Source organism: Nonomuraea sp. NPDC050536, assembly GCF_044457685.1.
GTDB lineage: Bacteria > Actinomycetota > Actinomycetes > Streptosporangiales > Streptosporangiaceae > Nonomuraea.
Window position 1 is genome coordinate 278849 of sequence record NZ_JBITHD010000007.1, and the last position, 113038, is coordinate 391886.

The 113038-nt window shown below is 69.8% G+C and carries 106 protein-coding genes and 2 tRNA genes (2 of these 108 cut by a window edge); 42 read left to right on the forward strand and 66 right to left on the reverse strand.

What is annotated here, in order from left to right; translation table 11 throughout:
- The 3 genes in view from ACIBHX_RS22150 to ACIBHX_RS22160 are tightly spaced (at most 37 nt apart) and all read left to right on the forward strand, a layout consistent with a single transcriptional unit that may run on beyond the window.
- On the forward strand, window positions 1-165 hold the 3' portion of the coding sequence (locus ACIBHX_RS22150) for an ABC transporter ATP-binding protein (protein WP_397069052.1). 504 nt of this gene lie to the left of the window's left edge; only the last 165 of its 669 coding nucleotides appear in the window; the start codon falls outside the window, past its left edge; its stop codon occupies window positions 163-165.
- Window positions 152-1330: an ABC transporter permease gene (locus ACIBHX_RS22155; protein WP_397069053.1), complete on the forward strand. Its 1179-nt coding sequence runs from the start codon at window positions 152-154 to the stop codon at window positions 1328-1330. Before ACIBHX_RS22150 ends, ACIBHX_RS22155 begins: the two co-directional genes overlap by 14 nt.
- A gap of 37 nt (window positions 1331-1367) precedes the next feature.
- Window positions 1368-1697: a PadR family transcriptional regulator gene (locus ACIBHX_RS22160; protein ID WP_397069054.1), complete on the forward strand. Its 330-nt coding sequence runs from the start codon at window positions 1368-1370 to the stop codon at window positions 1695-1697.
- Window positions 1698-1746: 49 nt separating this feature from the next.
- Here the strand turns inward: ACIBHX_RS22160 and ACIBHX_RS22165 are convergent, their stop codons facing one another.
- Complete coding sequence (locus tag ACIBHX_RS22165; RefSeq protein ID WP_397069243.1) at window positions 1747-2922, reverse strand: FIST N-terminal domain-containing protein; 1176 nt, start codon at window positions 2920-2922, stop codon at window positions 1747-1749.
- 121 nt (window positions 2923-3043) lie between these two features.
- Between ACIBHX_RS22165 and ACIBHX_RS22170 the strand changes: the two genes are divergently transcribed.
- The 3 genes from ACIBHX_RS22170 (at window position 3044) to ACIBHX_RS22180 (ending at window position 7244) form a co-directional block, all read left to right on the forward strand.
- A complete protein-coding gene (locus ACIBHX_RS22170; RefSeq protein WP_397069055.1) occupies window positions 3044-4483 on the forward strand; it encodes a sigma 54-interacting transcriptional regulator in 1440 nt (479 codons plus the stop codon).
- A gap of 61 nt (window positions 4484-4544) precedes the next feature.
- Complete coding sequence (locus ACIBHX_RS22175; RefSeq protein ID WP_397069056.1) at window positions 4545-5261, forward strand: hypothetical protein; 717 nt, start codon at window positions 4545-4547, stop codon at window positions 5259-5261.
- Window positions 5262-5288: 27 nt separating this feature from the next.
- Window positions 5289-7244: a VWA domain-containing protein gene (locus ACIBHX_RS22180; protein WP_397069057.1), complete on the forward strand. Its 1956-nt coding sequence runs from the start codon at window positions 5289-5291 to the stop codon at window positions 7242-7244.
- Here the strand turns inward: ACIBHX_RS22180 and ACIBHX_RS22185 are convergent.
- Complete coding sequence (locus tag ACIBHX_RS22185) at window positions 7222-7653, reverse strand: DUF6292 family protein (RefSeq protein ID WP_397069058.1); 432 nt, start codon at window positions 7651-7653, stop codon at window positions 7222-7224. The two genes, ACIBHX_RS22180 and ACIBHX_RS22185, sit on opposite strands and share 23 nt — an antisense overlap.
- Before the next feature lie 130 nt (window positions 7654-7783).
- Between ACIBHX_RS22185 and ACIBHX_RS22190 the strand changes: the two genes are divergently transcribed.
- On the forward strand, window positions 7784-7909 hold the full coding sequence (locus tag ACIBHX_RS22190) for a hypothetical protein (RefSeq protein ID WP_397069059.1): 126 nt from the start codon (window positions 7784-7786) through the stop codon (window positions 7907-7909).
- Window positions 7910-7919: 10 nt separating this feature from the next.
- Window positions 7920-8357, forward strand: coding sequence for a DUF2269 family protein (locus ACIBHX_RS22195; RefSeq protein ID WP_397069060.1), 438 nt, complete (start codon window positions 7920-7922; stop codon window positions 8355-8357).
- Here ACIBHX_RS22195 and ACIBHX_RS22200 read toward each other — a convergent pair.
- Complete coding sequence (locus ACIBHX_RS22200) at window positions 8354-9493, reverse strand: cystathionine gamma-synthase (RefSeq protein ID WP_397069061.1); 1140 nt, start codon at window positions 9491-9493, stop codon at window positions 8354-8356. The two genes, ACIBHX_RS22195 and ACIBHX_RS22200, sit on opposite strands and share 4 nt — an antisense overlap.
- 146 nt (window positions 9494-9639) lie before the next feature.
- On the reverse strand, window positions 9640-9840 hold the full coding sequence (locus ACIBHX_RS22205; protein WP_397069062.1) for a hypothetical protein: 201 nt from the start codon (window positions 9838-9840) through the stop codon (window positions 9640-9642).
- A gap of 137 nt (window positions 9841-9977) precedes the next feature.
- Here ACIBHX_RS22205 and ACIBHX_RS22210 point away from each other — a divergent pair, with 137 nt between their 5' ends.
- Complete coding sequence (locus ACIBHX_RS22210) at window positions 9978-11120, forward strand: histidine kinase (RefSeq protein WP_397069063.1); 1143 nt, start codon at window positions 9978-9980, stop codon at window positions 11118-11120.
- Here the strand turns inward: ACIBHX_RS22210 and ACIBHX_RS22215 are convergent.
- A complete protein-coding gene (locus ACIBHX_RS22215) occupies window positions 11058-14102 on the reverse strand; it encodes a BTAD domain-containing putative transcriptional regulator (RefSeq protein WP_397069064.1) in 3045 nt (1014 codons plus the stop codon). The two genes, ACIBHX_RS22210 and ACIBHX_RS22215, sit on opposite strands and share 63 nt — an antisense overlap.
- Before the next feature lie 125 nt (window positions 14103-14227).
- Window positions 14228-14830, reverse strand: a complete 603-nt coding sequence (locus ACIBHX_RS22220; protein WP_397069065.1) for a class I SAM-dependent methyltransferase — start codon at window positions 14828-14830, stop codon at window positions 14228-14230.
- Window positions 14831-15307: 477 nt separating this feature from the next.
- On the opposite strand from ACIBHX_RS22220, the gene ACIBHX_RS22225 reads away from it, so the two are divergent.
- The 3 genes from ACIBHX_RS22225 (at window position 15308) to ACIBHX_RS22235 (ending at window position 17569) form a co-directional block, all read left to right on the forward strand.
- Window positions 15308-15937, forward strand: a complete 630-nt coding sequence (locus tag ACIBHX_RS22225; RefSeq protein WP_397069066.1) for a PIG-L deacetylase family protein — start codon at window positions 15308-15310, stop codon at window positions 15935-15937.
- Window positions 15934-16602, forward strand: coding sequence for a WbqC family protein (locus ACIBHX_RS22230; protein ID WP_397069067.1), 669 nt, complete (start codon window positions 15934-15936; stop codon window positions 16600-16602). Before ACIBHX_RS22225 ends, ACIBHX_RS22230 begins: the two co-directional genes overlap by 4 nt.
- Before the next feature lie 112 nt (window positions 16603-16714).
- Window positions 16715-17569 carry an NAD(P)-dependent oxidoreductase gene (locus ACIBHX_RS22235; protein WP_397069068.1) on the forward strand — a complete coding sequence of 285 codons (855 nt, stop codon included), beginning with the start codon at window positions 16715-16717 and terminating at the stop codon, window positions 17567-17569.
- Window positions 17570-17628: 59 nt separating this feature from the next.
- On the opposite strand, the gene ACIBHX_RS22240 is transcribed toward ACIBHX_RS22235, so the two are convergent.
- Window positions 17629-18954, reverse strand: coding sequence for an O-antigen ligase family protein (locus ACIBHX_RS22240; protein WP_397069069.1), 1326 nt, complete (start codon window positions 18952-18954; stop codon window positions 17629-17631).
- A gap of 415 nt (window positions 18955-19369) precedes the next feature.
- Here ACIBHX_RS22240 and ACIBHX_RS22245 point away from each other — a divergent pair, with 415 nt between their 5' ends.
- The 3 genes from ACIBHX_RS22245 (at window position 19370) to ACIBHX_RS22255 (ending at window position 22802) form a co-directional block, all read left to right on the forward strand.
- Window positions 19370-20359: an NAD-dependent epimerase/dehydratase family protein gene (locus tag ACIBHX_RS22245; protein ID WP_397069070.1), complete on the forward strand. Its 990-nt coding sequence runs from the start codon at window positions 19370-19372 to the stop codon at window positions 20357-20359.
- A 131-nt stretch (window positions 20360-20490) separates the two neighbouring features.
- A complete protein-coding gene (locus ACIBHX_RS22250) occupies window positions 20491-21387 on the forward strand; it encodes an MraY family glycosyltransferase (RefSeq protein ID WP_397069071.1) in 897 nt (298 codons plus the stop codon).
- A gap of 14 nt (window positions 21388-21401) precedes the next feature.
- Window positions 21402-22802, forward strand: a complete 1401-nt coding sequence (locus ACIBHX_RS22255) for a polysaccharide biosynthesis tyrosine autokinase (RefSeq protein ID WP_397069072.1) — start codon at window positions 21402-21404, stop codon at window positions 22800-22802.
- Here the strand turns inward: ACIBHX_RS22255 and ACIBHX_RS22260 are convergent.
- From ACIBHX_RS22260 to ACIBHX_RS22280, 5 genes are all read right to left on the reverse strand, one after another.
- Complete coding sequence (locus ACIBHX_RS22260) at window positions 22771-23388, reverse strand: hypothetical protein (RefSeq protein WP_397069073.1); 618 nt, start codon at window positions 23386-23388, stop codon at window positions 22771-22773. The genes ACIBHX_RS22255 and ACIBHX_RS22260 overlap by 32 nt on opposite strands.
- Before the next feature lie 58 nt (window positions 23389-23446).
- Window positions 23447-25210, reverse strand: a complete 1764-nt coding sequence (locus ACIBHX_RS22265; protein WP_397069074.1) for a DUF4012 domain-containing protein — start codon at window positions 25208-25210, stop codon at window positions 23447-23449.
- Window positions 25200-25769: an LPXTG cell wall anchor domain-containing protein gene (locus ACIBHX_RS22270; RefSeq protein WP_397069075.1), complete on the reverse strand. Its 570-nt coding sequence runs from the start codon at window positions 25767-25769 to the stop codon at window positions 25200-25202. Before ACIBHX_RS22270 ends, ACIBHX_RS22265 begins: the two co-directional genes overlap by 11 nt.
- 103 nt (window positions 25770-25872) lie before the next feature.
- Entirely contained in the window at window positions 25873-27132 is a 1260-nt protein-coding gene (locus ACIBHX_RS22275) for a nucleotide sugar dehydrogenase (protein ID WP_397069076.1), read from the reverse strand.
- A 128-nt stretch (window positions 27133-27260) separates the two neighbouring features.
- A complete protein-coding gene (locus tag ACIBHX_RS22280) occupies window positions 27261-28217 on the reverse strand; it encodes an NAD-dependent epimerase/dehydratase family protein (RefSeq protein WP_397069077.1) in 957 nt (318 codons plus the stop codon).
- A gap of 176 nt (window positions 28218-28393) precedes the next feature.
- Here ACIBHX_RS22280 and ACIBHX_RS22285 point away from each other — a divergent pair, with 176 nt between their 5' ends.
- Together ACIBHX_RS22285 and ACIBHX_RS22290 are read left to right on the forward strand one after the other, a co-directional pair.
- A complete protein-coding gene (locus ACIBHX_RS22285; RefSeq protein WP_397069078.1) occupies window positions 28394-29512 on the forward strand; it encodes a GNAT family N-acetyltransferase in 1119 nt (372 codons plus the stop codon).
- Entirely contained in the window at window positions 29509-30111 is a 603-nt protein-coding gene (locus ACIBHX_RS22290) for a class I SAM-dependent methyltransferase (protein WP_397069079.1), read from the forward strand. Before ACIBHX_RS22285 ends, ACIBHX_RS22290 begins: the two co-directional genes overlap by 4 nt.
- On the opposite strand, the gene ACIBHX_RS22295 is transcribed toward ACIBHX_RS22290, so the two are convergent.
- From ACIBHX_RS22295 to ACIBHX_RS22320, 6 genes are all read right to left on the reverse strand, one after another.
- Entirely contained in the window at window positions 30098-31090 is a 993-nt protein-coding gene (locus ACIBHX_RS22295; protein ID WP_397069080.1) for a deacetylase, read from the reverse strand. The two genes, ACIBHX_RS22290 and ACIBHX_RS22295, sit on opposite strands and share 14 nt — an antisense overlap.
- On the reverse strand, window positions 31087-32001 hold the full coding sequence (locus ACIBHX_RS22300) for a glycosyltransferase (RefSeq protein ID WP_397069081.1): 915 nt from the start codon (window positions 31999-32001) through the stop codon (window positions 31087-31089). The genes ACIBHX_RS22295 and ACIBHX_RS22300 overlap by 4 nt, the downstream gene beginning before the upstream one ends.
- Before the next feature lie 142 nt (window positions 32002-32143).
- Window positions 32144-33457 (reverse strand): lipopolysaccharide biosynthesis protein, encoded by a 1314-nt coding sequence (locus tag ACIBHX_RS22305; protein ID WP_397069082.1) that lies wholly within the window; start codon window positions 33455-33457, stop codon window positions 32144-32146.
- A 97-nt stretch (window positions 33458-33554) separates the two neighbouring features.
- Window positions 33555-34754, reverse strand: a complete 1200-nt coding sequence (locus ACIBHX_RS22310; protein ID WP_397069083.1) for a glycosyltransferase — start codon at window positions 34752-34754, stop codon at window positions 33555-33557.
- Window positions 34738-35871, reverse strand: a complete 1134-nt coding sequence (locus tag ACIBHX_RS22315) for a glycosyltransferase (protein ID WP_397069084.1) — start codon at window positions 35869-35871, stop codon at window positions 34738-34740. Before ACIBHX_RS22315 ends, ACIBHX_RS22310 begins: the two co-directional genes overlap by 17 nt.
- Window positions 35872-36079: 208 nt before the next feature.
- Entirely contained in the window at window positions 36080-37450 is a 1371-nt protein-coding gene (locus tag ACIBHX_RS22320; RefSeq protein WP_397069085.1) for a cystathionine beta-synthase, read from the reverse strand.
- A gap of 107 nt (window positions 37451-37557) precedes the next feature.
- On the opposite strand from ACIBHX_RS22320, the gene ACIBHX_RS22325 reads away from it, so the two are divergent.
- Both ACIBHX_RS22325 and ACIBHX_RS22330 read left to right on the forward strand, forming a co-directional pair.
- On the forward strand, window positions 37558-38541 hold the full coding sequence (locus tag ACIBHX_RS22325; protein WP_397069086.1) for an SGNH/GDSL hydrolase family protein: 984 nt from the start codon (window positions 37558-37560) through the stop codon (window positions 38539-38541).
- 53 nt (window positions 38542-38594) lie between these two features.
- Complete coding sequence (locus tag ACIBHX_RS22330; RefSeq protein ID WP_397069087.1) at window positions 38595-39944, forward strand: PQQ-binding-like beta-propeller repeat protein; 1350 nt, start codon at window positions 38595-38597, stop codon at window positions 39942-39944.
- Window positions 39945-39947: 3 nt separating this feature from the next.
- Here the strand turns inward: ACIBHX_RS22330 and ACIBHX_RS22335 are convergent, their stop codons facing one another.
- Together ACIBHX_RS22335 and ACIBHX_RS22340 are read right to left on the reverse strand one after the other, a co-directional pair.
- Window positions 39948-40397 carry a GbsR/MarR family transcriptional regulator gene (locus ACIBHX_RS22335; RefSeq protein WP_397069088.1) on the reverse strand — a complete coding sequence of 150 codons (450 nt, stop codon included), beginning with the start codon at window positions 40395-40397 and terminating at the stop codon, window positions 39948-39950.
- Between the two features lie 23 nt (window positions 40398-40420).
- The gene (locus ACIBHX_RS22340; protein WP_397069089.1) at window positions 40421-41329 is read right to left on the reverse strand and encodes an alpha/beta hydrolase; all 909 of its coding nucleotides are present in this window, start codon (window positions 41327-41329) and stop codon (window positions 40421-40423) included.
- A 135-nt stretch (window positions 41330-41464) separates the two neighbouring features.
- On the opposite strand from ACIBHX_RS22340, the gene ACIBHX_RS22345 reads away from it, so the two are divergent.
- Window positions 41465-42682 (forward strand): acetyl-CoA C-acetyltransferase, encoded by a 1218-nt coding sequence (locus ACIBHX_RS22345; protein WP_397069090.1) that lies wholly within the window; start codon window positions 41465-41467, stop codon window positions 42680-42682.
- 363 nt (window positions 42683-43045) lie between these two features.
- Here ACIBHX_RS22345 and ACIBHX_RS22350 read toward each other — a convergent pair whose 3' ends face one another.
- The 17 genes from ACIBHX_RS22350 to ACIBHX_RS22430 all read right to left on the reverse strand — a co-directional run bounded on the left by ACIBHX_RS22350 (window position 43046) and on the right by ACIBHX_RS22430 (window position 56800).
- Window positions 43046-43432, reverse strand: coding sequence for a hypothetical protein (locus tag ACIBHX_RS22350; RefSeq protein ID WP_397069091.1), 387 nt, complete (start codon window positions 43430-43432; stop codon window positions 43046-43048).
- Window positions 43433-43618: 186 nt separating this feature from the next.
- The gene (locus ACIBHX_RS22355; RefSeq protein WP_397069092.1) at window positions 43619-44029 is read right to left on the reverse strand and encodes a PPOX class F420-dependent oxidoreductase; all 411 of its coding nucleotides are present in this window, start codon (window positions 44027-44029) and stop codon (window positions 43619-43621) included.
- Window positions 44030-44085: 56 nt separating this feature from the next.
- A complete protein-coding gene (locus ACIBHX_RS22360) occupies window positions 44086-44319 on the reverse strand; it encodes a DUF4287 domain-containing protein (protein ID WP_397069093.1) in 234 nt (77 codons plus the stop codon).
- Window positions 44320-44465: 146 nt separating this feature from the next.
- Window positions 44466-45257 (reverse strand): Bax inhibitor-1/YccA family protein, encoded by a 792-nt coding sequence (locus ACIBHX_RS22365; RefSeq protein WP_397069095.1) that lies wholly within the window; start codon window positions 45255-45257, stop codon window positions 44466-44468.
- Between the two features lie 207 nt (window positions 45258-45464).
- Window positions 45465-45537, reverse strand: a tRNA-Leu gene (locus tag ACIBHX_RS22370).
- Between the two features lie 49 nt (window positions 45538-45586).
- Entirely contained in the window at window positions 45587-46105 is a 519-nt protein-coding gene (locus ACIBHX_RS22375) for a peptide deformylase (RefSeq protein ID WP_397069096.1), read from the reverse strand.
- Window positions 46102-46614 (reverse strand): glycine cleavage system protein R, encoded by a 513-nt coding sequence (locus tag ACIBHX_RS22380; RefSeq protein WP_397069097.1) that lies wholly within the window; start codon window positions 46612-46614, stop codon window positions 46102-46104. Before ACIBHX_RS22380 ends, ACIBHX_RS22375 begins: the two co-directional genes overlap by 4 nt.
- Window positions 46615-46699: 85 nt before the next feature.
- Window positions 46700-48016, reverse strand: coding sequence for an NAD(P)/FAD-dependent oxidoreductase (locus ACIBHX_RS22385; RefSeq protein ID WP_397069098.1), 1317 nt, complete (start codon window positions 48014-48016; stop codon window positions 46700-46702).
- Window positions 48017-48109: 93 nt separating this feature from the next.
- Window positions 48110-48895, reverse strand: coding sequence for a uracil-DNA glycosylase (locus ACIBHX_RS22390; RefSeq protein WP_397069099.1), 786 nt, complete (start codon window positions 48893-48895; stop codon window positions 48110-48112).
- Between the two features lie 2 nt (window positions 48896-48897).
- Entirely contained in the window at window positions 48898-49725 is an 828-nt protein-coding gene (locus ACIBHX_RS22395; RefSeq protein WP_397069100.1) for a hypothetical protein, read from the reverse strand.
- Entirely contained in the window at window positions 49722-50048 is a 327-nt protein-coding gene (locus tag ACIBHX_RS22400) for a PadR family transcriptional regulator (protein ID WP_397069101.1), read from the reverse strand. Before ACIBHX_RS22400 ends, ACIBHX_RS22395 begins: the two co-directional genes overlap by 4 nt.
- Window positions 50049-50136: 88 nt before the next feature.
- Window positions 50137-51561: a hypothetical protein gene (locus ACIBHX_RS22405; protein ID WP_397069102.1), complete on the reverse strand. Its 1425-nt coding sequence runs from the start codon at window positions 51559-51561 to the stop codon at window positions 50137-50139.
- A gap of 173 nt (window positions 51562-51734) precedes the next feature.
- On the reverse strand, window positions 51735-52646 hold the full coding sequence (locus tag ACIBHX_RS22410; RefSeq protein WP_397069103.1) for an exopolyphosphatase: 912 nt from the start codon (window positions 52644-52646) through the stop codon (window positions 51735-51737).
- Window positions 52637-53125, reverse strand: coding sequence for a DUF501 domain-containing protein (locus ACIBHX_RS22415; protein ID WP_397069104.1), 489 nt, complete (start codon window positions 53123-53125; stop codon window positions 52637-52639). Before ACIBHX_RS22415 ends, ACIBHX_RS22410 begins: the two co-directional genes overlap by 10 nt.
- Window positions 53115-53525, reverse strand: coding sequence for a septum formation initiator family protein (locus ACIBHX_RS22420; RefSeq protein WP_397069105.1), 411 nt, complete (start codon window positions 53523-53525; stop codon window positions 53115-53117). The genes ACIBHX_RS22415 and ACIBHX_RS22420 overlap by 11 nt, the downstream gene beginning before the upstream one ends.
- A 107-nt stretch (window positions 53526-53632) precedes the next feature.
- Window positions 53633-54910, reverse strand: a complete 1278-nt coding sequence (gene eno, locus ACIBHX_RS22425; protein ID WP_397069106.1) for a phosphopyruvate hydratase — start codon at window positions 54908-54910, stop codon at window positions 53633-53635.
- Window positions 54911-54964: 54 nt separating this feature from the next.
- Entirely contained in the window at window positions 54965-56800 is a 1836-nt protein-coding gene (locus ACIBHX_RS22430; protein ID WP_397069107.1) for a WD40 repeat domain-containing serine/threonine protein kinase, read from the reverse strand.
- A gap of 74 nt (window positions 56801-56874) precedes the next feature.
- Between ACIBHX_RS22430 and ACIBHX_RS22435 the strand changes: the two genes are divergently transcribed.
- On the forward strand, window positions 56875-57618 hold the full coding sequence (locus ACIBHX_RS22435; protein ID WP_397069108.1) for a methyltransferase domain-containing protein: 744 nt from the start codon (window positions 56875-56877) through the stop codon (window positions 57616-57618).
- Here the strand turns inward: ACIBHX_RS22435 and ACIBHX_RS22440 are convergent.
- The 5 genes from ACIBHX_RS22440 to ACIBHX_RS22460 form a co-directional block, all read right to left on the reverse strand.
- Window positions 57605-59323, reverse strand: a complete 1719-nt coding sequence (locus ACIBHX_RS22440; protein ID WP_397069109.1) for a protein kinase — start codon at window positions 59321-59323, stop codon at window positions 57605-57607. The genes ACIBHX_RS22435 and ACIBHX_RS22440 overlap by 14 nt on opposite strands.
- A 19-nt stretch (window positions 59324-59342) precedes the next feature.
- Window positions 59343-60284 (reverse strand): MazG family protein, encoded by a 942-nt coding sequence (locus ACIBHX_RS22445; RefSeq protein ID WP_397069110.1) that lies wholly within the window; start codon window positions 60282-60284, stop codon window positions 59343-59345.
- 3 nt (window positions 60285-60287) lie between these two features.
- A complete protein-coding gene (locus tag ACIBHX_RS22450; protein ID WP_397069111.1) occupies window positions 60288-60890 on the reverse strand; it encodes a SurA N-terminal domain-containing protein in 603 nt (200 codons plus the stop codon).
- Window positions 60891-60926: 36 nt separating this feature from the next.
- Window positions 60927-64415, reverse strand: a complete 3489-nt coding sequence (gene mfd / locus ACIBHX_RS22455) for a transcription-repair coupling factor (protein ID WP_397069112.1) — start codon at window positions 64413-64415, stop codon at window positions 60927-60929.
- An 86-nt stretch (window positions 64416-64501) separates the two neighbouring features.
- A complete protein-coding gene (locus tag ACIBHX_RS22460) occupies window positions 64502-64867 on the reverse strand; it encodes a signal peptidase I (protein WP_397069113.1) in 366 nt (121 codons plus the stop codon).
- 130 nt (window positions 64868-64997) lie between these two features.
- On the opposite strand from ACIBHX_RS22460, the gene ACIBHX_RS22465 reads away from it, so the two are divergent.
- From ACIBHX_RS22465 to ACIBHX_RS22475, 3 genes are read left to right on the forward strand one after another with little or no spacing between them, the layout of a single operon-like run.
- A complete protein-coding gene (locus ACIBHX_RS22465; protein ID WP_397069114.1) occupies window positions 64998-65714 on the forward strand; it encodes a class I SAM-dependent methyltransferase in 717 nt (238 codons plus the stop codon).
- Between the two features lie 48 nt (window positions 65715-65762).
- On the forward strand, window positions 65763-66971 hold the full coding sequence (gene cysC, locus ACIBHX_RS22470) for an adenylyl-sulfate kinase (RefSeq protein WP_397069115.1): 1209 nt from the start codon (window positions 65763-65765) through the stop codon (window positions 66969-66971).
- Window positions 66959-67843 carry a sulfite exporter TauE/SafE family protein gene (locus tag ACIBHX_RS22475; RefSeq protein ID WP_397069116.1) on the forward strand — a complete coding sequence of 295 codons (885 nt, stop codon included), beginning with the start codon at window positions 66959-66961 and terminating at the stop codon, window positions 67841-67843. Before cysC ends, ACIBHX_RS22475 begins: the two co-directional genes overlap by 13 nt.
- Here the strand turns inward: ACIBHX_RS22475 and ACIBHX_RS22480 are convergent.
- Window positions 67788-68810 (reverse strand): glycoside hydrolase family 26 protein, encoded by a 1023-nt coding sequence (locus ACIBHX_RS22480; protein WP_397069117.1) that lies wholly within the window; start codon window positions 68808-68810, stop codon window positions 67788-67790. The two genes, ACIBHX_RS22475 and ACIBHX_RS22480, sit on opposite strands and share 56 nt — an antisense overlap.
- A gap of 278 nt (window positions 68811-69088) precedes the next feature.
- Between ACIBHX_RS22480 and ACIBHX_RS22485 the strand changes: the two genes are divergently transcribed.
- The 8 genes from ACIBHX_RS22485 (at window position 69089) to ACIBHX_RS22520 (ending at window position 77627) form a co-directional block, all read left to right on the forward strand.
- Window positions 69089-70378 carry a Wzz/FepE/Etk N-terminal domain-containing protein gene (locus ACIBHX_RS22485; protein ID WP_397069118.1) on the forward strand — a complete coding sequence of 430 codons (1290 nt, stop codon included), beginning with the start codon at window positions 69089-69091 and terminating at the stop codon, window positions 70376-70378.
- Window positions 70375-71643, forward strand: coding sequence for a hypothetical protein (locus tag ACIBHX_RS22490; RefSeq protein WP_397069119.1), 1269 nt, complete (start codon window positions 70375-70377; stop codon window positions 71641-71643). The genes ACIBHX_RS22485 and ACIBHX_RS22490 overlap by 4 nt, the downstream gene beginning before the upstream one ends.
- Window positions 71640-72539, forward strand: coding sequence for a hypothetical protein (locus ACIBHX_RS22495; RefSeq protein WP_397069120.1), 900 nt, complete (start codon window positions 71640-71642; stop codon window positions 72537-72539). The genes ACIBHX_RS22490 and ACIBHX_RS22495 overlap by 4 nt, the downstream gene beginning before the upstream one ends.
- A gap of 5 nt (window positions 72540-72544) precedes the next feature.
- The gene (locus ACIBHX_RS22500) at window positions 72545-73390 is read left to right on the forward strand and encodes a sulfotransferase domain-containing protein (protein ID WP_397069244.1); all 846 of its coding nucleotides are present in this window, start codon (window positions 72545-72547) and stop codon (window positions 73388-73390) included.
- Window positions 73378-74631: a lipopolysaccharide biosynthesis protein gene (locus ACIBHX_RS22505; RefSeq protein ID WP_397069121.1), complete on the forward strand. Its 1254-nt coding sequence runs from the start codon at window positions 73378-73380 to the stop codon at window positions 74629-74631. The genes ACIBHX_RS22500 and ACIBHX_RS22505 overlap by 13 nt, the downstream gene beginning before the upstream one ends.
- Window positions 74628-75578: a sulfotransferase gene (locus ACIBHX_RS22510; protein WP_397069123.1), complete on the forward strand. Its 951-nt coding sequence runs from the start codon at window positions 74628-74630 to the stop codon at window positions 75576-75578. The genes ACIBHX_RS22505 and ACIBHX_RS22510 overlap by 4 nt, the downstream gene beginning before the upstream one ends.
- A gap of 451 nt (window positions 75579-76029) precedes the next feature.
- Entirely contained in the window at window positions 76030-76848 is an 819-nt protein-coding gene (locus ACIBHX_RS22515; RefSeq protein ID WP_397069124.1) for a helix-turn-helix transcriptional regulator, read from the forward strand.
- 53 nt (window positions 76849-76901) lie between these two features.
- Window positions 76902-77627: an SDR family NAD(P)-dependent oxidoreductase gene (locus tag ACIBHX_RS22520; protein WP_397069125.1), complete on the forward strand. Its 726-nt coding sequence runs from the start codon at window positions 76902-76904 to the stop codon at window positions 77625-77627.
- 328 nt (window positions 77628-77955) lie between these two features.
- On the opposite strand, the gene ACIBHX_RS22525 is transcribed toward ACIBHX_RS22520, so the two are convergent.
- From ACIBHX_RS22525 to ACIBHX_RS22580, 12 genes are all read right to left on the reverse strand, one after another.
- Entirely contained in the window at window positions 77956-78564 is a 609-nt protein-coding gene (locus tag ACIBHX_RS22525; RefSeq protein ID WP_397069126.1) for a WecB/TagA/CpsF family glycosyltransferase, read from the reverse strand.
- Window positions 78565-79013: 449 nt separating this feature from the next.
- Window positions 79014-80021: a glycosyltransferase family 2 protein gene (locus ACIBHX_RS22530; RefSeq protein WP_397069127.1), complete on the reverse strand. Its 1008-nt coding sequence runs from the start codon at window positions 80019-80021 to the stop codon at window positions 79014-79016.
- Window positions 80018-80890: a sulfotransferase family protein gene (locus ACIBHX_RS22535; protein ID WP_397069128.1), complete on the reverse strand. Its 873-nt coding sequence runs from the start codon at window positions 80888-80890 to the stop codon at window positions 80018-80020. Before ACIBHX_RS22535 ends, ACIBHX_RS22530 begins: the two co-directional genes overlap by 4 nt.
- A gap of 641 nt (window positions 80891-81531) precedes the next feature.
- Window positions 81532-82794 (reverse strand): sulfate adenylyltransferase subunit CysN, encoded by a 1263-nt coding sequence (gene cysN, locus ACIBHX_RS22540; protein WP_397069129.1) that lies wholly within the window; start codon window positions 82792-82794, stop codon window positions 81532-81534.
- A 73-nt stretch (window positions 82795-82867) separates the two neighbouring features.
- Window positions 82868-83782 carry a sulfate adenylyltransferase subunit CysD gene (gene cysD / locus ACIBHX_RS22545; protein WP_397069130.1) on the reverse strand — a complete coding sequence of 305 codons (915 nt, stop codon included), beginning with the start codon at window positions 83780-83782 and terminating at the stop codon, window positions 82868-82870.
- A 19-nt stretch (window positions 83783-83801) separates the two neighbouring features.
- Window positions 83802-84560 (reverse strand): 3'(2'),5'-bisphosphate nucleotidase CysQ, encoded by a 759-nt coding sequence (locus tag ACIBHX_RS22550; protein ID WP_397069131.1) that lies wholly within the window; start codon window positions 84558-84560, stop codon window positions 83802-83804.
- A complete protein-coding gene (locus ACIBHX_RS22555) occupies window positions 84560-85909 on the reverse strand; it encodes a sugar transferase (RefSeq protein ID WP_397069245.1) in 1350 nt (449 codons plus the stop codon). Before ACIBHX_RS22555 ends, ACIBHX_RS22550 begins: the two co-directional genes overlap by 1 nt.
- 194 nt (window positions 85910-86103) lie before the next feature.
- Window positions 86104-86688, reverse strand: a complete 585-nt coding sequence (pth, locus tag ACIBHX_RS22560) for an aminoacyl-tRNA hydrolase (RefSeq protein WP_397069133.1) — start codon at window positions 86686-86688, stop codon at window positions 86104-86106.
- Window positions 86689-86749: 61 nt separating this feature from the next.
- Entirely contained in the window at window positions 86750-87373 is a 624-nt protein-coding gene (locus tag ACIBHX_RS22565; protein WP_397069134.1) for a 50S ribosomal protein L25/general stress protein Ctc, read from the reverse strand.
- Window positions 87374-87468: 95 nt separating this feature from the next.
- A complete protein-coding gene (locus ACIBHX_RS22570) occupies window positions 87469-88446 on the reverse strand; it encodes a ribose-phosphate diphosphokinase (RefSeq protein ID WP_214325925.1) in 978 nt (325 codons plus the stop codon).
- Entirely contained in the window at window positions 88443-89882 is a 1440-nt protein-coding gene (gene glmU, locus ACIBHX_RS22575; RefSeq protein WP_397069135.1) for a bifunctional UDP-N-acetylglucosamine diphosphorylase/glucosamine-1-phosphate N-acetyltransferase GlmU, read from the reverse strand. Before glmU ends, ACIBHX_RS22570 begins: the two co-directional genes overlap by 4 nt.
- A gap of 130 nt (window positions 89883-90012) precedes the next feature.
- Window positions 90013-90084, reverse strand: a tRNA-Gln gene (locus ACIBHX_RS22580).
- 233 nt (window positions 90085-90317) lie between these two features.
- On the opposite strand from ACIBHX_RS22580, the gene ACIBHX_RS22585 reads away from it, so the two are divergent.
- From ACIBHX_RS22585 to ACIBHX_RS22600, 4 genes are read left to right on the forward strand one after another with little or no spacing between them, the layout of a single operon-like run.
- Window positions 90318-91256 carry an acyl-CoA desaturase gene (locus ACIBHX_RS22585; protein WP_397069137.1) on the forward strand — a complete coding sequence of 313 codons (939 nt, stop codon included), beginning with the start codon at window positions 90318-90320 and terminating at the stop codon, window positions 91254-91256.
- 43 nt (window positions 91257-91299) lie between these two features.
- Window positions 91300-92181 carry a TetR family transcriptional regulator gene (locus ACIBHX_RS22590; protein ID WP_397069138.1) on the forward strand — a complete coding sequence of 294 codons (882 nt, stop codon included), beginning with the start codon at window positions 91300-91302 and terminating at the stop codon, window positions 92179-92181.
- A gap of 54 nt (window positions 92182-92235) precedes the next feature.
- Window positions 92236-94296 carry an RNA degradosome polyphosphate kinase gene (locus ACIBHX_RS22595; RefSeq protein ID WP_397069140.1) on the forward strand — a complete coding sequence of 687 codons (2061 nt, stop codon included), beginning with the start codon at window positions 92236-92238 and terminating at the stop codon, window positions 94294-94296.
- Window positions 94289-95116 carry an NUDIX domain-containing protein gene (locus ACIBHX_RS22600; protein ID WP_397069141.1) on the forward strand — a complete coding sequence of 276 codons (828 nt, stop codon included), beginning with the start codon at window positions 94289-94291 and terminating at the stop codon, window positions 95114-95116. Before ACIBHX_RS22595 ends, ACIBHX_RS22600 begins: the two co-directional genes overlap by 8 nt.
- On the opposite strand, the gene ACIBHX_RS22605 is transcribed toward ACIBHX_RS22600, so the two are convergent.
- The 4 genes from ACIBHX_RS22605 to ACIBHX_RS22620 are packed head-to-tail and all read right to left on the reverse strand — an operon-like array spanning window position 95091 to window position 98891.
- The gene (locus ACIBHX_RS22605) at window positions 95091-96278 is read right to left on the reverse strand and encodes a cytochrome P450 (protein ID WP_397069143.1); all 1188 of its coding nucleotides are present in this window, start codon (window positions 96276-96278) and stop codon (window positions 95091-95093) included. The genes ACIBHX_RS22600 and ACIBHX_RS22605 overlap by 26 nt on opposite strands.
- Window positions 96275-97750 carry a CHAD domain-containing protein gene (locus ACIBHX_RS22610; protein WP_397069144.1) on the reverse strand — a complete coding sequence of 492 codons (1476 nt, stop codon included), beginning with the start codon at window positions 97748-97750 and terminating at the stop codon, window positions 96275-96277. Before ACIBHX_RS22610 ends, ACIBHX_RS22605 begins: the two co-directional genes overlap by 4 nt.
- Window positions 97751-97791: 41 nt before the next feature.
- The gene (locus ACIBHX_RS22615) at window positions 97792-98124 is read right to left on the reverse strand and encodes a glyoxalase (protein WP_397069145.1); all 333 of its coding nucleotides are present in this window, start codon (window positions 98122-98124) and stop codon (window positions 97792-97794) included.
- Window positions 98121-98891 (reverse strand): trans-aconitate 2-methyltransferase, encoded by a 771-nt coding sequence (locus ACIBHX_RS22620; protein ID WP_397069146.1) that lies wholly within the window; start codon window positions 98889-98891, stop codon window positions 98121-98123. Before ACIBHX_RS22620 ends, ACIBHX_RS22615 begins: the two co-directional genes overlap by 4 nt.
- Window positions 98892-98947: 56 nt before the next feature.
- Between ACIBHX_RS22620 and ACIBHX_RS22625 the strand changes: the two genes are divergently transcribed.
- Window positions 98948-99451: a MarR family winged helix-turn-helix transcriptional regulator gene (locus ACIBHX_RS22625; protein ID WP_397069147.1), complete on the forward strand. Its 504-nt coding sequence runs from the start codon at window positions 98948-98950 to the stop codon at window positions 99449-99451.
- 9 nt (window positions 99452-99460) lie between these two features.
- On the opposite strand, the gene ACIBHX_RS22630 is transcribed toward ACIBHX_RS22625, so the two are convergent.
- Window positions 99461-101257, reverse strand: a complete 1797-nt coding sequence (locus ACIBHX_RS22630; RefSeq protein WP_397069148.1) for an ABC-F family ATP-binding cassette domain-containing protein — start codon at window positions 101255-101257, stop codon at window positions 99461-99463.
- 532 nt (window positions 101258-101789) lie between these two features.
- Here ACIBHX_RS22630 and ACIBHX_RS22635 point away from each other — a divergent pair.
- Window positions 101790-102113: a hypothetical protein gene (locus ACIBHX_RS22635; protein WP_397069149.1), complete on the forward strand. Its 324-nt coding sequence runs from the start codon at window positions 101790-101792 to the stop codon at window positions 102111-102113.
- 932 nt (window positions 102114-103045) lie between these two features.
- Here ACIBHX_RS22635 and ACIBHX_RS22640 read toward each other — a convergent pair.
- Window positions 103046-103933: a 4-(cytidine 5'-diphospho)-2-C-methyl-D-erythritol kinase gene (locus ACIBHX_RS22640; protein WP_397069246.1), complete on the reverse strand. Its 888-nt coding sequence runs from the start codon at window positions 103931-103933 to the stop codon at window positions 103046-103048.
- 285 nt (window positions 103934-104218) lie between these two features.
- Between ACIBHX_RS22640 and ACIBHX_RS22645 the strand changes: the two genes are divergently transcribed.
- Entirely contained in the window at window positions 104219-104998 is a 780-nt protein-coding gene (locus ACIBHX_RS22645) for an arginase family protein (protein ID WP_397069150.1), read from the forward strand.
- 24 nt (window positions 104999-105022) lie between these two features.
- On the opposite strand, the gene ACIBHX_RS22650 is transcribed toward ACIBHX_RS22645, so the two are convergent.
- Entirely contained in the window at window positions 105023-106009 is a 987-nt protein-coding gene (locus tag ACIBHX_RS22650; RefSeq protein ID WP_397069151.1) for a helix-turn-helix transcriptional regulator, read from the reverse strand.
- A 61-nt stretch (window positions 106010-106070) separates the two neighbouring features.
- Here ACIBHX_RS22650 and ACIBHX_RS22655 point away from each other — a divergent pair, with 61 nt between their 5' ends.
- Both ACIBHX_RS22655 and ACIBHX_RS22660 read left to right on the forward strand, forming a co-directional pair.
- On the forward strand, window positions 106071-106646 hold the full coding sequence (locus ACIBHX_RS22655) for a DinB family protein (RefSeq protein ID WP_397069152.1): 576 nt from the start codon (window positions 106071-106073) through the stop codon (window positions 106644-106646).
- Window positions 106643-107035: a RidA family protein gene (locus ACIBHX_RS22660; RefSeq protein WP_397069154.1), complete on the forward strand. Its 393-nt coding sequence runs from the start codon at window positions 106643-106645 to the stop codon at window positions 107033-107035. The genes ACIBHX_RS22655 and ACIBHX_RS22660 overlap by 4 nt, the downstream gene beginning before the upstream one ends.
- Before the next feature lie 280 nt (window positions 107036-107315).
- On the opposite strand, the gene ACIBHX_RS22665 is transcribed toward ACIBHX_RS22660, so the two are convergent.
- On the reverse strand, window positions 107316-107687 hold the full coding sequence (locus ACIBHX_RS22665) for a winged helix-turn-helix transcriptional regulator (protein WP_397069155.1): 372 nt from the start codon (window positions 107685-107687) through the stop codon (window positions 107316-107318).
- Between the two features lie 697 nt (window positions 107688-108384).
- Between ACIBHX_RS22665 and ACIBHX_RS22670 the strand changes: the two genes are divergently transcribed.
- Window positions 108385-109020 (forward strand): NAD(P)-dependent oxidoreductase, encoded by a 636-nt coding sequence (locus ACIBHX_RS22670; RefSeq protein ID WP_397069157.1) that lies wholly within the window; start codon window positions 108385-108387, stop codon window positions 109018-109020.
- A gap of 883 nt (window positions 109021-109903) precedes the next feature.
- Here the strand turns inward: ACIBHX_RS22670 and ACIBHX_RS22675 are convergent.
- The 3 genes from ACIBHX_RS22675 to rsmA all read right to left on the reverse strand — a co-directional run.
- Window positions 109904-110626, reverse strand: coding sequence for a C40 family peptidase (locus ACIBHX_RS22675; RefSeq protein ID WP_397069158.1), 723 nt, complete (start codon window positions 110624-110626; stop codon window positions 109904-109906).
- Window positions 110627-111490: 864 nt separating this feature from the next.
- Window positions 111491-112315 carry an SMP-30/gluconolactonase/LRE family protein gene (locus tag ACIBHX_RS22680; protein WP_397069159.1) on the reverse strand — a complete coding sequence of 275 codons (825 nt, stop codon included), beginning with the start codon at window positions 112313-112315 and terminating at the stop codon, window positions 111491-111493.
- 335 nt (window positions 112316-112650) lie between these two features.
- Window positions 112651-113038, reverse strand: partial view of a 16S rRNA (adenine(1518)-N(6)/adenine(1519)-N(6))-dimethyltransferase RsmA gene (gene rsmA, locus ACIBHX_RS22685; RefSeq protein ID WP_397069247.1) — the end only. Its footprint extends 458 nt past the window's final position; the window shows 388 of its 846 coding nt (coding positions 459-846); the start codon falls outside the window, past its right edge — the gene reads right to left on this strand; it ends in the stop codon at window positions 112651-112653.

Consider the following 113038-nt stretch of genomic DNA (forward strand, 5'->3'; position numbering starts at 1 on the left):
ACGGGCAACCTCGACAGCCGCAACACCGGCGCGGTCCTCGACCTGTTCGACGAGCTGCGCGCGCAGGGCATGACGATCGTGGTGATCACCCACGAGCAGGAGGTCAGCGAGCGGGCAGGACGCCGGGCCGGCATCACCGACGGGGTGCTCAGTGAACATCCGTGACCTGGGCGCCGAGGCCATGGCGGGAATGCTGGCCCGGCCCGTGCGCTCCGCGCTCACCACGCTCGGGACCGTGCTCGGCATCACCACACTGGTCGTCACCCTGGGCGTGGCCGCCACCGCGGGCAACCAGATCGTCGGCCGATTCGACGAGCTGGTCGCCACGGCCATCACGGTGGAGGTCCCGGAGTCCGGGACCGCGCCGCTCGTGACCTGGGACGCGCTCGACCGCGTCACCAGGCTGCGCGGCGTGGTCTCGGCCGCCGCCGTCGCCGAGTCCAAGGACAGCTCCAACCTCGCGGTGCGGGCCAACGCCATCGTCGACCCGACCAGGGTCACCCAGCAGACGCTGACCGTGATGTCCGCCACGCTCGGGCTGCCGGAAGCGGCCCGCGGCCGGATGGTGCAGGGCAGGTTCTTCGACCTCGGGCACGTCAGGCGCCAGGACCGGGTCGCGGTCCTCGGCGACCAGGCGGCCAGGATGCTCGGCATCACCCGCCTCGACCAGGCTCCCGCGATCTTCATCGGCAAGCACGCCTACACCGTCATCGGCATCCTGGGCGACCTGCGCCGCGAGCGGAACCTGAGCACCGCGGTGCTGGTGCCGCCCACCATCGGCAGGCAGTTCGGGCTGCGGAACGTGACCCGCGTCCTGATCAACACCAGCCTCGGCGCCGCCGGCCTGATCGCCAGGCAGGCCCCGACCGCCCTGTCCCCCGGCAACGCCGACCTGCTGCAGGTGGTCGCGCCACCCAGCCCGACCAAGGCACGCGACAAGGCGCAGGACGACGTCAACGCCCTGTTCCTGATCCTCGGCCTGGTCTCGCTGGTGGTCGGCGCGGTCGGCATCGCCAACGTCACCCTGGTCACCGTCATGGAACGGGTGCCGGAGATCGGCCTGCGCCGCGCGCTGGGCGCCGCCCGCCGTCACATCGCCGCCCAGTTCCTGCTGGAGTCGACGCTGATCGGGCTGACCGGAGGCGTGATCGGAGCCAGCCTGGGCGTGGTCGCCATCGTCGCCATCTCCGCCGCCAAGCAGTGGACACCCCTCCTGGACGTACGGCTGGCGGTCGCGGCCCCTGTCGCGGGTGCCGTCGTCGGCCTGCTGGCCGGGCTCTACCCCGCGTTGCGGGCCGCCCGGATGGAGCCCGTGGAGGCGCTGAGATGAGTTGCCGCACTTCGTGCGGCGAAGTATTTTGGCGGGCATGCCGAAGGGTGCGCCGGGGTTGAGCGAGCAGGCCTACTTCGTGCTGGCCGCGCTGCTCGACGGGCCGCTGCACGGGCACGCGATACTCAAGCGCGTCGTCGACCTGACCGACGGCCGCATCACGCTGCCCGTCGGCACCCTGTACGGCGCGCTTGACCGGCTGGCCGCCAACGGCGTCATCGAGGTCGAGCAGGAAGAGGTCGTCAACGGCCGCAAGCGGCGCTACTTCCGGCTCACCGACGAGGGCAGGATCATGGTCCACGCGGAGGCCAGGCGCATGCAGCAGGCCGCCTCGGTGGTCACCCGGCGCGCGCTCGGCGCCACCTGACCAAGCCGGTCGGCGGCCATCTCGGTGCCGCCGACGTCGACGGCCAGGATCACCGGCCGCCCGCCGTACCGGAGAAGACCAGGACGGAGGCGGTGAAGCCGTGCACGTGGTTCTGCCCGCCGACCGGGCCCACCTCGCCGGCGGCGAAGAAGCCCGCCACGCCGATGGGGCCGAGCGTGTCGCGCAGCGCGATGGGGTCGTGGTCGGCCGAGCCGAACATGGCTGAGCCGCGCCTGTTGCAGGAGAACAGCAACGCCCCGTCCACCCGGCCGATCCGCTCGAGGTGGGCGTCGAGCAGGTCGTAGAGGTCCTCGTCGGCGGTGGCGGCGTCGCGCACCTGGAAGCGGACGGTCCTGCCGACGTCGACCACGTCGCCGATGGCCACCGCCTCGCGCTCGGGGTCGATGCCGATCACACCCCTGATCAGGAAGTCGCCGCGCTCGTGGCGCTCGGCGTACTCGTCCATGGCCAGGCCGATCTGCAGCCCGGAGGCGACCAGCTCGCGGTCGTCCTCGTCCAGGTCGGTGACGATGTCCTCCAGGCGGGCCAGCGCGGGCTGACCGGCCAACTCCAGCAGCAGATTGTCCTCGGCACGGGTGACGACCATGGTCGGCCCGATGGGCCGGCAGCCCTGGCTGACCACGGTGGAGACGTGCACGGGCCCGCTCAGCAAAACGCCGATCGCGCCCTCGTGGTAGACCTCGCCGTCGGCGAACAGCCTGACCGAGCCGCGCCCCTGCAGCCCGTTGGCCAGGCCGCCGATCAGCGGCAGTTCGCCGAGCACGTCCACGGAGCGCTCGACGAAGGCGTCGGTCGGGAAGGAGTACGGGTCGGCCAGCAGGATCGCCACGTGATCGTCCGGCTTCCGCTCCGGCAACCCCACCACCACGAACCTGTCCTCGGCCGTCAGCGTGTCCAGGGCGAACGTGGTGATCCTGGCGCCCTCCAGGGTGGCCGCCCACGCGCTGACGGCGGGGGTCAGCTCGACGCCCTGCCCGTCGCCGATCACACCCGTGGCGCTGCAGCCGATCACGTTGGCGCCCGGCGCCAGCGCCATCGCGCGCTGACCCGCCCTGGCGACGTCATCGGGATCGTCACCGCAGATGAAAAAACAGACCAGGTCGGCACTGCCGCTCAACCTCGACAGCGCCTGGCCGACGGCGCTCTCCGCCGCCGCGACCAGGTCGGAATCCACGGCGAGGCCATCGGCGAAGCGGCTCGTCATCAGTGCCACGCGTCTCGCCTCCCTTGATATGACAAATTCCCTTGGCCCGATTCTCCCCACTGGAGCAACAAGCACTCGTACGAACCGTCACGCAATAGTCAAGATCCGAAATCTCTGCCAGATGCGAAACCTCTGCCACATTTCCCGCGAGGGACGTAGTCTCGTTCCCGTGTCTCAACCTCGAAATCTCCGCGAGTTGCGAGAGAGCGGCTACGTTCATCGCACCGTGAAACAAGAGGTCCGCGAGAACCTGCTGGCCAAGCTGCGGGCGGGAGAACCCCGGTTTCCAGGCATCGTGGGCTTCGACGACTCCGTCCTGCCCCATCTGGAACGTGCCCTGCTGGCCGGGCACGACCTGGTCCTGCTGGGTGAACGCGGCCAGGGCAAGACCAGGCTGATCCGCACGATCACCGGGCTGCTCGACGAATGGACCCCGGTGGTCGAGGGCTGCGAGATCAACGACGACCCGCTCACCCCGGTCTGTACGGCATGCCGCAGGAAGGCCAGTGAGCTGGGCGACGAGCTGCCCGTGGCGTGGCGCCACCGCGACGAGCGTTACGGCGAGAAGCTGGCCACGCCCGACACCTCGGTCGGCGACCTCATCGGCGACGTGGACCCCATCAAGATCGCCGGGGGCCGCACGCTCGGCGACCCGGAGACCATCCACTACGGCCTGGTCCCGCGCACCAACCGCGGCGTGTTCTCCGTCAACGAGCTGCCCGACCTGGCCGAGCGGATCCAGGTCTCGCTGCTGAACGTGCTGGAGGAGCGCGACATCCAGGTCCGCGGCTACAACCTGCGGCTTCCCCTGGACATCCTGCTCATCGCCAGCGCGAACCCGGAGGACTACACCAACCGCGGCCGGATCATCACCCCGCTGAAGGACCGCTTCGGCGCCGAGATCCGCACCCACTACCCGCTGACGGTCGAGGACGAGCTGACGCTCATCCGGCAGGAGTCCATGCCGGACATCGGGGCCGACATCCCCGAGCACCTCATCGAGATCATCGCCCGCTTCACCCGGCTGGTGCGCGAGTCCACCGCGGTCGACGCCCGCTCCGGCGTGTCGGCCAGGTTCTCGATCGCGGCCGCCGAGACGGCGTCCGCCTCGGCGGTGCGCAGGATGGCCATCAGCGGCGAGGAGCGCGCGGTCTCCCGCGTCTGCGACCTGGCCAGCGTCGTGCACAGCCTGCGCGGCAAGGTCGAGTTCGAGGTCAGCGAGGAGGGCAGGGAGACCGAGATCCTGGCCCACCTGCTGCGCCGGGCCACCGCGGAGACGTTCCGCAGCCGGCTGGGCGGCACCGACCTGTCGCCGATCACCGACAAGTTCGCCGAGGGCAACCAGGTGGAGTCGGGCGAGCTGGTGCCCGCGACCGAGCTGCTGCAGCGGATCGGCCCGGTCAGCGGCCTTTCCAAGGTCATGTCCAGGCTGGGCATGGGCGCGGGTGAGGAGTCGCCGGGTCACGCCGCCGCGGCCCTGGAGTTCGCCTTGGAAGGCCTTTACCTGATGCGGCGCCTGTCCAAGGACGATCTTGACGGGATGTCGGTCTACCGCACGTGAACATCCGGGCGGTCTCACGCGTCTGACTGGTGGAGATCACCACTTTCGGGGGAGACCGCCCATGCGTTCGCTGCTGGCCTGCGCCACCGCTCTGACTATCTGCGCCCTCGCCGCGCCCGCCACCGCCGCCACAGGCACGGTCGTGTACGGCTACGCCTGGGCGGACGGCACGTCCACCCTGCGCGTCACCCCCGTGACCGCCACGGCGCACGGCAAGCGCTACCGCCTCGAGCGGCTGCCCGGCGCCAAGGAGCTCAAGCTCGACTACTCCGCGGCCGATTTCCGCAGGGTCACCGCGGCCTGCGACCTGAAGGAGACCGAGGGCAAGGTGGCGCTCGACGCCAAGGGCCTCGGCAAGACCCGCTGCACGCCCAAGGACCTGGCCTTCGTGCTGTCGCTCGGCCCAGCGCCCGTGCGGATCGCCTACGAGGGCGGCAAGGCGGTCATGGTCAACGAGTTCCTGCCCGACGGCTCCTCGACCCGGTCCGCGACCGGCACCGTCAAGCGCGTCGACGACCACACGGTCCAGTTCGGCGGGCTCCGCCTCGGCTACACCTGGATGCTCGGCTTCAACCGCGTCACGGCCAGGTGCGCCGACCCGTGGCTGCACGGCAAGCCCGTCCACGCAGACAAGCACGGGCTGGGCACCAAGGCCTGCACCGACAAGGACTTCACCAGAGCGCTCAAGCCGCTGGCGAACCCCGTGCGCGTCCGCGTGGACTACGACCCGCTCAGCAACCAACTGCTCAACGTCTGGGAGGTCTTCGGCGACGCATAGCCGGGCATCTCGGGTTAGCGTGGGACGGTGAGCGCCTACCGCTATGGCGAGTACAACGACGGCCCCGACCCCCTGGCCCCGCCGTACGACGTGCGGGCGGCCCTGGACGAGATGGGCGACGCGATCCTGTCCGGCTCGACGCCCGTGCACGCCCTGCGCGACCTGCTCAAGCGCGGCCTGCCCGGCGCGCAGGACCGGCGCGGCCTGGACGACATGCTGCGCGAGGTACGGCGGCGCCGCCGCGAGCTGCGTGATCGTGGCCGTCTGGACGGCACGCTGGAGAAGGCAAGAGCGCTGCTGGACAAGGCGATCGGCCAGGAGCGCGCAGAACTGTTCCCCGATCCGTCGGACGACGCGCGGCTGCGCGAGTCGGAGCTGGACGGGCTCCCGGAGGACACCGCGAGCGCGATCCAGCAGCTGAACTCCTACGAGTGGCGTTCCCAGGCGGCCAGGCAGACCTTCGAGGAGCTGCGCGACCTGCTGCGGCGCGAGGTGCTCGACAGCCAGTTCAGGGGGCTGCGCGACGCGCTGGCCAACCCCGACCCCGAGGCGATGGAGCGCGTCCGGCAGATGATGTCGGACCTGAACGAGATGCTGGAGAAGGACGCCAGGGGCGAGCACACCCAGGCCGACTTCGATGACTTCATGGGCAAGTACGGAGATCTCTTCCCCGAGAACCCGCGAAACCTCGAGGAACTGGTCGACATCCTGGCCCGCCGTGCCGCCGCCACCCAGCGGATGCTGGCCTCGATGACCCCGCGCCAGCGCGAGGAGCTCAGCAACCTGATCAACCAGACGCTGGAGCAGGCGGGCCTGGCCGACCAGATGCGCCGCCTGGGCGAGGCGCTCTACGCCCGCAGGCCCGACCTGGCCTGGGGCGGGCAGGAGCGGATGACGGGCGAGGAGCCGCTCGGCATGGGCGACGCCGTCACCGCGCTCGAGGAGCTGGCCGACCTGACCCAGCTGGAGTCGGCGCTGCGCCAGGACTACCCGGGCGCCCGGCTGGACGACATCGACGAGGCCGCGGTCAGGCGCGCGCTCGGCCGCTCGGCGGTCGACGACCTGGAGGCGCTGCGGCGGATCGAGCGGGAGCTGGAGGAGCAGGGCTACCTGCTGCGCCGCCGCGGCAAGCTGGAGCTGACCCCCAAGGCGGTGCGCAGGCTCGGCGAGACGGCGCTGCGGCGGGTGTTCTCCTCGCTGGACGCGGGCCGCCGCGGCGACCACGACCAGCACGACGCCGGCGCGGCCGGGGAGCTGACCGGGTCGTCCAGACCGTGGCGCTTCGGCGACGAGCAGCCCATCGACGTGGTCCGCACGCTGGTCAACGGCGTACGCAACGGCGGCCTGCGCACCGGCACGGCCGTGAAGCTGTCGGTGGACGACTTCGAGGTGGCCGAGACCGAGCGGCGCAGCGCGGCGGCGGTGTGCCTGCTGGTGGACCTGTCGTACTCGATGGCGCTGCGGGGCACGTGGGCGGCGGCCAAGCAGACGGCGCTGGCGCTGCAGGCGCTGGTGGCCTCGAAGTTCCCGCAGGACGCGGTGCAGATCATCGGGTTCTCGAACTACGCCAGGGTGCTGCAGCCCGACGAATTGGCCGGGCTCGACTGGGACATGGTCCAGGGCACGAACCTGCACCACGCGCTGCTGATCGCCGGGCGGCATCTGGATCGGCATCCGGACTTCGAGCCGGTGGTGCTGGTGGTCACCGACGGCGAGCCGACGGCGCACCTGATGCGCAACGGGCGCTCGGCCTTCGAGTGGCCGCCCTCGCGGGAGACGCTGGAGCTCACGCTGGCCGAGGTGGACAAGATGACCAGGCGGCGCGCCACGATCAACGTGTTCATGCTGGCCGGGGACGAGCGCCTCAAGGAGTTCGTGGACGAGGTGGCCCGCCGTAACGGTGGCCGGGTCTTCTCACCCAGCGCCGACCGCCTGGGCGAGTACGTGGTGAGCGACTTCCTCAGACTCCGGCGATCGCGCTAGGGCCGCCGTAGAAGTCCAGCGCGACGTCGAAGCCGTCGCGGCAGTTGCGGTGCGAGCGGTAGCAGGGACGCCAGGCGCTGCTGGCGCCCACGCCGGTGCGGGCGTCGGACAGGGCCTCGGGGACGCGCTCCGGTTTGGGCAGCAGCCCGTGGCCCAGGTAGCGCACGTCGGTCAGCTCGGCGTGCGCGCCGCGCTCGCCGGAGACGAAGCGGCCCAGCCGCCAGCCGCTCTCCTCGTCCCAGACCAGCGCGTTGCCGTCGCCGAGCCTGACGGTGGCGTCACGTGGGTCGCAGGGACCCTCCCACCACTCGGTCACCTCGGCTCCGAGCAGGTCGACAACGCGCCGCACGTAGCTGACCGGCTGGCGCAGCCATTCGTCGGTGTAGGGCTCGACATGCCTGATGGCCACGACCAGAAACCTCTCGTGGTGCAGAAAACGGAGACATGCCACCTTACCTGCGCCGAACTAATTGTGTTGCCGAGGCGTCTAGTCATTACGGACGATATTTACGTCCGGGACGGGGAAGGAGGGGAGCCCATTGCTTGCCGCAATCGTCCTTGTCGTCCTCATGGCGGTGGCCGTGGCCGCCAGCGAGCTGATCATGCGCTGCTCTCACGCGCGCAAAGAGAGTGTCGACTCCCCCAGCGAGATCACCGGGGACTAGTCTCTCGGGCATGTCGCCCCTGCTGACTTGGCTCCACGTCGGATTCGCCATCTTCACGATCGGTCCGCTCACCGCCGTGACCATGGCCGCGCCGCGCGCCATCAGAAACAAGAACGTCGCCGTGCTGCAGAACCTGCAGCGCACGGCCAGGATCTACAGCCTGGGCTCGCTCGGGGTGCTGATCTTCGGTCTCGCGCTCGGGCTGAACATGGGCAACGGCGTGCTCGGCCAGTGGTACATGACGGCCTCGATGACACTGTTCATCGTGGCCGCGGTGCTGCTGGTCATCATCGACCGCGACCTGCGCACCGCCGTCCGGGCGCTCTCCAGCGAGAGCCCGGACGACGACGCGAAGGTGCAGAACGGCAGGATCGCCGCGCTCAGCGGCATCGTGGCGCTGATCTGGCTGGTGATCCTCTTCCTGATGATCGTGCCGACCGCGCGCTAGCCCAGCGCCTGAGTGAGGTCGGCGAGCAGGTCGTCGACCGTCTCGATGCCGACCGACAGGCGCACCAGATCGGCGGGCACCTCAAGAGGCGAGCCCGCCGCCGAGGCGTGCGTCATGCGGCCGGGGTGCTCGATCAGGGACTCGACCCCGCCCAGCGACTCGCCCAGCGTGAACAGCTTGGCGGCGTTGCAGACCTTGACGGCCTCCTCCTCGCCGCCGGCGACGCGGAACGACACCATGCCGCCGAAGCGCTTCATCTGCTTGGCGGCCACCTCGTGACCCGAGTGCTCGGCCAGGCCCGGGTAGAGCACCTGGGTGACGCGCGGGTGCGCGAGCAGCAGGTCGACGATCCGCTCGGCGTTGTCGCAGTGGCGGTCCATCCGCACGCCGAGCGTCTTGAGCCCGCGCAGCGTCAGCCAGGCGTCGAACGGCCCGGCCACCGCGCCGATCGCGTTCTGGTGGTAGGCCAGCTCGTCGCCCAGCCCCTTGTCCGCGGCGATCAGCGCGCCGCCGACCACGTCGGAGTGTCCGCCGATGTACTTGGTCGTGGAGTGCACGACGACGTCGGCCCCCAGCTCGAGCGGCCGCTGCAGGTACGGCGAGGCGAAGGTGTTGTCCACGACGAGCAGAGCGCCGCAGTCGTGGGCCAGCTGCGCGAGCCCGGCGATGTCGGCGATGCCGAGCAGCGGGTTCGTCGGCGACTCCACCCAGATGATCTTCGTCTTCTGGGTCATGGCGGTGGCCACGGCGTCCAGGCTGCCCAGCGGAACCGGGTCGAAGCGCAGGTCCCAGCGGCTGTTCACCTTGGCGAAGAGCCGGTAGGTGCCCCCGTAGGCGTCGTTGGGGATGATCACGTGGTCGTGCGGCTTGCACACGGTCCGCAGCAGGGTGTCCTCGGCGGCGAGCCCCGAGGCGAACGCCAGCCCGCGCGCGCCGCCCTCCACCGCGGCCAGCGCCTCTTCCAGCGCGGTGCGGGTGGGATTGGCCGAGCGGCTGTACTCGTAGCCGGAACGCAGGCCGCCGACGCCGTCCTGCTTGTAGGTCGAGGTGGCGTAGATGGGCGGTACCACGGCACCGGTCAGCGGGTCAGGCTCTTGACCTGCGTGGATCGCCAGGGTTTCGAAACCGTTGCTCATACGGCCCACGGTAACGGAAGCGGCCCGCGATCCGTCCCCCAACCGATCGCGGGCCGTCTCCGGGGCGCCGTCCCCCGACGTGCGCCCCGCCGGGCTCGCGGGCCATGCCGCGCGCGAGCCCGGAGTCTCTTGTGCGCCTTCCCGGTTCAGGCGGCCTTCGACTCGTGGCCGCCGCGGCGCGGTAGCCGTACCACCTCTGCGTCCTTGCGCGGCACCTGGATGAAGCGGCCGCTGGAGCCCTCGGCGGGCTCACCGTTGATCCGGGAGAGCATGACGGGGTCAGCCAGTGCCAGCAGCACTCCGACCACCAGCCCCACTCCCAGCAGAACAAACCCGATGACGATCATGTCCTTCCCCCTTCCGACGCCATCCAGCATGCGTCCAGGACCAGGTCGGGCGCCTCCGCTGAAGGGCTGGGCTTGGGGTCGCCGACTCGGCCGAACGGTTGATACTGGCTGTCCGACTTGCGGCTTAGGCTCAAGCCGTGGGGGACACCAAGCGCATCGTGTACTGGATCCGGCGGCTGAGCGAGATAGCGGTCCTCGGCTGGCTGTGCATGATGCTGCTGATCGACCTGGTCATGGCCGCCGGCATGGGCGGGCTGCAGTGGCTGGTCCCCATGTGCGGCGTGGCCGGGATCGTCGCGGTCGTGCTGCGCCGCCGCTTCCGCCTCGAGGGGTTCGCCCTGCTGCTCGGCCTGTCCTTCGCGGTCTCCCTGATCATGGGCGGGATCAACTTCGCTGGCGCCCCTGGCACGGCCGAGACGGGCGCGATACTCGTCCTGACGATCGGCGTGCTGCGCAACGTCGAGCCGGTCAGGCGGGCGGCGATCCTGGCGATCGTCTCGCTGGTGGTGCTGATGGCCGAGGGCGGCGGCCGCGACTACCGCAGCGGCGGGCTGGCCTTCTCGTTCCTGCTGTTCGCCGCCTGGTCGATGGCCGCAGGCATCGGCGGCTACCTGCGCTTCCAGCAGGAGCGCCGCACGGAGGCCGTGCACTCGGTACGGCGAGCCGAGCGCCTGGAGCTGGCCAGGGAGCTGCACGACCTGGTGGCCCACCACATCACCGGCATCGTCGTGCAGGCACAGGCCGCCCGTACGGTGGCCGAGCTGAAGCCGGACGCCGTGATGCCGGCGCTGGACGCGATCGCCAACGCCGGCACCGAGGCGCTGACGTCGATGCGCCGCCTGGTGTCGGTGCTGCGCGAGCAGGAGGAGGGCGCGCGCACGCCCGGCATGACGCTGGCCGACCTGCGCATCCTGGCCGAGCGGTTCTCGCAGGGCGGGCCGCGGGTGGCCTTCGAGATCGGGCAGGGCGTGGACGAGCGGACGCTGCCGCGCGAGGTGCTGACCACGCTGCACCGGGTGCTGCAGGAGGCGCTCACCAACGTGCGCAAGCACGCGCCAGGCACCGGCTGGGTGGAGGCCGAGCTGCGCCGCAACGGCGGCGACCTGCTGTTGCGGGTGCGCAACTACGGCTCGCAGGCCGATCCGCGGGTCTCGCGGCTGGGCGGCGGGTTCGGGCTGGTCGGGATGGCCGAGCGGGTGGAGGCGCTGGGCGGGCGGCTATACGCCGGCCCGACCCCGCAGGGCGCCTGGGAGGTGGTCGCCGAGTTCCCGCTGCCCTGAGCGGCGGACCTCGGCGAACGCTTCTGCGCCGAGCAGCTCGGTCAGCCGGGCGCTGATCCGGTTGACGTCCAGCCGCTCGGCGCCGGGCAGAGGCGCGCCCACCAGGTTCCTGATCCCCTCCGCGGCGCCCAGCGACCGCGCGGCCTCCTGCGCCCGGCCGGACAGCGACAGTGCCCCGGCCAGGCCCTCCAGCGACAGGGCGATGGCCCTGGGGTCGCCGGTCCGGCGCGCGGCCTGGTAGCTCTCGCATTGCCTGGCCAGCGCGAGCTCGGCGTCGCCGCGCTGCTCGGCGGCGAAGCCCAGCTCGGCCATGAGGAAGGCGATCCCGGGCAGCCCGTCGACCTCGCGCAGCCACGCCAGCCACGGCCGGACGTACGCCTCGGCCTCGGCGTAGCGTCCCTGCCGCCTGGCGCTGACGGCCAGGCCGAGCGCGGCGTGTTCTTCGGCGCCCTTGTAGGACTGCTCCACGGCCAGCCGCCTGGCCCGCTCGTGGTAGTCGTCGGCCCGCTCGTAGTCGCCCGCCAGCAGCGCGCTGCGGCCGATCGCGGACAGCTTGTTGGCGGTCTCGAAGCCCAGCTCCTCTGCCAGACCCAGCCCCCGCACGCGCAGCCGGGTGGCCTCGTCGTACTCGCCGCGGATCTCGGCCAGCCGGTCGAGGGTGTCCATCGCCTCGATCTGGCCCCAGCCGTCGCCCAGCTCGCGGAAGACGGCCAGGCTCCGCCGGCCGTCGCGCTCCATGGCGGCCAGGTCTCCCCTGCCTCCGGCGTACTTGGCGCGCAGCGACAGTGCCGCGGCCATCCCCCACCGGTCGCCCTGCGCGGTGAAGGTGTCCAGCGCGCCGGTGACGCGCCGCTCGTGCTCGTGGAAGTCGCCGTAGGCCCAGCGGACGTGGGTGAGGAACCAGTCGGCCAGCGCCCGGCCCGCGGCGTCCAGGTGGTCGTGGCGCACCGCGGGGGCGGCCTCGCCCACGGACATGGCGATACCCGCGTGCCACACCGTCGCGAGCGCCACCTCCTCGGCCTGGCCGCCGCGTTCCAGCACCGCGGCCAGGGTACGGCGGGCCTCGCCCAGCCTGCCGCGCAGGAACCAGTACCAGGCCAGCGCGTTGACCAGGCGCAGCGCGTACGGCCCGCGGGTGGCCAGGCGCAGGTTCGCGCTCTCGGCGTCCAGGCGCTGCAGCCACTGCCGCTGGCCGTGGCCGCGCAGGTCGGCCCGTTCCGCCAACTCGGTGTAGTAGCGGGCGTGCCGTTCCGCGACCGGCTCCCGCTCCCCCGCCTCTGCCAGGCGTTCAGCCGCGTAGGCGGCCACGGACTCCAGCAGCAGGAAGCGCGAGCCGCGCGAGACGACCAGCGAGCGGTCCACCAGCCGGACCAGCGCGTCGACCACGTCCACCCCCGGCTCGGCGCAGACCGTCTCCGCCGCCTCCAGGGTGCAGCCGTCGGCGTGCGCGGCCAGGCGGCGCAGCACGATCCGCTCGGAGGGCGGCAGCAGTTCCCAGCTCCAGTCGAGCACGGCCCGCAGCGTGCGCTGGCGGGCGGGCGCGTCCCGCATGCCGGAGCTGAGCAGCCGGAACCGCTCATCGGCCCGCCGCCCGTCCGCTTCCCCGCCGGGCGACCCGAGCCTCCCGGCGAGCTCCTCGGCGCCCAGGGCGCGGACGCGGGGGGCCGCCAGTTCCAGTGCCAGCGGGATCCCGTCCAGCCGACGCGAGATGACGCGCAGCGTATCGTCCTCGGCGACTCCCGCCCTGGTGGCCAGCAGCCGGGTGGCGTCGCGCTCGGACAGCGGCGGCACCACGCTGACGCGCTCGCCGGTGATGCCGACGGGTTCCTGGCTGGTGGCCAGCACGCGCAGCCCGGGTGCGGCGCGCAGCAGGCCCGAGGTCAGCGCGGCCACCTGCTCGATGACGTGCTCGCAGTTGTCGAGCACCAGCAGCATCCGCCTGGCGGCCAGGCCGCTCGCGAGCCTTTCCGCCAGCGGCGCGGCGCTGTCGTCGCGCATGCCGAGCGCCGCGGCGACGGCCTCGGCCACGTCGGCGGCGCCCGCAAGCTCGACCAGCCACACCCCGTCGGGAAAGGCAACACTCCCACGCGCGCCGGCAGCCGGGCTTCCGGTCACGTGCCAGGCGATCTCCAGAGCAAGCCGGGTCTTGCCGACACCGCCCGAGCCGGTCAGCGTCACCAGCCGGAACGTCTCCAGCAGGGCCGACACGTCGCGGACCTGCGGCTGCCTGCCGATCATGTCGGTGAGCGGCGCAGGCAGGCTCGAGGCGGCGCCGGGCGGCGCGAGCGCGGGATCCTGGCGCAGGATCGCCTCGTGCACGGCGACGATCTCGGGTGACGGGTCGAGCCCCAGCTCGTCGGCCAGCAGCGTGCGCAGCTGCCGGTAGCTGGCCAGCGCCTCGCTCTGGCGGCCTGCCCGGTACAGGGCCTTCATGTGCACGGCGCGCAGCCGTTCCCGCAGGGGGTGGGCGGCCACCAGGTCGGCAACCTCAACGGGTTCGCCCAGTGCCTGCCGTACCTCGGCGAGCTCCTCGAAGGCGGACAGCCGGGCCTCTTCCAGCCGCGCGATCTCGGGACGGGCGAAGTCGAAGTCGGCGAAGTCGGCGTAAGCGGGGCCGCGCCACAGCGCGAGCGCCTCCTCCAGCCGGGCGGCGCGCTCGCGGGGCGTTCCGGTGCGGGCGGCGGCCAGCGCCAGGAAACGGCCGGCGTCCACGTCGGCGGCGGTCAGCCGATACCCCGCGGGGCCCAGGACGATCGCGCCCGGGTCGCCCAGGGCGCGGCGGAGCTGGGAGATCCTCGCCTGGAGCGTGCTCGCCGGCGTCGCCCGCCCCCAGACATCCTCGATCAGCCGGTCGGCCGGGACCGGTCGACCCTCGTGGACGAGCAGGTCGGCCAGCAGCGCACGCACCTTGGTCTCGGGAACGTGTACCGGCTCGCCGTCCTCACCCCATACGGCCAGCGGCCCCAGCACCCCGAATCTCACCACGTCACGTTAACCCGTCGCGGGCTCATCGGATTTCCGTAGCAGTCACGCGGGACAAGGCGGCGACGACCATGGCGCCGTCATCGAGTCGGGGCTCGGCGAGCGCACTCGCCCGAGTCCGAGGCCTACGTCCCGGTGCCTGACATCCAGTGGTAGAAGTGCAGGCGCTGCTCGATCATCTGGCGCTCGAAGCCGTATTCGGCCACGGCGGAGCTCCACGCCGGAGGATTGTTGTACACGATGGTCAGCTTGCGAGGAACACGCCGCAGGCTCTCGACGATCCTCTCCATGACCTCTCTCAAGGTCGGCTCGCGGAAGGGGTTGTAGAAGTAAACAACGGTGACATCGTCCGGCAGTTTGTACTTTCGTGCGTCGGCCTGCTCGATGCTGACGTCCTTGCAGCGAAGCTTCGGCCGCGCCGCGTCGATGTTCCGCTGGGCGCGCTGGTACAGCTCGGCCTGATGTTCGACCCCGATGATCCGGCGCACTCGCACGTCTCTTGCGAGGACGAGCATCATGCGCCCCAGCCCGGCGCCGTAATCGATCACCACGTCGTCCGGCCCCGGCCGCAGCTCGCGTAGAGCACGCCGGATCTTGCGCAGGTCGCTCGGCTGGTGTTCGAGCTCCTGGTGATCGATGCCGCGGTCGGCCGGTGTGCCGGAGGTATCCGTTCCCATGCGGACGTCGAACCACCGGCCCGTGAGCCAACGACGTGAGCGATCGACCATCAAATGGACGGAAGTCACAGATCTGCCTCCAGAGTCGAAACCGCGCGCAGCGCTCCGTTGTCGCGCAACCCAGTACCCGACGACATTCCGGGAAACAGCGCTCTGTCGTTCTTGCAACACTCTCTGTAGTCGTCAGACGCCCTCAGCGTAGCAGTTCGATCACTTATCGTGGTCTCATCGACGCCCTCCCGGTCGCCTCGACCGTATGACGTCCCGCTCCGGACGTCATCGACGTGCTCCCTTGAAGGGGCAAGCCGATGTCGTAAGTACGCACCAGGAGGTCCGCTCTCCCCCGCAGAGCAGGGACCGATGCGCGGGCTTGGCACCGGCTCGAGGATCTCTTCACGAAACCCGTACCCGAAACGCCGAGCACGAAGAGTGACCAATGGATTACAAATGAGGTAGAGATCTCTGCGGCGGCCCGGACAGCAGGAATGCCCCGTCGCGAAGGCAGTCCTTGCCCCCAAGGAGGATGGCATGTCCGATCTAGTAGTGATCGCACCGCACATGGATGACGAAACCCTGGGATGCGGTGGCGTTCTGGCCATGGCCGACGACCCCATGGTGGTGTTCGTCGTCGCGCCAACCGACGACAACGTGGAGATCGACCAGGTCGCCGACATTCTCGGGTTCCGTTACACCGTGCTCTACGAAAAAGAGTGGGAGGCCCGCCTGCTCTCCGTCGATCGGCGCGAACTCGTCGGCCGGATCGAAAGCGTCCTGCACGCCGAACGGCCACGCGAGGTCTTGATTCCGGCCCCGTCATACCACCAGGACCACGTGGTGACGTTCGAAGCGGGCATCAGTGCCACCCGCCCGCTGTCGCGCAACGGTTACATCGCGCAGATGGTCGCCTCCTACGAATACCCCGGATCCACCTGGGGGTTCGACGGGCGGGAAATCGAGCTGAACTACTACGTGGACATCGAATCCGTCCGCGACCTGAAGCTCAAGGCGGTGTCCCTTTACCAGTCATCGCAGTTCGGACGCGAGGTGATCGCCCCCGATGTCGTCGACGCCTGGGCAACGCTGCGGGGAAGCAGCGTCGGCCTTCAGTACGCGGAGGCGTTTCGAATCCTCCGGCTCGTCAATTCGAGGCCGTCGTGACAACGGTTGCCATCCTTCAGCCGACCTACTGGGCTCGCGCGCACGTATGGAACCGTGTGTTCCACTCTGACATCTTCATCTGGCTCGATTCCGTGAAGTTCGCCCGATCTTCCACCAAATGGGAGGATCGGACCATCGTCGAGACGCCGAACGGCCAGCAGCTCGTCCTGCGTCTTCCCAAGCAAGGCTCGCGAGACGTGCCTTGGTCCGAGGCGCGGCTCAGCGACGGGTGGCTCAAGCACAGGACAAGCATCCTGCACTGTTACGCGAGGAGCGCGCACTGGGACGTGGTGAAACCGATGCTCGACCCGGTGTACCAGCCTGACGCGACGACCATCGAAGCCGTGTGCTGGCGCTCCTTCTGCGCCATCTCCTCGCTCCTCCAGCCGTCGTGCAAAGTGATCCGCAGTTCGGATCTCGACGTCTCAGGCGCGAAAGGCGAATTGATGCTCAATTTGGTCAGCGCGGTGGGGGGCTCCAGTTATCTGACCGGGCAGCCTGGTGCCGCCTACCTCGACCAGCCCGCCTTCGCGGCCCGCGGCATCGCCATCGAAACGCAGTCATGGGCGGCGCCGAGCACGAAGCACGGACTCAAGAATCCCTCGATCATTCATCTCGTTGCCGAAAACGGAATAAACGACACAAAAGACCTATTGGCTGGCTGAAGGCGCTCGCGAGGCACCCGGATCTCCTGCCCGCTCGGGGACCCGCATCGCTTCGGGTTGACCCGTAGCCGAGCCGAAGGAATTCCGAAGCGGGGCGAGGAAGCCTGGGGTCATGACTGATGTGACTGTGATCGGCCTTGGCCCGATGGGCGCGAAGATGGCCGAGACGTTCCTTGCGGCGGGCCACCGGGTGAGCGTGTGGAACCGTACGCGTAGCAAGGCCGACCCGCTGCTGGCGCTGGGCGCCGAGTGGGCCGACCGGCCCGCGAGCGACCTGGTGGTGATCAGCCAGATCGACTACCAGGCCATGTACGACAGCCTGGGCGAGCAGCGGCTCGATGGGAAGGTGCTGGTCAACCTGAGCTCCGACACGCCCAACCGGCTGCGGGAGGCGGCGGAGTGGGTGGCCTCGCGCGGCGGCGTGCTGGTGACCGCGGGCATCATGACTCCCCCGCCCGGCATCGGGCAGCCCGGCGCGTACACCTACTACAGCGGGCCTCGTGAGGCCCTCGACCGGCATGCCGACACGCTGGCCGCGTTGTCGGAGGTCAAGTACGTCGGCCCGGATGCGGGGCTGGCGATGTCGTACTACCAGGCCAGCCTGCTGATGTTCTGGTCGACCCTGGCCGGCCACATGCACGCCACGGCGCTGGTGGGCGCGGCGGGCGCCAAGCCGGCGGAGTTCCTGCCGTTCGCGCAGGACCTGGTGGGCGGCCTGGCCGTCGAGGGCCCGATGGGCTACCTGAAGATCCTCACGGAGCACTTCGCGAGCGGGGAGTACCCGGGCGGGGAGAACAGCCTGCACATGCAGGTCGTCGGCCTCGGCCACGCGGTGCACGCGCTAGAGGACGAGGGCGTCGACGCGTCCTGGCCGAAGGCGCTGCTGCGGCTGTTCGAGCGGGCCGAAGCGGCCGGCCACGGCCAGGACGGCGTGGGCAGCGTCTACGAGGTGGTGCAGAAGCCCTAAATCCAAGCCGCCGGAGGTCGTTGACACCCGCGTCGCGCCTCCGGCGAAGGATTCCCAGGTCAGCTGGCCCGTGATCGCGATCGGGATCGGCGCCGGAACGAGCGCGTCAGCTTCACGCCGGCGTCTCCCGGCATGGCAGCGGCTTTCGCCCGTGCGGCGAGAAGGCACCCCAGCGGGATCCAGAAGTGGACGGAGATCACCGGGTGCGGGAGCGCCACGTCCGTGCCGATCCAGACCAGACAGGACACCACCAGCGCCCGGACCACGCCGAGATCGCCCTGCTGGCGCGGCCAGACTCCGAGGAAGACGAGGATCAGGAACAGCGCCAGCGCCGGGAGGCCGTTCTCGGCCGCCAACCGGATGTAGTCGTTGTGGGCGCCGGTCCGCGGGCCGTACGAGATCTCGATCATCTGGACGAGGTTTCCGTATCCGACGCCGCGTAGCGGATGCTGCGCGATCAGATCCAGCGACGAGGACAGGAGCCCCGAGCGGTGCAGGTCGCTCGAGTTGATGCTGGATCCATCCCGCAGCGGCGCCAGCAGGTCCTCCACGGACGGCCCGTACCAGAGGATCAGCAAGGCGCTGGCCCCCAGCACGAACAGCAACAGCATCCGCCAGAACCCGGACCGCAGGGTCATGAGGTAGAAGGTCACGCCGACCGCGGCGGCCAGCGTTCCCGCTCTGGATCCCGACGCGATGACACAGCTCAGGCAGATGGCGGCAGGAGCAAGCCAGAGCGCCGTACGGCGGGCATAGGCCAGACCGATGCACACGGCCACCGCGGGCCCCTCGATGATCCCGAGCCAGGTCGAGTAGTACACCTCGGTGTAGAGCCGGTCGTTGGACCCGTACAGGCCCTGTGAGAAGGCGAACACGGCGACCGCGACGCTGCTCCAGACGAACAGCTGGAGGACGTGGGCGGGTTTGGGCGGCACCACGAGCGTGATGGCGAGTGTGAGCAGGCAGACGAGCAGGCCGGGGAAGTGGCGGCTGTCGACCAGGCTGTTCACGCTCGCCCATTGCGCCACGGTGACCGGCGGAGCGAGGTAGGAGGCCAGCACCAGAGCGCCGAGCCCGCCGATGAGCAGGTGCTCCATGCTCAGCCGGAACTGCCCGGACAGCCATCTGATGCTCACGCCGGCGGCCACGATGGCCACGCACGCGGTGACGACCGCGGCGGTGACCTGGCTGACGTCCAGCTGGCCGGCGAGACCCCATTCGAACGCGATCGAGATGAGCATGCCAAGGGGCAGCAGGGACAGGGCCGCGGCGCGTGGCCTCACGATCGCGAACACCGCGAACAAGGCCGCGGGAATGGCCAGCGACATGAACCTGTATTCGCCCAGCATGACCAGCACGATCGCGGCCAGACACGCCGTCGCCAACGCGCAAAGTAGGTCATAGCGGGACGTACTAGCGCGAGTGTCATTCAGATTGGTGATTCGCCCGCAAAATTCCTCAATAACAGACACATTGACCTGCTTGCTCCGCATCTTACGACGGTGTCCCGGCAGCCCCGCGGGATTGTCAGGACAACGAGGAACCTATCAGGACCTAACGGAGGCCAGCCGACGAGACACGACGGAAATCGCGACAGGAGCGGCCATGCGGGCGGTCGTTTTGCCGCCTGTTTCATTTCCTACGGGGGCCGCTGACTATAACCGCACCCACGCATGAACCTGACTTGTTACGCCATGTATTCGCGTTGCACCGAAATCCGTCACTCCTGTGATCGAATAACTCTGCATACCTGAATTTCCCCCGGCCGTCAGTTAGCCGCGCGGAGACGAGGAGAGCCACATGGACGGCAGAGAACAGACCACGTATCTGGTGACAGGAGGAGCGGGCTTCGTCGGCTCGCACCTCATCGACGCCCTGCTCCAGCGCGACGAGAGGATCATCATCCTGGACAACCTTGCCACCGGCTCGCCGGAGAACGTGCCCCGTTCGCCCAATGTTCAGTTCGTGCACGGCTCGGTCCTGGACACCTTGATCGTCGACGAGCTGGTGCGGCAGTGCGATGTAGTCGTCCACCTGGCCGCCGCCGTCGGCGTCAAGCTGATCATGGAGCAGCCGCTGCGGTCGCTGACCACGAACATCCGCGGCACCGAGGCCGTGGTCGAGGCGGCGCACCGCTACCGCAAGAAGATCATGATGGCCAGCACGAGCGAGATCTACGGCAAGAACGCCGCGGGCCCCTTGTGCGAGGACGCCGATCGGATCCTCGGCAGCCCGACGGTCGTGCGATGGTCCTACAGCACGGCCAAGGCGGTCGACGAGATCCTGGCCAACGCCTACCACAGGGAGCGCGGGCTGGAGACCATCGTGGTCCGGCTGTTCAACACGGTCGGCCCGCGCCAGAGCCCCGCCTACGGGATGGTCATCCCCCGGCTGGTCCACCAGGCGCTGCGCGAAGAACCGCTGACGGTGTACGGCGACGGCACCCAGACCCGCTGCTTCGCGCACGTCCACGACGTGGTCGATGCCCTGATCAGGCTGCTCGACACCGAGGAGGCGGTCGGGCAGACCTTCAACGTCGGGTCCAGCGAGGAGGTGACCATCCTCGAGCTCGCCAAGCAGATCGGCGAGATGTGCGACAGCGACGCCGGCGTCAGGATGGTCCCCTATCACGAGGCGTACGAGGCCGGGTTCGAGGACATGATGCGCAGGGTCCCCGACACCTCGAAACTGCGCGCGCTGACGGGCTGGTCTCCGCGGCGCACGCTGCGCGACATCCTCACCGACACGATCACGGCGGTGCGCCGTGAGGGGCCGGTGCTCACCCCATGATCCTGACGACCGTTCTCCTGACCGGGGCGGCCGCCGGTGTGGTCAGCGCCACTTCCGCGATCCCACTTCGGCGGCTTGCCCTCCGGATGGGGCTTACGGACGTGCCCGCGGAACACAAGGCTCACAGGGAGGTGACTCCCTACCTGGGCGGCGTCGCGATCCTGCTCGGGACGCTGACGTGCGTGTTCGCCGCCGTCGACCCCAGCATGATCGCGATCCTGCTCGGCGGGTGCGCCGTGGCCATCCTGGGCCTGCTCGACGACCTCCAGCCACTTTCCCCGGTCGTCCGGCTGATGGTGGAGGTCGTGGTGGCGACCGGGGTCGTGCTCAACGGTGTGCGGGCGCCGCTGTCCGGCCAATGGATGGACATTCCCCTTACCGTGCTGTGGATCGTCCTCATCACCAACGCGTTCAACCTGCTCGACAACATGGACGGCGCGCTGGCCGGCATCGGCGCGGTGAGCTGCGGGCTGCTTTCCGCGACGGCGTTCGCTCTCGGCCAGCCCAGTCCCGGTCTGCTCCTGGCCGCGCTGTCCGCCGCCTGCCTCGGCTTCCTGCTGCACAACTGGCGTCCCGCCAGGATGTTCATGGGTGACGCGGGCTCGCTCTTCCTGGGCTTCACCACCTCCTGCTCGGCCGTCCTGCTGGTGTCCCAGCAGGGCGGCGCGGCCGTTCCAGCCGGAATGCTGCTGCCCGTCTTCATGGGCGTCGTGGACACCGGCGTGGTCCTGATTTCGCGCAAGCTGAACGGCCGGTCGCTGCTCCGGGGAGGCACGGACCACGTGTCGCACCGAATGCGGCGCCTTGGGCTCGGCACAGGAACCGTGGTCGTGACGCTCGCGGCGGTGGCCGGGCTCGGCGGCGTACTCGGGCTGGCCATCGTCCTCGGCGCAGTCGACGCCACGGTCGCCATGATCGCCGCGGGCGGCGCAGCGCTCCTCCTCGTCGCCCTCTTTCAAGGTGTCGACGTCTACGAAACGGCGACCGCACCGGGTGCGCCATCCCAGTCAACCCGCAAGCTCTCCTGAGAGGCGTCCACCTCGTGGATCTGGTGTATTACATCCGGCTCGCCCGGAGAAACCTGTTGCTCATCCTGCTATCGCTCGCTCTCGCTCTGAGCGCGGCCTACGTGGTGACCGTCAACACGCCGAAGAAGTACGAGGCGACGATCTCCCTGCTGGTCTCGGCGCAGAACAACAAGGGCAGCACGGCGACGGCCTATCAGGCGGTGCTGCTGTCTCAGGAGCGCGTGAAGTCCTACGCCAACCTGCTCACCAGCCGCCGCGTGCTCGAGCAGCTGGTGGGCAGCGCGGACGTGCGCAACCTCCAGGACCAGATCAGGGCGGAAGCCGTGCCGGAGACCGTCCTGCTGCGCGCGACGGTGACCGACACCGACCCGGCCCGGGCTCGCAGGCTGGCCGACGCTCTCGGCACCACCTTCACCCGGCTCATCGACGAGCTCGAGCGGCCGGCTCCGGGTGCCGCCGCGACCGTCAGGGTCACCGTGGTGGACCGCGCGGAGCTCCCCACGGTGCCCGTCAGTCCCAAGCCGGTGCTCAACTTCGCGCTGGCCGTACTGCTGTCGCTGCTGGTGAGCGCGGGAACGATCATCCTGCGTGACAGGCTGGACACGACGATCAAGTCCAGCGACACCATGCAGAAGATCTCCAACAGCCCCACGCTCGGGATCATCAGCTTCGAACGGGACGCCCGCAAGCACCCGCTGATCGTCCGGGCGGAAGGAGGGTCCGCGCGGGCGGAGGCGTTCCGTTCGCTGCGTACCAACCTGCAGTTCATCGGGGTGGACCAGCAGCCCAAGTCGCTGGTCGTGACCAGCTCGCTCCCTGGCGAGGGCAAGTCGTCCACCGCCAGCAACCTGGCGATCGCCCTCACCCAGGCGGGGTGGCGAGTGATCCTGGTGGACGCCGACCTGCGCAGGCCGCGCATCCCCGAGTACCTCGGCATCGAAGGCGGCGTGGGGCTGACCGACGTGCTGATCGGGCGGGCCGAGCTTGGCGCCGTGATGCAGCGCTGGGGCCGCGACAGCCTGTCAGTGCTGCCCAGCGGACCTGTGCCGCCCAACCCGAGCGAGCTGCTCGGCTCGCATCAGATGCGGCTGCTGCTCAAGCGGCTCACCGCGGACTTCGACATGGTGATCATCGACGCGCCGCCCCTGCTGCCGGTCACCGACGCCGCCGCGCTCGCCGCCGTCTGCGACGGGGCGCTGCTGGTCGCCAGGTACGGCAAGTCGCGCAGAGAGCACCTGGCGCGGGCGGTGGACCTGCTGGCCTCCGTCAACGCCCGGCTGCTCGGAACCGTGCTCAACTTCGCCCCAGTCAGGGGCGGCGACGGGTACGGGTACGGATACACCGCCTACGGATACGGGGAGGCCGTATCCGAGGCCGAGAAGTTCAGCGAACGTCCAACGCCCGTTGGGGCGTAGGGGCGAAGTGCCCGAAGAAAGGAGCAAGCCCGGCGGCGATCCGCCGGGCTGCTGCTTTGTATCCCCTCCCAGGACCGCCGAAGGGGTCGGCGACGTCCAGGCTCTCCACCCGCACCACACCGCGGAGCAGGCGTGCCCGCTCCACCAGCGAGTGCGCCCGCAGAACCGGATTCTCGATCTCCATGAGCTCCGCGCCGGGCACGGCCCCCGCCAGGGACCCGAACTCCAAGATGGTGAACGTCCGGCTCGACGCCTGCGGCCGCATCGTCACGACCTCGCGGCGATGCTCCGCCGTGCCCGTCAGGACCAGGTCGGCGGCCCGCACCAGATCCTCGGTCAGCGGTTGCGAGGTGAACCCGTCCGGGTTCCCGCCGCATTCCCGCAGGGCCGCTGCCGCTTCGGCGGCCATCGGCCTGCCCGCGATGGCGTGGCTACCCGCGCTCATCGCCACGAACGGCAGAGCGGGGAGTCCGGCGCGGGTGAGCCGCTCCGCGATCGGCGAGCGGCAGATGTTCGCCGTGCAGACGAACAGCAGTATGAAGTCGCTGGCAGAACGATGACGGCCTGATTCTGAGGGTTGCTCCACGAGTGCGACGTTAGAGCGCATGCTTCAGCCGGTTGTGCGCGCCACGCTGGCGTTTTGCTCAGGGAATGCACCCCGGAGAGCTCTGCGTGATCGTGGTGCGCTGGGGCCGTACCAGCGGCTGGACGGGGACCTGCGGTGGCCGGTTCGAGTACGGCTCCACCAGGGTGAACTCCAGCGTTCTCGACTGCCGGGGAGGCAGCTCGATCATCTTCGAGAAGATCGGGTGAGATCGCTCCTTCTCCTCGTCCACCGTGATCGGGCGGCCGTCCATCCGCACCGAGTACAGCCGCGCGCCCACACCGGCGTACAGCGAGACCCACAGCCGGTTGGCGCCGACGGCGGGCGGGTTGTCCGGGCGGTCGAGCCGGCTGGTGACGTAGCTGGGCAGCGTCTGCCGCGGCACGTCGTTGCCCAGCCCGATCCTGATGCGGGTGAACCGTTCGCCGCCGTAGCAGGGGCCCAGGTCGTAGTCCAGGGATCGGTTCAGGTAGTAGTCGAGCTTGCCGCCGGCCGAGTTGTTGACGACCAGTCCAGCGTACGGTCCCGGCGTGGACGGTAGCTCGCCGGCGAGCGCGGTCTGGTCCAGCAGCCGCTGCTCGGTCTCCCTGCGGCTCCAGACCTGCAGGCGGCGCTCGTCGATCATCTGTGACAGGACGGGCAGCACCTTGGCCGGCTCGTCGAAGTGGCCTGTCATGGCCTGGCTGACGGCCTCGGCGATGCCGATGAGGAAGCGCTTGCGCTCTGCGGGGTCCTGATAGCGCTCGTAGGCCGCCCGTTCGGTGAGGTCGACCACGTTGTCGGCGGTGACCTTCTCCCCGCCGGGGAGGGCGACGGGACCGATCAGGCGAAGCAGGTAGGACAGGCCGACGGGGTCGGTGGCGATGGCTCCATCGAGGCGCTGGCCGGTCTGGCGCTGCCACAGCCCGGTCCAGATCTGGGCGGCGTACGGGAAGTGGGGCGAGAGGTTGGAGACGGAGAGCAGTCTGGTGGCGCCCGGCCCGTAGCGGGACTGGTAGTCGGGTCCCAGGTCGGCGACGGGCGTGAGGGTGGTGGTGTCCAGGACTGTGTTGCTGGCCAGCCGTTCGACGGCGATGTGGCCGTGGTCGGCCTTCAGTATCCCGAAGGCGCCCACCAGCCCGCCGGTCCCGCGGGCCTCGGCGTTGGTCTGGAAGGCCAGGAAGTAGCGTCGCGGGCCGGCGCTGCCCAGCATGGCCGGCAGCAGCCTGGCGGCGGTGGCCGCGGACTGCACCCAGCCCCGCAGCCGGTCGGTTTCCCGCAGTACGGTGGCCCGGGCCTCGTCCACCTGGGTGAGGTGCGAGTCGGCGGGCGTGGCGGCCAGGCGGGATCTCGCGTCGTCCAGCCGGGTGACCGCCTGCTCGAGGGCGGGTGCGGCCTTGTCGAGGTCGGCCAGGGGCTTACGCAGGTTGGTCGCGGAGTGCGTGCCGCTCGAGACGAGGCCTGAGCCGATCTCCTCCACCCCGGACAGCACGCCGGTCAGCTCGTCGGCAGTTTCGGCCAGCGCGCGCACGACGGTGGCGCCGTCTCCGGCGACGGGAACCCGTTCGAGCAGCGACCAGCCGGCGCCGCCGGTGAGGTCGCGTGCCTCGGCCGCCTGCTGCTCGGCCTCGTGCAGCGACCCGGCCAGTTCGGCCGGGTCGCCGGTGTTCACGATCGTCCGCAGCTGGAGCAGCGCGTCTCTGGTCAGCTCGAGATGGTCTCGTACTTCCAGCGCGCGCACGGCCGTCCAGCCTCCGACCGCCACGAATGCGGCCAGGGCCAGCAGGCCCGCTACGGCGACGCGGCGGCGTCGCTTATTCGGCAACGGTAGAACGGCGACGACGGCGTACGGTGACCACGACTCCGGTGCCACCGAGTGCCAGTAGCCCCCCGCCGACGGCGGCCATGGCACCGATGTTGCGACCTGTCATGGGCAACTGCGGCCCTTGAGCCGCGACGGGACGCACGCGAACAGGATCCGGACCGGGACCGCCGCCGGGACCGCCGCACCCGCCGCCGCAGCCACCGCACCCACCGTGACAGCGGTGGTGATGGTGGCGGTGGTGGTGGTGGTGAAAGTGGTGGTGGTGCTTGTTGTGGTGCGGTGGGTAGAAGTGATCCTTGTTGTCGTCCCCGTGGTCGTCCCCGTGGTCGTCCCCGTGATCGTCGTTGTTGTCGTTTCCGTGGTCGTTGTTGTCCGACCAGTCGCTGTTGTCCTTTCCTTGGTCGTTGTTGTCCGACCAGTCGTTGTTGTCGTCCGGTGGCGGATTGACCTTGAACGCCGACACCTTGGTCTCGGCAATCCCCGCCGAGATGGTGCCGACGGTCCAGGCCCCGCTGACGGCCGTCGCCAGGATGGCGGTGGCCAGGTACCTTTTCATCATTCGAGCTCCCAAGGACATGACTACGGAACCCGTTATTTCCCCCCGATCAAGCATCATCCGCCCAGGTCGGAACCCTTGCCGAATGATCACTGATCATTGACCTTCAGAGCCGTTCGACGTTGTCCCCCCGGCACCGGTTGCGGGTGTCGAAGACCCTCCGGCTCACCCGCTGGATCAGCCCGAAATCGAACATGTCGTGATCGGTCAGGAGGATCACCGCGTCGGCCTCGGCCAGCTCGTGCTCGGTCGCGCTGACCGGGATCACCCCGTCGGGGAAGTCACCGGGCTCCACGCACGGGTCGGCGACCCGCACCTCGGCACCCAGCCGGTTGAGGCGCTTGACCACCTCGATCACCGGCGATTCGCGGATGTCGCCGCTGTTCTTCTTGTAGGCCAGCCCGAGCAGCAGCAGCCGGCTGCCGTTGAACGGCTTGCTCGCCTTGTTGAGCATCATCCCGACGCGGCTGACCACGTGCTCTGGCATGTGGTCGTTGATGTCGTTGGCCAGCTCGACGAAGCGGAAGCTGTGCCCGAGCGTCCGCTTCACCTGCCACGACAGGTACGACGGGTCGATCGGCAGGCAGTGGCCGCCCACGCCGGGCCCCGGCAGGAAGCGCAGGTAGCCGAACGGCTTGGTGGAGGCCGCGTCGATGGCCTCCCAGACGTCGATGCCGAGCTGCTGCGCGAAGATCGACAGCTCGTTCACCAGAGCGATGTTGACGTGCCTGAAGGTGTTCTCCAGGAGCTTGCACAGCTCGGCGACGTCCGTGGTGGACACCGGGACCGTCGTGTCGACGATCCGGTCGTAGAAGTCCCTGACCTTGGCCAGCGAGCGCGCATCGATCCCCGAGACGACCTTGGGCGTGTTCTCCAGTCGCCAGCGGGCATTGCCAGGATCGATGCGCTCGGGGCTGTAGCCGAGCAGGAACTCCTCCGGTGCCCGCAGCCCTGAGCCCGCCTCGAGCAGCGGGCGCAGCATCTCCTCCGTGGTTCCCGGGTAGGTGGTCGACTCCAGGATCACCGTCGCACCCGGCTCGATGCAGGGCGCGATGGCGCGGCCCGCCTCGGCGATGTAGCTCAGGTCAGGCACGCCCTCGCGCAGCGGCGTCGGCACGGTGATCACGCACACGTCGAAGCCCCGCGCGCCGGCGTAATCGGTGGTGGCCACGTAACGGCCCGTGTCCAGGGCGGCGTTCAGCTCGGCGTCCGGGATGTCCTCGACGAAGGAGTCGGCGGCGTTGAGCCGCTTGACCCGTAGTTCGTCCACGTCGATCCCGACGACGTCGAAGCCCGCCGCCACCCCCCGCATGGCCAGCGGCAGGCCAACGTACCCCTGCCCGACAATTACAAGTTTGTCTACCATGTCAGCCGTCTCCTCTCTTGATCAGGCTGAGGCAGACCTTATGGAACTTTGCGCAGGCTAATCGTGATTGACCATGGTCCCGGAGGTTCCGGTGCGAGGGTGATGAATCACTTTCGTGGCGTTGCCGGTCATCGCGCTCCCGCGTCTCGCATCCATTCGCAGGTGATCTCGAGTCCACGGCTCAGCGGTGTGGGCCTGACGTCGGGGAAGAGCTCGGCCAGCTGCTCGTGGCAGGCCCGCGAGTTCAGCACCTCTCCGGGCCTGGCGGGCAGGTGCACGGTGTCGATCGACAGGCCCAGGGTCCGCCGCATCGACTCGATCAGTTCGAGGATCGACGTACGGGTGCCGAAGGCCAGGTTGACCGGCCCCTCGTTGGTCACCCGGCCGGTCACCGCGTCGGCCAGGACGCGCACCACGCTGCCGACGAAGGTGAAGTCCCGCGTCTGCCTGCCGTCGCCGTAGACGCGCACCGGCTCCCCGCGCAGCGCGTTGTGCAGGAACTTCGGGATGACCGCCGCGTAGTCGTGGTCGGCCGCCTGCCGCGGGCCGTACACGTTGAAGAAGCGGAAGGTGAGGATCGGCAGGCCGAACGAGGAGGCGTAGCCCGACAGGTAGCCCTCGGCGGCGAGCTTGCTGGCCGCGTACGGGCTCAGCGGACGCGTCGGCAGCCCCTCGTGCGCCGGGAGCACCGTGGAGTTGCCGTAGACCGACGAGGACGAGGCGGCCACGACGTGGGCGCCGATTCTGCGGCAGGCCTCCAGCACATTGAGCGTTCCCGTGGCGTTCGCCTCGTGGGTCGCCACCGGGTCGGTGAGCGATCGCGGCACCGACGGCCTGGCGCCGAGGTGGACGACGGCGTCGACCCTCCTCGCGGCCTTGTCCAGCAGATCGCGATCGAGAATGCTGCCCAGGACGAACTCGACGTCCATTCCCGACAGATTCTCCAGCGAACCGGTGGACAGATCGTCAAGCACGACGACGTCCTCTATTTCCCGGCGCTTGGCTAGTTCAGCACACAAATTCGCCCCGATGAACCCTGCGCCACCGGTAACCAGTACCCGCATGTTTCCCCCTTCCCGCGACATCGCGTTCCGTTGGAGTCAGCGTGGACCATTTATCGCGCCAACCAGTCGATCGCCACTTCGATTGGCGTACGCTGCCGAAAGTCAGAAGGGATATTTGCCAGCCCGAATCGCCCATATGCGTACAAATTACGGCGTGAAGGCCGTCGGGTGATCCGGTTGGCTAAATTATGGGAATCATGAGAGTGACCACCGTACGCCCACAGGAGCTCGGCCACTCCGAGCTCGCGCTGTGGCGGGAATTCCAGGCCGCAGACCCGGCGCAGGACAATCCATTCCTTTCTCCAGAGTTCACCCTCGAGGTGGCGGAATTCCGGCCCGACGTCCGCGTGGCGGTCGTCGCCGACGGGAATTCCGTCGTCGGCTTCTTCCCGTACCAGCGCAACGCGCTCGGAGTCGCCCGGCCGGTGGGCAGGGGCTTCCGTGACCGCGACGGGGCGGCCTTGGCCCCCGGGGTCGAGTTGAACGCGAGAGAGCTGCTGCGCGGGTGCGACCTGGCGGTGTGGCAGTTCGACCACCACGTCACCGGCCAGCTGGCGGCCACCTCCGAGCGTTCCGCGCTGCTCCCCTCGCCCGTGGTCGACCTCCGGCACGGCTACGACGCCTACGTCGACGGGATGCGGCGCAGGTCGTCGGTCACGCTCAAGGGGATCAACTACAAGCGCCGCAAGCTCGAAAGGGACGTCGGCCCGGTGCGTCACGAGATGCACTCGCTGGACGGCGGCGTGCTGCGCACGTTCATGAAGTGGAAGTCCGAGCAGTACCTGCGGACCGGCAAGGGCGACTTCCTCGCTCAGCCCGGGATCACGAACATGCTCACCCGCCTTCAGCACACCCGCTCCGAGCGGTTCTCCGGCAGCCTGGCGGTGCTGTACGCGGGCGACATTCCGGTGGCGGCCCATTTCGGCATGTACACGCCGCGGGCGCTCGTCCTGTGGTTTCCGTCCTACGATCCGGCGTTCGCAAAATATTCGCCGGGATTCATTCAGCTCATGGCACTCAGCGAGGACGCGGCGGCCCTCGGAATCGAATGTTTCGAGCTGGGACGCGGCCGGCACGCCTACAAGGACCAGTTCAAAACCGGCCACGTCCAGGTATCCGAAGGATGGATGGCCCGCCCAGCGATGGGCACAGTACTGCACAGGGTCACCACAGCCCCCCGGCAGGAAGTCATCAATTTCGTGAGAGCGCGGCCGCAGATCCGGGCCGGCGTGGCCGCCATGCGCGGCACGTTCAGATCGGTACGGGCACGCGCCAACCAGCTTCGGCCAGGCGGGCCAGGAGGAAACAAGAAATGAACACAGCGAAGCTCATCCGGAGATTCAACCGGTTTCGCCGCAACTATTTCATGGACCGCCGCTACGGCGCCTTCATCGGAGGGGTGAAGAAGACCCCATACCCGCATCTGGGCGCCGAGAACACGGCCAACATCGCCTACGAGGAGCTCCCCCCGGTCTTCCAGGGCGTCGTCCGCCCCAAGGAGGTCCTGGTGGACGTCGGGTGCGGCAAGGGCAGGGTGCTGAACTGGTGGCTGGACAACTTTCCCGGCCACCGCATGTACGGGATCGAGCTCGACGACGACATCGCGGCCGCCACCGAGGCGCGCCTGCGCAAGTATCCGGTATCGGTCGAGGTGGGCGACATCCGCCTGCTGGCGCCGGTGGACGGGACGCTCTACTTCCTGTTCAACCCGTTCAACGCACAGGTCATGGCGGGCTTCCTCGAGACGTTGAAGAAGCGCGCGGCGAGCCTGCCCGAGGACCTGCCCAGCCCGATCCAGGTCCTGTACTACAACTGCCTGCACCTCCACGTCTTCGAGGCCGACCCCGACTGCCAGGTCACGATGATCCCGATGCCGCCGCGGTTCCACCGGGCGGCCCTGATCAAGGTCGGCTGATCCCGGGCCTGACCGGGAACGTCATGCGGAACTCGGTCAGGGTCACCGGATCGAACCCGGTGCTCACGAAGGCGAACAGGGCGTCGATGTCGTCGAAGAGCCCTTCCACGCTGCGCCGGGTACGGAAGTACGGGCTGCCGCCGGGCATCAGCTCGGACGAATGGATCATGAACTCCACGTGCTGCCACCCCTCGGCGAGCGCCGTGCGCGCCAGGTCGAGCAGCCGGCGGCGGTTCCTGCCGTTGGGCCGCATCCAGGTCACAGCCGGGGAGAACCGGTTCACCACGCGGCCCGCCAGGCTCGTGCTGCCCGCCAGGTCCGCGGCGCGGCTCCACAGCGCCGCCCGCGACCGCGGCACGATCGTCATGGGCACCTCGAGCAGCGGGGACGCGCCAGGCCTCCCGATGTCGTCGAGATCGACGAAGTACGGCTGCGCGGGGAAGCGCGAGTAGTCACGCGGTCCGCGCCCGGCCGGGTGTCCGGTGGTGCCCGCCCAGGAGATGCGCGGGGTGACCGAGCAGTCCACCAGGTAGCCGTGCTCGACCAGGATCCGGGCATAGTTTTCGTCGAGCATCCATCGCCCGGCCCGGTGGCTGGTGATGGCGACCTGGAAGGCCTCCTCCAGCGTGCCCGTCATCACCTTGACCTTCTCGGCCATGGCCGCCGCCGGGAAGTCGATGAGGAAGGGCTTGTGCCGATGGTCCTCTTCGGTCAGGGGCAGGTACGGCGGCGCCGTCCACGCGTGCAGGTGCATCCCGATCTCGGCGGACTTGTCCGCGATCACTGCCTGGCCGAACTCGCGCAGGACCGGGCTCTGCGCCATGGACCACTCCACCAAATAGGTGGGACGCAGGCCGTACCTCTGGCACAGCTCGTGGAAGCGGGGCAGGTAGGCCGCGTTCTTGGTGGTGAGCCCGGTGGATGTGCTCCACTCGTCGTCGGCCTCCACGTCGATGGTGATGATGAACGCCGGGTTCATGGACGCATGCTCCTCGCCTTGTCGGCCAGGTAGAGCGCCACCCCTGCCAGCATGCCGGCGAGCGCGAGCAGCTTGGCGCCGGCGCCGACCAGATCGCGCAGTTGGCCTTTCGGACCGATGCGCAGGTGGAGACTGCATCGCACGTACTGCGCGGAGTACTTCACGAACAGGGTCCGCGCGTCGGGCCAGTACTTGAGATCCCGGTTCAGCCTGACCATGTAGACCTGCCGCCGGCCCTCCGCCAGTTCGCCGAACGGGCGCGCGCTCAGCCTGTCGGCGCCGTCCAGCGAGTACCAGCGGACGGTCGCGTCCAGGTACCTGACCAGCAGGTCGCCGCTCACGCTGGACCACACGGGGCTCTCCGCGACGAACCGCTGACCGGGCGGCTCAGGGAACGGGTACCGCTGCAGCAGTTCCAGGCGATCGAAGCGGAGCCGCTCCTCGAGGATCTTCTGCCGGTAGGACGCGTCGAGGTAGGTGGCGTCGCGGTACGGCTCGTCCTCGTCGAACGGCACGCCCAGGGGGCCGTCGGCCGTCATGCAACGGCCGGACACCCCGCAGAACTCCTGCCGCCGCGCGGGAGGGATCGCCGTCCACGCCTCCCAGACGGTCCGCAACCCGTCGTCGAGCAGCGCATCGTCGGAGTCCACGATCGCGGCCAGCTCGCCCGTCGCCTCGCGTACTCCCCTGTTGTGTGCCACATGCTTGCCCGCGTTCGCGGGCAGCCGTATGTAGCGCATGGGGAACGGAGCCCGCCGGCGGAACCCGTCGACGACCGCCTGCGTGTTGTCGGTGGAGCCGTCGTCGACGACGAGCCATTCGAAGTCGGCGTGCTGCCGACAAAGGCTGTCGAAGAGCCGGGGCAGGCAGTGCGCCCGGTTGTAGGTGGGAGTGATCACGCTGATGTTCACCGCGGCCTCCGACGCATGTCCCTGATACTGCCGTTCTGCAACGCGGGGCGTTGATTCTCCCCACATCCGACTATGAGGTGGGGGACGTCCCGACTGAGGCGATCGGCACTCCGCGTCCGTTAATGGCTCGGAAAAATACTGATCAGGCTCGCTCGGCGAGCGCGGCCGGCTTGCGCCGGGAGACGAGCCTGCCGGCCATGGCCAGGACGGCGCGCACCTCCGCGGGGCCGGCGACCACGGCGGAAACCGGCAGCCCGCTGGTCCTGAGGAACCACACGGTCTGGAGCAGGCCGAGGCAGGCGTAGGCCACCGACGAGGCTATCGCGCATCCCAGCCCGCCGAGCACCGGCAGCAGCAACAGGCTCAGTGCCACGTTCAGCGCGAAGATGGACAGCGAGATCGTGGTCGCCAGCCCTGTCCTGTTCAGTCGCAGCAAGTGAGTCCACACCGGACGCGTGGCGGCGAAGATCAGTTGACCGGGGGCCAGCCCCAGCAGGGGCAGCAGGCTGTCCCGGAAGTCGCTCCCGTACACGAGCGGGATCATCACCGGCGCGGCCCCGCACAGGGCCGTCGTCGACACGACGCCGACCAGCCCGGCGACCCTGGTGGCCTTGGCGGTGATCGCGGCCGCGTCCTCCAGTTCCTCGTCCGCCTGGCGCGACAGCGCGACCAGCGACAGCGACGACGTCGCGACGAAGACCAGGTCGATCAGCGTGATCGCGACGGAGAACAGGCCCGCCGCATCAGCGGACTCGGCCGAGGCCACCATGAGCAGGTCGACGCGCAGCAGGATCTGCACGGCCACCAGCCCGACATGGTTGCGCACGCCGAGAGCCAGCGTGCGCATGGCCAGACGCAGGTCCACGGGCGTCCGGCTGAACCGCCCGGCGCGCAGGTACAGCACCAGCGGGGCGGCGGTGGACAGCACCCAGATCGGCACGGCGGTGCCGATCGTCAGCCGGCCCATGCCTGTCAGCAGCAGCAACAGCACGAACTGGGTCGCGGATCCGGCGAAGGACCCCCAGGTGACCAGCACGATCCGGCCTTCGAGGCCGAGAATGCCCGCCAGGTAGGTGCTGGTGATGACGAGGGAGGGCACCGTGAGCGCGATGGCCAGCGTGATGCCGTCGTACGGCCGGGCGGTCTCGGAGCCCATGCAGACGGCCACGGCCGCGACCAGGGCGGCGACCAGGCCGAGCACCGGGCCGAGGAGCAGGCAGTTGGCGCGCAGGCTCGGCCGGTCTCGCACGTTCTGCCAGCGCGAGACGAGCGCCTGGTCGATCGACAGGTTCCCGATCCAGTGCGCCATGATCGCGATCGAGACGACGACGTAGTACGTGCCCCGCCCCGCCGGGGACAGCTGTCTGGCGATCACCGCGCCGGCCATCGCGTTCATCAGCAGGGTGGAGCCCCGTGCGAAGAGCGTCCCCATCGTCGCCGCGCCCCAGCCGCTCACAGCCGACTCCTCAATCGAGTGCTCGTCTCGGCAGCCGCTCCAGGCGCGCCGCCGTCCGCCGAGGCCGGGCCACGGGGTGCCGCCTCGCGCAAGGCGGTCACCGAGCGGCGGCGGGGCCGCGGGCCGCTCCGGGGTCGGCCCACCAGCCGTGCGCGCGGGCGATCTCGGCGTACAGGGCCTCGGTGTCGGCGACCAGCCGGGGGACGCCGAACCGGCGGTTCATCCGCTCCACGGCCGCCTCCCCCATGGCCTGGCGCAGGTCCGCGTCGTCCAGCAGGCGCAGCACGTGGCGGGCCAGCTCATCCGCGTCCGTTTTCGCCAGCAGGCCCGTCCTGCCGTCCTCGACCACCTCGGCGGTGCTGCCCACGCGGGTGGCCACCGCCGGCACGCCGACCATGCCGGCCTCGATCAGCGACAGCGGCATGCCCTCACTGTCCGACGCGAGCAGGGTCACGTCGGAGGCCGCGTACACCGTCTCCACGTCCGACCGCCAGCCCACCAGCCGCAGCGCGCCCCCGAGCTCCGCCTCCGCGGCGCGGAGCACGTCCATCGCTTCGCCGTCCCCGCAGATCACGAACAGGGTCTCCGGGCGTGCCGCCAGGACGATCCTGGCCACGGCGAGCAGCCGGTCGGGCCGCTTGATGGCGGCGACCCTGCCGACGTAGGAGACGACGGGCGCGTCTTCAGGAAGCCCGAGCAGCTTGCGGGCTTCATGGCCGCTCGGCGGCGTGCCGACGGACGTCCCGGGAGGCATCACGGTGTACTGCGCCTGTCGCCCGATCCCTGCCGCGACCAAGTCCGCGCCCACCCGGTCCCCGACGGTCAGCAGCCGGTCGGTGGCCCTGGCGAGCAGCTTCTCCACGCCGACGATGAGCCTGGTCGTCCGCTTGGAGAAGCAGCCGTGCAGCAGGTGCCCGTGGTAGGTGTGCACGACGGCGGGCACCCGCGCCAGGACCGCGGCCGTCCTGCCGAGCGCGCCGGCCTTGGCGGTGTGGGTGTGCACGATGTGCGGGCGGAACCGGCGCATCTCCGCGACCAGCCGGGTGAGGGCCGACAGGTCGTCGAGCGGGCGGACGGTCCGTCCCAGCCCGCTGACGACCTCGGCGTGGACGTCGGGTGCGGAGAGCGTCAGGTGATCGGCCTCGCCCTCGGCGACCTGGCCGGTGTACAGGCGTTGCTCGAACCGGGCGGGGTCGAGGTGCCTGCTCAGCCCCGACACCTGCCGTGCCGGTCCACCGACGTTCATCCTGGCGATGATCCGCATGACGCGGATCCTGCGGTCAGTGGGCGACTGCATGCGTATTCTCCCATCCGGCGAGCCGCCGGTAGGCGGCCAAGTAGGTGTCGACCATCGCGTCGGCGCGCAGGTGCGTGCCGCTCCATATCCGGGCCTCCAGGGCAAGCTGCCGGGCTTGCGCCGGGTGGGCGAGCACCCAGGCGATGCCGTCGGCGAGGGCGGTGGCGTTCGCCGGCGGGACGAGCACTCCCCGGTACCTCAGCAGCTCCGGCAGCCCGCCGACCTCTGAGGCCACGACCGGGCGCATCGCCGCCATGGCCTCCACCGCGGCGATGCCGAGGGATTCGCTGAGCGAGGGCATCACGACCACGTCGGCCCGCGCCAGCCAGGCGCGCACGTCGGGCTGATGCCCGGCGAACCGCACGTCGACGCGCAGGGCCGCGGCCTGCTCGCGCAGCCTTTCCCGCTCGGGGCCGTCACCGACCAGCACGACGGTGCAGGGCCTGCCCGCGTTCCGCAGCAGAGCGGCCGCGTCGAGCAGGTGGCAGTGGCCCTTGTGCGCGTTCAGGTTGCCCACGGAGACCAGCACCGGCCCGTCGGCCTGGACGTCCGCGGGGAACACCGCGGCGAAGGCCTCGCCGGGCACGCCGTTGTGCACCACCTGCACCAGGTGCGCGGGTACGCCCATGCGCCCGACGGCGAACCGCTCCACGGCGGCGCTCACGGCGAACAGATGGTGACAGAGCTTGTGCGCGCGCCGATCCACGGGCGCCAGCCAGCGCCTGCCGCGCAGGTAGCGGTCGAGCGTGTGCAGCGTGGCCACGACCACGGGGACACCTGCCAGCCGCGCGGCGGGCACGCCGAGCAGGTGAGCCGGCGGAAGGTGGGCGTGCATGATCGCCGGACGTTCCCGGCGCAGGTGACGGACCAGCCCGGCGAAGGCCGCGGCATTCCTGACCGGCTTGGCCCCGCGCTGGAATCCCAGGTGCGTGACCGGGATTCCGAGCTCGCTGAGCGTGCGGGCGTGCGGGCCGCGCTCGAAGAGCACGCCTACCGAGACCTTCACGCCTTGCGCCAGCAATCCCTTGGCGAGCAAGGTCACCTGATATTCGGCCCCGCCAAGCCCCAATTGCCCAATAAGCAGAAAAACGGAAGGGCGCGCGGTGTCGATCGTCACAGAGAAAGACTATGAGGCGGTTATCGGCCCAGGTCCGATTGATCCGCGTGTCGCGTCCGTGAATACCTTTACCAAATACTTCCCGGCACGCGAGTTTGACCTGGTGGACGCGGCTTGTTCTCGTCGCGCGGCTGGATTTTGCCTTCTTTAGGAATTGGCCTTTCGCGCAAAAAGGCCCGGCGGTGGACCGCCGGGCCGGTTTTGGTTTCTAGTGGTTGGCCAGGAAGGCCAGCAGGTCCTGCCGGGTGATCATCCCGGCGGGCTTGCCGTCCTCCAGGACGACCGCCGCGTCCGCCTTCTCCAGCGCCTCGACCGCGCGGGAGACGGGCTCGCCGTTGCCGATCATCGGGAGCGGCGCCGACATGTGGTCGGAGATCGGGTCGTCGGAGCTGATCTTGCCGTGGTAGAGAGCCTCGAGCAGGTCGCGCTCCAGGATGGAGCCGACCACCTCGGCCGCCATCACCGGCGGCTCCTCCTTCATGACCGGCAGCTGCGACACCGAGTACTCGCGCATGATCGTGATCGCGGTGCCGACCGTCTCGTGCGGGTGCGCGTGCACGAACTCCGGCATACCCGAGCTCTTGCGCGCCAGCACGTCGCCGACCAGCCCCTCTTCCGAGGACTCGATGAGGAAGCCGTAGTCGGCCATCCAGTCGTCGTTGAAGATCTTCGACAGGTAGCCCCTGCCGCCGTCGGGCAGCAGCACGACCACCACGCCGTCGGGCCCGGCCTGGGCCGCCACCTGCAGCGCGGCGACCACGGCCATCCCGCACGAGCCGCCGACCAGCAGCCCCTCCTCGCGCGCGAGCCTGCGGGTCATGTTGAAGGACTCCTTGTCGGAGACCGCGATGACCTGGTCGCAGATCGTCGTGTCGTACGTCTCCGGCCAGATGTCCTCGCCGACGCCCTCCACCAGGTACGGCCGGCCGCTGCCGCCCGAGTACACCGAACCCTCGGGGTCGGCGCCGATGATCTGCACGCGGCCGTCGGAGATCTCCTTGAGGTAGCGTCCGGTGCCGCTGATCGTGCCTCCGGTGCCGATGCCGGCCACGAAATGCGTGATGCGACCCTCGGTCTGCTCCCAGATCTCCGGACCGGTGGAGTGGTAGTGGGACTCGGGGTTGTTCGGGTTGGTGTACTGGTTGGGCTTCCAGGCGTTCGGGATCTCACCGGCCAGGCGGTCGGAGACCGAGTAGTACGAGTCGGGATGGTCGGGCGAGACCGCGGTCGGGCAGACGACCACCTCCGCGCCGTAGGCGCGCAGCACGGCGACCTTGTCCTGGGCCACCTTGTCGGGGACCACGAAGACACACCGGTAGCCGCGCTGCTGGGCCACCAGGGCCAGGCCCACGCCGGTGTTGCCGGAGGTCGGCTCGACGATGGTGCCGCCAGGGCGCAACTGACCCGACCGCTCGGCGGCGTCGATCATGCGGACGGCGATACGGTCCTTCACCGACCCGCCCGGGTTGAAGTACTCGACCTTGGCGAGCACCTGGGCGGGCACGCCCGTGTTGACCTTGTGCAGCCGGACGAGCGGGGTGTTGCCCATCAACTCGACCAGGGAATCGTAAACGCGCACCGAGGTGTTCACCTTCTTTATGGAGCTTGATCCGCCGAGCTCCACAGTGGGTGGCGGGCGCTCGGCTAGTTTCTCAAGCAAACGGTACCGCCGAGGGGGGACGCCGAGTGTTCTGGACTGCGGGGGTGGCGCGCGCGGCGCGCAAGATCGCGGCAGCGGCCGCGCTGGGCGGAGGCGGTCTGACCGCGCTCGGAGCGACCGCATATGGCTTGCTCATCGCGGAAAGCCTGGTCGCCAGGAAGGTCATCGGCCGCCCGCACGGCCTGGAGGGCCCGCCCTCCGACGGCGTTTACGGAGAATTTCCGGGAGACCCGATCAGGATGGTCATGCTCGGCGACTCCACCTCGGTCGGCCTCGGCATGACGGACTCCGCCAAGACCCCTGGCGTGCTGCTGGCCGGCGGCCTGGCCGCCATCGCCGAGCGTCCGGTACGGCTGAGCGTCCTCGGCCGGTCCGGAGCCCCCTCGGCCCAGCTGGCGAGCCAGGTCGACAAGGCGCTGGAGCTGGAGCCCGAGATCGCGGTGGTCTTCGTCGGGGCCAACGACATCACCACGCAGACGGCGCCGGCGACAGCCGTACGGCATCTGGTCAAGGCCGTGCGGCGGCTGCGCGCGGCAGGCGCGGAGGTGGTCGTCGGCACCTGCCCCGACCTGGGCACGGTGCGGCCGCTCGCGCAGCCGCTGCGGTGGGTGACCAGGCGCTGGAGCCGCCAGCTCGCCGCGGCACAGACGGTCGGGGTGGTCGAGGCGGGCGGCCGGACGGTGGCCTTCGCCGACATCCTGGGCCCGGAATTCGCGACAAATCCGGCGGAAATGTTCGGACCGGATCGTTTCCATCCATCTGACCGAGGTTACGCACAGGCCGCTTACGCGGTGCTACCTTCTGTATGCGCTGCGTTGGGGTTGTGGCCAGAGCCGCGACCCGCGCGTGGTGAAGGACTGCAACCGATTTACCTAGCGGCGGCGACGGCCGCGGAGGAGTCCGGCACCGAGGTCACCGCGACCCAGGTCGCCGGGCGGGCGACTGGCCCCCACGGCAGATGGGTGACGTTGTTCCGCCGGCGGCTCGGCGAGCTGCTCAACGACGCCTGATACCGGTCACCCTCCGAGGTCGAGCCGTCACGCCCATCCCACATTGGAGTGGAATGCCCGTGCTCCGGCCCCTCGCGACACCGGCCCTCGCTGCGGCCGGGATCCTGGCTCTAGCAGGCTGTTCCGGCAGCGACGCCGCCACGGCGAAGTTCCCGGCGTGGCAGAACACCGAGGTCAACGCGGTCAGCCGCATGACCACCGCAGGCGGCGTGGTCACCGCCACCTCCATGAAGCCCGACGGCACGCTCGAGACCGTCGCGCTGAGCCTGGCCGACGGCAAGAAGCTGTGGGCCTACCCCGCCACGATGGCGGGGCGGCTGCCCGGCATGGGCGTCTCCGCGCCCGCCATCGTCGAGACAGGCAAGGACAAGGCCGTCGTCGTCGCCGTCGACCCGGCCAAGAAGGGCCGGTGGAACGCGACGCTGATCGCCCGCGACGCCCGCTCAGGGCAGCAGAAGTGGACCCGGCCGGTGAACTCGACGTTCGGACCGCAGCGCTGCGGACCCTACGTGTGCCTGTCGGAGCACACCGCGCTGTCGTCGGCCCGCGTGGTCGTCCTCGACCCCGACACCGGCAAGACCATGTGGAAGCTGCCGGGCATCGCCGAGGTCGAGTGGTCCGACCCCACCCGAGTGCTGATGCTGCGCCTGGCCTCCAACCCGATGGTGGAGTCCTACGAGCTCAAGTCCGGCAAGCTGCAGTGGCAGCAGCCCATCAGCCAGGCGCTCGGCCCCGGCATCGACCTGTCGGGCGGCTGGGCCTTCGGCGCCACCGGCGACAACCTGATCGGCTACATCGCCCCCTACACCAACCCGCAGACCAAACAGGTCTCCACGTTCGGCCTGTTCTCCATCAAGATCTCCGACGGCACGATCAACTGGATGCGGCCCTCGGTGGTGCGGGTCTACCCCAGCGGCAGCCCCGGCTACGCCCCCGTCGTGCGGCCCGTCGACCAGCAGGGCTCCTATGGCGGCTTCGCCCGGCTCGACTCCGAGAGCGGGCGCGTGGTCGGGCAGATCACCGCCTCCCAGGTACCGGGCTCCGGCTGGTGGCTGGCCTTCCCCGAGCAGATGGACAAGCTCGGCTTCCTCAAGCACAACACCAAGGGCACCGCCTTCGACCTGGGTTCCGGCCGCGCCGTCTCGGTGGACGACCAGCACGGCTGGTCCTTCTGCGTGACCGACCCCAAGCCGCTGCCGCTGCGCTCCCAGGCGCCCGGCTTCTACTCCATCGCCGCGCTGTGCCAGTACGACCTGGCCACCGGCAAGCGCATCAACGACGCCTCGGCCCCGCCCGACTGGTTCACCGGCAGTCAGAACGGCTGGCGTCTGTGGCGCGACGAGAAGGGCGCCGTGCACGGCGTCAACGACCGGACATCCACCCAGCCCGGAATGTACGGCTGACTTTCAGCCGTGCTTAGGTTCGCTGGTCACGCTGGCCAGCCAGGCCATCGCGGCGCGCGCGGTCTGGATGCGCTTGGCCCTGGACGGGTCGCCTCCGGCCAGCTCCAGCCCCTCCTCGGCGATCTCGTCGAAGAGCCCCAGGGCGGCGAGCTTGCGCCGGACGACCCGATCCCAGGCGTCGTCCTCGATGCGGAAGTAGGCCGTGCGCTCGCCCGGCCTGCTCTGCCGGCGGATCAGGCCGATGGCCGTCAGCAGCCGGATGTTGGAGGTGAGCGAGGCCCGGCTGGCGCCGATCGCCTCGGCGATCTCGCCCGCCGACTGCTCGGCCGGGTCACAGATCATCAGCCAGCCCATGATGCGCCCGGTGATCGGCGCGAGCCCCCACTCCTCGACGCAGAACGCCGCCACGCGCTCGACCCAGCGCAGCGTCTGGTCGATGTCTCCCTCGGCCACTGGCGGTCCCGGCCTTCCTTCGGCTAGCTGGTTGGTGCGGGCGTGGTGGTGGCAAGACGGGCCTTGCGGAGATACCGGTCGAACCAGTCGACCGCCAGCCCCATGGCTTCCTTCAGACCTTCCCCTGTGTACAGCCCGAGCACATCGTAGGGCAGCACCTCCATCCTCTTGGGTTCTCCGGCGCTGCGGTAGACGCTCTGCGCCTCGTCGAGGGAGTGGTAGGGGTCGTAACCGCCGTTGGCGATCATCAGCAGCGGTGTGGGCGCCAGGCGCTCGACCAGGTTCTCAGGAGCGAACATGAGCAGGTGCTCCAGCGAGTCGAGCGTGATCTCGTTACGCCACGTCGGATACCGCGCGGAGGCCCGCTCCTGCGACTTGCGCGCCTCCTCGTGCTCGAGCGCGAGGAAGGGCACCCGCGCGCTCTCCCCCTTCTCGACGCGGGCCTCCCAGTCCCCCTCCAGCGCGTCCCGCAGGCCCTTGAAGCCGATCTGCCCGCGGGACCGCAGCGTGTAGCGCCATCCGTCGCCGATGCTCGGGCTGTGGGCGACCACGGCCTTGACGCGCCGGTCGAAGACGGCGGCCTGGATGGCGACCATGCCGCCCAGGCTGACCCCCCACAGCCCGATCCTGTCGGGGTCGATCTCGGGGCGGGTACGCAGGTAGGAAACCGCCGCGCGCAGGTCCTCGGCCTGCCGTTCCGGATAGAGCTGACCCCGCGGCTCGCCCTCGCTCGAGCCGACGGTGCGGTAGTCGACGGCCAGCGCGGCGAACCCGGCCTCGGCCAGCGAGGGGGCGAAGTCGGCCAGCGCCTCCTTGACCATGACGCCGCTGTGCCCGAGCACCACGCCCGGCACCGGGCCATCGGCGTTCTCGGGCAGGTAGAGGTCTCCCGCGCACCGGGTGCCCAGGCTGGGGAAGTGGATGTGTTCCATGCGATCCTCGTTTCGCTAATTTCAGCTCTGACTGAAACTGCTAGCCAAGCTACTCCTTCCGAGTATGGGGCGGCAAGCGGCCTCGCGCGGACGCGGAATATAGTTCTGGATAGTGCTGAGACAAGGAGGGGCCACATGCCCGAGGCAGTCATCGTCGCGACCGCTCGCTCGCCCATCGGCCGAGCGTTCAAGGGCTCGCTCAAGGAGATCCGGCCCGACGAACTCACAGTGCAGATGATCAAGGCGGCCCTGGCCAAGGTGCCGCAGCTCGACCCGGCGACGATCGACGACATCATGCTGGGCTGCGGCCTTCCCGGCGGCGAGCAGGGCTTCAACATGGCCCGGGTGATCTCGGTGATGCTCGGGCTGGACAACGTGCCCGGCACCACGATCACCCGCTACTGCTCCTCCTCGCTCCAGACCACGCGGATGGCCTTCCACGCGATCAAGGCGGGCGAGGGCGACGTGTTCGTCTCGGCCGGCGTCGAGACCGTGTCGCGCTTCGTCAAGGGCAACTCCGACTCGCTGCCCGACACGCAGAACCCGATCTTCCACGACGCCATCGCCCGCACCAAGACCTTCGGCGAGGGCGGCAGGACCTGGCACGACCCGCGCCAGGACGGCGACGCCCCCGACATCTACATCGCGATGGGCCAGACGGCCGAGAACCTCGCCCAGCTCAAGGGCGTCACCCGCCAGGAGCAGGACGAGTTCGGCGTCCGGTCGCAGAACCTGGCCGAGAAGGCCATCGCCGACGGGTTCTGGCAGAAGGACATCACCCCGGTCACGCTCCCCGACGGCACGGTCGTCAGCAAGGACGACGGGCCGCGCGCCGGCACCACCTACGAGGCGGTCAGCGCGCTCAAGCCCGTCTTCCGCCCCGACGGCACGGTCACGGCCGGCAACTGCTGCCCGCTCAACGACGGCGCCGCCGCGGTCATCGTGATGAGCGACACCAAGGCCGCCGAGCTCGGTATCACCCCGCTGGCGCGCATCGTCTCGACCGGCGTCACCGGCCTGTCCCCCGAGATCATGGGCCTTGGGCCGGTGGAGGCGTCCAAGATGGCGCTGTCGCGGGCGGGCATGGCCATCGACGACGTCGACCTCGTCGAGATCAACGAGGCCTTCGCGGCGCAGGTCATCCCCTCCTACCGGGACCTCGGCATCGACCTCGACCGCCTCAACATCAACGGCGGCGCGATCGCGGTCGGGCACCCGTTCGGGATGACGGGGGCACGCATCACGTCCACGCTGATCAACAGCCTCCAGCACCACGACAAGTCGATCGGCCTCGAAACGATGTGCGTCGGCGGCGGCCAGGGCATGGCAATGCTCCTCGAGCGCCTCGCCTAGCTGTCTTGCCCGCTTGTACGGCGGGCCGCCGCCCGCCGTACCTTCCTAGCTGCTTTGCGCGTTTGTACGGCGGGCCGCCGCAACCGGCCGCCCGCCGTACTCGATCTTTGGTCTGCTCTTGTACGGCAAGCCGCCCCACCGGCCGCCCGCCATACCTCGGCTGAGGACCCGCGACCGGCGCTTCCGGCGAGTCGGTGCCACTTTCTCGCCGTCACGACGCTTCGTAACCCACCTCCCGCGGCCTTCCGGTTACTCGCCGTCGGCCCGGTTACCCGCGTGCCACGGTCCCCGTCGCTCGCCGTACCGGGCGCCGACCTTCGCCGTACCCTGTCCCGCCGACCCGGCGCCTGGCCGGGTGGGTGGTTAGTTGCCGGGAGCGGAGCTGGGGGTGGGGGGCCAGCGGAGGGTTACCGGGGGGCTCCAGCCGCTGCACTGGGAGGGGGCCAGGGTTTTGCGGAGCCCCACACCGTCGTGGTGCGATCGAGCTCGGTGCGCCTTGGATGCCGCCAGCTCCCGGTAGGGCTCCTTGGTGAGGTCGTTCGTCCACCAGCCCACCGTGATCGCGGAGTCGGTGACCCGGCTGTTGCCGCCCCAGGCCACGTACATGCTGTCGTTCAGGTGGACCGAGTTGCCCTGGTAGAGCGCGACCCACCCGCCGGGACCCAGCCGCGGCGCCTGGATGACCACCCCGAACTGGAAGGTGACCTGCTCCGTCACGCCGTCGACGCCGCCGCTCTCCACGGCGAGCAACCCGGAACCGTGGCACGCGGGTAGCTAACGCGACGGCGAGCGACCCGAGGACCGCGGAAGGCGGGTTACGTAGCGCCGTGGCGGCGAGAATGCGTCATCGACTCGCCGGAAGCGCCGGTCGCGGGTCGTCGGCGCACGACGGCGGGCGGCCGGTGGCGGCGGCCTCGCCGTACAACGCCAGGATGATCACCCGTGGCGGTCGGGGCCTGCGTGGGTGAGGTGGATGCGGAGGATGACGCGGCGGTCGCGGAGCATGGCGGCGCGGTAGTCATCCCAATCCGGGTGTTCTCCCGAAATATCGCGGTAGTACGCGACGAGGTGGTCCATCGCCTCGGGAAGGTGGATCACCTCGGCGGTGCCGTCGATCTGGATCCACCCGCCGTAGAAGCCGTCGTTCATCACGCAGACCGACACGGACGGGTCGCGCAGCACGTTGCGCGTCTTCGCGGCGGTCTCGCGTGTGCTGATCACCGCGTACCCCTCCGAGTCCACCCCGACCGTCACCGGCGACATCTGCGGGCGCCCATCGCGATGTCTGGTGAGCAGGACGGCACGGTGGTTCGTGCGGAGGAACTCGCGGGCTTTGTCGAAATCCATCCCTCAATGATCGCGCGCCCGTACCTGTGGCACGGGCGCGGGGGTTGGACTGGGCTCTACAGCGAGCCCGAGCGGTTACGGCGGTGCCGCTCGTGCTCGAGCACGATCGCGGCGGCGTAGCCGTGGGACAGCCCGTGCTCGTCGGCAAGCCAGTTGGCCCGCTCGTCACATCTGAGGAAAGCCGGGCCGTTTTCGATGGCTTGGAACCACTCGGGGAGTGCGCGTCCCGTTACGGTTGGGACCCTTGCGATGAGCTTTGTCTGCGTCTCCGGTGAGTGGTTCAAGGACATGGGCACCTCCACGGATAAGGTCCTTTGCTCGACACTGCAACACGAGTTCCGGAAAGGCAACCCCCAAATTCGTGACGAGGCGTAGATCTTCCGTCGCACAGCGAGAAGGCCCCGCCGGTCAGCAGGGCCTTCTGGAGGATGAACAGTCAGTCGTTGCTGGTGAAATAGCTGATGAACCGCAGGACCTCGAGGTAGATCCACACCAGGCTCAGCGTCAAGCCGAAGGCGCACTGCCAGGCGAACTTCTCCGGGGCGCCCTGCTTGACGCCCTGCTCGACGGCGTCGAAGTCGAGCAGCAGGAAGAAACAGCCGACCAGGATCATGGCCACGCTGAAGATCCACCCGAGCGGGCCGTCGGTGCGCAGCCCGAGCCCGCCGACGACGAAGAAGCTGACGATCCAGTTGACCAGCATGAGGCCGAGGGCGGAGATCGCGGCGGCGATCACGAACTTGGTGAACTTCGGTGTGACCCGCACGACGCGCAGCGCATAGACCGTCAGCACGCCGCCGAAGGCGAACGCCGTGCCGAGGATCGCCTGGAGCACGATGCCGTTGTAGACGGACTCGTACAGGTGGCTGATCGTGCCGAGGAAGACCCCTTCGAAGAGCGCGTAGCCGAGGATCAACGCCGGGCTGGTGCTCTGCTTGAACGAGGCGATCAGGCCGAGGACCAGAGCGACCATGGCCGAGGCCACGGCCGCGCCGACCGGAACGTTGAAGTACCACGCGGCGGCAGCGCCCAGGACCAGCGTGCCCAGGGTCATGAACCCGCGCACCACGACGTCGTCGATCGTCATCGCCCGGTAGGCAGGCGCCGGAGGGGCGTACGACGGGACGTCGTACATGTTCTGCAGGTGCTCAGGGCTCGGCGCCTGCGCCGCCCAGCCCCCTACCTGGCCTCCGCGAGACCGGCTGAATACGGGGTTCTTGCTCTCCATCGCTGCCTCCTGAGGGACGAGCCTATGGGAGGGCCGTCACCGTGTACACCAGAGATCCCAACGAACGCGCACCCGGCGAAGTTCCCCAAGGTCACCGCCGGTGACGCATAGTAGACAGGGTGCGTAATTGCGGTCACGCCGTCACTGACCGCTGCCGAGGGGCATAAGTTCTCCGTAAAATGCGGAGTTTCCCGAGGTAGATGCCGGTGCCCCCGGCGGGACTCGAACCCGCACTACAACCCTTTTAAGGGGTTTGCCTCTGCCTTTGGGCTACGGGGGCGCCGCAATCATACGAAACGGACCATCCATCCGAGGAGCACAACTTCGCATCAGCCGTCACACATGTCAGATCTGCGGTGAAGTGACTGTGCTCCTGCCACTCTGTCCAGGAAGAGAACTCCGTCCAGATGGTCCAGTTGGTGCTGAATACACCTAGCTTCGAAGGCATCAGCCTCGATGGTGACGCGATCTCCGCTTCCTGGCAAACGCCCAAGTACGGTGATGCGGGTGGCCCGCCGTACGTCCGCTGAGAGGCCGGCGACGGAGGCGCAGCGCTCGCGGCCGCCCTCCCAGCGGGAGGCCTGCGCGAGGCGTGGATTGACCACGACGAGCTCCCCGGCCCAGGAACGGCTGCGGGGGTGCCGCCCGGCGTCGAAGGCGATCAGGCGCCAGCTCAGCCCGATCTGGGGGGCCGCCAGGCCGGCGGTACCCGGCTGGTGGCGCAACGTGGCCAGCAGGTCGGCGGCGGCCGACACCACCTCGGGCGCGGTGGGATCGACCTCGTCGGCGGAGGCGGACAGGACGGGATGCGGCGCGCCCAGCACCTCACGCGCGGTGCCGACGCTCACAGCAGGTCCGGTTCGACGGGACGGAAGGTTATCTCCGAGTCGAGCCCGGCGCCGACGGCGGCCAGGTGGCGCATGAGGTCGGCCACGTCGACCTCCTCGGGCAGCTCGACGTCGGCGATGAGCACGTACAGGCGGCCGGTCAGCCGGGTGCTCATGCCGGTGATGTTGCCGCCCACCGAGGCCAGCGCGGCGCTGATGGCCGAGATGATGCCGGGCCTGTCGGGCCCGTGCACGGTGAGCACGTAGCCCAGGCCGCCGGCCAGGCAGCCGAAGTAGCGCCGCGCCTCGACGGCCGCGGCCGTGATCACCAGGTCGGGCGCGCACAGCCGCTTGGTGAGCTCGTCGGCGTCCAGATCGCCGTTGACCAGCAGCATCATCGCGACGTGGCCGCCGAGCAGCGTCATCGTCGAGTCCTGGATGTTGACGCCGCAATCGGCCAGCACACCGGCGACCGTGGCTATCACGCCCGGCCTGTCCACGCCGAGCACGGTCACCGCCGATAGCCCCACCCTTGGATCCCCCTCCTCGCCAAAGAGTCCACGGGTGCCGAAAGCGCCCCGATGCGTGTGCACCGGGGCGCTTGCCGTACTCGAACTAGCGGCGGTTCGCCGCCACCGCGGCCCTGAATTCGTCGCGGGGGTGTTCCATCTCGCCAAGCGAGATCGTCTCCCGCTTGAAGAAGAGCGCGAGTGTCCAGTCGACGACGACGCGGACCTTGCGATTCAGCGTCGGCACCCGCGACAGATGGTAGGTGCGGTGCATGAACCACGCAGGGAAACCGCGCAGCTTCACACCGTAGACGTTGGCCACGCCCTGGTGCAGGCCGAGACCGGCGACCGATCCGACGTACTTGTGGCGGTAGTCGACCAGTTGCTCCCCGCGCAGGTAGTGGATGATGTTGTCGGCCAGCACCTTGGCCTGGCGGACCGCGTGCTGGGCGTTGGGCGCGCAGTACTCGCCCGGGTTGGTCACGTCCGGCACCCCGGCCGCGTCACCGGCGGCGAAGGCGCCGTCGACCCCGGCGACGGTCAGCATGGTCGTGGTCTTGATCCGGCCGCGCTCGTCGACGGGCAGGTCGGTGCTGTTGACGACCGGGCTGGGCTTGACGCCCGCCGTCCAGACGAGGGTCTCGGCGTCGAACTCGGCGCCGTCGGAAAGCACCACGTGGCCGCCCACGCACGACTCGAGCCGGGTCTCCATCCTGACGTCGATGCCGCGCTCGCGCAGCTGCTCGAGCGTCCACCTGCCCATCTCGGGCCCGACCTCAGGCAGGATGCGGTTGCTCGCCTCGACGAGCACCCAGCGGATGTCGGCCGGGGTGATGTTGCGGTAGTACTTCGTGGAGTCCCTGGCCATGTCCTCGAGCTCGGCCAGCGCCTCGACGCCCGCGAACCCGGCGCCGACGAACACGAAGGTCAGCGCCCTGCGCCGCACCTCGGGGTCGTCGGTCGACTCTGCCACGTCGAGCAGGTGCAGCACCCGGTTGCGCAGCGCGATCGCCTCGCCGACCTCCTTGAAGCCGATGCCGATGTCGGTGAGCCCGGGGATCGGCAGCGTCCGCGAGATCGAGCCGACGGCCATGACGATCACGTCGTAGGCCACCTCGCGCGACTCGCCCTCGGCGGGCTGGAAGGTCACGGTCCGCTCGGAGTGGTTGACCTTGGTCACCGTGCCGTTGAGTATGCGCACCTTGGGCAGGATCCGCCGCAGCGGCGCCACCATGTGCCGCGGCGACAGGCTGCCGGCCGCCGCCTCGGGGAGGAACGGCTGGTAGGTCATGTAGGACTGGGGGTCGATGATGGTGATGGTCACGTCGCCGGAACGCATCTGGCTCCGGAGCTTCTTCTGCAGGCGCAGTGCGGTGTACAGGCCGACGTATCCGCCGCCGACGATAAGGATGTTCTTGTTCATCCTGAGGCCCCATCCTCGTGGAGTGCTTGTGAAAGCATTCACAAGGTTATAAGGCGTTGGTCAGGAAATCTATTCCGGGGGTGGTGCTCCTCGTCACACCGCCAGCTCGCGGGCCCTGGCGAAGATCCGGTCGAGCATGTCGGCGGTGACCCTGCCGGTGAAGGTGTTCTGCTGGCTGGGGTGGTAGCAGCCGAGCAGCGTGACCCCGCCGCCCAGCGGCACCTCCACGCCGTGGCCGAAGGCCGGCCGAGCGCGGGGCAGCTCGTATCCCGCCGCCTTCAGCGCGGGCCACACCGCCTGCCAGGCGAACCCGCCGAGCGCCACGATCACCCTGACGCCCGGCCGCACGAACTCGATCTCCCGGTCCAGCCACGGGCGGCAGGCGTCGCGCTCCTCCGGCGTGGGCTTGTTGGCCGGCGGCGCGCATCTCACCGCCGCCGCCACCCGCGCTCCGACGAGCTTCTGCCCGTCACCGGCGTGCGTGCTGGTCTCCTGTACGGCCAAGCCGGTGCGGTAGAGCGAGGCGAACAGCCAGTCGCCGCTGCGGTCACCGGTGAAGATGCGCCCCGTCCGGTTGCCGCCGTGCGCCGCGGGGGCCAGACCCACGATCAGCACGCGCGGCTCGTCGTCACCCCAGCCCGCGACCGGCCTGCCCCAGTACGTCTCGTCCGCGAACGCGCGCCGCTTCACCTCGGCGACCTCCTCGCGCCAGGCCACCAGGCGGGGGCAGGCACGGCAGACGGACTGCCTGGCCGTGAGCTCCGCGAGGGTGCTGCTGGTGGCGGCGAGGCGGCGCACGTCCGCGGGGTCATGGGCGACCGGCGTGTCGGCGGTCGCCGGGTCATCGGGCCAACCGGTGCCCGGAGGTACGAACGTCATGCTCACTCCGGCTTGCTGGGAGTCGCGACAGGGCTCTGGGCGTCGCAGACCGTTGGCGCGGTCGCGGCCTCTCCATCCTGACTCACCAGCGGCAGCGGGTAGCGGTTGAGCACGGGTTCGCCGCACGAGCGGTCCACCTGGTAGCCGAAGTCTTCAGGGTTGACCGTGATCGGCTTGCCGTCCTGATCGTAGAGGTAGACATCCTTCAGCGGGCTGCCGTCCTTGGCGTACGGCTTGATGTTGTAGACCTCGTCGCCCACGGAGACCTGCCGCACGAGGTCGCTCTCCTGCATGCGGAGCCGCTGGGCCTGGTCCTTCCACTGCTGGGCCTGCACGGCCCCGGCGAACACCGCGACGGCGCCGAGCACGTTGAGGGCCACGACCAGGGGCACCAGCAGGGGCACGGGCCTGCGCAGGCCGATCCACAGCGAGACCGCCACGCCCACCGCGGCCGTCAGGAACTCGCCGGGATTGGACGGCACCACCCCGCTCCCGAACAGCATCACCTGCAACAGCATGGCCAGCGCGTAGCCGCGCAGCACCCACCAACCGGGCTTGAGCTGCCGCATGAAGCCCAGCACGGCGGCGAACCGCTCGCTGGCCCTGATGCGGTCCCACACCCGCCTGCTGCCCTCCGGCCTGCCCCCGTAAGCGGCCGCGAGCTCGGCGGCGTAGGCGATCGGCGGTCCGAGCCGCTCCTCCAGCGGCAGGCCGGACTCCGCGGCGATCTCGGCCAGGTGGTCGTCGAGGTCCTCCAGCAGCTCGTCCCGGTCGGGATGGTCGGCGAGAGCCTGCCGTACGGCTCGCGCGTACTCCTCGACAGTCTTCACGCGTTCCCCTTCTCGAGAAGCGATGCCATGGTGGCGGCGAATGAGGCCCAGGTCTTGGCCGACGAGGCGTACAGCGCGCGTCCCGCGTCGTTGAGGCCGTAGTACTTGCGGTGGGGCCCCTCGTCGGAGGCGACCACATAGGAATTCAGCACCCCGGCCTTGAACAGGCGGCGCAGCGTGCCGTACACCGAGGCGTCGCCCACCTCCTCGAGCCCGGCCTCGCGAAGCCTGCGCACGATGTCGTAGCCGTAGCCGTCGCGCTCGTCGAGCACCGCCAGCACGGCCAGATCGAGCACGCCCTTGAGGAGCTGGCTTGTATCCACGCGATGCACACTACTGTGCTAAGCGCAGTAGCGGCAACAAGAAACCGGATGGCGCCCGAGGGCACCACCCGGTCTCAGGTCACCTCGATCAGGCCACCGGAGGGCAGGTCTTCACGAAGGCGGTGGCGCCCGAGGACGCCGAGTTCGGGCTGTCGATCACGAGCTCGATCGAGCCAGAGGTCTCAGAGGCCCCGTGGGTGCCCCCGATTCCCCAGGTCACGTCCAGGTCGCCGTCGACCTTGCGCTCAAGCTGCGGACCGTCCTGCTTGCCGTTGACCATCCAGTGGTACTTGACCGTGGCAGAAGCGGTGGTGTGCAGCGTCGCCGAGAAGTCGACGCCCGGGCCGCGGCTGTCCTTGCACATGTCGTTGCGCTGGCCGACGACCCGAACCGCGGACACGCTCGCCTTGGCCTCGCACGCGGCGTAGGTCTGGGTGATCGAGTCGTTGTTGTCAGGGCCGAAGACCGACAGCGTGATCTTGCCGCCGTTCTTGGCGTCACCGGCCAGAACCTGGTCCGCCAGGACCACGTTCTTGGTGCCGGCGCCGGCGAAGACGGCCTCGTCCTTGGCAACGGGGGTGCCGTTGACGGACCAGACGTACTTCACGCGGGCCGCGCCGGTGCTGTTGATGTTGGCGTTGGCGCCGACCTTGCAGCCGTCGTGGTTGGTGCCCGTCACCAGGTTGGTGGCGGAAACCTTGACGCTCGGGGACTCGTCCTTGCACCAGACCTTGTAGTCAGCCCGGTTGGACGCGCCCTCGTCGGGGCCGACGATGACCAGCTGCGCCCAGCCACGCTGGCTGTGACGCGGCGAGTAGCCCAGGTCCACCCTGCGGGAGTCCCAGACCTTGATGGTGCCGCTGTCGACGACGTCACCGTTGAGGACCCAGCGGTACTTGACCCACGTCGGGCGGTTGACCTTGATCACGCCGCCGAAGTCGATCTTGTCGCCAGGGGTGCACGGACCGACGTACGAGTCCGGGTCGGCCCAGGCGCGGGCCCACACGCGGACGTTGTCGTCGCCGTGGTCACCGTTTGCGCACGAGACGGAGAAGTAGCCCTTCTTCGACACGGCCTTGCGCGGACCGAGGACCTGGACGGCCTCCCAGCCCTTGACGTCGCCGTTGAAGGTGAGGGACTCCTTGACCTTCACGTACTTGTTGCCGTGGCCCTTGAGCTTGACGACCTTGACCTTGCCCTTGGACCCGTCACCGTGGACCCAGCGGTAGGCGAGCTCGGTCTTGCCCTTCACCGCGACCTTGATGGTCGAGGAGAAGTTGACCTTCACAGGGCAGGTGCCCTGGTAGTCGCCGGTCGACGCCTTCGGCGCGGTGATCGAGACCTTCGGCTTGTGTCCCGCCTGACCCGCGGCGGCGGCCGGAGCCGCCTTGCCCGCGGCAGCGGGGGTCGCCGCCTGGGCGGGGCCGGAAACCAGCCCCGTGACCATGGCGGCCAGCACGGCAGAGGAGGCGCCGAACGCCGCCGCTCTACGTGCCAACCCAACGGACTTCATGTGAGAGTGCTCCATTCCGTGAGGGAAAAGACGCTCGGGAACGGTCGCCACGCGGACACCATCCGTGTCCGGCGATATGGCAAAGCCCCCGTAAAGCTCCTTTACCTAATCACAAAACAGATTGCACCCTCAACACGCGTGATCGGCCGGAAATGTCTGGATTTGCTGAACTTTCAGGCGAGCGACCAGGCAATTCCATCAAGGATGTCGTGTTCGCTGACCACGACCTGGGAAAACGCGAACCTTCTCACGATGCGGTCAAGAATCAACGCACCCGCCCCGATGACGTCCACCCGCCCCGGGTGCATCACCGGTATCTCGGCCCGCTCACGATGGGTCATCGCGAGCAATCGCCGCGTAACGTCGTGAACGTCCTGCGCCGAAATCCGTGCGTGATGAATCCGCTCCGGGTCGTATTCGGGAAGGCCGAGCGCGATTCCCGCCACGGTCGTCACCGAGCCCGCCAGCCCGACGAGCGTGTGCGCCCGTTCGACCGGCACCGAATGCGCCACCAGGTCGAGTGCCGCCTCGATATCGGCCACCACGGCCTCGAGCGCGGTGGCGCTGGGCGGGTCGCCCGCGTCCTTGAGGTGGCGCTCGGTCAGCCGAACGCATCCGATGTCGACGGACAGGGCGGCCTCGGCGTGCCGGGATCCCACCACGAACTCGGTCGAGCCGCCGCCGATGTCGACCACCAGGAAGGGCGCACCCTCGGTCAGGCTCCGGGTGGCGCCGGTGAAGGACAGCTCCGCCTCGTCGGCCCCGGTGATCACCGCGGGCTCGACACCGAAGATGTCGCGGACGCCGTCGACGAACTCCTGCCGGTTTTCAGCGTCGCGGGTCGCGCTGGTGGCCACCACCCGGGTCGCCACCGCGCCGTGCTGGTCGATCAGCTTGCGGTAGGTGCGCATCGCCGCGAACGTGCGCTCCAGGGCGTCGGGGGCCAACCGGCCCGTCCGGTCGACGCCCTGGCCCAGCCGTACGATCTCCATGCGCCGCTCGAGGTCGGTGAGCGTGTCGCCGACGACGTCGGCGACCAGCAGGCGCACGGAGTTGGTGCCGCAGTCGACGGCGGCTACACGCATGGTCCGTCCTTCCACCACTCGGGAAGAGCCTCGAGCGCCTCTCTGCCGAACGGGTTGCTCCCCGGCGCGGCCAGCTCGTGCGCCACCAGCGCGTGCAGGCACTTGACCCGGTACGGCATGCCGCCCGTGCTCTGCATGCCCCCCGGGAGCGGCTCGATGCCCTCCTCCTCGGCGGCCTTGTCGCGCCTGGCGACGTAGTCCTCGTGCGCGGCCTGGTAGGCGGCGGCCAGCTCTGGATCGTCGGCCAGCCGGGCCTGCATCTCGCGCATCATCCCCGACCCCTCGAGCGTGCCGATGGCCGAGGCGGCCTTGGGGCAGGTCAGGTAGTACAGCGTGGGGAACGGCGAGCCGTCGGGCAGGCGCGGAGCCGTCTCCACCACGTCGGGGTTGCCGCACGGGCAGCGGTGCGCCACCCGGCGCAGCCCGCGCGGCGGGCGTCCGAGCTGCTTCTCGACGGCCTCGACGTCCTTACTTTCCAACTGGCGTCCCTGCCTTGTGCCCGGTGCCCTTGTCCGCCGCCTCCACCGATTCCCACAGTGTCTGATACCACGGAGGCGGGGCCGCGGCCTGCTGCTTGACTGCCGTCCTGGCCTGCTCGGGCGCGCTGTCCATCACGACGTAGCACTTCTCGCCGGCGCCGCAGTAGTGCAGCTCCTCCTTGGCGCGGCGCTTGATGTCGTTGGGGTCCTTGATCTGCTCGGCCTGCTGGGCGATGCGGCGGGTCTCGGCGTCGACCCTGGCCTTCTCCTCCTGCAGCGCCGCCAGGTCGCGGCGGTTGGAGATGTACTCCCGCACAGGGTAGGCCAGGCTCATCGCGATCGCGCACACCACGACCGCCAGGATGGCCGCACGTCCGGTCAGCTGAGGTCGTTTCGCCACCGCTTCCCCTCCCGTCTCGCCCTACCGACTCCTGACCACCCCGACCAGGACGGGGGCGGGATGAGGTCCCAGCCCCCGTACTAAGTCGTGCTCCGTGGAGGACGACGCTAGCGCTGGAAGCGCGGGAATGCGGCGCGACCCGCGTATCGGGCGGCGTCGTCGAGGAGTTCCTCGATGCGCAGCAGCTGGTTGTACTTGGCGACGCGGTCGGAGCGGGCGGGCGCGCCGGTCTTGATCTGACCGCAGTTCACCGCGACGGCCAGGTCGGCGATCGTGGTGTCCTCGGTCTCGCCGGAGCGGTGGCTCATCATGCACCGGTAGCCGTTGCGGTGGGCCAGGTCGACGGCGTCGAGCGTCTCGCTGAGCGTGCCGATCTGGTTGACCTTGACCAGCAGCGCGTTGGCGGCCCCCTCGGCGATGCCGCGGCCGAGCCGCTCGGGGTTTGTGACGAACAGGTCGTCGCCGACGATCTGCACCTTGTCGCCGAGCGCCTTGGTGATCTTCTTCCAGCCCTCCCAGTCCTCCTCGTCCAGCGGGTCCTCGATGGAGACCAGCGGGTAGGAGGCGACCAGGTCGGCGTAGAACTCGATGAGCTCCTCGGCGCTGAGGCCCTTGCCGTCGATGGTGTAGACGCCGTCGTTGTGGAACTCGGAGGCGGCCACGTCGAGCGCGAGCGCGATGTCCTGGCCGGGCACGAATCCGGCCCGCTCGATGGCGACCAGGATCAGGTCGAGCGCGTCACGGTTGGAGGGCAGGTTGGGCGCGAAACCGCCCTCGTCGCCCAGGCCGGTGGCGTAGCCCTTCTCCTTCAGCACCTTCTTCAGCGCGTGGTAGACCTCGGTGCCCATGCGCACGGCCTCGCGGAACGTCTCCGCGCCGATCGGGGCGATCATGAACTCCTGGATGTCCACGTTGGTGTCGGCGTGCGCGCCGCCGTTGAGGATGTTCATCATCGGCACCGGCAGCACGTGCGCGTTGGGCCCGCCCACGTAGCGGAACAGCGGCAGGTCGGCGCTGTCGGCGGCGGCCTTGGCCACGGCCAGCGACACGCCCAGGATGGCGTTGGCGCCCAGCTTCGCCTTGTTGGGCGTGGCGTCCAGGTCGATCATGATCTGGTCGATGATGCGCTGGTCTTCCGCCTCGACACCGTGGACCTCGTCGAAGATCTCGTCGGTCACCGCGAGCACGGCCTTCTCCACGCCCTTGCCGCCGTAGCGCTCGTCGCCGTCGCGCAGTTCGACGGCCTCGAACTGGCCGGTGGACGCGCCGCTGGGTACCGCCGCGCGGCCGGTGCTGCCGTCGTCCAGCACGACCTCGACCTCGACGGTCGGGTTACCCCTGGAGTCGAGGATCTCGCGGGCGTAGACGACCTCGATGGTAGCCACGGAATGCGCTCCTAAGTCGAAAGGCTGTATGCGCCTAGAGCCTATCGGTTGAGGCTAGCCCTGGTTGTCCAGGCTCCAGGCGCGTAGGCGGCCGGCTACCGCGGCGGCCACGGTGCCGTCGCCGACGGCCAGGCCGGTCACGCCGTCGCCGGGGTCGGCCAGTTTGGCCAGGCGCGTTCCGGCCTTCTGGCTCCACACAGTGAGCCCGTCGGCCAAGCCGGCGATCACGGTCTCGCCGTTGGCGTGGGTCACGCCCATGCCGCCGCGGAAGGCGCCGGAGATCTTCCGTACCAGCTTGCCGTTGGACACGTCGTAGACGGCCGTGGTCTTGCCTGCGGTGACCGCGACCTGGCCGTCGGACACCGGGGCCACGGCCCGTACTGCGCCCTTGACCACGAAGCCGCGCTCGCCCACCGCCACGTAGCCGAACTGGGTGCCGGCGATGGTCCTGCCCGCCTCGTCCCAGGCCAGCGCGGTGACCGCGCCCTTGACGTAGGTGACGCCGGCCGGCTTCTTGCGGCCGCTCGGGTCGATGATCCTGATGGAGCCGTCCGCGCAGCCGACCGCCATGAGCGAGCCGTGTACGGCCAGGCGGGCGTTCTTGTCGCACACGTGCAGGAAGGCGGCCGCCCTGGTGTCGGCGACCGGCCACTGCCGCACGGTGCCGTCGACGCCCGACCAGATGACGGTGGAGCCGTTCACCCCGGTGATCATGGCCATGGTCAGCACCGGGGATCTGGCGGCGCCGGGCAGTGAGGCGATCCGCTGGCCGGTGGCCGGGTTCCAGACCTCGACGGCGTGGCTGGTGCCGTCGGCGTAGGCCACGGCGGGCGCGCCCTGGTAGGTGCCCATGGCCATGGCGGTGACGTCGGCGATGTCGGGGCCGAACACGTCGCCGAGCGGCCTGCCGTACGAGTCGCTCGTCGTGGAGGGGAGGTTGGACGGGCGGAAGGCGACGCCGGCGGCCACGCCCGCGATCACCACGGCCGTGATGCCTGCGACCACCAGGCCCGCGCGCCGCCCGCGCCTGCGCGGGACGGGCCTGCGCGGGACCGGCCTGCGTTCGCGCGTGGCGGGGATCGGCTGCTCGGTCGGGCTGGTGCTGCCGAGCAGGCGCATCAGCACCTCGTCGGCCGACGGCCTGGCGGCCGGGTCCTTGGCCAGGCACGCCTCGAGCACCGAGCGCAGCGGCTCATGCACGGTGCTCAGGTCCGGCTCGGTGTTGAGGATGCGGTGCATGACCGCGGGGATGGAGCCGCGGCCGAACAGCGGCGTGCCGGTGGCGGCGAAGGCGATCGTGGAGGCCCAGCTGAACATGTCCGAGGCCGCGGTGGCATTCTCCCCGGCGATCTGTTCGGGCGCCATGTAGCCGGGGGTGCCGACCACGCTGCTGGCGGTGGTGGCGACGTCCATCTCCTTGGCGATGCCGAAGTCGATCACGCGCGGCCCGTCCGGCCCGACGAGCACGTTGCTCGGCTTGAAGTCGCGGTGCACGATCCCGGCCCGGTGGATGGCGGCCAGCGCTGTGGCCGTGCCGACCGCCAGCCGTTCCAGCGCGCCCCCGCTGCGCGGCCCCAGGTCGTGCAGCGACGGCCCGTCGATGTACTCGCTGATGATGTACGGCCGGCCGTCGAGGAACCCGGTCTCGTAGACCCGCGCGGTGCAGAACCCGGCGACCCTCTCGGCGGTCGCGCCCTCCTGCAGGAAGCGGCGGCGTGCCTTGTCGTTGCCGAGCAGCCGGGTGTGCAGCACCTTGATCGCGACGCGGGCCCCGTCGGCGGCCTCCCCCAGGTACACCGACCCCTGCCCGCCGTCGCCCAACCCGCCGAGCAGGCGATATCCGCCGATCTCGCGCGGCTCCGCCCGATGCAGCTCGCGCACCTCCGGCATCACGAATCTCCCCCCGTTCAACCTAGAGATCCTGACATTTCACACTCATTCCCGCCACTTGATCTAATGGGTTCATGGAGCGGGTAATAAAGCTGCTCGAGCCGCCGGTGCCGGACCCGGACCGCACGCACGGCTATCTCGACCTGCTGCCCGAGGGGCCGGGCGACGACTCGATCGCGCAGCGGCTGATGCGGTCGAGCGCGCTGCCGCAGATCTACGAGCGGCTGTGGCGGCCGGCGCTGATCGGGCTGGCCAAGGGGCCGCTGGGGCCCTCGACCGCGCAGGAGATGGCGCTGATCAGGGACCTGCTGGCGCTGTCCCCCGGTGACGTGGTGCTCGACGTGGCCTGCGGGCCCGGCAACGTGGCCCGCGAGCTGGCGCCCGCCGTCGGTGACGCCGGGCTCGTGGTGGGGCTCGACGCCTCGGCCACGATGCTGGACCAGGCGGTCATGGAGACGGCCCGCTCGCCGTACCGCGAGCGGCTGGAGTTCGTCAGGGCGGACGCGGTGTCGCTGCCCTTCCACGCGGGCGGTTTCGACGCCGTGTCGTGCTTCGCCGCGCTCTACCTGTTCGACCGGCCCTTCGACGCGCTGGCGAGCATGGCCAGGGTGCTGCGGCCCGGCGGGCGGCTGGCGATCCTGACCACGCGGCGGCTGCCGGGGATCGGGCCGCTCAACGACGTGTTCGGTCAGCTGAGCGGGGTGCGCATGTTCGGCGACGACGAGGTGACCGCCGCGCTGGCCGAGCGCGGCTTCACCGACGTGCGCCGCAGGACGGCCGGGTTGATGCAGTTCGTGGCCGGGGTCAGACGATCCTGAGGTTCTCGAAGCGGACGCGGCTGCCGACGGTCGTCAGGCCGGCCCTGCCGCCCTGGGGGAGCTTGAACGTGCGGGTCTGCATGGGCATGCCGTCGAGGATGAAGGTGAAGGTGTCGCCGTTCCTGCCCACCTTGACCCAGTGCGGCGTCCTCGGGTCGAACCCGGCGGGCAGCTTGGTGGTCTGCCACGGTGAGGAGGCGCCGCCGACCCAGGCGTGCGTGGTCATGACCTTGCTGCCCGCGTCGAGGTAGACCTCGGCGTAGTCGCCGGCGCCGCTGACGGCCACCAGCAGGCCGTACTTGGGATCGGCGGCGGCGCTGCCGCTGCCCATCAGGGTCGTCTGCGCCCTGACGTGGTAGGGGCCCTGCGGCAGCGGGTCGACGCGCAGCAGGTCGTCGCGGCGCTCGCCGTCCAGGCCGAGGCCGGTGACGGACTTCGGTCCGAAGATCTTCCACTTGCCGATCCTGAGCGGCGGCACCAGGCCCCACCCGAAGCGGTCCCGCCGCGGCGGCTTGGCGGTCGGCGAGCCCTGGGTGGGCGGTTTCGTGGTGGCCGGGCTCGACGGTGGCGCGCTGGTGACGGGCTCGGTCGCGGGTTTGGTCGTCGCGGGTCTGGTCGACGGCGGCCGGGTGGGCTTTCGGGTGACGGGCCGGCTCTGCGGTACGGCGTGCCGGGACGCGGAGACGGGCGCGCCGGTCAGTGGTCGCTCGGCGGGCAGGCGCTGCATGACGGGCGGCGGCGCCTGCGGCAGCGCGAACGCCGCCACGGCCAGCGCGCCGAGCGCGGCGGTGCTGGCCGCCACGATGGCCAGCCGTGCCCGCCCCGCGCTCCCGCTCCTGGGAGGGGCGGCCAGGGTCTCGAGCGCCTTGCCGTCCACCTTGCCGGGCACCCCGTCGGGGGTGTCGCCGGGGGTGTCGCTCATCAGCCGCATCAGCACGTCGGCGGCCGCGGGCCTGGCGGCGGGATCCTTGTGCAGGCACGCCGCCAGCAGCGGACGCAGCGGCTCGGGCACCTCGGACAGGTCGGCGGCGGTGTTGAGCACCCGATTCAGCACCGCGGGGATCGAGTCGGAGCCGAAGGCGGGCTTCCCGGTGGCCGCGAAGACCATGGTGCCGGCCCACCCGAACACGTCGGCCGCGGGCCCGACGGAGGCGCCCTGGATCTGCTCGGGCGCCATGTAGGCGGGCGAGCCGACCACGGCCCCGCCGGTCACCGACGTCGAGTCGACCGTCGTGGCGATCCCGAAGTCGATCACCCGGGGCCCGTCGGCGGCCAGCAGCACGTTCTTCGGTTTGAAGTCGCGGTGCACGATCCCGGCCCGGTGGATGGCCACCAGCGCGGTCATCGTCCCGACGGCCAGCCTGGTCAGGTCGTCGCCCTTCAGCGGCCCGCGCTCGCGAACGGCCAGCTCCAGCGGCACGCTGTCGACGAACTCGCTCACCAGGTACGGCAGGCCGCCCTCCACCCCGGCGTCCAGGACCCTGGCGGTGCAGAACTGGGCCACCTGGCGGGCCATGTCGATCTCCCGCCGAAAGCGCCGCACGGCCTCGGCGTCACCGGCGAAGCGGGCGTGCAGCACCTTGACCGCCACGCGCGCGCCGTCGGGCGCCTCCCCGGCGTACACCGTGCCCTGCCCGCCCTCGCCGAGGAAGCCGACAAAGCGGTAGCCGGCTAAGTTGTCCGGATCACCCGGGCGCAAGTCCATAGATCGGGAAAATAGCGGCCTAACCGGGCTGCTGGCCAATTTCCCAGGCGTGGACGCGATCACGGTAGGCGCGGGCGGCGGCGCGCAGCTCGGCCTCAAGGTCGAGGCCGGCCTCCTGGGCGCGGCGGACCAGGTCCCACAGTTCGCGGGCGACGCCCTGGCCGACGGCCGAGGCCAGGGCCTCGGGCGCGCCGGACCGTTCGGCCCGCCGCAGCAGCTGGGCGGCCAGCGACAGCGCGGGCTGGCCCATGGGGACGCCGTCGAAGGTGTCCTTGCCTGCCCGCTCGGTGGCCTTGATGGCCTCCCAGTTGGCGTTGACCTCGTCGGCGGTCTCGACGGTCACGCTGCCGAAGACGTGCGGGTGGCGGCGGATCAGCTTGTCCACGATGCCCCGGGCGACGTCGTCGATGTCGAATCCCTCGGCCACCCGGGAGTGGAAGGCCACCTGCAGCAGCACGTCGCCGAGCTCCTCGCGCAGCGCCGGGTAGTCGCCCTGCTCGACCGTCTCGAGCACCTCGTAGGCCTCTTCGAGCAGGTAGGGGACGAGCGTCTCGTGGGTCTGCTTGCGGTCCCACGGGCACTCGGCGCGCAGCCGGTTCATCACCGCGACCAGGTCGAGCACCCGGGCGCCCGGCAGGTCGTAGGAGCCGGGCACGACCTCGATGACGGGCGGCTCGGGCAGCTCGATGGCCGCGTGGCCGATAGCCCGCATGAAGTGCTCGTTGTCGGCCTCGTCCTCGTCGGCCAGCCACACCACGGTGCCCTCGACCGCCTGCCTGGCCAGCCGCCGCGCGTCGGGGGTGACGACCTCCACCTCGACGCCCGCCTCCGCCAGGTAGGGCAGGTGCGGGTGGTCCTCCGCCCCGGTCAGCACCCTGCCGCTGCGGAGCACCTGCCAGGCCTGGTGGCTCAGCAGGCCCGGCGCGACCCGCGGCGAGGTGGTGACGACGATCAACGGCATGGCTCAGCCCTGCGGCTGCTGCTGCTGCTGCTGTTGTGCGGGCGGCTCGACCTTGCCGAAGCGGCCGGTGTCGACGAAGCCCTGCTGCGGGTCGAAGGTGCCGTAGCGGGGGCTGTAGACGACCTTGATGGAGCCGTAGTCGGCCCGCAGCTTGGCCATGGCCTGCTGGTTCTGCTGGCCGCCGAGCGAGTCGACGACCTTCTTCAGCCCGACCTCGGCCCTGACGTAGCCGCGCGCGTCCGTCGGGACGACGCCCTTGGACAGCAGGTTCACCTCGGGCGAGGACTGCTGGCCCGGGTCCTTGAGCGCGGCGTCGACCTCCGCCTCGCTGACCTGCACCTGGTACTTGGCCGCCAGCTGGCGGGCCGCCGCCTCGTTCGTCATGCCGAGCAGAACGAACTGGTTGATGGGCAGCGGGAGCTGAGAGGGATCGATCTTGGCCTGCTTCAGCGCGGCCTCGAATCCCTGGACCTTGACGTTCAGCTGGTCCGCCGAGATGCGCTCATCACCCACGACGGCCGCGGCTCCGGCCTGCAGGGGTGAGGAGCAGGCGGTCAGGGCGATGCCCGCCGCGGCGGCGGCCAGAGCCACTCGAATCGACTTCACGTACTTCCCTGCTTCCCTTTCCTACACAAACCGCGGCTAGCTTACCCGTGCGGGCTCGAGGAACATGGCCTGGACCAGGTCTCCGCACCATTTCAGCAGATCAAGATCCCGCAACGGCTGCCCGCCCAGGGGCTTGGTCTTGGGCACCGGCACCAGCAGCGTCTCCGCCGTCGGCTTGTAGATGGCCTTCTTGTACAGCCGGTCGAGGCGGACCTGCTGCGACTCCTTCAGCGTGACGGGTCCGAACTTGATGTTCTGGCCCTGCAGCGTGACGTCGGTCAGCCCGGCCTGCCGTGCCCGCAGCCGGAAGCGGGCCACCTCGAGCAGGTTCTCCACCTCGACGGGCGGCTTGCCGTACCGGTCCGTCAGCTCGTCGCGCACCTCGTCGATGCCGATGTCGGCGATGATCGCGGCGATGCGCTTGTAGGCCTCCAGGCGCAGCCGCTCGGAGGTGACGTAGTCGTGCGGGATGTGCGCGTTGATCGGCAGCTCGACCTTGACGTCGTGGTGCTCCTCGACGACCTCCTCGCCGCTCAGCTTGGCCTTCTGCTCCTGTACGGCTTCGGACATCAACCGCACGTACAGGTCGAAGCCCACCCCGGCGATGAAGCCGGACTGCTCGGCGCCCAGCACGTTGCCCGCGCCGCGGATCTCCAGGTCCTTCATCGCCACGTACATGCCCGCGCCCATCTCGGTGTGCTGCGCGATCGTGGCCAGGCGCTCGTGCGCCGTCTCGGTGAGCGGCTTCTCGGGCGGGTAGAGGAAGTAGGCGTAGCCGCGCTCGCGGCCCCGGCCGACGCGGCCGCGCAGCTGGTGCAGCTGCGACAGGCCGTAGTTGTCGGCCCGGTCGACGATGAGCGTGTTGGCGTTGGGCACGTCGAGCCCGGACTCCACGATCGTGGTGGAGACGAGCACGTCGTATTCGCGCTCCCAGAAGCCGACCATGATCTTCTCGAGCTGGTGCTCATTCATCTGCCCGTGCGCCACCGCGATCCGCGCCTCGGGGACCAGTTCCCTGAGCCTGCTCGCCACCCGGTTGATCGAGGCGACCCGGTTGTGCACGAAGAAGATCTGGCCGTCGCGCATCAGCTCTCTGCGTACGGCTGCCCCGATCTGCTTCTCGTCGTAGGGCCCGACGAAGGTGAGGATCGGGTGCCGCTCCTCCGGCGGGGTCAGGATCGTGGACATCTCGCGGATGCCGGTCAGGCCCATCTCCAGCGTGCGCGGGATCGGCGTGGCCGACATGGCCAGCACGTCGACCTGGGTGCGCAGGTGCTTCATGGCCTCCTTGTGCTCGACGCCGAAGCGCTGCTCCTCGTCGATGATGATCAGCCCCAGGTCCTTGAAGCGGACCTCGGGGCTGAGCAGCCGGTGTGTGCCGATGACCAGGTCGACCCCGCCGGAGCGCAGGCCCTCCAGCGTTTCCTTGACCTCGCCGTCGGTCTGGAAGCGGGAGACGGGCTTGAGCGTCACGGGGAAGCTGGAGAAGCGCTCGTTGAAGGTGGACATGTGCTGCTGCACCAGCAGCGTGGTCGGCACCAGCACGGCGACCTGCTTGCCGTCCTGGACGGCCTTGAAGGCGGCCCGCACGGCGATCTCGGTCTTGCCGTAGCCCACGTCGCCGCAGATCAGCCGGTCCATCGGGATCCCGCGCTCCATGTCGCGCTTGACCTCGTCGATGGCCTCGAGCTGGTCACCGGTCTCGGCGTAGGGGAAGGCGTCCTCCATCTCGCGCTGCCAGGGCGAGTCGGCCGCGAAGGCGTACCCGGGGCTGGCCATGCGGGCGCTGTAGAGGCGGATCAGCTCGCCGGCGATCTCCTTGACCGCCTTCTTGGCCCTGGACTTGGCCTTGGCCCAGTCGGCGCCGCCCATCCTGTTGAGCGTGGGGGCCTCGCCGCCGACGTAGCGGGTGACCTCGTCGAGCTGGTCGGTGGGCACGTACAGGCGGTCGCCCTTGGCGTACTCGATGACCAGGTACTCGCGGGTGGCACCCTGCACGGTGCGCTGGACCATCTCGATGTAGCGGCCCACGCCGTGCTGCTCGTGCACCACGTGGTCGCCGACCTTGAGCTGCAGCGGGTCGACCATGTTCCGGCGCCTGCTCGGCAGCCGGCGCATGTCCTTGGTCGAGGCCTTCTGCCCCACCAGGTCAAGATGCGTCAGTACGGCGAGCCCCGGCGTGATGAAGCCGTGCTCGATCAGCCCGGTCGTGACGTGGACGACCTTCGGCTCGGGAGCCGTGTCGAGGAACTCCTGCAGCCTGGCGGGCACGTCCACGCCCCGCAGCAGCTCCACCATGCGCGCGGCCGAACCGTGACCCTCGCTGAGCAGCACGACGGCCTTGCCGTCGCCGAGCCAGCCCTTGATGTCGCCCAGCGCCTTGGCGGTGTCGCCCCGGTAGGCCTCGGAGTCCTGCGCGTCCAGCTCGAGTCCGTTGCCGAACGGCGCCATCGTCCACCACTGCTGCCCGAGCACGTCGGCGTGGCCGCGGATCTCCTCCAGGCTCCTGAAGGCCGCCGCGCCCAGGTCGATGGGCGCCTCGCCGCCGGCCGCGGCGTTGATCCAGGAGGCCTCCAGGAACTCCTGCGAGGTCCTGACCAGCTCCTCGGCCCTGCTCCTGATCCGCTCGGGGTCGCACACGAACACCGCCGACCTGGCAGGCAGGTGGTCGAGCAGCAGGTCCATCTCGCCGGCCAGCACCGGGGCGAAGGCCTCCATGCCCTCCACCGGGATGCCGTCGCCCAGTTGGTCGAGCACCTCGGCCAGCGCCGGGTGCTGCTCGGCCAGCTCGCGCGCCCGCCGCCGCACCTCCTCGGTCAGCAACAGCTCGCGGCAGGGCGGGGCGAACAGCCCGCCGTCGGCCGCCTCGAGTGAGCGCTGGTCGGCCACCTTGAACCAGCGGATCTCCTCGACCGTGTCGCCCCAGAACTCCAGCCGCAGCGGGTGCTCCTCGGTCGGCGGGAACACGTCGAGCAGGCCGCCGCGCACGGCGACCTCGCCGCGCCGCTCGACCATGTCGACCCGGTGGTAGCCGTTTTCGACGAGCCGGTCGACGACCTCTTCCAGGTCGGCCTCGTCGCCCGCCCTGAGCCTGGTCGGCTCCAGCTCGCCCAGGCCGCGCACGATCGGCTGCAGCAGCGCCCTGATCGGCGCCACGATCACGCTGAGCGGCCCGGCTGCGGGGTCGTCCTTGATCGGGTGGGCCAGCCTGCGCAGCACGGCCAGGCGCTGGCCGACGGTGTCGCTGCGCGGCGAGAGCCGCTCGTGCGGCAGCGTCTCCCAAGCCGGGAACACCGCCACCGAGCTGGGCTCCATCAGGCTCGTCAGCGCGGCGGCCAGGTCCTCGGCCTCCCGCCCGGTGGCGGTGACGGCCAGCACGGTGGTCCGGTCGTGCCCGGCCAGTGCGGCCACGCCGAAGGGCCGCAGCGCCGCCGGTGCGATCAGCGCGACGTCTCCGCCCTCGTCGAGGGCGCTGGTCAGTTTCGGGTCGGCGGCGACAAGGTCAAGCAGTCCGGAAAGACTCATCAGATAAACCCACAGCCCCACGAGCGCAACGCAACTACCCCCGGCCGAACGTGGTCACGGGGGTTTCGACCCCAGCCTACTTGTCGTCAGCCCCCGACTGCGTAGCCGGGGACGGACGGCCAGCGCACGGTGAGCACCCCGGATTCCTCTTCCGCGTACCAGGAGTGATCGACTCCGTGCCCCCACACGACGTAGTCGCCGCGCTTGGCCAGCAGCACGCTGCGCCCGGGCAGCTCGACGCGGAAGCGGCCGCTGATGAGGACGAGCAGCGCGGTACGCTCCTCCCCCGTCACCCACTCGGCCCGCTCGTCGCCCGGCGGGTGGACGCCCCACTTGATCTCGACGTCCTGGCTGTGCCGCGGGTCGTCTTCCGGCCGGAAGTGCCCCAGCAGCCAGCCTCGCTCGCTGAGGGCGTCCACGTCCGCATTGCCCACATACACCCGCTCGTCCACAGCGGGGCACGCTAGCAGCCCCCTCACGCCGCGAGCCCCTGCGTAACGCGAAGTGATCCTTCCCGGGAAGCGGCCGGGCGGCGCGAGGAAATGCCTAACGAAAGAGGATCGAGTGGCTACTGTGGGTGACATGTCTGAGGTGCGGGCGGTCGCCTGGCGGGGTGACCTGTTTGGTCAGCGGATCCGCGAGCAGTGGACCGAGCAACTGGGGCGGCGGCTGGACATCCTGGTCGCGGGGTGCGCCCAACACGAGCCGATGGTCCTGGAGCGCATGGAGACCAGGGTCACGGGAGTGGACGAGGAGCTGCCCGCGGTTCGCGCGGCAGTGGAGCGGCGCGACGACTACGACGGCTGGTCACTGGGCGACATGCGGTCGGTGCATCTGCCGCCGCGGTCCTTCGACGTGATCCAGATCAACTTCCTGCTCGAGCGGATCCACCACGCCGAGCTGGTCTTCGATCGGCTGCTGCAGGCGTTGCGACCGGGCGGGCTGATACTGCTGCGCATGCGCGACCGCGGCTCCGCCTACGGGCTGTGCGCGCGGATGACGCCGGAGTGGATGCGCAGGCTGCTGTGGCGGCATCTGGTGCCCGCCGGGACGCCTGGGCCGCTGCCGACCGTGTACGAGCCGGTCACCTCGCACGAGGGGATCCACACGTTCTGCCTGACCAGGGGGCTGATGGTCTGCGACGACCTGCGGGCCACCACGGGTCCCGCGATGGGCCGCATCGGCAGCCTTGCGGTGGCCATGGCGGCGAAGGTGACCCGCGGGCGCTACCCGGCCACGCATGATGAGGTCACCATGGTCATCAGGAAGCCGCAGAACCACTTCGCCAGACTCATCTGAACCTGATACTATTCCTACCAATTCAATCGGAATAGTTGGGATGGCGGAATGGTGGAGTGGACCCCCGGCACGCGCGAGCTGGCCGACCTTGAGCTGCTGCTCTCCGGGGCCTTCCACCCGCTGGCGGGCTTCCTCGGCCACGACGACGTGCACGCGGTGCACGAGCGCGGCACGCTGAAGGACGGCACCCCCTGGCCCGCCCCGGTCACCCTGTACGTGCCCGAGGCGGCCGGCGAGGTGACCCTGCTCGACCCCGAGGGCGTGCCGCTGGCCGTACTGTCCGTGACCGAGCACGACGAAGACGGGCTGACCGCGGGGCCGGTCCGGAGCCTGGGGGCGGCCGAGCACGGGCCGTTCGCGCGGCTGCGCCGCACGCCCGCGCAGGTGCGCGAGGAGCTGGCCGGACGGCCGGCGCTGGCGGTGACCATGCGCGGCCCGCTGGACGACCTCAGCGAGATCACCTCCACCGCCAAGGAGCTGGGCGCGGTGATCCTGCTGCTGCCGCTGGCCTACGGCGAGCAGGGCCCCGCCGTGGTGCGGGCGGCGCTGAAGGCGAAGGAGCAGCTGCCCGCGGACACGATCGTGGTCTCGGTCCCGCTGGCGCCGCGCGAGGAGCCGGAGATCGATCTGGAGCTGCGCGAGCACGTCGCGGACAACTACGGCGCGAGCGAGCACCTGGCGGGTCCCGAGCCGATCACGCTGCCGGGGCCGCCGCACCGGCGCGGGCTGGTGGTCTTCTTCACTGGCCTGTCGGGGTCGGGCAAGTCCACGATCGCCCGCGGCCTGCGTGACGCGCTGCTCGAGCTCGGCAGCAGGACGGTCACCTACCTCGACGGCGACGTGGTGCGCCACCTGCTGTCGAAGGGGCTGACGTTCTCCAAGACCGACCGCGATCTCAACATCCGGCGCATCGGGTTCGTGGCGGCCGAGGCGGCCAGGCACGGGGGGCTGGCGATCTGCGCGCCGATCGCGCCCTACGCGCAGACCCGCGAGGAGGTGCGCGAGATGGTCGAGTCGGTGGGCGCCGACTTCCTGCTCGTGCACGTGGCCACGCCCCTCGAGGAGTGCGAGCGGCGCGACCGCAAGGGCCTGTACGCCAAGGCGCGCGCCGGGCTGATCCCCGAGTTCACCGGCATCTCCGATCCCTACGAGGAGCCGGAGGACGCCGATCTGGTCATCGACACCACGCACATCGCGATCGAGGCCGCCGTGTCCCGGGTCCTCGACACGATCAGAAGCGGAGGATGGGTACGTTGATCGACTTCCCCCTGATCGCCGGCTCGTTCCTGGTCGCCATCGTCGTCGGTCTCACCGGCATGGGCGGTGGCGCGCTCATGACCCCGATGATGATGCTGTTCTTCAACGTGCCGCCGCTGGCCGCGGTCTCCAGCGACCTGGTCGCCTCGGCGGTGATGAAGCCCGTCGGCAGCGTGGTCCACCTGCGGCAGGGCACGGTCAACCTGCGCCTGGTGGGCTGGCTGTGCGCTGGGTCGGTGCCGGCCGCGTTCGCGGGGGTGTTCGTGGCGCGGGCGTTCGCGGTGGGCGACGGGGTGAAGTACGCGCTGGGCGTGGCGCTGCTGCTGGCCGTGGCAGGGCTGGCGGCCAAGTTCTGGTTCGGCGACCGGGGCGGATCGGCGAGCACGCACGAGATCGTCGTGCGCCCAATTCCGACCCTACTGGTCGGTACGGTAGGCGGGCTGGTCGTCGGGATCTCGTCGGTGGGCTCGGGTTCGCTGATCATCGTGGCGCTGCTCGCGCTCTACCCGTCACTCAAGGCCAACCAGCTCGTGGGCACCGACCTGGTGCAGGCCGTGCCGCTGGTGGCCTCGGCGGCGCTCGGCCACCTGCTGTTCGGCGACTTCAAGCTGGATCTGACGGTGTCACTGCTGATCGGCTCGATCCCCGGCGTCTATCTGGGCGCCCGGATCTCCTCCAGGGCGCCCGGCGGCCTGATCAGGGCCCTGCTCGCGGTCGTGCTGCTGGCCTCGGCGCTCAAGCTGCTGAACGTGGGCACCTCCGCCATGCTCTGGACGCTGGCGGCAGCCGTACTGGTGGGACTGGCCGGATGGCGGCTCAGGGTCGTGGCACGCGCGTCGCGCGGAAGTAGGGATCTCGCGAGAGCTCGGTGAAGGCCCTGCCTGCGGCCGGGTCGGAGTCGAAGCGGGTGTCGCCGCGGGGCGCCCGCGGCGAGTCGAAGTAGACCAGTGCCTTGATCTGCGGGTAGTGCTTGATCTGGGTGCGCACGGAGTTGAAGAACGTCTGCTTGAACGTGCGGTCCTGGTAGCGCTCGAACACGCCCCACTCGGCGATCATGATGGGCTTGCCGGGGAAGCGCCACTGCATCCACCGGTAGAAGCCGGGCCACTGGCCGTACTCCTTGCGGGTCTTGTTGACCAGCCCGTCGAAGTCGTGCACCAGGGAGTCGGCGTAGGGGTCCATGGCCACCCAGTCGACGACGTCGTCGCCCGGGTACAGCTGCTCGAACCAGGGCTTGACCGCCCAGTTGGGCGCGCCCATGTAGGTCATGACGGTCACCGCGTTGCGCACTCCCCTGTCGCGCAGGCGGAGCACGACGTGGCGATACATGGCGGCGTAGTCGGCCGCCTGCATGCCCGAGCCCTCGGCGGCCCGCACGTCGTTCTCCGGCTCGTGGTGGATGGTCAGGAAGAACCGCTCGGGGAAGGTCTGCCTGATGTAGTCGGCGAGCCGGTCGATCCTGCCGTCGACCGCGCCGTCGGCGATCTCGCGCCAGGTGTGGCTGAGCGACGGCTTCCAGTTGATCAGCAGCAACCGGGGCCTGGCCGCGTCGCGGGCCAGCGCGATCTCCTTGCTGGTGGGGAACAGCTCGCTGCCGCGGTGGTAGACATGCACGATGTCGGCCGTGCCGCCCATGCGCGCCTCGGCGTGCCGCGTGGCCTCGGCGGGGGCGGCGCCGGTGAAGACCTCGGGGGCCAGGCCCCACCAGGCGCCGCACGACGGGATGAGTTTGGCGGTGACCGTGCAGGAGGGCGCGCTGGGCAGGCCCAGCCTGCCGTCCGCCTGGTCCGCCTCGCCCTTGGCGCCCGAACAACCGGACAACGCCATTGCCATGACCATGAACCCGATAATTCGCCGTGGCCGCAAAGCAGTCCCCCCTTCTTGCGTTTCAAACCTTGCCACGTCATTGCGCGAAGTTCAGCAATAGCACGCCAACGACCTGCGGAGATGCCATCCGTCATTTCGCGAAATTTCGGATTTAAATAGGGCACTCTGCCTGCCGTACTCGAGAAAATCTTGTGTATTCAACCGGGGCAATATTCCTCAGCCCTATAGTGGGCGAGCATCCCGGATCGTGACGCTCCGTCGCCGACCTTCCACTCAGCGCAAGGAGGATCATGAGCCTGTCGCCCAGTTCCGGCACGGACCTGCGAGAGCACCTGGCGCTGCTCCGCAGGCGCAGGATGCTCTTCCTGGGGCTGCCGGTCGCCGGGCTGGTGGCGGGCTTCGCCCTGCTGAAGGCCACGCCGCCGGAATACACCGCGACCACGCAGGTCCTGGTCACCCCCGTGGGCGTGCAGGACCAGGCCAACCAGGTGACCAACCGCCAGCGCGAGTCACTCAACCTCGACACTGAGGCGCAGGTCGCGCAGTCGGCCGTGGTGGCCGCCAAGGCCGCGCAGCTGCTCAAGGTGACCGCGCCGGAGCCGGTCGAGGTGTCGGTGCCGCCCAACTCGGCGGTGCTGTGGATCTCCGTCACCGCCGCCGACCCCCAGACGGCCGCGGCCCAGTCGCGCGCCTACGCCCAGGCCTACCTGGCCAACCGCACGGAGGCCGCGCAGGCCGCGCTGGCCGCGCAGCAGAAGACCCTGCTCGGCAAGCTCAAGCAGGTCAACACCGCGCTCGACAAGGTCATCGAGGACCTGGCGGGGCTGCGCAAGGGCACCGCCGAGTTCGCCATCGCCGACCACCGGCAGAGCGTGCTCAACCGGCAGGTCTACAGCCTGACCATGAAGTACGACGCCCAGCGCACCGTCGCGGTGACCCCCGGCTCGATCATCAGCCAGGCCATCCCGCCGACCGCGCCCAGCTCCCCCAGCCTGCCGCTCTACCTGGGCACAGGGCTGATGGCCGGGCTGCTGCTCGGCGCGGGCGCCGCCTACGCGCGCGACCGGCTCGACACCGCGCTGCGCACGCCCGGCGACGTCGAGCGCCTGACCGGGCTGCCCGTGCTGGCCGACCTGACGGGCCCGGCCGATCACGCCACGCTGCACGACCTGACCTCCACCGTGCTGGCCGCCTGCCCAGGGCAGCGGCTGCTGGTGCGGGCCGTGCCCGCCGACCTGGGCGCCTCGCCGCTGGCGGGACCGCTGTCGGCCAGCGCGCCGCTGTCGGTGCTGATCGGGACCGACGTGGGCGACCTGGCCAGGGCCGACGCCGCCCTCCTGCTGATCGGGCTGGGCCGGGCCGGCTCGGCCGACGTGGCGGCAGCCGTACGGCAGCTCAGCAGGCACGGCGTGCCGATCATCGGGGCCGTGTGCGCGGCCGGCCCTGTGCGGCTGCCCGAGGCGCCGCAGAAGACGCCGCTGGGCAAGCTCGTCGCGGGCCCCGTCGTCAACACCGAGATGGCGGCGGAGACCACCCCGATGCAGGCGATCTCGCCGGATCAGCGGGGCACGCCGACGTGAGGGGGCCCGCGTGGCCGATCGCCGCTCTGCTGGTGGGGTACCCGATCTGGTGGGCGCTCGGCTTCGGCGGGCTGTCGGTGATCGTCCTGGCCGTGCCGATGGCGGCGATCCTGTGGCGCCGGCGGCCGATCAGGCTGCCGCGCGGGTTCGGGCTGTGGCTGCTGCTGCTGGCCGGATACCTGCTGAGCGCGATGATGCTTGACGAGATGCCGCCCGGCACCTACGGCGGGTTCGGCGCGGGCCGCGTCATCGGCTACCTCATGCGCCTGCTGCTGTACGTGGCGCTGCTGATCATGGTGCTCTACCTGGGCAACCTGTCCGAGCGCGAGCTGCCCCAGCTGCGGCTGGTGCGCATGCTGGGCGTGCTGTTCGTCACGACCGTCGCGGGCGGGCTGCTCGGCGTGCTGTTCCCGCGCTTCGCCTTCACCTCGCCGGTGGAGATGCTGCTGCCCGGCTGGATCAGCGACAGCGCATTCGTGCAGAACCTCATCCACCCGACCGCCGCCCAGACCCAGCACGTGCTCGGCTACGCCTCGCCCCGCCCCGAGGCGCCCTTCGAATGGGCCAACGCCTGGGGCAGCAACATCTCGGTGCTGCTGGTCTGGTTCCTGGTCGGCTGGTGGGTGTACGGCGGGCCACGGCGCAAGGCGGCCGCGGTGGTCCTCACGGCGGTGGCCGCCGTCCCGATCGTCTACTCGCTCAACCGCGGCCTGTGGATCGGCCTCGGCCTGGGCGCGGTCTACCTGATGGTCCGCGTGGGCGGCCGTACCAGGATCGCGCTGGCCACCGCCGCGTGCGCGGGCGCCGCGGTGTTCGCGCTCAGCCCGCTGGCCTCCCTGGTCGGGCAGCGGCTGGACAACCCGCACTCCAACGACATCCGCGCCTTCACCGTCGCGGCCACCATCAAGGCCGCCGGCCACTCGCCGATCATCGGCTACGGCAACACGCGCAACGCGATGGGCAACCATCGCACCATCACCACCGGCAAGACCGAGTGGTGCTCCGGCTGCGGCCACCCGCCGCTGGGCAGCGACGGCCAGCTCTGGCTGCTGATCATCACGCAGGGGTTCGCGGGGGCGGCGCTCTACGTCGGCTTCTTCCTGGGCGCCATCCGGCGGTACTGGCGCGACAGGAGCCCGATCGGGCTGGCCGGCGTGCTGGTGATGATCCTCGTGCTGCTCTACATGTTCGTCTACGACGGCCTGGTGACGCCGCTCAGCCTCTACCTCATCTCGTTCGCCCTCCTGTGGAGGAACTCTCCATGACCGACGCCAAGGCCCGGCTCGCCTACCTGCGCCAGACGCTGGGCCTGCTCTACCCGGGTCCCGGCTCGCCCGTCGCGCACAGCGTGCTGCCGCACGCGCTGCTGCCACGGCGGCTGGCTCCGCGGCGCTGGTGGCACATGCCGGTCGGGCCGCGCGTCATGGTGCCGGTCGACGGGTCGATCTCCGCGCATCTCAGCGACGTCTTCGGCATGCCGATAAGGGCGATCCTGCACGTACGGCCGGCCAGGCGGGCCAACCGCAAGCCGGTGCTCGAGGCGTACTCCGGCGGGCGCAGGATCGCCTTCATCAAGATCGGCGACTCGTCGCGGACGCGGGAACTGGTCACCCGCGAGGCGGCCGCGCTGAAGAAGCTGGCCGACCTGCCGCTCAAGACCGTGGTCGCGCCGAACGTGCTGTACCACGGGCGCTGGCGCGACCTGGCCGTGCTGGCCCTGTCGCCGCTGCCGATCCGTCGCTCGAAGATCCCCCAGGACCTGCTGGTGAGCGCGGTCAAGGAGATCGCCGGGACCGGGGTGAGCGCCGCGTGGCACGGGGATCTGTCGCCGTGGAACATCGCCTCCTCGGGCGACGGGCGGCTGCTCGTCTGGGACTGGGAGCGGTACGAGGTCGGCGTGCCGTACGGCTTCGACCTGGTCCACCACGCCTTCCAGCGCTCCCTGCGGCGGATGGACCCGGCCACGGCCGCCCGCGCGTGCCTGGCAGGGGCCGTGCGGCTGCTCGCGCCGCTCGGGCTGTCGGCGGCGCAGTCCAAGCAGACCGCGCTGCGCTACCTCATCGCGCTGGCCGACCGGCACGCCGCTGACGGCCACGAGCCGCTCGGCCCGCCCGACACCTGGCTCAACCCGATCGTCGACCACCAGGAGTTGCTGACGTGAGTGCCATGAAGCAGTCGGTGCTGTCCGTGTCGCGGACCACGGGGAGGCTCACCTCGGCTGCGCGGATCCTGCCGTCGTTCCTCATCGTGGGCGGACAGCGGTGCGGCACGACCTCTCTCTACCGGACGCTGGCCCAGCATCCGCTGCTGCTCAAACCCGTGCTGCACAAAGGAGTGCACTACTTCGACGTGGCCTACTCGCGCGGCATGTCCTGGTATCAGGGGCATTTCCCGCTGCGGGTTGGTGCTTCGTTGCTGGGGCGGCGGTACCGCGGGCGGCCGCTGGCGTTTGAATCGTCCCCCTATTACCTGTTCCACCCATTGGCGGGTGAGCGGATCGCGGCGGACCTGCCAGGGGTGAAGCTGATCGTGCTGGTGCGCGACCCGGTCGAGCGGGCCTGCTCGGCGCACGCGCACGAGCTGGCGCGCGGGTTCGAGACCGAATCGCACTTCGAGTACGCCGTCGAGCTGGAGGTGCAGCGGCTGGCAGGGGCCGAGGAGTTCCTGCGCGCGCATCCCGGCGCCGTCCACCACTCCCACCGCCACCACGCCTACCTGGCCCGCGGGCGCTACGCCGAGCAGCTCGACCGGCTCGAGCCGCTGTTCGGGCGTGATCGGATGCTGGTGCTCGACAGCCACCGCTTCTTCACCGAGCCCGAGCGGGTCTACGACCGGGTGATGAAGTTCCTGGGCGTGCCGCATCTCGGATACCCGATCTTCGAGCGGCACAACGGGCGACCCCTGCCCAAGCCGCTGCCGGAGTCGGTACGGCAGGCCCTCAGCGACCACTTCGAGGTGTACGACACCCAGCTGGCGCGCTGGCTGGAGGGTGATCCGTCGTGGCGCCGGTGATGCTGCGGCGGGTGGCCAGGGGCGGGGTCGCCGGGATCACCGGGGCAGGGGTGAGCGCGCTCGCGCAGTTCCTGCTGGTGGTCGTGGTGACTCGGGGCTTCTCCAGGGAGCAGGCCGGGGTGTTCTTCACGGCCACCGCGCTGGCGTTGATGGTTTCCGGCGTGGCCAAGCTCGACGCCGGGAACGGGGTGATCTACTTCATTGCCCGGGCTCGGACGTACGGCTACCGCGGTATGTCCGGATATATCCGGGCGGCGCTGGTGCCTGGGGTGGTCGTGGCCTGCGTGGCCGGTGCTGTTCTGTCCGGCGAGCTGGGGTTCCTGGCGGTGGCGCTGCCTTTCGTCGTGGCGGCCGACGTGCTGCTGGCGGCCAGCCGGGGGTTCGGCACGATGCGGCCCACCGTCTGCTACGACGGGATCCTGCTGCCGCTGGCGCAGCTCGGGCTCGTGTGGCTGGTTCGGGATCCTTCGTGGCTGGGGTTCGCGTGGGGCCTGCCGTACGTGCCCGTGGCGGTTCTGGCGGCGCTGAGCCTGCGCGGGCGGGTGCCGCGCACGCCGTACCTGCCGGGGACGGGGCGCGATCTGTGGCGCTACACCGCGCCGCGGTCGGTGGCGGGCGCGATCCAGGCCGTGTTCCAGCGGCTGGACATCGTGATCGTGGCCATGCTCGGCGGGCCCGCGCAGGCGGCCGTCTACACGGCCGCGACCCGCTTCAAGGTGGTCGGGCAGCTGGCCAACCAGGGGCTTTCCCAGGCCGCGCAGCCGCTGCTCGTGCGCGCGCTCGCCGCCGGTGACCTGGCTCGGGCCAGGGAGCTCTACCAGGCGACCACGGTGTGGCTGGTGCTGCTGACCTGGCCGGTCTGGCTGGGGTACGCGGCGCTGGCGCCCTGGCTGCTGCGGGTCTTCGGCTCCGGGTACGGCTCCGCCGTGCCCATCGCGCTGGTGCTGTCGGGGACGATGATGGTGGCCACCGCGTGCGGGATGGTCGACGTCGTGCTCACCGCCGCAGGGCACACCACGGCCTCGCTGGCCAACCTGGCGATCGCCGTCGCGTGCACGGTCGTGCTCGACCTGGCGCTCATCCCCGCGCACGGAGCGCTGGGCGCGGTGCTCGGCTGGTCGGGCGGGGTCCTGGTGAAGAACCTGCTGCCGCTCTGGCAGATCCACCAGCGGTACGGCTTGCGCCCCTTCGGCCGGCACACCCTGGCCGCGCTGCGGGTGCGCTCGTGGGCGGCGGCATGAGCGGACCGATCCTCGTCACCGGGTTGCCGCGGAGCGGGACCAGTTGGACCGGGAAGATGCTGGCCGCCTCGGGCGAGCTCGTCTACGTCAACGAGCCGCTCAACCCGCAGCACCCGCCCGGGCGGTGCCCCGGTGTCCTTCGGGCCGGAGTTTCGCACCGGTTCCAGTACATCTGCGATGACAACTCGGAGTACTGGCTTCCCGCCTTCCGCGACACGGTCGCGCTGCGGTACGGGTTGCTGGCGGAGCTGCGGGCGAACCACTCCCCCTACGACCTCGCACGCCTGCTGCGGTACGGCGGCGCCTTCGTCCTCGGCCGCCTCTCCGGCCGCCGTGCCCTGCTCGACGACCCGTTCGCCGTGCTGTCGGCCGGCTGGTTCGCCGCCCGGCTGGGATGCCGGGTGATCGCGCTGGAACGGGACCCGGTGGCGTTCGTGGCCAGCTGGCAGCGGCTCGGCTGGACGGTGTACTTCCACGAGCTCCTGGAACAGCCGCTGCTGGTGCGCGACCACCCCGAGGTGCTGTCCCTGCGTGACCTGGTGGGCTCCCAGGACCGCCTCGCCAAGGCCGCCGCCCTCTGGCGCGTCACCCATGCGATCCTCGCCCGCACCCCCGGGATCCGGCTCGTCTCCTACGACGCCCTGGCCGCCGACCCCCTGCCCGCCTTCCGCGACCTGTACGCATACTGCGGCCTCACCTGGACACCCAGGGCCGAACAACGCATCACCCTCGCCTGCACCGGCCCGAGCACCACCCGCCGCGGCTTCACCTGGACCGGCCTCTCCCGAACCGCCTTCCAACCCATGAACTCCCGAGCCTCCCTCGCCACCTCAACTTCCGGCCTCACCCCCACAGAAATCACCCGCATCCACACCCTCACCTCCACCCCAACCCCCTCCTGGGGGATCAGCCCACATGAGCCCAAACCCACATTGAGTGGATCATGATCGGTGTTTCCGCTGATTGGCGGCCGACGAAGCCCAGGGTCGAGGAACCGGCGGACAGCCGTTATCGCGTAGTGTGGCCAGCTCGGCGGGCCGATGACGCGCGGCCGACCAGTCTTCTTCTTGCCAGGCAGCATGGCACCGGTGGCTTCGCGGCGCCTGGCGGCGGCGATTCCCTCGGCCTGGCGCTCGGCGCGCAGCTCCAGCTCGTATTCCGCGGCTGCGGCCAGGACCGCGAACATGAACCGGCCCTCTTAGGTGGCCAGATCGAAGTTCATCCAGAAAACGCTGCGGCACAGCGCGCTCGCACACGAGGCGGCCCGGTCGGCAGCACCCCCGGGCAGCGACACGCGTGAGCGCGCCGTACAGGCGAGGTCTGTTAATCACGACATAGCATGACCTGATGGGCATTTCCCGGCTCTCCACAAATGCGCGGCAGCGGCGCAGTTCCGAGATGCGCGCATTCCTCCGGTCGCGGCGAGCCCGGGTGACGCCCGCTGACGTGGGCATGCCGGCAGGCGAGGGCCGCCGTACGCCCGGGCTGCGGCGAGAGGAGGTGGCGGTGCTCGCCGGCGTGGGAGTGTCCTGGTACACCTGGCTCGAGCAGGGACGCGACATCAACGTCTCCGCCGACGTCCTGGACGCCATCGCCAGGGTGCTGCGCCTGGAGCCCGCCGAGCACGAGCACCTGTACCTCCTCGCCGGCCTCAATCCGCCGCAGGCGGCGCCTTCCGAAGGCCGGGTCCCCGATGCCGTGCGGCGACTGCTGGAGGGCTGGCTGCCGCGGCCCGCGTACGTCATCGACCGGCACTGGAACGTCCTCGCGGTCAACCGCGCGGCGGAGATCGTGTTCCAGTGCAACGAGTACGACCACAACTGCCTGGTCAGCTTCTTCACCAACGCCCGCTACCGTGCGGCAGTCGTGGACTGGCACGACGCGGCGCGAGCGATGATCGGCCTGTTCCGGGCGGACGCCGCCCGCTACCCGGACGATCCCGAATTCGGCCGCCTGGCCTCGGACATGTGCGCCGCGAGCCCCGCCTTCGCCGAGATCTGGGCGGAACTCCCCGTGGGCGGCCCCACTCACGGCACCAAGGCCCTGGAGATCCCCGGCCTGGGGACGCTGACCTTCGAGGCCACCACCCTGCCGCTGCCCGAACTGCCCGGCCACCGCCTATCGCTGCACACCCCCGCACCCGGGACGGAAACGAAGGCCCTGCTGGAGCGCTTGGTGGTGGTGTCAGACCCAGGTTCAGCCAACACTGCCGCGTAAGCTCGCACCGCTCGAGGATCGTCGGCATGAAGCGATTCACGAACAGAACAGTTTTGATCACCGGCGGCACCAGCGGCATCGGCTTCGCGACCGCGCGCAGACTCCTCGACGAGGGCGCGTACGTCGTCATCACCGGCCGCGACCAGGCCCGCCTCGACACCGCTGCAGAACGCCTGGGCTCCGAGCGGGTCCTGCCCGTCCGCGCGGACGTCAGCGTTGACGCCGACCTCGATCTCCTCGTGCGGCGCGTCGAGACCTGGCGCGGTGCCCTCGACGCGGTCTTCGCCAATGCCGGAATTGCGGACTTCAGGCCAGAGTTCACCCCGAAGGACTTCGACCACACCGTGGGAATCAACTTCAAGGGAGTGTTCTTCACGATCCAAAAAGCGCTGCCGCTGATGGGCGACGGAGGCGCCGTCGTCATCAACGCCTCCTGGACCCTGCACCGCGGCCTCCCGGCGGCCTCGATCTACGCCGCCAGCAAGGCTGCCGTGCACAATCTCGCCCGCACGCTCGGCACCGACCTCGCGCCGCGTGGCATCCGCGTCAATTCCGTCAGCCCCGGCTACATCGAGACCGAGATGTACCGGTCCGCCATCGACCCCGACGCGGAGACCCGCATCACGGCGGAGGTGCCGCTCGGCTCGCTCGGCCACCCGGACGATGTCGCCGCTGCCGTCGCCTTCCTGGTCTCGGACGACGCGTCGTACATCACCGGTCAGGACCTCGTCATCGACGGCGGCCTCGTGGGAGCGGCGCCCCTCGGGCTGCGTCTCTGACAGCCATGCAACAGTCGTAGCAGGCCCACCGCTACGCCGCCTCGGTCAGGGTGTAGCGAGACGAACACGGGCGCAACGACGAAGAAGATCACAGCTTCATCAACCCACCCGCTCGCCCATTCAAGATCATCCCAGTGGGTTCTGGGCTTATGTGGGCTGACCCCCTCCTAACCTCCCCACCCCTCTCCGGCCGCCCAAGGCTCACCGCACGACAGGGACGAGAGGTGGCACAAACGGGACAGCCGCCCAGGCAGCGCGCACCTTGGGCAGGCAGATGTCCGCCTTGGGGCGCTACCGGAGGTGTGGCCGTCGAGACCGGCTTCAGGGGCTACGCGGGGGTGAGGCGGTGGAGGAGGGCGGAGGTCAGGACGGTGGCGGCGAAGGGGAGGTCGTGGACGAGGTAGCGGCGGGCCAGCCGACCGGGCTCGCTGACGAGGCGGAACGCCCACTCCAGGCCCGTCCTCCGCATCCACCGGGGCGCCCGGGGCACGGTGCCGGCCGCGAAGGCGATCGCCGCCCCGCACCCGACGAACCACGCATCCGGCAGGTCCCTTCGCAACTCCGCGATGAGCCGATCCTGCCGCGGAAACCCCAACCCCACGAACACCAGCCGCGGCCCGGCCCCCACCACCTTCCGCCGGACCTCTTCGCGCCCGCCGTCGCTGGCATCGAAGCCGTACGGCGGAGCGTCCACCCCGCACACGACCAGCCTGGGATGCCGTTCGACGAGTTGCCCGGCGGCCCGCGCCGCCACGCCCGGGGGGCCGCCGAGCAAGTAAATGGGCCAGCCACGCAACGCGGCCAGCTCGCTGAGGGACCAGATCAGATCCGCACCGGTAACCCGCTCAGGCAGAGGCGTCCCTGCCAGCCGCGAGGCCCACACCAACGGCATCCCATCGGCCACCACGATCTCGGCCGAGTCCACCAACCCCCGCAACCCCGGATCTCGCCGAACGGCCCGACAAATGTCCACGTTAGGCGTAACAACCCGCCCACCCACCCCCCGCTCGAGGGCGCGACCAACCCGCTCCACAACCTCCCGCTCGCTAACCACATCCACCCCAACCCCACCCACAACCACCCGCCTCTCGACAGCAGGCCTTCCCCCAAGCCCCTCACCCAAGGCATCCCCCGCCGCCATACGAGGCGCGGGCACATGGGCACGCCCCATCGCCGCTGAAGACGATCCGGGCCCTGCAGACTGGGTGGCGGCCAGAGCCCCCATGGAGGCAGGAACGACCACGACAGGCGGCGAGATGCGCTCTTGCGCGAAGCCTTGGACGCGGGCGGGTGTCTGCGACGAGATGGGAGCCGCGACTGAGGGTGGCGCCTGCGGGTGGTCGTGAGGGGGCGGGGACGGTGCTGGGGAGATGGGGGCTGGGCGGGTCATATGCCGTGGCCTCGGTGGTGGAGGAGGGCCAGGACTGTGGAGGCGGGGATGAGGCCGGCGGCTACGGCGAGGGCGATGGGGGCGCGGGGTTCGCCGAAGCGGGCGGCGAAGGTACGCAGCGCCCAGCGGCCCGCCTCGCGGCGGCGACCGAGCGCGGCGTGGTGGAAGGCTAGCTGACCGTAGATCCGCGCCGCGCCGCGCGGATCCACGGCCAGTTCAGGGTGCCGGGCGAGCATCCACTCGAGCCCGGCGATGCGGTCCGCCCAGCGGGCGACATAGTGGGATCCGCCCCAGCGCACGCGCACCAGCGGGCGATCGACGTGCGCGATCGGGCGGCGCTTGGCGGCGCGTAGAGCGAGGTCCCAGTCCTCGTTCTGGCCGGCGGGGGCGCTCTCGTCCACCCAGAGGGTGCCGCGCCGGAAGACGAACGTCGACGAGTGCACCATCACCATGCGAGATCTCGCGAGGTCAGCCTTGGTGACCGTCTCGGTGCCCGCCAGGCGGGGCAGGCGGCGCCTGCCGTACTCGACCTCTATGGCGCAGCTAGCGAACTCGGCGCCGCCGGCGAGTGCGGAGGTCTGGGCGGCGAGCTTGCCGGGGAGCCATTCGTCGTCGTCGTCACAGAAGGCGATCAGGTCGGTGTCGCAGGCGGCGATGCCGGTGTTGCGCGCGCCCGGGAGGCCGGGGCTGAGGCGGTTGGGCAGGACGCGTACGTCGTGGAGGTCTGCCTTGCCCTCGCACGGGACGATGATGTCGGCCACCTGCTCGGCCACGAGCTCGGGGGTGGCGCCGTCGACCACGATGACCACGGAGATCCTGCCGTCGTAGTCCTGGTCCAGCGCCGCCCAGACTGCGGCTCGCAACTCGTCCGGCCGGTCGCCTCGCGTCGGGATCACCACGCCAACCGAGGGCATCCGCGAATCCACGACGGCGGCCTCGGTGCGCGGGCGTACCTCGGGAGCGGTGGGAGCCGTGGCGTCTGGGGGGTTGGGTGAGGGGGTCATGCGGTTTCTCCGCGGTAGCCGTACTGCGATCTGAGGGGCCAGGTGAGGGCGGCGACCAGGCTCTGGTGGCGGCGAGGGAGCGCCGAGCGCCAGGAGTCGTCGCGGGCGAGCCGGATCTGGCCGGTCGTGAAGCGCATCGGGTTGCCCGAGACCGTGTGGGACGTGGTGAGGCGGGCGGTGACGCCGTCCAGGAAATCGAGGGTGGGCGTCAGGCCGAGGCGCGTCGCGAGGGTCGTGAGCGTGGCGCGCGGGTCGGCGACCAGGTCCTCGTAGCGGACGCGGGTGACCTGCGCGCCGCGGCGGGCGAGGAGGTCGAGGGCGAGGTTCTGCGCGGTCCAGTGCAGGGACGTGCGGGTGGCGCCCCAGCGGGTCATGGGGGCGCCGTCCTCGGGGCGGGCGACGCTGCGCCGCCAGGAGTGGGCCACGGCGCGCGGATCCCTGACGACCTGGACGACTCTGACCGGGAGCCCGCCGGCCGCCAGGCAGTGCGCGAGGGAAGCGTGCTTGCTGGAGTCGATGACCACCTGGGCGCCGGGGACGCTCTCGTAGACCTGGCGGTAGGCGGTGACGTATTCGGCGAGGCCGGGGTGGGCGATGCGCGGGATGCGGCGGGTCCGGTCGATCCGCTGGCGCAGGTGGAGCACTCGCTCCGCCAGCGCGTCAGACCAGCCGCCGAAGGCCCGCGCGCCGACCAGCCGCCAGAACGGGCACTCGGCGAAGCGCGCTCCGCAGCCGCACGGCTCGTCGGCCAGCACGCCCCTGGCCCACAGATGGACGACCTCGCCGAGGGGCACGGCCCCCGGCAGCTCGCCGAGCAGGCGCTCCAGGAGCGTGGTGCCGCTGCGGCCGAGGCCACCCAGGAAGACCACCTTGGGAGGGCAGGGACGGTGAGACACAGATGCCGGACCTTCGCCTCGTGGATACGGACCGTGGAGACACTAGCGCGGAGCGTAATCGCCGGGTCACCGAATACACAAACAATCTTCGACCGATACGGCAGGCCTCGGCGACCGGTGGCGCGCCGTCGAGGCACGTGGCATCCCCGACGCCGGATACTTCCTGGAGAGCGTCGTGGCGCATCCCGACGGGGACTGCCAGGACATGATGGCCCCGCAGTAGGCACTCGTCGCTGACTGGTGGGCGGAGTGGCTTGCCTCCGCCTGTCCGGCGCTGCTGGTGCGTGGGGTGGATAGCTTCGTGCTGCCGACCATAATGGCCCGGCACGGCCCTGCGCGAGCTGCCCGGGTGCGGGCAGGGCACACGACGGCGAGCCGGCCGCCTTCGCTCAGGCTGTACGGGGCTTGCTCAGCACGCTCTGCCGAGGTACGGCATGCCGCACGAGCCCCCGTGGCACCGCGCGAAGGGGGCGGTGCCACGGAAGGCGTGCCCGGGTGGGAGACGTCGTTGCGGCGGGGTGGTGCATCGCCGGAGGAGCGTCTCCCTGGACAGGCGCCGACCACCTACGGCGGGTGGCGTTACCCGGGCTTGCCGTACAAGAGGAAAAGAACCCTCAGTGAGCGTCGATGATCATGCCGGCGCCGACCGTCACGTTGGTGGCCTCGTCGATCAGGATGAAGCCGCCCGTAAGCCGGTTGCGCGAGTAGTCGTCGACGAACAACGGCTGCGTGACGCGCAGCGTCACCCGGCCGATCTCGTTGAGACCGAGCGAGGGGGCGGCCTCGTCGCGGTGCAGCGTGTTGACGTCCAGCCGGTAATGCAGGTCGCGGATCAGGGCGCGGGCCGTGCGGGTGGTGTGCTTGATGGTCAGCTTGGAGCGGGGCGCGAGCTTGGTCGCGTCCGTCATCCAGCAGACCATGGCCTCCAGGTCCTGGGCCACGTGCGGCTGGTTGTTGGGGCGGGCGATCATGTCGCCGCGGGAGATGTCCAGGTCGTCCTCGAAGCGGAGGGTGACCGACATGGGCGGGAACGCCTCCTCGACCGGCCCGTCGAAGGTGTCGATCGAGGCGATCCTGGTGGACAGGCCCGAGGGCAGGTGGATCACCTCGTCACCGGCCTTGAGGATGCCGCCCGCCACCTGGCCGGCGTAGCCGCGGTAGTCGTGGAAGGCGTGGTCGGTGGCACGCTGCGGGCGGATGACGTACTGCACGGGGAAGCGCACGTCGACCAGGTTGCGGTCGGAGGCGATGTGCACGTTCTCCAGGTGGTGCAGCAGCGAGGTGCCCTGGTACCAGGGCATGTTCTCGGACCTGGACACCACGTTGTCGCCGTGCAGGGCGGAGATGGGGATGAAGGTCAGGTCGCCGACGTTGAGCTTGGAGGCGAACGCGGTGAACTCCTCGCGGATCTCCTCGAAGCGATCCTCGGAGTAGTCGACCAGGTCCATCTTGTTGACGGCGAGCACCACGTGCGGCACCCGCAGCAGCGACGTCAGAAAGGCGTGGCGGCGTGACTGCTCCAGCACGCCCTTGCGCGCGTCGATCAGGATGATCGCCAGGTCGGCGGTGGAGGCGCCGGTGACCATGTTCCGGGTGTACTGGATGTGCCCGGGGGTGTCGGCGATGATGAACTTACGGCGGGGCGTGGCGAAGTAGCGGTAGGCCACGTCGATCGTGATGCCCTGCTCCCGCTCGGCCCGCAGGCCGTCGGTCAGCAGGGACAGGTCGGTGTACTCGGTGCCGCGGTCGCGCGAGGTCCGCTCGACCGCCTCGAGCTGGTCCTCGAAGATCGCCTTGGAGTCGAAGAGAAGCCGCCCGATGAGAGTGGACTTGCCGTCGTCGACAGAGCCCGCCGTGGCGAAACGCAGGATGTCCATCTTTAGAAGTAGCCCTTGAATTGAATGCAGCCGGTCTGAGATTGAATACCGCAAGTGGTACGGACGGTCGACATTAGAAGTAGCCCTCTCTCTTACGGTCTTCCATCGCGGCCTCGGAGGCGCGGTCGTCGGCTCGGGTGGCGCCGCGCTCGGTGATGCGGGTGGCCGCGATCTCCTCGATGATCTCCTCGACGGTGGCGGCGGTCGACTGGACCGCTCCCGTGCAGGTCATGTCCCCCACCGTCCGGTAGCGGACCACGGACTCGAACAGCGGCTCGTCCTCGCCGCGCAGCACCACCTCGGAGTCCGGCAGCAGCATGCCGTCGCGCTCGAAGACCTTGCGCGTGTGGGCGAAGTAGATCGACGGGATCTCGATGCCTTCGCGCCGGATGTAGTCCCAGATGTCCAGCTCGGTCCAGTTGGACAGCGGGAAGACCCGGATGTGCTCGCCCTTGCGGATCCGCCCGTTGTAGAGGTTCCACAGCTCGGGACGCTGGTTCTTGGGGTCCCACTGCCCGAAGTCGTCGCGGAAGGAGAACACCCGCTCCTTGGCCCGCGCCTTCTCCTCGTCGCGGCGGGCGCCGCCGAAGACCGCGTCGAACTCGTGTTCCTCGATCGCGTCCAGCAGCGTGGTGGTCTGCAGCCGGTTGCGCGAGGCGCGCCTGCCGGTCTCCTCGACCACCCGGCCGGCGTCGATGGAGTCCTGCACGCTGGCCACGACCAGGCGCGCGCCCAGCTCAGCGGCCCGCCGGTCGCGGAAGTCGATGACCTCGGAGAAGTTGTGCCCGGTGTCGACGTGCATCAGCGGGAACGGGATCGGGGCCGGCCAGAACGCCTTCTCCGCGATGCGCAGCATCACGATCGAGTCCTTGCCGCCGGAGAACAGCAGACAGGGGTGCTCGAACTCCGCGGCCACCTCACGCATAATGTGAATGGCCTCGGCCTCGAGGACGTCTAGTTGCGACGTGGTGTAGTCGCGCTGGAGCATGGAAGCTTCCTCCGGCGTTCTAGCGGTGAAGGTCCCGAATCCCGGCGAGCAACGTCGGCGCCAAGTCCGGTAGGGAAACCAGGATATCTGGTAGTGACGGGTCTGCTTGGTTATAACGCAGCGTGGTGCCGTCAATACGGCTCGTGTGCGCTCCGGCGGCCTGCGCCACGGCGGCGGGCGCCGCGGAGTCCCACTCGTACTGGCCGCCCGCGTGCACGTAGGCCTCGACCTCTCCGGTGAGCACCGCGGAGATCTTCGCCCCGGCCGAGCCGATCGGCACCAGGTCGGCCCCGACCAGGTAGGCCAGCTTCTGTACGAACTCCGGCGGGCGGGACCTGCTGACCGCGATGCGGAAGCGGCCCCCGTCGTAGCCGGGCAGCTCGGGCGGGTCGGCCGTGGTGAGCGTGCGCCCCTGCGCCGGCAGCGCCACGGCGCCGGCGGTCAGCGAGCCCTGCTCCCACAGCGCCACGTGCACGGCCCAGTCGGCGCGGCCCTCCTCGGCGTATTCGCGGGTGCCGTCGAGCGGGTCGACGATCCACACCCGGGCGGCGCTCAGCCTGCGCGGGTCGAGCCGCTCCTCGCGGGTGGCCTCCTCCGACAGGACGCAGTCGCTGGGCCGCAGCCGCGCCAGCGCCTCCATCAGGAAGACGTGCGAAGCTCGATCGCCCTTGGCTCGCAGCGCGGCAGGATCGTCGAAGCCCTCGCGGATCTCCAGGAGCCGCTCGCCGGCCTCGGTCGCGAGATCGGCAGCAAGGGCGTGGTCGTCGCGAATCGTCATCAATAAGCTCCTTGCCCGCGTGCGACGGCCGACCAAGTCTTCCACAGGATCTGGAGGTCCAGCATGAGGGACCAGTTCTCCACGTAACGCAGGTCGAGGCGGACGGATTCCTCCCACGACAAATCCGACCTGCCGCTGACCTGCCACAGCCCCGTGAGCCCCGGCCGCACCAGCAGTCGTCGCCGCACGTCGTCGCCATAGCGGGCGACCTCTTCCGGCAGCGGCGGCCGGGGTCCGACCAGCGACATGTGGCCGAGCAGCACGTTGATCAGCTGCGGCAGCTCGTCGAGGGAGTGCCGGCGCATGCGCGCGCCGAGCGGGGTCACGCGTGGATCATTCCGGATCTTGAACAGCCGCCCGTCGCCCTCGCTGACCAGCGCGATCTTCTGCCGCTCCGCGTCGGGCCGCATGGTGCGGAACTTCACGATCGTGAACGGCCGGCCGTCGCGCCCCACCCGTGTCTGCCGGAACAGCGCGGGCCCCTGGCTCGTCATGCGCACCGCCACGGCGAGCCCGACCAGCAGCGGGGCGAGCAGCACCAGCAGCCCGAAGGCCACCACCCGGTCGAAGACGCTCTTGACCAGCTTGCGCGCCCCCGCCAGCTCGGGATGCTCCACGTGCAGCAGCGGCAGCCCGGCCGCGGGCCTGATCGTGGTGCGCGGACCCGCCACCTCCATGAGCGCGGGCGCCACCACCAGCTCGGTGTGGGTGCGCTCCAGCCGCCAGGCCAGCCTGCGCAGCGCGAGCCCGTCCATCTCCGGGCAGGCCAGCACGGCGACCGTGTCGGCGTCGACCTGCCCGACCACCAGCGGCACGTCGGTGAAGTCGCCCGCCACGGGCACCCCGCCGACCAGGCCGCGCGCCGGGTCTGGCAGGCAGGCCGCCACGACCCGCATCCCGTGGTACGGCTCGCGCCGGAAGCGCTGGACGAGCTCGTCGACCGCGGCCCGGTGGCCCACCGCCACCACCCGGCGCAGGCACGCCCCGGCGGCCCGGCGCCGGTGCAGCGAGCGGCGCAAGCCGTACCTGAAGATCAGGGTGAGGAGTGTGACCAGGGGCAGCGCGAGAACCACGTAGCCGCGGGCGACGTCGGTCTTGGTCAGGTAGGAGCCGATGGCCATGGTGGCGATCAGCGCGACGCCGCACTGCACGACGCGGCGGAACTCCTCCGAGCCGATGCCGATCATGCGGGGCTCGTAGGCCCTGTTGAGCGCGACGGCGGCGACCCAGACCAGCGGGAGCACGGCGCTGAGCACCAGATAGGGCATGACCCACGTGGTCAGCTCGCCGAAGCGGGTGAGGAAGGCGAGGGCGGCTCCGGCGCTGGCGCCGCCGAAGTCGGACAGCATCGCGCGGATGCGGTAGGCGCGGACCCAGTCGCGCGGGGCGGCCCGCCAGGTGAGGGCGGGCTCGGATGGGACGAGGGTCGTCAGCACCTCGCCGTCGCTCACGCACGCCTCCCCGTGACCTACCGTCAACAGATAGTCACCAGATGGTAGCGGGGAGCGACGGCCGACAGGTTGCGAACGGCTCTATGCGGTGATCAGCGAGGAGGGCCCGAAATGTTCAGGTCGGCGCGGTGGAAGTCGTTCTGCGTGGTCTCGAGCCCGCGCTCCATCAGTGACTCCACCACGTCTGCGGCGCGGTCGACCAGGAACGGCAGGTCCTTGCGCTCGGCGGTGGCGAAGTCCTTGAGCACGAACGAGGCCGGGTCCATCCGGCCGGGCGGCCGCCCGATGCCGAACCTGACCCGCAGGTAGTCGCGGGTGCCCAGCACCTTGGTGATCGACTTGAGCCCGTTGTGGCCGTTGTCGCCGCCACCCAGCTTGGCGCGCAGCGCGCCGTAGGGGACGTCGAGCTCGTCGTGGACCACGATCAGCCGCTCGGGCCCGAGCTTGTAGAAGTCGGCGAGCGCCTTGACCGGCCCGCCGGAGAGGTTCATGTACGACAGCGGCTTGGCCAGCACCGCCGCCCGGGTCTCCAGGACCTCGGCGCGGCTCTTGTGTGCCTTGAACCGTCCACCGGCCCGCGCGGCGAGCTCGTCGAGCACCATGAATCCGGCGTTGTGCCGGTTGGCGGCGTACTCCGCGCCGGGGTTGCCCAGCCCCACGATGAGCCAGCGTTCCATGCGATCCCCTCAAAACGGAAAAACGGGACAGCCGGCTGACCGGCTGCCCCGATATCCGGAACTACTCGGAAGCGCCCTCGGCGCCCTCGGCCTCGACGGGAGCGGCGGCCTCGACGGCCTCCTCGCCCTCCTCCTCGGCGGGAGCCTCGACCGGCTTGGCGACCACGTGCAGCACCAGGGCCTCGGGGTCGGCGGCCAGCGTCGAGCCCTGCGGCAGCTTGAGGTCGGCCGCGGTGACGGCCTTGCCGACCTCGAAGCCCTCGATGTCGACCTCGATGCCGGTGGGGATGTGGGTGGCCTCGGCCTCGACCGCGATGGACACCAGCTGCTGGTCGAGCAGGCCCTCGGAGTTGACGTCGCCGACCGTGGTGACCGGGATCTCGACCGTGACCTTCTCGCCGCGCTTGACCAGAAGCAGGTCGACGTGCTCGACGAAGCCCTTGATCGGGTCGCGCTGCACGCCCTTGGGCAGGGCCAGCTCGTCGACGCCCTCACCCTTGAGGTGGATCAGGACGTTCGGCGTGCGCAGGGCGAGCAGCACCTCGTGACCGGGCAGGGTCAGGTGCTTGGGGTCGATGCCGTGCCCGTAGAGGACTGCGGGCACCTTGTCGGCGCGGCGGATCTTGCGAGCGGCGCCCTTGCCGAACTCGGTGCGCGGCTCGGCGGCGATGCTTACTTCGGACACGACATCTCCTAGGGATGCTCTGGACGGGTTTCGCGCTCCCCCTCACCCGCCCTAGCGGAAGGCGTTACGAGCGCAACCTGAGTAGTCTATCGGCTTCAGGTGTCTCCCTCGAACAGACTCGTGACCGAGCCGTCCGTGAAGACCTCGGTGATCGCGCGCGCGATGAGCGGCGCGATCGACAGGACCGTCAGCTTGTCGAACTGCTTCTCCTCCGACAACGGCAGCGTGTTGGTCACGATGACCTCAGAGATGCGCGAGTTCTTCAATCGGTCCACGGCGGGGTCGGAGAAGACCGCGTGCGTGGCGGCGGTGATCACGTTGGTTGCGCCCTGCTCGTAGAGGGCGTCGGCGGCCTTGCAGATCGTGCCCGCCGTGTCGATCATGTCGTCGATCAGCACGCAGGTGCGGCCGCGGACCTTGCCGACCACCTCGCTGACCTTCACCGAGTTGGCCACATCCAGGTCGCGGCGCTTGTGGATGAAGGCCATCGGCGTGCCGAGCGTGTCGGCCCAGCGCTCCGACAGCCGCACGCGGCCGGTGTCGGGCGAGACGATGGTGGTGTTCTCCAGGTCGAGCTTGTTCTTCAGGTAGCTCTCGAGCACCGGCATCGCGAACAGGTGGTCGACGGGGCCGTCGAAGAAGCCCTGGATCTGCGAGGTGTGCAGGTCGATCGACATGAGCCGGTCGGCGCCCGCGGTCTTGAACAGGTCGGCCATCAGGCGCGCGGTGATCGGCTCGCGGCCGCGGCCCTTCTTGTCCTGCCTGGCGTAGCCGAAGAACGGCATGACCACGGTGATGCGCTTGGCGGAGGCCCGCTTGAGCGCGTCGACCATGATGAGCTGTTCCATGATCCACTTGTTGATCGGGCCGGTGTGGCTCTGGATCACGAAGGCGTCGCAGCCGCGCACGGATTCCAGGTAGCGCGCGTAGATCTCGCCGTTGGCGAAGTCGATCAGCTTGGTGGGGGTCAGCGAGACGCCGACGTGCCTGGCAACCTCCTCGGCCAGCTCGGGGTAGGCCCGGCCGGAAAAGAGCATGAGCTCCTTCTCGCCAGGCTGTTTGATGCCGCTCATGACCCGTTCTCCTGCTCGATGGCCTTCTGTGCCGCTTTGGCGGACTTTGTGCCCGCACGTCGGCGTAGGACCCATTGTTCTATGTTGCGTTGCTTGGCCCTAGCCACCCCGATCGCCCCGGGCGGGACGTCATCGATGATCACAGAGCCGGCCGCCGTGTAGGCGCCGTCGCCGACCGTCACCGGCGCGACGAGCATGGTGTCGCAGCCCACGAACGCGCCGTCGCGGACGATCGTGGGGTGCTTGTTGACGCCGTCGTAGTTGACGAAGACCGTGGAGGCGCCGATGTTGGCGTCCTGGCCGATCGTGGCGTCGCCCGCGTAGGTCAGGTGCGGCACCTTGGAGCGCTCCCCGACCGTGGTGTTCTTGGTCTCCACGAACGTGCCGACCTTGGCCGCGCGGCCCAGCACCGTGCCCGGACGCAGGTAGGCGTAGGGGCCCACGCTCACTTCCGGCCCGACCACCGCGCCGTCGCACACGGCGTTGCGCACCACGGCGCCCTCGCCGACCCTGGTGTCGGTCAGCGTGGAGGCGGGGCCGACCTCGGCGCCCGTCTCGATCCTCGTCGCGCCGTGCAGCTGCGTGCCCGGGTGGATCACGACATCCTGGGAGATCTCCACACCCACGTCGATCCAGGTGCTGTCAGGGTCGACGATCGTGACGCCGGCCCGCATGTGGGCCTCCTGCAGCCGCCTGTTGAGCACCTTGCGCACGAAGGCCAGCTGCACGCGGTCGTTGACGCCTTCGACCTCGACGTAGTCGGTCGCCACGTGGGCGCCAACCCGGTGGCCCTCCTCGCGCAGGATGGCCAGCACGTCGGTGAGATATTCCTCACCCTGCGCGTTGTCGGATGAGACCCGCTTGACCGCATCGGCGAGCAGCAGCCCGTCGAAGGCGTAGATGCCGGAGTTCATCTCGGCGATCGCCCGCTGCTCCGGCGAGGCGTCCTTCTCCTCGACGATCTCCAGTACGGCTCCCGCCGCATCGCGCACGATCCGCCCGTATCCGGTGGGGTCGGGCACCACAGCGGTCAGCACGGTCCCGGCGTTTCCGTCGGTGGCATGCCGTTCGAGCAGCTCGGTCAGCGTCTCGGTGCGCAGCAGCGGCACGTCGCCGTAGGTGACCAGCACCGTGCCGGCGATCGTGCCCACCTCCTCCAGCACGGTGCGCACGGCGTGACCCGTGCCGCGTTGCTCGTGCTGGACGATCGCCCGCGCATCCGGGCTGGACTCGGCCAGATGCGCGCCGACCCGCTCCCTGTCGTGGCCGATCACCACGATCAGCCGCTCGGGCTCGAGCCCGCGGGCGGCGGCGAGCATGTGGTCCACGAGCGCGCGACCGCACACTTCGTGGAGGACTTTCGGGGTCTGGCTCTTCATCCGGGTGCCCTCGCCTGCGGCGAGGACGACGACTGCGGCCGGGCGCGGCACACTCACGGACTGAGGCTCCCTGTGACGAGGGCGGATCTGGACAACGGTACGGCTACCGCACCGCTACCCACCCGACACCGTGAGGATACCTGCCCACACGGACAGCCAACCATGTACCCACGATCGACACGGACAGCTCCGGCGCCAGGACTCGAACCTGGACAACAGACACCAAAAGACTGCGAGCTGCCAATTACTCAACGCCGGAAAATGGACGCCTCTCAGCGTCCGGACCTAGCTTACCGACCTTGCCGCACTCGCGTGGTACCGAGTTCCCTCTAACGGTCGTCCATCGCATCGGTGCGGAGGACCGACACTGACGTGAGCCTGCCGTAGCCGAAACGTAAATAACGGCTCTCAAGGATTCCTAACTTACGATGCCGTAGGTTACGGTTGCGTAGCCCGGACATTCGAGCTCATACACGTCGCGAGAGGTAGTCCATGACCGTTACCGCCGAGCGCACGTCTCCCGGTCCCAAGCCCGAATCCGACGCCGAGCGCCGCACCAAGGGTGAGCTGATCACCTTCGCGATCGTCGTCGGCCTGCCCCTGATCGCCATCGCCTGCGCCGTGCCGTTCGCGTGGGGATGGGGGCTGGGGTGGAGCGACATCGTCATCGCCTTCGTCTTCTACGTCATCTCAGGCCTGGGCGTCACGGTCGGCTTCCACCGCTACTTCACGCACGGCTCGTTCAAGGCCAAGCGGCCGCTGAAGATCGCGCTGGCCATCGCGGGGAGCCTGTCCCTGGAGATGTCCGTGCTCGACTGGGTGGCCGTCCACCGCAAGCACCACAAGTTCTCCGACAAGGAGGGCGACCCGCACTCGCCGTGGCGGTTCGGGACCGGCTTCACCGCGCTGTGCAAGGGGCTGCTGTTCGCGCACATGGGCTGGATGTTCGAGGCCGAGCGGGTCAACCGCGAGAAGTACGCCCCCGACCTGCTCAAGGACCCCGACCTCATGCGGATGCACCGGTGGTTCGGCTGGCTGGCGCTCACCTCGATCGCGCTGCCCGCCGTACTGGGCGGCCTGGTGACCTGGTCCTGGCAGGGCGCGCTGACCGCGCTGTTCTGGGCCTCGATCGTCCGCATCGGCCTGCTGCACCACGTCACCTGGTCGATCAACTCCATCTGCCACGTGTTCGGCGACGAGCAGTTCGAGGCCCGCGACAAGTCGCGCCAGGTGTGGATCCTGGCGCTGCCCTCCTTCGGCGAGTCGTGGCACAACCTGCACCACGCCGAGCCGACCAGCGCCCGGCACGGCGCGCTGAAGGGGCAGATCGATCTCAGCGCCGAGATGATCCGTTTCTTCGAGAAGATGGGCTGGGCCTACAACGTGCGCTGGCCCACGCCAGAGCGCCTGGCGGCGAAGCGCATTGCCTGACAGCGGAGGATCTGTTCCCGGCACTTCGTCCGGGACAGCCATTATGGAGGGTGTGACCACACCCCGATCTCGCAGGCGCATGTCCGGAAGCGAGCGGAGAGAGCAGCTGATAAGCATCAGCCGCACCCTCTTCGCGGAGAAGGGGTTCGACGGGACCTCCATCGAGGAGATCGCCGCGACGGCCCAGGTGTCCAAGCCGGTGGTCTACGAACACTTCGGCGGCAAGGAAGGTGTCTACGCGGTGGTGGTCGACCGCGAGATGCAGAGGCTGCTCGGCATGATCACCCAGGCGCTGTCGGCGGCGCACTCGCTGGTCAAGCTGGAGCGGGCGGCGCTCGCGCTGCTGCAGTACATCGAGGAGAGCAGCGAGGGTTTCCGCATCCTGGTGCGTGACTCCCACGCCGCCAGCGGCACAGGCTCGTTCGCCAGCCTGATCAGCGAGATCGCCAGCCAGGTGGAGGACGTGCTGGCCGACGAGTTCGCTGACCGCGGCTACGACCCCAAGCTGGCGCCGATGTACGCGCAGATGCTGGTGGGCATGGTGGCGCTGACCGGCCAGTGGTGGCTGGACGTGCGCAAGCCGGGGCGCGAGGAGGTCGCCGCGCACCTGGTCAATCTGGCGTGGAACGGTCTGACGGGGCTCGACCCGCAGCCGGCGATCTCGATGGCGACCCGCGCCAGCCATCCGGTGATGACCGACAAGGACCTGCGCGAGCTGGAGAAGGCCAGGGAGAAGGAGTTCAAGGAGGCGGAGAAGGCCCGCCATCGCGAGCTCAAGGAGGCCGAGAGGGCCAGGGTTCGGGAGCTGAAGGAGCGCGAGCGGCTGCTGAAGGAGGCGGAGAAGGCGCGCGAGCGGGAGGACAAGCTCCGTCAGCGCGAGGCGCGCGTCGCCGAACGAGCCGCACGGCTGGAGCAACCAGAATAATTCGTTGCTGCGAAGTTAACGTTCCGTTCAACCAAGGTGGGCATATTAGGAAATATGTCCGCGGAACTGTTGGATCCTGGAAACGACCTGCCCCTGCCCCAGGAACGGTTCCTCAACCGTGAGGAGAGCTGGCTCCAGTTCAACGAGCGGGTGCTGGAACTGGCTGAAGACCCCTCGCTCCCTCTGCTGGAGCGGGTGCGGTTCCTGGCGATCTTCGCGAGCAACCTGGATGAGTTCTTCCGGGTGCGGGTGGCGGGTCTCAAGCGCCGGATGGCCACCGGCCTGCTGCTGCGGACCAAGAGCGGGCTGAAACCGCGCGAGGAGCTGGCGCGGATCGCCACCATCGCCGACGACCTGGCCAGACGGCACGCGTCGGCCTTCCACGACCAGGTGCTTCCGAAGCTGGCCGCGGAGGGCATCGAGATCGTCCGCTGGGACGATCTGGTCCGCGAGGAGCGCACCGAGCTGCGCAAGCTGTTCAGGGAGCGGATCCGGCCGGTGCTGACGCCGCTGGCCGTCGACCCCGCCCACCCGTTCCCCTACATCTCCGGGCTCAGCCTGAACCTGGCCGTCGTGGTGCGTAACCCGGCCACCGACCACACGGTCTTCGCCCGGGTCAAGGTTCCCTCGCAGCTGCCGCGGTTCGTCGCGGCCTCCAAGAACCGCTTCGTCCCGCTGGAGGACGTGATCGCGGCGCATCTGGGCCAGCTGTTCAAGGGCATGGAGATCGTCCAGCACCACGCCTTCCGCGTGACCAGGAACGAGGACCTGGACGTCGACGAGGACGTCACCGAGAACCTGATGCAGGCGTTGGAGAAGGAGCTGCAGCGCCGCCGGTTCGGCCCGCCGGTTCGGCTGGAGGTCGAGGACACGATCTCGCAGGAGGTCCTGGACCTGCTGGTGGAGGAGCTGGAGCTGGCGCCGCACGAGATCAACAAGATCTCCGGCCCGCTGGACCTGAGCGGCCTGCACGCCATCGCCGACCTGGACCGCGGCGAGCTGAGCTATCGCCCGTTCGTGCCGGCCGAGGCCATCAACGCTGAGGACGACGTCTTCTCGGTGCTGCGCGAGCGCGACATCCTGCTGCACCACCCCTACGACTCCTTCGCCACCAGCGTGCAGCGCTTCATCGAGGCGGCCTCCACCGACCCGCGGGTGCTGGCGATCAAGCAGACGCTGTATCGCACCAGCGGCGAGTCGCCGATCGTGGACGCGCTGATCGACGCGGCCGAGGCTGGCAAGCAGGTGGTCGTGGTCGTGGAGATCAAGGCCCGCTTCGACGAGCACGCCAACATCTCCTGGGCGCGCAAGCTGGAGCGGGCGGGCTGCCACGTGGTCTACGGCGTGGTCGGGCTGAAGACGCACTGCAAGCTGGCGCTGGTGGTACGCCAGGAGGCCTCGGGCGAGCTGCGCCGCTACTGCCACATCGGCACGGGCAACTACAACCCCAAGACCGCCAGGCATTACGAGGACTTCGGCCTGCTGACCGCCGACCCGCTGGTGGGCGAGGACGTCACGGACCTGTTCATCCACCTGACCGGCTACTCCAACCACTCCGCCTACCGGCGGCTGCTGGTGGCGCCGCACTCGCTGCGCGGCGGGCTGCTGGCCAGGATCGAGCGGGAGATCGCGCACCAGCAGGCGGGCCGCCCCGCCAGGATCCGCATCAAGACGAACTCGCTGGTGGACGAGCCGCTCATCGACGCGCTCTACCGGGCCTCGCGGGCAGGGGTCCCGGTGGACCTGTGGGTGCGCGGCATCTGCACCCTGCGCCCCGGCATCCCGGACCTGTCGGAGAACATCCGGGTCCGGAGCGTCCTGGGCCGCTTCCTGGAGCACTCCCGGATCTACGAGTTCGGCCTGGGCAGGCGTCCCGAGGTATGGATCGGCAGCGCCGACCTGATGCGCCGCAACCTGGACCGGCGGGTGGAGGCGCTGGTCAAGGTGACGGGGCAGCAGCACAAGAGCTACCTGATCGAGCTCATGGACCGGGCCATGGCAGAGACGACGAACGCCTGGTGGCTGAACGCGGACGGCGTCTGGGTCCGTCACCTGGGCGAGGATCTGCAGAGCCATCTGGTCAGCACCCGCCGTTGGAGGACCGTTGATGACTGACATGCTCCGGGCCGCCGGAGCGGTGGTCTGGCGCGGGGACGAGAGCGATCCCGAGGTGGCCGTCATCCACCGGCCGCGCTACGACGACTGGACCTTCCCCAAGGGCAAGCTGAAGACCGGCGAGCACATGATCGCCGCGGCGCTGCGCGAGGTGCGCGAGGAGACGGGCATGTCGATCGTGCTCGGCCGCGCGCTGCCGCCGATCCACTACCTCAGCAAGGGCCGGCTCAAGCGGGTCGACTACTGGGCCGGCCAGTCCGTCGAGGGCGCGTTCACCCCCGGCGATGAGGTCGACGAGCTGGTCTGGCTGCCGCTGAGCGCGGCCCGCGACCGCCTCACCTACGCCTGGGACGCCGGCTTACTGCACGCGCTGGTCGCCGCGCCGCTCGCCACAACCCCTCTGGTCCTGGTACGGCACGCCGCGGCGGGAAGCCGCCAGGACTGGACCGGCGAGGACGCCCTGCGCCCGGTGGACAGCGTCGGCAGGGCGCAGGCCGCCACGATCGCGCAGGTGCTGCCCGCCTATCGTCCCGAGCTGCTGCTCAGCTCGCCCAGCCTGCGCTGCGTGCAGACGCTGGAGCCGTACTCCGCCGACATGCGGCTGGAGCCGCTGCTGAGTGAGGAGCACCAGGACAGCGACAAGACCCCGGCGCTGGTCGGCGAGATCTCCGTGCCCGCGGCGGTGTGCAGCCACCGCAAGGTGCTCCCCCACGTGATCCACACGCTCAGCGGCAAGGACGTGCACCTGCGCAAGGGCGCCTTCGCCGTGCTGCACCGGCTGGGCGCCCAGGTGGTCAGCGTGGAGCGGTACTCCACCTGACCGGCAGCTCCTTGACGCCCCCGGTGAGCCGGTCGCTGTTCATCCGCAGTTCCTCGAACGGTACGGCCAGCTCCAGGTCGGGCAGTCGCTGGAAGAGCCGCTCGAAGACGGCGGTGAGCTCGACCCTGGCCAGGCTGGCCCCGATGCAGAAGTGCGCGCCGTGGCCGAAGCCGAGGTGCGGGTTGTCCTGGCTGCGGTGCAGGTCGAACAGGTCGGGGTGGTCGAAGGCGGTCTCGTCCCTGTTGGCGGCGTTGGTGGTCAGGACGACGGCCTCCCCGGCCTTGATGGTGATGCCGCCGATCTCGACGTCCTCCCTGGCGTAGCGGGGGATGCCGTGCAGACCGGGCGATCCCATGCGCAGGATCTCCTCGACGGCGGCGGGCGCGAGCCCGGGGTCGGCCTTGAGCATCGCCAGCTGCGCGGGGAAGTGGAGCAGGAGCAGCACGCCGTAGTCGATGCGGTTGACGGTGGTCTCGTGGCCGGCGAACAGCAGCCCGCCCGCGAGCTGGGCGATGGTGCCATCGTCGTCGATCACGTCGACCAGGTCCGACAGCACGTCCTCGCCCGGGTCGTGGCGTTTGGCGTCGATGAGGCGGGCCATGTAGCCGCCCATCTCCTCGCGGGCGGCCATGCCGACGGCCTCGTCCATGCTGCCCATCCGGGTGGAGACCTCGCTGAAGTAGCCGCGGTCGTCGAACGGCACGCCGAGCAGCTCGCAGATGACGTAGACGGGCAGCGGGAAGGAGAACTCCTGGTGCAGGTCGACGGGCGGCGTCTGGGCGGCGAGGTCGTCGAGGAGGCCGTCGACGAGGCCTCCCACGTGCTCGCTCAGCGCCTTCATCCTGCGGGCGGAGAAGGAGCGGACGAACAGCTTGCGCATCCGCTCGTGGTCGGCCTTCTCCGTCTCGAAGTCGCCCTGCGGGCCGCCGAGCAGCGCCGAGCCCGAGATCCTGGCCGCCTCCTCAGGTTTGGGATGCGAGCGGCCCATCCGGGCGTCGGCGAACAGCGCTCTGGCGTCCTCGTAGCCGCTCACCAGCCAGACTTCGTCGCCCGCCCGGGTGCGGACCCGGGCGATGCGTTCCTTGTGCCGCAGCTCGCGGTAGGCGACGGGCACGTCGAGGGGGTCACTTCGGTCGAAGGGGATCACCGGTAGGTCAGTCATACAACCTTCCTAACAGCTTGCAAGGTCTCCGCCCAGACTCGCGGGAACTCCTCGTGCGCGCGTTCTGCGGCGCCGCGCTCGATGCCGATGAGCAGACCGTAGGTGAAGGTGTCCTCGCCGGCCTCGCGGGCGCTCTCGGCCTCCTTGGCCAGCACCTCCTGGGCGACCACGCCGTCCTGGTGCAGGCCGAGGATGTCCTGGACGGCCTCGGCGTGCTTGGCCAGCCTGCCCATGCCCTTGCCGAGCGTGGGCTGCAGCGCCTCGGCGGTGTAACGGGCGCGTTTGGCGGCCTTGCGCACGTCGTGCATGGCGATCTCGCGCCGCTCGGGGTCTTCCACGGCCTGCGCGGTGTCGTAGGCCTTGGTGACGCGGTTCCAGTTGGTGGCCGCGACGCCGCTGAGGGTGTCGTCGGCGGGCTTGCGGGCGGGCTTGCGCAGGCCGGGATCGGCCATCAGCGCGTCGAGGTCCTCGAGCAGGGCGTAGTAGCGCTCGCCGCTGAGGGTCTCCTTGATCCGCTCGTAGGCCTGCTGCTCGCGCTCGTTCAGGTCGTCGCCGAGCCGGGTGGCGATCGGGCCGGTGACCAGCTCGGGGGCCAGGCCTTCCAGGTGGCGGGCGAACCTGTTCCTGATCACCTCCAGGTCGCGGGCCTCGCCCAGGACGTTGCCGAGCCAGCGCAGCTCGTCCTGGAGCGCCTGGGTGTCGCCGAGGAGGCTCTTGAAGGCCTTCAGCGCGCTGCGGAGCCTACGGCAGGCCACGCGCATCTGGTGCACGGCGTCGTCCTCGGCGCGCCGTACCCGGGGATCCTGGGAGAGCAGGGCGGCGACCTGCGACTCGAGGTAGTCCACGAGGACGTGGCCGGCCGTACCGGGCTCGGTGGGGACGCGGCGCGGGGCGGGCGGCTGGAGGAGTCTGGCCAGCTTGCTGGCGCTTTCCGCGGGCGTGGCGCCGGCCTTCCGCAGGCGCTTGCCGACCTTGGCCAGCAGCGGCGCCTCGCCGGCCAGAAGCTCGGCCTCGACCTCGCGCCAGCGCTCCACCCGGGGTTCGTCGCCGAGGACGGTGCCCTTGACGCGGTCGTCGGCGACCTCGAGGAGCCTGGTTTCGCCGTCCACCAGGATGCTGACGTTGCGGCGGGTGTCGAGTTCGGCCACGGCCTGCAGCTCGGCGCCGCGGGTGTAGGCGCGCACGAGCTCGGCCAGCTCATCGGGGACTGTCCTGGTGCTGCGGGTGAGGGGGTAGGTGATCTCCTGCCTGACCCCCTTGGCTTTGGGCAGCTTGAGGTGCCAGCCGGGATCGGAGCCGCCCCGCCTGCGTCTGAGCGTCACACCGCGGGTGGCCAGCCGCAGGTCGGGGGTGTCGTAGTAGAGCGCCACGAGCTGATAGCCCTTGGGGCCCACGACCTCCGCGAGCCCGTTCAGGTCAGGCACGGCGTAGTCAGGCGGTACGTCGAACTTGTCCTCGATCTCGATGCCCACAGCACCTCACAAAAGTCCGATTTAGCCCCATACTGCCACCGCTAGGTGAGCCTTTGTAGGAGCTCGATGCGGTTACCGACGGGATCGCTGAGGTAGATGCGGCGATATCCGGGGAAAAGCAGATCGACCTCCGCGCCCTCGGGAAGCTCGTCCACGAGGAAGGCCGGGTGCGCCTTGCGCGCCGGGCGGAAGTCCTCCTCGATGCCCAGGTGGACCTCGACACCGTCGCCGCGGAACCAGGCGCCGCCCCGCTTGGCCAGCTCGGGCGGCTTGGGCACCTCTCGCAGCCCGAGCACGCCCTGGTAGAACTCCCGCAGTTGCGGCTCGCTGCCCGGAGGCGCGGCCAGCTGGACATGATGAATTGCTTTGATCATTTCTGTGCCACCACGAAGATGCGACGGAAGGGGAACGGCGTGCCGTACTTCCTCGGCGGATACGCCTCATCGAGCCGTACGGCCAGCTCGGCGGTGAAGCGTTCACGCTCGTCCTCGTCCAGCCGGTCGAAGATCGGGCGCAGCGCGGTGCCGGAGATCCACCGCAGGACGGCGTCGTCGCCGTGGAGCACGTGGATGTAGGTGGTCTCCCAGGCATCGACGCGGCAGCCGAGGTCGCTGAGCTGGTCCAGGTAGCCCGTCGGGTCGTCGACGGGGCTGCCGCGGTCGTAGTCGCCGAGGCGCGCGGCCCACTGGGGCGAGCGGCACAGCTCGCGGATGGCCAGGTGGCTGGGCGCGTCGAAGTTGCCCGGCACCTGGAAGGCCAGCCAGCCGCCGGGGCTGAGCGCGTCGACCCAGTGCTCGAGCAGGTCACGGTGGGAGGGCACCCACTGCAGGACGGCGTTGGAGATCAGGACGTCGACGGGCCGGTCGGGGCGCCACATGGTCACGTCGGTGACGAAGAAGCGTGGCGTCGCGCCGAGCTCCCTGGCTTTTGCGATCATGGCGGGTGAGGAGTCGAAACCGTCGATGCTCGCCCCCGGCCAGCGCCTGGCCAGCTCGACGGTGAGTTCCCCGGTGCCGCAACCCGCGTCCACGACATAATCTGGATCGTCGGCACGCACCCGCGCCAGGAGATCGAAGAACGGTCTTGACCGCTCGTCGGCGTATCTGGCGTAGGTCGCGGGATCCCAGATATCTCTTGACATAAAGATAATTGGTATCGAGATATGTATCTCGATGTCAAGACAGTAGACTTGATGTCATGACGGAGGATTCACGGGACGAGGTCGACCGCCTCGTCGCGGCCTGGCAGACCGAGCGGCCCGATCTGGACGTGGCGCCGCTCCAGGTGCTCTCGCGCGTGTCGCGGCTGGCCAAGCACCTGGACCGGGCCAGGCGTGCCGCCTTCGCCGAGCACGACCTGGAGCCGTGGGAGTTCGACGTGCTGACCGCGCTGCGGCGGGCTGGCAAGCCGTACGAGCTGTCGCCCGGGGCGCTGCTGCGGGCCACGCTGGTCACCTCGGGCACGATGACCAACCGCATCGACCGCCTGGCCCAGGCCGGGCTGGTGCGCCGCCGTCCCGACCCGGAGGACCGGCGCGGGGTGCTCGTCTCGCTCACCGACACAGGCGTCGCCCGGGTCGACGCGGCCTTCTCCGACCTGCTGCGGCGCGAGCACGAGCTACTGTCGGCACTCGACGCGTCCGAGCGGGCCGCGCTGGCGGGGCTGCTGCGCACGCTGCTCGCGCCCTTCGACGCTTCGTGAGGCGGGAGGCTAGTCGCCGAGGCGGTCGGCGGCCTCCAGCCACTCGGCCTCGATCGTGTCCTTCTGCGCGAGCACGTCTCTGAGCTGCGTGTCCAGAGTGCCGAGCTTGTTGTAGTCGTCGGCGGCCTCGGCCATCGCGGCGTGCAGCTTGGACTCCTGGTCGGAGAGCTTGTCCAGCTGGCGTTCCAGGCGGTTGAGCTCCTTGCGCAGCTCGCGCTCCTCCTTGGCCGACATGCCCGGACTCGCCACGACTTCCCCGGATTTTTCGGGAATTGTGGGGGCTGAGCCGACCCTCGCCGTCACCGCGGCACCCGCGGCCCGCCGTTCCAGATATTCGTCGACCCCGCCGGGCAGCAGCGACAGGCGGCCGTCGCCGAGCAGCGCCACGCACCGGTCGGTCACCCGCTCGAGGAAGTAGCGGTCGTGGCTGACCAGCACCAGCGTGCCGGGCCAGCCGTCGAGCAGGTCCTCCAGCTCGTTGAGCGTCTCGATGTCGAGGTCGTTGGTGGGCTCGTCGAGCAGCAGCACGTTCGGGTCGTCCATGAGCAGGCGCAGCAGCTGCAGGCGCCGCCGCTCGCCGCCGGACAGGTCGCCGACCATCTTCCACTGCGCGTCGCCCTTGAACCCGAGGCGCTCGAGCATCTGGGAGGCCGTCCACTCCCGCTTGCCGACCGTGATGTACTTGCGGATCTCCTCGACCGTCTCCAGCACCCGCCGGGTCGGGTCCAGCTCGGCCAGCTCCTGGGACAGGTGCGCCAGCCGTACCGTCTTGCCCGTCACGACGCGGCCGGAGTCGGGCTTGACCGTGCCCGACAGCAGCCGCAGCACCGTCGACTTGCCCGAGCCGTTCACGCCGATCAGCCCGATGCGGTCGCCGGGGCCGAACTGCCAGGTGGTGCCGTCGAGCACCAGCGGCCCGCTGCCCGGACCGCCGGCGTGCAGGGTGACGCCCTCCAGGTCGTAGACGGTCCTGCCGAGGCGCGCGGCGGCGAAGCGCATCAGCTCCACGTTCTCGCGCGGCGGCGGCTCGTTGGCGATCAGCGCCTGGGCGGCCTCGATCCGGAACTTCGGCTTCGATGTACGCGCGGGCGGGCCACGGCGCAGCCAGGCGATCTCCTTGCGCATGAGGTTCTGGCGGCGCTCCTCGGCGGCCTGCGCGATCCTCGCGCGCTCGGCCTTGGCCAGCACGTAGGCGGCGTAACCGCCCTCGTAGCGCTCGACCCGGCCGTCGACGACCTCCCACGTCCTGGTGGAGACTGCGTCCAGGAACCACCGGTCGTGCGTCACCACCAGCAGCGCGCTCTTGCGAGCCGCCAGGTGGGCCGCCAGCCACGCGATCGCCTCGATGTCGAGGTGGTTCGTCGGCTCGTCCAGCATGATCAGGTCGTGGTCGTCGATCAGCAGCCGCGCCAGCGCCGTACGCCTGCGCTCGCCGCCCGACAGATCGCCCACCTTGGCGTCCAGGTCCAGGTCGCCGATCAGGTTGGCCAGGATCTCCCTGATGCGCTGGTCGCCGGCCCACTCGTGCTCGGCCCTGCCGTCCAGCACCAGCTCCCGCACGGCCAGGCCCGGCTCGAGCCCGTCGTGCTGGGTCAGGAACCCGATCCGCAGCCCGCGCGTATGTGTGACGCGCCCGCTGTCGGGTCGCACGCCACCGGCGATCACCGACATCAACGTGGTCTTACCACCACCGTTGCGCCCAACGACCCCTATCCGCTCTCCCTCCTCGACACCTAGTGAGACGTCACGGAGCAGCGGCTTGGGCCCATAGGCATGGGAAACAACCTCGAGATTGACCAGATTCATCGCTCCCCAAGGGTATACGTCGCCACGATGCGCTCCGATACACCTCGAGCCAGTCGCTCGGCTCTGGCGCTCTATGGCTCGAAAGGTCTGTCGCCTTTACGGCAAAGCCGCCGCCACCCACCGCCCACCGCACTTCGGCTGATGGCCCGCACCCGGCGCTTCTGGCGAGTCGATGCCAGTTGCTCGCCGCCACGGCGCTTCATTACGCAGGCACCCCGGTCCCGGGATCGCCGTGGTATCCGTGCTGCGCCACGGCGACCCGACCAAGCCGCTGCCCGCCCGGCAGGTCCGCGCCCCGGCCACCGCTCAGGTGCGCACCGTCAAGAACGTCCTGGATCGGGACCTTCCCCGAGCTCAAGGGCCGCCGTCACCGCGGCGCCGACGCGCGCCTGCACACCCACAAGATCTTGATCCATAAGTCTTGACGATCTGCTCACCGAACCCTGACAAGGCCCACACGACCTACCGCTCTCCAGGGGGAATCGCAAGGAAGGGCGCGATCAGATGCGTTCACAACGACCAAGGGGGACAAATGCTTGAATACCAAAGTATCGCTTGCGTGAACGACGCGGGCTTCGTCATGTACTTCAACCCGGAGTTCATCGACCCGAACACCGGCCAGTTCGTAGAAGGCACGCCCGACTCTCCCAGCTACCCGATCAACCAGTCCCGCGTGATCAATCTCGACCAGAGCAATGTCCCGGTAGGCGCACCGGTGAGGCCGCGGGTTCACGCTGACGGGGGCGAGAACGAATCTGGCGACACGCTCATCACGTACGCCCAGAACGGGCAGACCGCTACCTTCCAGGTTCAGGGAACCACGCTGGACTACACCGTCAAGCTCATCACTGGCTGACAGTGCAGCCCGGGCGTGCCCGCACCGGCGGACTGGTGCGGTCGCGCTCGGGCAAATCCCGCAGCCTGTATTGGATGCCTACTCATCGTGGAGACCCTCGTCGCGAGGCTGCGGACACCGATCGATAGGTCAGGCGCCGTCCCACGACTGCCCATGTTCCGCAGGTCGCGGTGCCTGACATCCGCCCCGAGATCGAGGCGCAGCCTCTCCCATATTCCGACCGCACCCTCGCTACCGATTCCACCGCCCGCAGGTGGCCAGCGCCTTCGTCGCCCAATCACACAGCGGTAGCCCACGTGGCCAGCGCGGCGAGCAGGGCAGCACCCCGCGGATCCCCCAGCTTGGCCAGTACCTTCGCCGTCGCGACACGGTTGTCGGTGTCATGGGGTCGGTGGCCGGCACGGCCGAGCTCACTGAACTCACCCAGTCCTTCTCAGGACCGCGCAGGATGGCCAGCGCCTCCAACAGCGTCTGGGTGCGAGTGCCGCCTCGGAAGGCGATCGCGGCCAGTACCTGCGGGGTCAACTTAGCCCGCCCCCACGGTCCCCCGACCCGCCGTACAAGGCGCCGGACGACCACCGTGCTCCTCCTCGCCGGCCCCGGCGCGGGAGGGCGGACGCGGAATCGGTGATGCGCCTTCCCTCGTGGGTTGCCGGGCGCCGCGGCGGCGAGGAGGGGGACGGCGGAGTTCGGCGCCCTGAACGGCGGAAAGCCCAGGGCCGGGCTGCCACGATCTCGAAGCGCCGTGACGGCGGGTCAGTGTCACCGACTCGCCGGAAGCGCCGGGCGCGGGTCAGCAACCGGTGTGCGGAGGGCGGCCGGAGGGGCGGCCTCGCCGTACAAGAAAAGACTCGCAGTACAAGAAGAGAGCCGTACAAGAAGAGAGTGGTGGATCAGGTGATCACGAGGAAGGGGCGATCACAAGAAGCGGATTAGATGATCATGGCGCCGGGGGCAGGGCCGGTGGCGGGGAGGGCGGTGCGGCAGGTGGCGGCGAGGGAGATGGCCAGGTCGCGGGCGTGGGCGGCGTCCGTGGCGAGGAAGGCGCAGGTGGGGCCCGAGCCGGAGACGATCGCGCCGAGGGCGCCGAGCTGGCGTCCGGCCTCGAGGGTGCGGGCCAGCGAGCGGCGCAGCATGATCGCGGCGGGCTGGAGGTCGTTGTGCAGCCGGGCGCCGAGCGCGCGGGCGTCGCCCGTGCGGAGGGCCTCGACGAGGGCGTCGTCCACCTGGGGCCAGCCGACGTGGACGCCGGTGGCCTCGCGCATGAGGTCGCATTCGGCGTAGACCTTGGCCGTCGACAGGCCGCCGTCGGCGAAGGCGAAGGCCCAGTGGAAGGTGCCGCTCGTCTCGAGCGGGGTCAGCCGCTCGCCCCTGCCGGTGCCGACCGCGGTGCCGCCGAGCAGGGCGAAGGGTACGTCGCTGCCCAGGTCGGCGGCGATCTCCATGAGGTCCTCGCGGGGCAGGCCGAGCCCCCACAGCTCGTTGCAGGCCACCAACGCGCCGGCCGCGTCGGCGCTGCCGCCGGCCATGCCGCCCGCGACCGGGATCGACTTGCGGATCAGCAGGTCGGCGCCGAAGGTGCGGCCCGCGTGCTTGGCCAGCGCCCTGGCCGCCCGGATCGCCAGATTGCTCTCGTCGAGCGGCACCTGGTCGACCTGCCTGCCCTCCACCCGGATGGTGATCTTCTCGGCCTCGGCGGCCACGACCTCGTCGTAGATCGAGACGGCGTGGAAGACGTTGACCAGGTCGTGGAAGCCGTCATCGCGCAACGGCCCCACAGACAGCTGCACGTTGACCTTCGCGGGCACCCTCACGGTCACCGAACTCACCGATCGATCGTATCGGGGCTCGTCCTGTCCTGCGTCAGTTCGTGATCCGGCCTCCTGCCACGTCGATCGTCAGCCCGACGCGTCGGAGGCCAGGAACACGGGGACCTCCGGCTTCAACGTGGTCTCCCGCGGAATCCTGGACGCGCAAACAGCGGCGCAGCGGGTGCGTGGCGGCGATTCTTGGCGGGCATCTGCGCGGCCACCTTCTCGGTGCGGATCGAGGAGGGCGCGATGCAGCATGGGTGTTCTGTCGGGTTTTCGGACACTATTGGTTCCATGTCCTACACCACGGTGATCGAGGTTCCCCAGTGGCGCGGCTCGAGTTCGCCCACCGCGCGGCGGCTCGTCGAGGGCGCGCGGCTGCTGGCCGACATGGCCCCGGACGCGCGACGGGTCCGCGTCGAGGTCTCGGAGTCACTGTCCGACACCGCCTCCCGGGTACGGCAGGCCCTTCCGGAATCCGGGTTCGCCTTCACGGCGGGCGGCGACTGCGGCGTGGAACTCGAACCCATCGCAGCAGCCCACCGGCGTTACGGCGACGGCCTGGTCGTCGTCTGGTTCGACGCCCACGGCGACCTGAACACGCCCTCGTCGTCTCCTTCCGGCGCCTTCCACGGCATGGTCCTTCGTGCTTTGACGGGCGAGGGTCCTGCTGAGCTGGTGCCCTCCCAGCCTCTCGATCCCCGCCGGGTCGTGCTGGCCGGGGTACGCGACCTGGATCCCGCCGAGTCGGCGTTCATCGCGGAGTCCGGCATGCACCATCTGCCCGATCCCGCCTCCCTCATCGAGAGGGTCGCCGACCTGTCCCCCTCGGCGGTCTACATCCACATCGACCTGGACGTCCTTGACCCCGCCACGTTCTCCTCGGTCGGCTGCCCCGCTCCCGGCGGCCTCCAGCCGGACCGGCTGCTGTCCCTGGTGAAGGGCCTGAGTGACCGCTTCGAGATCGCCGGCCTGGGCATCACCGAGTACGAGTACGAGCCCACCCTCCCCCGGGACCAGGCCCTCCTGGCGTCCCTGGTCTCCGTCCTCGTCACCACCTGCGCACAGCTCTGACACCGTGCCGCTCCTGGGCGTGGCTCATGACTGCTCCGTGTCCGGCGCCGGCGAGATCGTCGCACCGGCCGACAGCAGTCTCTCCGCCAGCGCGCGACAGCGTCTCCCCAGCTCCGGAGGGTCGAGTACCTCGAAGTCGTGCCCCAGCAGGAGCACGTGCATGAGCACGAAGTCGAGGCTGCCGCCGCCACTGAGCACCTCGCAGAGCTCGATCCCTCGCGGTCTTACGACGGCCGCCGCCGCCGGAATCTGCGCGCGCACCGTGTCGGCCGACGCGTGCACGAGGAAGCGCGCCTGGTGCGGGTAGACGCGACTCGCCACGCTCTCCTGCACGTACGTGGCCGCGTCGGGCGCCGCGCGCGGGCGGAAGCGCCACGTCCGTGCGGACACATCGGTCATCCGGTCGACGCGGAAGCTGCGCCAGTCGTCGCGATCGAGGTCGTAGGCGAGGAGGTACCAGCGCCGGTCGGAGGCGACCAGGCGGTAGGGCTCGACCCGCCGTGGTCGCATCTCGTTCCCGGACGGATAGTCGAAGCCGGCCTCGACCTCGTCGCGGCAGGCTCTGGCCAGCGTCATGAGCACCTCGGGGTCGACCGGCGTACGGCCGCCGCCGAAGGACTCCACCGAACCGGACAGCGCGCGCACCTCATGCCGCAGCCTGGTGGGCAGCACCCGGTCGAGCTTGGTCAGCGCCCGGAGCGCGGCGTCGCCGGCGCCTGCGACCGCGCCACCCGCGCCGGCGAGCAGCGAGACCGCGGTGGCGATCGCCTCCTCGTCATCGAGCAGCAGCGGCGGCAGGTCCTGCCCCGGGCCGAGCTGGTAGCCGCCGCCGACGCCCTGGCCGGCATGCACCTGATAGCCGAGGGTGCGCAGCCGCTCGACATCACGCCGTACCGTGCGCGGCGTGACCCCGAGCCGGTCGGCGAGCTCCGGGCCGGTCCAGACCTGGCGCTGCTGCAGCAGGCCGAGCAGGGTGAGCACGCGCTCCGTCGTGCCCCGCTCGTCAACCATGGAGCCAGCCTGCCAGAGATAGCGGACCGATACTGTCCGCTAGGGGCGCGAGGGTGGCTCCATGGACGCAGACGAACTCGACTGGAACAGGACGCTGCGCGAGCAGTGGGAGTTCCACTGGAACCTTCAGCTTCGAGCCCGGCTCGACGGGCTCACCGACGAGGAGTACTTCTGGTCGCCGGCGCCGGACGGTTGGAGCGTGCGGCCGCGCGGCACTTCGACCGCGCCCCGGCAGCTCGGTGCCGGGGACTTCACGATTGACCACGCCTCCCCCGTGCCGGTCCCCGCGCCGTTCACCACGATCGCCTGGCGACTCGGTCACGTCATCGTCGGCGTGCTCGCCGCGCGCAACGCGGCGCACTTCGGCGCGCCGGCGGCCTCGTACGACAGCTGGGAGTACGCCGGCAGCGCGGCCACCGCGCTCGACCAGCTCGAGGCCCAGCTCGACGTCTGGCTGAACGGGGTACGCGGCCTCGGCGAGGCCGGACTCCGGGTGCCGGTCGGCCCGAAGGAGCCCTACCCCGAGCTGCCCATGGCCGCTCTGGTGCTGCACATCAACCGCGAGCTGATCCACCACCTGTCCGAGGTCTGCCTGCTGCGCGACCTCTACCTGCACACATCCAGGAAGGACTCATGACCATGAAGACGACCCATCTCGACCCTGAAGAACTGCTTTACAGCCCTGCCTTCACGCAGGGCGTGATCGCACCCGCTGCCCGGACGCTCTACGTTGGCGGCCAGCTCGGCAGCGACAGCACCGGAAAACTGCTCGACGGAATTGAGGCGCAAACCGCTCAGGCAATGCAGAACGTGCTGAGTGTCCTTGCTGCCGCGGGTACCGGTCCCGAGCATGTCGTCAAGCTCAACATCTACCTCGTCAATGGGGTGGACGCACAGGTGGGATACGCGGCGTCGCGATCAGTATGGGGCGACCACCGCACAGCCATCACAGTCGTTTCCACCGCAGGACACGGCCGCCCGGGCGCGCTCGTGGAGATCGACGCAATAGCAATCATCCCCGAATAGACCGAACCCCCAGATCGAGGCTGTCACCACGTGACCCAACGCGGCTGAGGCAGCCGACGGTGACAAGCTGCCCCAGCAGCGGCCGGGCGCGAAACCGGGCTCGCGGAACTCAAGGCATTGCTCGCGCTCCGCAGCCCAAGCCCTGCGCGCCGTACCCCGCGCAGGTTACGGCGCACGGGGCACGACGTGCGGGATACGGGGCGCGGGATACGGGGCACGGCGCGCGGGGCACGGCGCGCGCTGTGAAGCTGAGCTCTGGCTGTCGACCGTGGCCGGAGGCTCAGCCCGTTCGGTCGAGGGTGGCGGCCTCGCGGGCGTCGATGAGCTCGTCCCAGTGCTCCTCGGCCCATGCACAGACGGCGTTGATGGGCTCGATCATGCTCCGACCGAGGCCCGTGAGCTCGTACTCGACACGCATGCCGTCGTCGTGCACCGTCCGCGCCACGAAGCCGGCGCGCTCCAGCCCCCGCAGCGACTGTGTGAGCACCTTCGCCGTGATCCCCCGAAGCGGGACTCGCAGCTCCGAGAACCGCCGAGGCCCGGATTCCAGACACCGGATGATCATCCCGGCCCACTTGTCCCCGATCCGAATCGGCATGAGATCGGACGGACAGAGCGGATCGAACATATCCGGATCAAGCGGCTCCCTCATGCCCTCACCCTAACCACCCACCCCCGACGCCCACACGAGACAGCGAAGGTCCGCCCACCCACGAAATCCAAAGGCCCCGGGATCGCCCGAGCTTCGCCGTAACCACGCAAAATCCACCGAAGCCAAGCAAGGCCACCAACAGCCAAGGCAAGCGAGCACCCAGCGCCCCCACCATGCCGTACGGCATGCCACCCCGGACCAGGGACAAGCTTCGCCCAACCTGGTGGCCCCCTGGACCCTGGCACGCTCCACCGGAGCCAGCCCAGCTTCGCCGACACCTTGCGACCCCCACACCCCAGACGAGCTTCGCCCAACCTGGCAGCGCCCCCGGAACGAGCTTCGCCCAACCTGGCAGCGCCCCCGGACCAGACGAGCTTCGCCCAACCTGGCGGCGCCCCCGGAACGAGCTTCGCGGAACCTGGCGGTGCGCCTGGATCGGGCATTCGCTGGAGCGGAGCCAACTTCGTTGGGCCTGGCGAGACTCCACGCCCCAGGGCGAGTTCGCTGGCGTGACCCTCCTGGAGCCGGGGCGAGCGTCGCTAGGTCAGGCGAGGTCCCTGGAGCCAGGGCGAGGTGCGGTGACGCCGTGTGGGGATTCGGTGGGCCTGGCGAGGTTCCCTGGAGGTAACTGGGTGGGTTTGTACCGTCCCGTGCATCGGGTCGACGTGGGTTCGGCTCGCGGGAAAGCAGGTGAAGCATGAGCAGGATCATCGTATTCGGAGCGGGCGGCAGGGGCGGGCGCGCCATCATCCACGAGGCGGTACGCCGCGGCCATCGGGTCACCGCGGTCGTCCGAGACCCCTCGAAGCACGCGGACCTCGCGTCTGACGGTGTAGAGATCGTTGCGGGGGACGTCACGGACGTGGAGGCCATCGCACGCCTGGCCAAGGGGCACGACGCCGCCGTCAACTCCACAGCCGACCTCAACGCGGACTTCGACGCCTTCTTCAGCTCGGCTGCCCGGGCCACGCTCGACGGCCTCACCAGAGCGGCCGTCGACCGGCTGGTGACCGTGGGCCTCGCCTCCCTCCTCAATGACGCCTCCGGAGTTCCGCTCATGGACACGCCGGGGTACCCGCAGGAGTACCGCTCCTTCTACCTGGGACATGAGGCAGGCATGCGAGTACTCCGGGAGACCACCACCCCGGTCGACTGGGTGGTGCTCAGCCCTGCCGGCGACTTCGACCACGACGGCACGCCGACCGGCCGCTACCGCCTGGCCCCGGGAGATGCGGACAGCCGGATCACTTACGCGGACTTCGCCCTCGCCGTCCTCGACGAGATCGACACCCCAACCCATCACAAGACCCACCTCGGCATCGAAGCCGCCTGACGCTCCCCAGCTGGGGACATGAACTCGGCCACCTACCCCCAGTTCGCGCGCACCAGGCATCCCTCTGGCCCTCCAACGCTCGGATTTGAGCACCCTCCTTGCCCTGACCCGTTGAGCGAGGAGGGTGCGGCTAGTGCCCCAACGCGGTTCTCGCCGAAGCACCAGGTGCTCGCCGACTCAAACACGTCGGGTACAGCAGGCGATCACGTCCACGGAGCAGCGTGATCCATCGAGCTAAGACGCGATCACGCCCATGTCGGAGAATCGATCGCGCCCGGATTAGAGACGCGTCCACGTCGCGCACGCGGCCACACCCGGATCGGGAACGCGCTCACGCCCATGTCGGAGAATCGATCGCGCCTGGACTAGAGACGCGTCCACGTCGCGCCCGCAGCCCTGCCTGGATCGGGAACGCAATCATGCCCCGGTCGGGGACACGGTCACGCGCTGACCCGGAGCGCGATCACGCCCTGGTCGCGGACGCGGCCACGCCTATCACGGAGGCCAATCGCGCCCGGATTAGAGACGCGTCCACGCCCGAATCGGGAGCGCGATCATGCCCGGGCCGGGAAGACGGTCACGCCCGGGTCGGGGCCGCGATCATGCCCCAGGTTAGAGGAGCGCACGTGTGGACCAGGTGCGCATCGGACAGCTCCGGGTCGGGCGACTTGGGCACTTCCGGGCGCGCGCTCGAACGTAGCCGAGGTGGGGCTCGCGGACTCGGATGAGCGGCTCGGGCGTGACCGAGGTGGGGTGATCGGGCACGCGCAAGGTGCGCGCCCAGTAAACCCCCTGGATGCGCGGGCCGGACGTCCTGATGTGGGTGCCCGAGGACGACGTGGGTGATCGAGGACGACGTGGGTGTCCGAGGTGGCTGGGTGGGTTACGTGGGGCGGGTGGCGCCTCGGTAGCGGGGGCGGTAGTAGGGGGAGTCTATGAAGCGGGTTTTGCGGACTACGTCGCCGGTTTTGGGGGCGTGGATCATGAGGCCGTGGCCTAGGTAGAGGCCTACGTGGGTGGGGTCGCCCTTGCCGCCGCCGAAGAAGAGGAGGTCGCCTGGGCGTAGGTCCTTGAGGGCTACTCTGCGGCCCTGGCGGAATTGGGTGCCCGTGTAGTGGGCCAGGTGGACGCCTGCTTTGGACCAGGCGTAGAGGGTTAGGCCGCTGCAGTCGAAGCCAGTGGTGTGGGCGCCTCGGCCTATCCCCAGGGTGGCGCCGGTGGGGGCGCCGCCGCCCCAGGAGAACGGCGTGCCCAGCTTTTCGAGCGCCGCGGTTACGGCGATGTCGCCCTTTTTGCTGGGCTTCTCGAGCGTGGCCCTTCGGCCGCCTGATTGCGGGGTGGCCGGGCTCTTGCCGCTCGGCGGGAGCGTGGTCGTGTGCTTCAGGTTGGGCGTGTTCTGGTCGGGTGCGTTCTGGCTGGGCGTGCTCTGGTCGGGGGTGCTCTGGCTGGGCGTGCTCTGGTCGGGGGTGCTCTGGCCAGGTGCGTTCTGGAGCGCGCCCGTTGAGGTGGCGGTGGTGCTCGGGGGCGATTGAGATGCGGCCGTGCTTGATACCTCTGGGGATCTGGAGGGTTCGGAGGGGCCTGCTGGGTTTTCGCTAGTGGGCATGGACCAGCGGGTCAGCCATGGGGGGATGGCGGTGGGTGGGATGCGGTGGACGCCCACGCGGGTGAGGGCCTCGTCCAAGCGGTGTCTGCAGGAGTGGGGCGGGAGGGTGACGAGTAGGCGGAACGTCGCGTGGGGGTTGTGGAGGTAAGGCTCCAGTTGGGGATCGGCGCCCTGGGTGTGGGTGGCACGAGCTGTCAGGGCATCCGGCCGGGTGGCATGTGATCCGGTGGCGTGGCGCTCTGCTGGGTGAGTGGTTGCGGTGCTTGGGTCTGGGTGAGTGATCGCGGTGGTGGGAGCTGGCTGAGTGAGTGTGGTGTTGGGGCCTGGGTGAGTGATCGCGGCGCTTGGGCCTGGGTGAGCGATTGTGTTGCTGGGCGGCCAGGTGTTGGTGTTGGGCTCGTGCCAGGGGGCGTAGGCAGCGAACCAGTGGGCGTAAGGGGGGAACCAGCGGGTGTAAGTGGCGGGGAGGGTGATCGTGGCGTAGCAGCTGGCTGGGTTTCGGGTGGGTTCCGGCTGGAAGGTCTGTTTGGGGTGGGTTGCTGGGGGCTTGGTGGGGGGTTCGGTGGCGGTAGCCGTACTGGGGAAGGCGGAGAGTGCGGCGAGTAGGCCGCCGCCGAAGGTGAGCAGCCTCAGTGGGGAGAGTGCGGTCATGGGGGCTCCTGAGCCTTGAGGTGCGTGTACGGGAGGCTCAGGATGCGTTGGGCGGCATGGGACGCAGGCGGCCGAGCGCGGTTCTGTGGATGGGGGAGCCGGTTCGGCCTGCCTGTGGACAACGACTTCCGGGGGTGCACGCGCTCTGGACCTGGAGCGGGTTGTTGGATACGGCTTCTGGTGGGTGGCGGACGGCGGTGGGGCTGCTGGGGTTTAGGGGAGGGCGGGGGTTGGGACGTGGGTGGTGAGGATTTGGGCTCGGTGGTTCTTGGCGGCCTCTGCTGGGTCGTAGGTGGGGGCCGTACAGAGGTAGAGGGTGTTGCCGCCCAGGGCGCAGGCGAAGACGCCCAGGTCGCCGGTGCTGATCTCGTCGAGGAGGTGGCCGCCTTCCTGGACTCTGACGGCGCGGTTGCCGCCGGCGTCGGCGACCCAGACGGCGCCTGAGGAGTCGAGGGCTATGCCGTCGGGGCTGATTCCCGCCAGGTCGGCCCAGATGCGGCGGTCGGTGAGGGCCCCGTCGGGCTCCAGGGTGAAGGCCGTGAGGCGCTGGGCCCAGGATTCGGCGACGATGAGGGTTTTGCCGTCCGGGGTGATGGCGGGGCCGTTGGGGAAGGCCATGTCGTTCGCCACGACTGTGACCGCGCCGTCGGGGTCCACGCGGCGGAGGTCCGTCAGGGGGATCTGGCCGGTGAAGTCGATCGTGCCGATGTACGCCCGTCCCTGGGCGTCGACCACCATGTCGTTGCTCATCCAGCCGACTTGGCCTTCGGGCGACAAGTCGGCATAGAGGGTGGTCTCCCCCTCGTGTACGCGGAGGAGCTTGTTGTCCGTCATCGAGACCACCAGCAGGCTTCCGTCGGGCAGCCAGCCCAGGCCGGATGGCGAGCCCGGCACCGATGCGACCGTCTCGGTGTCCCCTGACGGCGAGACGGCGTACACCTCGTGCCGCCAGAAGTCCGACACCCACAGCCGGCCGTCGTGCCACCGTGGCCCCTCGAAGAAGGCGCCACCACTGACCAACGTCTCCAGCATGTTCATCCTGTGCTCCCACAGGCCCGGCGCCCCCGTCGGGCGCCTCTCACCCAGGACGTAGTAGCCACCATCAGGATTTCGACGTCCCCACCGCACGATTTCCAAGATTTTTCGGTACGGCCCAGCCGTCCCCTCCCCTGGTACGTCCAATCCCGCAACCAGGTGTACGGCAAGGCCACCCAAACCGTGGCACCGTGGGTCCGGTCTTCGGTTGCTCGCCGTATAGGGCGCCGACTTTCGCCGTACACCGTCTCGCCGACCCGGCGCCTGTGAAGGCCGCGGATGGGTCACCCGTGAGGCGGGGCGAAGTTGGAGGTGGGGCAAGGGTGTGCCAGCCGTGGTTACGGCTTGGGTTTGTGTTCTGCGATTCGGGCGAAGGCTGTTACATCCAGTTGCTCGCCCCGGGCTTGGGGGGAAACCTCGGCCGCCACGAGGGCCTGTTCCGCGAGGGCGGGGGTGCCGGCCCATGTGGCCAGGGCCGCGCGCAGGGTTTTGCGCCGCTGTGAGAAGGCGGCGTCGATCACCGCGAAGACCTCCTCGCGGGTAGCAGTGGTGACGGGTGGCGGGCGGCGTTCGAGGGAGACCAGGCCGGAGTCCACGTTCGGCACCGGCCAGAAGACCGAACGGCCGACGGGGCCGGCTCGCCGTACCGAGGCGTACCAGGCCGCCTTGACGGACGGCACGCCGTACACCTTGGACCCGGGCGCCGCGGCGAGGCGGTCGGCCACC

Coding starts and splice junctions, on each gene's coding strand:
- ACIBHX_RS22160 (WP_397069054.1), top strand. CDS start 1,368: ATGCCGAAGGGTGCGCCGGGGTTGAGCGAGCAGGCCTACTTCGTGCTG.
- ACIBHX_RS22165 (WP_397069243.1), bottom strand. CDS start 2,922: ATGACGAGCCGCTTCGCCGATGGCCTCGCCGTGGATTCCGACCTGGTC.
- ACIBHX_RS22170 (WP_397069055.1), top strand. CDS start 3,044: ATGCGAAACCTCTGCCACATTTCCCGCGAGGGACGTAGTCTCGTTCCC.
- ACIBHX_RS22175 (WP_397069056.1), top strand. CDS start 4,545: ATGCGTTCGCTGCTGGCCTGCGCCACCGCTCTGACTATCTGCGCCCTC.
- ACIBHX_RS22195 (WP_397069060.1), top strand. CDS start 7,920: ATGTCGCCCCTGCTGACTTGGCTCCACGTCGGATTCGCCATCTTCACG.
- ACIBHX_RS22200 (WP_397069061.1), bottom strand. CDS start 9,493: ATGAGCAACGGTTTCGAAACCCTGGCGATCCACGCAGGTCAAGAGCCT.
- ACIBHX_RS22205 (WP_397069062.1), bottom strand. CDS start 9,840: ATGATCGTCATCGGGTTTGTTCTGCTGGGAGTGGGGCTGGTGGTCGGA.
- ACIBHX_RS22220 (WP_397069065.1), bottom strand. CDS start 14,830: ATGGTCGATCGCTCACGTCGTTGGCTCACGGGCCGGTGGTTCGACGTC.
- ACIBHX_RS22225 (WP_397069066.1), top strand. CDS start 15,308: ATGTCCGATCTAGTAGTGATCGCACCGCACATGGATGACGAAACCCTG.
- ACIBHX_RS22235 (WP_397069068.1), top strand. CDS start 16,715: ATGACTGATGTGACTGTGATCGGCCTTGGCCCGATGGGCGCGAAGATG.
- ACIBHX_RS22245 (WP_397069070.1), top strand. CDS start 19,370: ATGGACGGCAGAGAACAGACCACGTATCTGGTGACAGGAGGAGCGGGC.
- ACIBHX_RS22270 (WP_397069075.1), bottom strand. CDS start 25,769: ATGATGAAAAGGTACCTGGCCACCGCCATCCTGGCGACGGCCGTCAGC.
- ACIBHX_RS22275 (WP_397069076.1), bottom strand. CDS start 27,132: ATGGTAGACAAACTTGTAATTGTCGGGCAGGGGTACGTTGGCCTGCCG.
- ACIBHX_RS22280 (WP_397069077.1), bottom strand. CDS start 28,217: ATGTCGCGGGAAGGGGGAAACATGCGGGTACTGGTTACCGGTGGCGCA.
- ACIBHX_RS22285 (WP_397069078.1), top strand. CDS start 28,394: ATGAGAGTGACCACCGTACGCCCACAGGAGCTCGGCCACTCCGAGCTC.
- ACIBHX_RS22290 (WP_397069079.1), top strand. CDS start 29,509: ATGAACACAGCGAAGCTCATCCGGAGATTCAACCGGTTTCGCCGCAAC.
- ACIBHX_RS22295 (WP_397069080.1), bottom strand. CDS start 31,090: ATGAACCCGGCGTTCATCATCACCATCGACGTGGAGGCCGACGACGAG.
- ACIBHX_RS22310 (WP_397069083.1), bottom strand. CDS start 34,754: ATGCAGTCGCCCACTGACCGCAGGATCCGCGTCATGCGGATCATCGCC.
- ACIBHX_RS22330 (WP_397069087.1), top strand. CDS start 38,595: ATGCCCGTGCTCCGGCCCCTCGCGACACCGGCCCTCGCTGCGGCCGGG.
- ACIBHX_RS22340 (WP_397069089.1), bottom strand. CDS start 41,329: ATGGAACACATCCACTTCCCCAGCCTGGGCACCCGGTGCGCGGGAGAC.
- ACIBHX_RS22345 (WP_397069090.1), top strand. CDS start 41,465: ATGCCCGAGGCAGTCATCGTCGCGACCGCTCGCTCGCCCATCGGCCGA.
- ACIBHX_RS22355 (WP_397069092.1), bottom strand. CDS start 44,029: ATGGATTTCGACAAAGCCCGCGAGTTCCTCCGCACGAACCACCGTGCC.
- ACIBHX_RS22360 (WP_397069093.1), bottom strand. CDS start 44,319: ATGTCCTTGAACCACTCACCGGAGACGCAGACAAAGCTCATCGCAAGG.
- ACIBHX_RS22365 (WP_397069095.1), bottom strand. CDS start 45,257: ATGGAGAGCAAGAACCCCGTATTCAGCCGGTCTCGCGGAGGCCAGGTA.
- ACIBHX_RS22385 (WP_397069098.1), bottom strand. CDS start 48,016: ATGAACAAGAACATCCTTATCGTCGGCGGCGGATACGTCGGCCTGTAC.
- ACIBHX_RS22390 (WP_397069099.1), bottom strand. CDS start 48,895: ATGACGTTCGTACCTCCGGGCACCGGTTGGCCCGATGACCCGGCGACC.
- ACIBHX_RS22405 (WP_397069102.1), bottom strand. CDS start 51,561: ATGAAGTCCGTTGGGTTGGCACGTAGAGCGGCGGCGTTCGGCGCCTCC.
- ACIBHX_RS22410 (WP_397069103.1), bottom strand. CDS start 52,646: ATGCGTGTAGCCGCCGTCGACTGCGGCACCAACTCCGTGCGCCTGCTG.
- ACIBHX_RS22430 (WP_397069107.1), bottom strand. CDS start 56,800: ATGCCGGAGGTGCGCGAGCTGCATCGGGCGGAGCCGCGCGAGATCGGC.
- ACIBHX_RS22435 (WP_397069108.1), top strand. CDS start 56,875: ATGGAGCGGGTAATAAAGCTGCTCGAGCCGCCGGTGCCGGACCCGGAC.
- ACIBHX_RS22440 (WP_397069109.1), bottom strand. CDS start 59,323: ATGGACTTGCGCCCGGGTGATCCGGACAACTTAGCCGGCTACCGCTTT.
- ACIBHX_RS22445 (WP_397069110.1), bottom strand. CDS start 60,284: ATGCCGTTGATCGTCGTCACCACCTCGCCGCGGGTCGCGCCGGGCCTG.
- mfd (WP_397069112.1), bottom strand. CDS start 64,415: ATGAGTCTTTCCGGACTGCTTGACCTTGTCGCCGCCGACCCGAAACTG.
- ACIBHX_RS22465 (WP_397069114.1), top strand. CDS start 64,998: ATGTCTGAGGTGCGGGCGGTCGCCTGGCGGGGTGACCTGTTTGGTCAG.
- cysC (WP_397069115.1), top strand. CDS start 65,763: ATGGTGGAGTGGACCCCCGGCACGCGCGAGCTGGCCGACCTTGAGCTG.
- ACIBHX_RS22475 (WP_397069116.1), top strand. CDS start 66,959: ATGGGTACGTTGATCGACTTCCCCCTGATCGCCGGCTCGTTCCTGGTC.
- ACIBHX_RS22480 (WP_397069117.1), bottom strand. CDS start 68,810: ATGGTCATGGCAATGGCGTTGTCCGGTTGTTCGGGCGCCAAGGGCGAG.
- ACIBHX_RS22485 (WP_397069118.1), top strand. CDS start 69,089: ATGAGCCTGTCGCCCAGTTCCGGCACGGACCTGCGAGAGCACCTGGCG.
- ACIBHX_RS22495 (WP_397069120.1), top strand. CDS start 71,640: ATGACCGACGCCAAGGCCCGGCTCGCCTACCTGCGCCAGACGCTGGGC.
- ACIBHX_RS22500 (WP_397069244.1), top strand. CDS start 72,545: ATGAAGCAGTCGGTGCTGTCCGTGTCGCGGACCACGGGGAGGCTCACC.
- ACIBHX_RS22510 (WP_397069123.1), top strand. CDS start 74,628: ATGAGCGGACCGATCCTCGTCACCGGGTTGCCGCGGAGCGGGACCAGT.
- ACIBHX_RS22515 (WP_397069124.1), top strand. CDS start 76,030: ATGCGCGCATTCCTCCGGTCGCGGCGAGCCCGGGTGACGCCCGCTGAC.
- ACIBHX_RS22530 (WP_397069127.1), bottom strand. CDS start 80,021: ATGACCCCCTCACCCAACCCCCCAGACGCCACGGCTCCCACCGCTCCC.
- cysN (WP_397069129.1), bottom strand. CDS start 82,794: ATGGACATCCTGCGTTTCGCCACGGCGGGCTCTGTCGACGACGGCAAG.
- cysD (WP_397069130.1), bottom strand. CDS start 83,782: ATGCTCCAGCGCGACTACACCACGTCGCAACTAGACGTCCTCGAGGCC.
- ACIBHX_RS22550 (WP_397069131.1), bottom strand. CDS start 84,560: ATGACGATTCGCGACGACCACGCCCTTGCTGCCGATCTCGCGACCGAG.
- ACIBHX_RS22555 (WP_397069245.1), bottom strand. CDS start 85,909: ATGCTGTCCGACTTCGGCGGCGCCAGCGCCGGAGCCGCCCTCGCCTTC.
- pth (WP_397069133.1), bottom strand. CDS start 86,688: ATGGAACGCTGGCTCATCGTGGGGCTGGGCAACCCCGGCGCGGAGTAC.
- ACIBHX_RS22570 (WP_214325925.1), bottom strand. CDS start 88,446: ATGAGCGGCATCAAACAGCCTGGCGAGAAGGAGCTCATGCTCTTTTCC.
- ACIBHX_RS22585 (WP_397069137.1), top strand. CDS start 90,318: ATGACCGTTACCGCCGAGCGCACGTCTCCCGGTCCCAAGCCCGAATCC.
- ACIBHX_RS22590 (WP_397069138.1), top strand. CDS start 91,300: ATGGAGGGTGTGACCACACCCCGATCTCGCAGGCGCATGTCCGGAAGC.
- ACIBHX_RS22595 (WP_397069140.1), top strand. CDS start 92,236: ATGTCCGCGGAACTGTTGGATCCTGGAAACGACCTGCCCCTGCCCCAG.
- ACIBHX_RS22600 (WP_397069141.1), top strand. CDS start 94,289: ATGACTGACATGCTCCGGGCCGCCGGAGCGGTGGTCTGGCGCGGGGAC.
- ACIBHX_RS22605 (WP_397069143.1), bottom strand. CDS start 96,278: ATGACTGACCTACCGGTGATCCCCTTCGACCGAAGTGACCCCCTCGAC.
- ACIBHX_RS22615 (WP_397069145.1), bottom strand. CDS start 98,124: ATGATCAAAGCAATTCATCATGTCCAGCTGGCCGCGCCTCCGGGCAGC.
- ACIBHX_RS22620 (WP_397069146.1), bottom strand. CDS start 98,891: ATGTCAAGAGATATCTGGGATCCCGCGACCTACGCCAGATACGCCGAC.
- ACIBHX_RS22625 (WP_397069147.1), top strand. CDS start 98,948: ATGACGGAGGATTCACGGGACGAGGTCGACCGCCTCGTCGCGGCCTGG.
- ACIBHX_RS22630 (WP_397069148.1), bottom strand. CDS start 101,257: ATGAATCTGGTCAATCTCGAGGTTGTTTCCCATGCCTATGGGCCCAAG.
- ACIBHX_RS22635 (WP_397069149.1), top strand. CDS start 101,790: ATGCTTGAATACCAAAGTATCGCTTGCGTGAACGACGCGGGCTTCGTC.
- ACIBHX_RS22645 (WP_397069150.1), top strand. CDS start 104,219: ATGTCCTACACCACGGTGATCGAGGTTCCCCAGTGGCGCGGCTCGAGT.
- ACIBHX_RS22650 (WP_397069151.1), bottom strand. CDS start 106,009: ATGGTTGACGAGCGGGGCACGACGGAGCGCGTGCTCACCCTGCTCGGC.
- ACIBHX_RS22655 (WP_397069152.1), top strand. CDS start 106,071: ATGGACGCAGACGAACTCGACTGGAACAGGACGCTGCGCGAGCAGTGG.
- ACIBHX_RS22660 (WP_397069154.1), top strand. CDS start 106,643: ATGACCATGAAGACGACCCATCTCGACCCTGAAGAACTGCTTTACAGC.
- ACIBHX_RS22665 (WP_397069155.1), bottom strand. CDS start 107,687: ATGAGGGAGCCGCTTGATCCGGATATGTTCGATCCGCTCTGTCCGTCC.
- ACIBHX_RS22670 (WP_397069157.1), top strand. CDS start 108,385: ATGAGCAGGATCATCGTATTCGGAGCGGGCGGCAGGGGCGGGCGCGCC.
- ACIBHX_RS22675 (WP_397069158.1), bottom strand. CDS start 110,626: ATGCCCACTAGCGAAAACCCAGCAGGCCCCTCCGAACCCTCCAGATCC.
- ACIBHX_RS22680 (WP_397069159.1), bottom strand. CDS start 112,315: ATGAACATGCTGGAGACGTTGGTCAGTGGTGGCGCCTTCTTCGAGGGG.